We start from the raw sequence: 112,723 nt of genomic DNA, 5'->3' as shown, positions 1-112,723 counted from the left end.
CGGCCGCGCGGTTGGCGTCGTCGTGGCCGGTGGCGAAGAGGTCGGAGGTGAAGACCGCGCGCGGAAGGGCGCGGGAGAGGGCGCGTTCGTGGGCCGCCTTCAGGACCTCCTTCGCGCCCTGGAAGACCAGCACGGGCTGGCGGAACATCGGCAGGTAGGGCACGCCGTCCGCGTCCTCGTACGGCTGCCCGATCAGTTCGGGGAGCTGTGTGCCCAGGCCGCTGACCAGGAACGCGGTGACGTTGAGGCGCTGCCAGGGCTCCAGGTCCTCACGCAGCAGGACGGCGATCTTCGTGTCGAAACGGGTGCTCGTGCTCATGCCGTGAGACTGCCGTCCGGGACCGCCGCCGGTCTTGTACGTTGTTTGCATGCCTGCCCCGGCATCCCCGCCCCCGGAACCGGCGCCCGCGAGCGTCTCCGCCTGGCGGCCCTCCGTCCCCGGTGTCGTCGAGGTGTTCCACGCCCGGTTCACCGAGTACGCCTACCCGATGCACGTCCACGACGCCTGGACGCTGCTGATCGTGGACTCCGGCGCCGTGCGGTACGACCTTGACCGGCACGAGCACGGCACCCCGGACGACACGGTGACCCTGCTGCCGCCGCACGTCCCGCACAACGGCGAGCCGGCCACGGCCGAGGGCTTCCGCAAGCGGGTGCTGTACCTGGACTCCAGCCGGCTCGGCGACGACCTCATCGGGGCCGCCGTGGACCGTCCCGACCTGCGCGATCCGCTGCTGCGCCGCCGCGTCGGGCAGGTGCACTCGGCGCTGGTGCGGCCGGGGGACGAACTGGAGGCGGAGAGCCGGCTGACGCTGATCGGGGAGCGGCTGCGGGAGCATCTGCGGTCGCGGGAGCCGGCCGCGCCCCGGCCCGACCCCGTCCTCGCGCGCCGGCTGCGGGAGTTGCTCGACGCGCGGGTGGCCGACGGGCTCACGCTGGCGGAGGCGGGCGCCGAGCTGTCCGCCCATCCCGCGCACCTGGTAAGGGCGTTCAGCACCGCGTACGGCATCCCGCCGCACCAGTACCTGATGTCACGGCGGGTGGGGCGGGCCCGGCGGCTGCTGCTGGAGGGGTGGTCACCGAGCGCCGTCGCGGCCGCCGCCGGCTTCTACGACCAGGCCCATCTGACCCGGCACTTCCGCCGGCTGGTGGGGGTCACTCCCGGGCGGTACCGGACGACGGGCGCAGCAGGTGCGTGAACGCGTCCAGGTTGCGGGTGGACTCGCCGCGTGAGACGCGCCAGGCGTACTCCTTGCGGATCGCGGAGGCGAAACCCAGCTCCAGCAGGGTGTTGAAGCTGCCGTCGGCGGCCTCCAGGACCTGGCCGAGCAGGCGGTCGAGCTCCTCCGGGGTGATCGCGGGCAGCGGCAGGCGGCCGGTGACGTAGATGTCGCCGAGCGGGTCCACGGCGTAACTCACGCCGAACAGCTTGAGGTTGCGCTCGAGGAGCCAGCGGTGGACGCCGGCCTCGTTCTCGTCGGGGTGGCGGATGACGAAGGCGTTGAGGGACAGGGTGTGCCGGCCGACGATCAGGGAGACCGTCGTGGACAGCTTGCGGGTGCCGGGGAGTTTCACCACGTAGTTCCCGGGGGCCGGGCTCTCCCACTCCAGCTCGGCGTCCTTCAGCACGCCCTCGACGATCTGTGCCGCCCGCTGCTCCGCTTCCGTGTCAGCCATGGTGGGAGCGTACGTGACGGCGGTGGGCGTGGGTCGCGGCCGTGTAGACGTCGGCCGTGGCGGCGGCCGCGGTGTCCCAGCCGAAGGACTGGGCGTGCCGGGCGGCGGCCTCGCCCATGCGGGCGGCGAGCTCCGGCCGGTCGGCGAAGTCGCGCAGGACGCGCGCGTACGCGGCCGGGTCGTGGCCCTGGATCAGGAAGCCGGTCTCGCCGTCGCGCACGGCGACCGGGAGGCCGCCGACCGCCGCGGCGAGCACCGGGGTGCCGGACGCCTGCGCCTCTATGGCGACGAGCCCGAACGACTCGCTGTACGACGGCATGACCAGCACGGACGCGGCGCGGAACCAGTCCGCGAGCTCCTCCTGCCCGACCGGCGGGTGGAAGTGGACGACGTCGGCGATGCCGAGCCGCGCGGCGAGCTTCTGCAGCCCCTCCGGCTTGGCGAGGCCGCTGCCGCTGGGGCCGCCGACGACGGGCACGCAGACGCGGGAGCGCAGCTCGGGCCGGTCGGCGAGCAGCACGGCGACCGCGCGCAGCAGCACGTCGGGGGCCTTGAGGGGCTGGATGCGGCCGGCGAAGAGCGGGATCAGCGCGTCCCTCGGCAGGCCCAGGCGGGCGCGGGCGGCGGCGCGGCCGTCGGCGGGGCGGAAGCGGCCGAGGTTCACGCCGGGGTGGACGACGGCGACCTTGGCGGGGTCGGCGGCGTAGTGGTGGACGAGCTCGCCGGCCTCCTCGGAGGTGTTGGCGATCAGCCGGTCCGCGGCGGCGACGATCTGGGTCTCGCCGATCACGCGCGCGGCGGGCTCGGGCGTGTCGCCGTCGGCGAGGTTGGCGTTCTTGACCTTGGCCATGGTGTGCATGGCGTGCACCAGGGGGACGCCCCAGCGCTGGGCGGCCAGCCAGCCGACGTGGCCGGACAGCCAGTAGTGGGAGTGGACGAGGTCGTAGTGGCCGGGACGGTGTCCGGCCCAGGCCTGCATCACGCCGTGGGTGAAGGCGCACAGCTGGGCGGGCAGGTCCTCCTTGGCCAGTCCCTCGTAGGGGCCCGCGTCGACGTGCCGGACGAGGACGCCGGGCGCGAGCTCGACGGCGGGCGGGAGCGCTGCCGTGGTGGCCCGGGTGAAGATCTCCACCTCGATGTTGATCGCGGCGAGCCGCTGGGCCAGCTCCACGATGTAGACGTTCATGCCGCCCGCGTCGCCGGTGCCGGGCTGGTGCAGCGGTGAGGTGTGCACGGACAGCATCGCCACGCGTCGTGGCCTGCGGTGCAGCCGCAGCCGCGGCGGTACGGCGGGGGAGCGCCGCCCGAGCCTCGCGATGTACTGGCTCACGTGGCGTTCCTCCTCGCTGCGGGCACGGCTGGAAGAGGGCGTACGGCCCTCGCGGACGTCAACAGCGGAACGTTGCGTTCCCATTTCCGCGCGGCGCCGTCGGTGGCGGTCTTTACCGAATCATTGCCTTGGTTAGCTCAACCGTTCGACCGCGCGGTGCGTGCCCGTGGCGGCGCACGCACCGCGATCCGGGGGCGGGTACCCCCGTACCCTCGTCCTCATGACACCGCGTCCCGCCTCCGCCCCCGTGGGCACGGTGACGCGCGGCACCACCAACCCCAACCGGCTGCGCCGCATGGACCGCTGGATCGCGGCCGCGCACGGCGCCGAGCTGCGCCGCGCCGCCGACCCCCTCGCCGTCGACCTCGGCTACGGCGCCGCGCCCTGGACCGCGCTGGAACTGCTGCACCGGCTGCGCACCGCGGCGCCCCGCACCCGGGTGGCGGGCGTGGAGATCGACCCGGCCCGGGTCGCCTCGGCACGGCCGTACGAGCGGGAGGGGCTGGTGTTCCTGCGCGGCGGCTTCGAGATCCCGGTCGCGGGCAGCCCGGTCCTGGTCCGCGCGGCGAACGTGCTGCGCCAGTACGACGAGGAAGAGGTCGCCGGGGTGTGGCGGCGGCTGTGCGCGCGGCTCGCCCCGGCCGACCCGGCAGCCGGCTCGCGCGGCGGACTGCTGGTCGAGGGGACCTGCGACGAGATCGGACGCAGGCACGTGTGGGTCGCGCTCGGCCCCGAAGGGCCGCGCACGGTCACCTTCGCGACCCGGCTCGGCTCCCTGGAACGCCCCTCCGACCTGGCCGAACGGCTCCCCAAGGCGCTCATCCACCGCAACGTCCCCGGTGAGCCGGTGCACGCCTTCCTGCGCGACTTCGACCGCGCCTGGGCCGCCGCAGCGCCCTACGCCTCGTACGGCGCGCGCCAGCGCTGGATCCGGACCGTGCGGGACCTCACGGCCGACTGGCCGGTGACGGACGGCCCGGCGCGGTGGCGGCAGGGGGAAGTCACCGTGCGGTGGGGGGCGTTGGCGCCACGCGGCTGGTGAGACCGGCGGAGGCCCTGCCTCCGTGTGCGGCGGCCGGGAACGATCTCCCCCGGCCGTTCGTCACATCGACCGGGATGACGGCCGTACAGGGACCAGCGGGGCGGAAGGGGTGTTGTCCACACCCCCTGTCGTTTCGCGCGCATTGATGGCAGCATCCCCCCGGAAGCGAAAAGTTACTGACGATTAACCAGGCGGGGGTGCACGCATGGGGGCAGGCAAGCGCGGAGTGCTGACGGCGGCCGTGACCGTGGTCTGCGCGGTCACCGTACTGGCCGTGCCCGGTACGGCGTTCGCGGCGCCCACTCCCCCACCCGGCCCGGGCACGACGGCCAGCGTCACCGTGGTCACCAGCGACGTGGAGCTCGAGGCCGTCCGCAAGAAGCTCGACACGCTCTACCGCGCGGCGGCCAAGGCCACCGACGAGTACAACGCGGCCGAGGAGAAGGCCCGGCAGCAGACCGCGCAGGTCGTGCGGCTGGCGAAGAAGATCGTCGAGGGCCGGGAGAAGCTGGACGATCTCAAGGACCGCGCGGGCGCCGCGGCGGCCGCGCAGTACCGGGGCGGCGGGCTGCCGCCGGAGGCGCGCCTGGTGCTCAGCGACGACCCGCAGGAGTTCCTCGACGGCGCCGGGCGGGTCCGCCAGGAGCAGCACGCGACCAAGGGCCTGCTCGGGGAAATGACCCGCACCCAGCGGGACTTGGAGGAGTACGCCGAGGACGCCCGGGAGCAGATGCGGGAGCTGGAGGCGGGCCGCAAGGTCAAGGCCGCGGCGCAGAAGCGGATCGAGAGACAGATCGAGGCGGCCGAGAAGCTGGAGGCCGAGCTCGAGCAGGAGGAGAAGGAGCGGCTGGCCCGGCTGGAGCGGCAGGCCGCCGCCCGTGCCCAGGCCACCTGGCTGAGCTCCGGCGTGCTCGACGAGCTCACCTCCAAGGCGACCGCACAGGGCCGCGAGGCCGTGGCGTACGCCACGGCGCAGATCGGCAAGCCCTACCAGTGGGGCGCCGAGGGTCCGAACACGTTCGACTGCTCCGGGCTCACCTCACAGGCCTGGCTGGCCGCCGGGAAGACCATCCCGCGCACGTCGCAGATGCAGTGGCAGCACCTGAAGCGCGTCGACGTCAAGGACATGCGGCCCGGCGACCTCATCATCTACTGGGCCGACGCCAGCCACGTCGGGATGTACGTGGGCGACGGCGTCATGGTCCACGCGCCCCGTCCCGGCCGGACGGTGACGCTCGCCGGGGCCGGTTCGATGCCGATCCTGGGCGTCGTACGGCCCGATCCGGCCGCCGGGTGACGCCCTGAGCGACGTCCCGAGGCGGTGCCCCGCGGCCCCAACGGCCCGGTGACACGGGCCACGTGACCCATCGCACGTGGATCTCGTGGCCAACGCGCCGTCGACGTGACGTTCGTCATCCCCACAGCATCTCCGGCCTGTCCAACTGCGGTAGCAAACGCGGCATATGACAGCGGCCGTTGGCCGGGCGGCGTGGCTCACACCATTCCGCTGCGGCGCAGTCACCCGCTATGGTCCCCGTTCGAAGGGGCATCCCCTGCCCGCTCACGTCCGACGCACGCGGGGGGACAGGGCCGAGATCCGTCGCCCCCGCCATGCCCTCGGGGGGAGGGAAGGAACCCGGAACAATGCCCGCACCCGTACCGCGGCAGAGAGCGATCCCGGCCGCGGAAGGTGGTCAGGGAACGGTCGCCGCACCGAACGAGTCCGCACAGGAGCTGCCCGAGAACCGGACGGCGGCCGCCGACGCGGCCACCCCGTCCGGCACCGAACCGGCGAAGACCACGACCACCACCACACCCGCACAGCTCACGCTGCTGCTCATCGAGAACGACCCGGGCGGCACGCCGATCGTGCCCGACCTGCTCGACCAGGCCGGGCGGCCGATTCGCATCCGCACGGCCCGCAACCTCACCGAGGCCGAGCGGCTGCTGACGGACGACGTCCACTGCATCCTGCTGGACCTGGCGCTGCCCGCGCCCGGCCGGGCGGACGACGGCGACGAGCTGGCCGTCCTCCGGCACGTCCTGGAGCTGGCGCCCCGGCACGCCGTCCTCGCCCTCACCGGCGCCGACGACACCGAGCGCGGCGCCGAGGCCGTACGGGTCGGCGCGCAGGACTACCTGGTCCGCGACGAGCTGGACGGACGGCTGCTGAGCCGCGCCATCCGCTACGCGGTGGAGCGCAAGCGGTCCGACTCCGCGGAGCGGCGCCTCGCCGAGGGCCGGCTGCGCGCCCAGGAGAACCGCCGGCTCGAGCGCGGCCTGCTGCCGACGCCGCTGCTGGACGGCTCCCCGCTGCGGTTCGCCGCCCGCTACCGGCCCGGCCGCTCCCGCGCCCTGCTCGGCGGCGACTTCTACGACGTGGTCCGCACGCCCGACGGGACCGTGCACGCCATGATCGGCGACGTCTGCGGGCACGGCCCGGACGAGGCGGCGCTGGGCGTGGAGCTGCGCATCGCCTGGCGGGCGCTGACCCTGGCCGGGCTGTGCGGGGACCAGCTGCTGAGCACACTGCAGCAGGTGCTGGAGCACGAGCGTCCGGACGACGAGATCTTCGCGACGCTGTGCACGGTGGACATCGCACCGGACGGCCGCCGGGCGGGCCTGTGCCTGGCCGGCCACCCGTCGCCGCTGCTGGCCCGCCCCGGCATGCCCGCACGGCTGCTGCCGTACGACAACAACGGTCCCGCCCTCGGGCTGCTGCCGGGCGCCCGCTGGCCGCGGATGCAGGTGGAGCTGGGCGCCGAGTGGAGCCTGATGCTCTACACCGACGGTCTGATCGAGGGCCGGGTCGGCGACACCGGGGAGCGGCTGGGCCAGGACGGCATGGTCGAACTGATCCGCCGCAGGCTCTCCGAGGGGTTGCGCGGGGAGGAGTTGCTGCGGACGGCGGTCAATGAGGTGCGTGACCTCAACGGTGGGGAGCTGACGGACGACGTCGCGGTTCTGTTGCTGGACCGGACGCGCTGATCGGCTGGGGTTCGGGGGCGACTGCGGGCCGTCCGTGGCCGTTCGCGCGGTTCCCCGCGCCCCTGAGGGCGCTGCGGTGACCGCGCATCGAAGAGGCGCGGGGAACTGCGCGAGAAACCACGACGCGCCCGCGGTCACGGCTCAGGGGCGGGATGCCCCGGTCTCCGGGACCCGGCGGGCCGGGTCCCGGTCAGCGGCCGCCGTTGTACGGGCCGTACGGGCCGTCGCTGCTGGAGCCCCTGCGGGCTCGGCCGCCGCCGGGGAGCGACCTCAGGGCCGGACGGACGTCGACCATGTACACGATCGTCGCGATCAGGCCGATGATCGGCAGGAACGACAGGATGTTGAAGATCAGGTTCACCACGAAGGCGAGACCCAGGATGATCAGCCAGAACGGCTTGGTCTTCTTGTCCGCGGCCCGGTAGGCGTCCTCGCGGCGCGTGGCGGCGTCGATCAGCGCGAAGCCGCTGAACACGATCAGAGCCATGCTCAGCAGCCACAAGAAGTCAGTGAAGCCCTGCATCAGCACTACGTCCACCACCCGTAATCGGCTCGTCCACCGCGCCGTCGTCCTTGCCGCGCCGCCGACGGGCGCCACGTCGTCTTCCCGCCGTCACCGTACCCGCATCCGCCGGTCGGCTACCCGGTGAACGGGCCGGGCACCGCGTAAGTGCCCGGCCCGTGCCGTTCCGTCCCGCTTCAGCGGGGTGCGACGCCGCTCACTTCGCGGGCGGCGTCGTCTTCTTCGCCGTGGCCTTGCGGGCCGCCGGCGCCTTCTTCGGGGGGATGGGCTTCTGCGCGGCGGCCTCGGCAGGCTTGGCGTCCGCCGGCTTCACCTGCGCCTGCTTCGCCTCGGCAGGCGTCTCGGCCGTCCTGGCCTCGGCCGGGCCGGCCGACGGCTTCGGCTCGGCCGGCGGCTCGACGGCCACCGCGATGTCCTCGATGCTTTCGGCGGCCTCGCCGCGCCAGGTCTTCACGGCCTGCTCACCGTGCTCGGCGAGCTTCTCGTAGGTCTCGCGGGCCTTGACCGCGTACTCGGCGGCGACGCCCACGCTGCGCAGCGCCAGGTCCTGGGCGGTCTCGCCGAGCTTCTTCAGGTCGGTGTCGATCGTCCCGAACAGCTCGTTGGCCTTGGCCTGCAGGGTCTCCTGCGTCTCCCGGACCCGGACGGTCACCCGCTCCTGGACGGCCTTGGGGTCGGTGTTGCGCACGGCGTCGATGCGGGCCGGGGCCTCGGTGCGCAGCTGCTCCACCAGAGCCGGCACCTTCTTGGCCTGCTGCAGCGCCAGATCGGCGGTGCCGGCGGCGAAGTAGAGCGGCTTGGGGTCGCTGAAGGTCTTGCGCAGGTCGTCGGTGATGGCCATGGTGATGGTCCTCCCGGATGTCGTGTTCGGCTGAGGGTCTGTGTGGTCCGTGGCGGGCGTCCGGAGCCCTGGCCGGCTCAGCCGGCCGTCCGCCGCGGACCGTTGTCGTCGCCGCCGGCCTCGTGGCCGGGGCGCTCGGCGGGTCTGCCGCCCTTGCTGGTGGAGCCCTCCGTACCCGGCCCGGGCCCGACGGGATCCACCTCACCGTCCTCGGTGCCCCCGAATCCGTTCTCCTTGCGGAAGGACTCGTAGATCTGGAGGAGCACCTGCTTCTGGCGCTCGTTCAGCGTGGGGTCGGCGAGGATCACGGCGCGCGTCTCGACCTCGTCCCGGTCGCGCTCGGCGTCGAGGATCCCGGCGCGGACGTACAGCGTCTCGGCGGAGATGCGCAGCGCCTTGGCGACCTGCTGGAGCACCTCCGCGCTGGGCTTGCGCAGCCCGCGCTCGATCTGGCTCAGGTACGGATTGGACACCCCGGCGGCATCGGCGAGCTGCCGCAGCGACAACTGCGCGTTGCGCCGCTGCTCGCGCAGGTACTCACCGAGTCCGCCGACGTTCAGGGATGCCATACCCCCACCATGACGCACCCCGCTAACAATTGCAAGCACCCCGCTTGCAAGAGTGCGCTAGCGTTCGGGGTGCCCTCCGCCGACCAGGCTCGCCCCATGACGCGTCTCGCTGAAGGTGACCCAGTCCCGGTCTGTCTGAACCGTTTGATCGCTTGTCGCTTTCAACCTCGGCCATCTGCTGATCTGTCTCGCTCGTTCTGGCCCACCGCTTCGTCCGGCGCTACCTACGGTCGTCCCACCTGCTCAGCCCTGGTCAGCGCCGGATGGGGGTGCCTGGTGGAGGCGAAGGACTTGTGGCCGGAGTACGTCGCTGCGCGAGGCGAGTCGCTCGGCGGGCCGCTTGAAGTGATGTGGCCTGTCTGCTTCGAGGCGGCCGGACAGGTGCGTGCGTTCCCGTCCTGATGAGGCTTGATGCCGAACCGGATGTGGTGGCGGTGGTATCGCAGCCGTTCCGGCTGTCCTGGCGGTACGGCGGCCAGGGCAGTGACCGGGCAGAACGACTCCGTCGGCTGTCCCCTGTCAACGGACTGGTCCGCCCGATCCCGCTCTACGCTTCCCCGCACTGGCGCAGGCTCCTCTCGCCGACGACAAAGCGATGTTCGAGCAGTTCAAGGCCGAGTTCAACCGCCGACTGCCACAAGAGCGAGCGCTCCGGACCACAGCGCGGGCGTGGTCCTCACGGAACTCAAGTCCGCGACACCGGGGTGGGGACCGCCATGATGAACACGCCCCAGCTCACCCGCGCAACTAGCCGCTGAGCCGACACTCACTGTTGTCGAAGCCGATCACTAGGCTCCTGCCCATGGCCAACGATCTCGGATTCACCTGCTCGTGCTGCGGAGAGCGACATGCAGAACTGCCGATGGGTTACTCGACACCGGCCCCCTACGTCTGGGACCCGAGTTTCGCCGACGCCCCCGACTGCCTGCTGTCGTCGGATCAGTGCGTCATCAAGGCGCAGCACTACTTCGTCAAGGGCCTCGTCGAGATACCAGTCATCGGCACCGACAACGTGTTCTCCTGGGGTGTCTGGGTCTCCCTCAGCCGCGAGAACTTCTCCCGCGCGGCGGACGTCTGGGACACGCCAGGGCGCGAATCCGAGAAACCTTACTTCGGCTGGCTCACCACCGACCTGCCCGTCTACTCGCCCAGCACCATCAACCTGAAGACCAACGTCCACACCCGCCCGGTCGACGAGCGTCCCTTCGTCGAGCTCGAACCCACCGACCACCCCCTCGCTGTCGAACAGCGCGACGGCATCACCATGGATCGCGTCCGCGCGATCGCCGAAGCCCTGCTGCACGCCGCCGACGACGAATCCGAATGACGGCGAAGGCGGCGCTGACCTACCGTCCCGTGCATGGCATCTTCTGACCGCGGCACCGATGACAAGCCCTGGGTGACCATCCGATGCCAGAACAACCCCTCCGTGGGCGTGACGTTCCGCGACCGGTTCAGCTTCGACGCGGACTCCGTGCACTATGCCGTCGAGTTACGGGCCCCAGGCCTGACCGCTCGTGTCAACGAGGTCGTCGCCTGGATCTGGGCCAGCGATCTCACCACGTTCCTGGAATACCTCGCCGCCGACTACCAGGGATGGGACGGCGAACGACGCTGGCAGACCAACGACCAAGACTTGACGGTGTCGGCAGTCTTCCGATCCGGCGGCTACGTCGGGCTGACCTGGGTCTTGCGGCCGTGGCCACAGGCCGCTGGCGGCTGGAGCGCCTCGGCGACCACCTGGCTGGAAGCCGGCGAGCAGATGACTTGCCTGGCGGCCGACGTCCGGAACTTCCTCACCGGGAAGCAGCCGTGACATCCGGCATACGCATCACCTGGACGCTGGCCGGGTGCGGGTGGGCCGACTGCACTCCTGAAGATCACCAGACGAGAGCCGAGCTCACCGCGTCCTACATCAGCGATGCCCCGAGCAATTCCTGACCGCGGTGGCCCGGCTCGTCGCCGGTGAGACAGGGACCCGTGCAGTGTTCGAGGCCGAGCCGAAACCACCCAGGTCAGCGCACCGGGATGGCCCACTTCTACTGAGACGGGTCACCCCATGTCCGAACCGGCCGCCCACAGGGTGTGCGCGAGGCCGGCCCTGTGGTCCCCTCTCCTCACGTCGACGGCGAGCCGGACGGCATCCGCACCGGATGCATCCGGGTGCCGGACCATCCGCTGTTGACCTTCACCCTGGGGCAGCGCCCAGCATCGACGGTGCCGGGCGACGGGCCCGGTACGAGGAGGGACACGCATGGAGCTGCTGACCATCGGCGCGTTCGCGAAGGCGTCACGGCTGTCGCCCAAGGCGCTGCGGCTGTACGACGAGCTCGGTCTGCTGACTCCCGCCCGCGTGGACCCGGACACCGGCTACCGCCGTTACGCACCCGAGCAGCTGGAGCAGGCACGGCTGGTCGCCTGGCTCCGGCGCCTGGGCATGCCGCTCGCCCGCATCCGGCAGGTGTGCGCCATGGACCCGGGCGAGGCGGCCGGCGAGATCCGCGCGTACTGGGCGCGGGTCGAGGCCGACACGGCCGCGCGGCGGGACCTGGCGGCCTTCCTCGTCGACCATCTGACCGGGAAGGACCCCGCAATGTCCCGCACCACCGCTCCTCTCGCGCTCCGCTACGCCGCCCTGTCCGACACCGGCCGGGTCCGCGCGAGCAACCAGGACACCGCCTACGCGGGCTCCCGCCTGCTCGCCGTCGCCGACGGCTACGGCAGCGGGGGCGCCCTCGCCGGCGCGGCCGCCGTCGACGCCCTGCGAAGCCTCGAGTCGGAGACCGTCCCGGCGGGCGACCTGCTGGGCGCCCTGGAGGACGCCCTCGGGCGGGCCGAACAGGCCGTGCACGGCGTCGCCTCACCCGGTGACGACGGCGCCGACGCCGGCACCACGCTCACCGCGATGCTGTGGACGGGCTCACAGCTCGCCCTCGTCCACATCGGGGACTCCCGCGTCCATCTCCTGCGCGACGGCGAGCTGTTCCAGATCACCCACGACCACACGGTGGTGCAGTCGCTGATCGACGAGGGGCGCCTCACCCCCGAGGAGGCCGTCTCGCACCCGCAGCGGTCCCTGCTGATGCGCGCTCTGGGCCGGGGCGCCGACTCCACGCCCGATCTGCGGCTGCACGACGCCCGCGCCGGCGACCGCTACCTCCTCTGCTCGGACGGGCTGTCCACGGTCGTGCCCGCAGGGGACATCCACCGCGTGCTCGCGGACACACCCGAGCCCGGGGCGGCCGTCCGTGAACTCGTGGACCTGGCCAACGCGTCGGGCGGTCCGGACAACGTGAGCTGCGTGGTCGCGGACGTGCTGGCACAGGCGTAGGCGTTCCGGCCACCCGTCGGCGGGATCGGCGCGAACCCCCGCCCGCCCGGTCCCGCGTCCGGCACGATGAGGCATGCTCCCGGACCACTGGCATCTCACCACCGACGTCGAGGACTTCCTCGCCCGGGCCGGCGCCTTCCTGCGCTCATGCCCGGCCCTGCACACCACCCCGCTGACGGACGTCGAGAAGCTGCGCCTCACAGGCGCGGGCGACCGCCTCCTGGGCCGGCTGGAGACGGCGGGGGAGGTCCGCGCGGTCTGCTACCTCACCCCGCGCGGCCGTCTCGGCCTCACCCCGCTGACCGCCGACGACGCAGGCGCCCTCGCCGCCCGCCTGTCCGCCCTCGGCCACACCCCCGCCCAGGTCGTCGCCGACCAGGACACGGCCGAGGTCTTCGCCTCGGCCTGGCAGGGGCACACCGGCGCGACGCCGAAGCTGTTCTGGCACACGCACCTCTACCGCCTCGGCACCCTCACCCCGCCCCGGCCGCACCCGGAGGGCCGCGCCCAGGTCGCGGGGGCGGCGGACCGCGAGCTCGTGGTGCGCTGGTGCCGGGAGTTCTGCGTCGAGGTCGGCGAGCAGCCGTCCATCGACCTGATCGACGCGGGCGCGTGGGACCGGTCCCGTTTCGGCGACCGGCACTTCACCTTCTGGCGGACCCCGGACGGCACCCCCGTCTCCATGACGGCCGTCACCTCGGTGACCGGCGGCATGGTCCGCGTCGACCCCGTCTACACCCCGTCCCGCTTCCGCGGCCACGGCTACGCGGGCGCGGTCACGGCCGCGGTGAGCCGGGCCGCGCGGAAGGCCGGCGCCACGGACGTCGCCCTGTTCGCGGATCCGGCCAACCCGACCAGCAACGCCCTCTACCGGCGCCTCGGTTACGTGCACCTCACCGACTGCGCCGGATACCGCTTCACGTACGGCGGCCCGGCGTGAGGCGGGCGGAAATCCGGTGGCCTCCGTGGCGGCCGCGGACCAGACTTCCCGGGTGACGTCGCTGCACGAGAACGAGATCGCCGTGGACGAGGGCCTCGTACGGTCGCTGCTGCGGGCGCAGTGCCCGCAGTGGGCGGACCTGCCGCTGCGGCCCGCGGGCGCGGGCACGGACAACACCATGTACCGGCTGGGCGACGATCTGCTGGTCCGCCTGCCGCGCAAGCCGGACGGCGGCCCGTCCCTGCGCAAGGAGCAGCAGTGGCTGCCCCGGCTCGCGCCCCTCCTCCCCCGCGAGGTGCCGGAACCCGTGCACGCCGGGACGCCCACCGACGCCTATCCCGTCGTTTGGGCCGTCCACCGCTGGATCGACGGCGAGGACGCCGGCCCGGACACCGTCCGCGACTGGGCCGCCTTCGGCGCCGACCTGGCGGAGTTCGTACGGGAGTTGCACCGCGTCGACCTGATGGGGGCCACGCGGGAGGACGGGCTGTCCTGGTACCGCGGAGGCACCCTGGCGGCGTGCGACGAGTGGGTCGGGCCGGGCTTCGACGCATGCCGGGCCGTCGAAGGGCTGGACCTCGACGTCGACACGCTGGAACGGCTGTGGCGGGAAGCGCTCGCGCTGCCCGGCCCCGAAGGACCGCACGTGTGGCTCCACGGCGACCTCAGACCGGCCAACCTCCTGGCACGCGACGGCAAGCTCCACGCCGTGATCGACTTCGGCGCGCTCTCGATCGGCTTCCCCGACGCCGAACACGCCCCCGTCTGGGACCTCCCGCCGGAGGCCCGCCACGCCTACTGGGAAACCCTGGCCCTCGACACCCCGACGTGGCTGCGCGCCCGTGCCTGGGCCATCGCGGTCGCCGTCGCCGGCATCCCGTACTACTGGGACACGTTCCCGGCGTTCGCGGCGGAGTGCCGCAGCCGCCTGGAGGCGGTCCTCAGCTGAGCGCGGGCACGGACACCCGCGTCCACAGGACGAGGTCGCTGCTGGTGGCGACCGCGAGGGTCCGGCCGGACGGGGAGAATCCGGCGGTCCGGAACTCCGACCAGGACGCGTGGTGGACATGCCACCAGGTGCCGCCCGGCTCGCCGTGGTCTCCTCCCCCGGCCGCGGAGAGGATCACGCGGTGGTCGGGCCAGTCGGGAGCGACGACGTCCAGGGTCCAGCCGTCGGGGGTGGTGCGGTGCAGACCGCCGCCGAAGAGGCCGGCGATGCGCACGGACGCACCCGCGACCGGACCGAGCCCTGGGCATGCGAGGTCGGGGTGCCCGTCCGGCGTGTCGACGACGGGGTCCCGGTCCCGCGCGACGATCTCGCCGGTCGCCGCGTCGAAGAGGCCGTGGCCGGCGGACGACACGGTCATCACCAGGTCCTGACCGGTGTCGGGGTGGACGGCGAAGCCGATGCCGAACAGGCCGCCGACCGGCCGGTCGAGCACCTTCCGCCACGGCGCCGGTGCCGCCATGACGGGGGCGGAGAGGTAACGCTCGCGGATCTTCCGCGTGTGGTCCGTGATCACGCCCCGAGGGTGCCGTACGCGGCGCCCCGTGGCGAACGAATTCGGCGGACGGGGACGCCGCTTGCCGACACACTGGTCCCCATGCCGTACTCCGATCCCGCCAAGGCCGATCTGCACCGCTACCTCCAGGAGGCGCGCGACGCGCTGTTGTGGAAGCTGGAAGGGCTGTCCGAGTACGACGTGCGGCGGCCGCTGACGCCGACCGGGACCAATCTGCTCGGGCTGGTGAAGCACGCCGCCGGGGTCGAACTCGGTTATCTCGGCGACACGTTCGGGCGTCCGTCCGGGGAACCGCTGCCGTGGCTCGCGGAGGGCGCCGAGGTCAACGCGGACATGTGGGCGGCGCCCGGCGAGACGCGTGACGACATCGTGGGGCTGTACCGGCGGGCCTGGGCGCATGCGGACGCGACGGTCGAGGCGCTGCCGCTGGACACGACCGGCACGGTGCCGTGGTGGCCGAAGGACCGCGCCGGGCTGACCCTGCACCACGCCGTCGTCCGGGTCATCGCCGACACCAGCAGGCACGCGGGCCACGCCGACATCCTGCGTGAGCAGCTGGACGGCGCGACGGGCGAGCGGCCCGGTGCCGACAGCCTCCCCTCGGCCGACCCGGCCTGGTGGACGGCCTACCGCGACCGACTGGAGCGGGCGGCCCGGGAAGCCGCCGGACAGCGGACCGCCGACGGCCCCGGCACCCGCGCCACCCCCTGATCAGCCCTTCACCGCCCCCGCCGTCAGCCCCTGCACGATGTGCCGGCTGGCGAAGGCGAACAGCACCATCGTCGGCAGGATCGTCAGCACCGCCGCCGCGGACATCGAACCCCAGTCGATGTTGAAGCTGGAGATGAAGCCGTTGAGGGCGGTCGGCACGGTCCTGTTCTCGTCGCTGTTCATCAGCGTCACCGAAAGGAACAGCTCGTTCCAGCAGTTGACGAAGTTGAAGATGAACGCGGCGACGATCCCCGGCCGCATCACCGGCAGCAGCACCTTGATCAGCGCCCCGAGCCGGGACAGGCCGTCGATCATCGCGGCCTCCTCCAGCGCGTCCGGGACGTTCTCGAAGAAGCCGCGCAGCATCACCGTGCAGAAGGGGATGCACACGGCGATGTAGACGAGCATCAGCCCGAGCCGGTTGTCGACCAGCCGGAGGTCGGTCATCAGCAGGTACAGCGGGCCCAGCGCGATGAACGACGGAATCATCTGCGTGACCAGGAACGCCATCAGCAGCGCGGACTTGCTGCGGAACTCGAACCGGGCGAGGACGTACGCCGAGAGCGTGGAGATGGCGGTGGCCACCGCGCCCGCGACGGTCGACACGACCAGGCTGTTGACCAGGTACGTGCCGAAGTCCGCCTTGCCGAAGAGGCCTCGGTAGTTCTCCAGGGAGAACCGCTCGGGCCAGTAGGAGATCGGGAAGGAGAAGACGTCACCGGGGTCCTTCAGGGAGGTGACGGTGATCCAGTACAGCGGGAAGAGGGAGAAGACGAGCCAGAGCCCCAGGAAGGTGAACTTCGCGGCCCGGCCGGCCGTGGTTTCCTTGCCGATCACGCCCGCACCCCTCGCTTTCCGCCCTTGCGGGCGCCCCGGCCGCCGCCCCGCTCCCGTGTCGCCGTCAGGAAGAACGTCGCGAACACCAGCAGCACCGCCACCACCAGCAGGCCGAGCGCGGAGGCCTTGCCGTAGTCGCCCTGCTGCGTGATCTTGATCATCCAGGTGGTCACGATGTGCGTCTCGTCGTTCGGCCCGCCCCCGGTCATGCCGAAGATCAGGTCGGGGAAGTTGAAGATCCAGATGACCCGCAGCAGCACCGTGAGCACCAGCGTCACGCGGATGTACGGGATGGTGATCCGGAACAGCGTCCGCGCCTTGCCCGCGCCGTCCAGCGCCGCCGCCTCGTACAGCTCGTCCGGGATCGACTGGAGTGCGGCCAGGATCATGATCGCGAAGAAGGTGACCCCGTACCAGACGTTGGCGACCAGCACGGCGATCATCGCGGTGTCGGGGTCGGCCAGCCACGCGACCGGTTCGTCGATCAGGCCGGCCTTCTGCAGCAGGTCGTTGACGACGCCGAACTCGCTGTTGAACATCCAGCGGAAGAGGATGCCGATGAGGAACCCGGAGATCGCCCACGGGAAGAAGATCAGGGCCTGGTAGAGCCCGCGGAGACGGAACCTGCGGCGCAGCCACAGCGCCAGCGCGAACCCGATCACCAGCTGCGGCACGATCGAACCGACCACCCACAGCGCGGTGTTGCCCAGCACCGTGCCCCACGCGGGGTCGGTGAAGACCTCCCGGAAGTTCCTGATCCCCACCCACGAGGTGTCCGTGAGGTCGGTCAGGTTCCAGTTCCGGAACGCCATCTGGCTGCCGGCGATCATCGGGTAGTACGTGAAGAGCGCCACGAAGACCGCCGCCGGCGCCATGAACGCGGCGATCACCAGGCCCCGCCGGGTGGTGAACTCCCGCCGGCGGCCGCCTCCGGCGCGGGGCGGGGCGCCCTCCTTGCGTACGGAGGGCGCCCCGGTCACGCCGGGCGTGGGCGTGGACGTACCGGACATGGTCACTTCTTCCACTTCTCGGTCCAGTAGGCGTCCCAGCCCGCCAGCAGCTCCTTCGGCGTCAGCTTGCCGAGGATCATCTTCTGCACGTCCGTGTCGGCGCGCTGCTGCCACTCCGTCCACCACGCGACCCCGCGCGGCTGGGTGACGACCAAGTACTTGTCCGGGTTCTCCGTCATGGTGACGTAGCTGGCCCACGGGCCGGTGCGGTAGAACTCGTCCTCGGCCGCCGCCTTCAGGATCGGCACCAGGCTGTTCCCCTTGGTGAACCGCGTCGAAGCCTCACCCTCGGAGAGGAACTCCACGAGCTTCACGGCCTCGGCCTTGTGCTTGCTGCCCTCCGCGACACCCCATCCGGCGGTCGCCAGCGGCTGCACGGTCTTCCCGCTCGGCCCGGCCACCAGCGGCGCGGTGCTCCACTGGTTCGCGTCGATCGACTTCGACTCGGAGACGGTGGCGATGACCTCGGGGTCCTGGAGCAGGAACGCGGTCGAGCCGTTGGAGAAGCCCTCCACCATCTCGGGGTAGCCCCAGGCCACGGACGACTTCGGCGACGCCTGCTCGAACAGCTTCAGGTACATCTCCATCGCGTCCAGCGCCTCGGGCGCCGAGAAGATGGTCCTCCCGTCCTTCAGCAGGTAGCCGTTGGCCGGGTCGATCGTGTCGGCGACGTACGCCTCGATGGCGGCCGTGGCGTTGCTGTGGGCGTTGGCGCCGCCGCGGAAGGCGTAGCCGTAGCGGCGCGACGACGGGTCGTGGATCTTCGAGGCCTGCTCCAGCAGCTCCTCCCAGGTGGCCGGGGGCTTGTCGAAGCCGGCCTCCTTGATCAGGTCGGTGCGGTGGAAGAGGCTCAGCCCGTAGAAGCCGTAGGGCACGAAGTAGGTGCGGCCCTTGGCGTCCTGGGAGGCGGCGACAGCGTTGTCGGTGAGCGCGTCCCAGCCCTTCCAGCCGGCCAGGTCCTTCTTCATGTCGTACAGCCAGCCGTTGTTCGACCAGGGGCCGACGGTGATGTCGCGGACCTCCAGGACGTCGACGCCGCTGCCCGACTGGAGCATCTGCTGAAGCTTCTGGTCGGCCTGCTCGGTGGGCGGCGAGACCAGCTTGACCTTGACCTTCGGGTTCTCCTTCTCGAAGTCGGCTATCAGTTCCTCGAGCAGGTCGGTGCGGGCGGGGTTGGTCAGGCTCTCCACCATGTTGAGGGTGACCGTTCCGCTCTCACCGGGGCTCATGGTGGAGCAGCCGGTCAGGACCATCGCGGCGGCGGTGCCGAGCGCGAGGGCTGCCGTCCTTCTTCTCATCGTGCTGACCTCTTCCTTGGGTGAACGGGGAGACGGGCGGGGGGAGGTGCAGAGGACGGGGGGGGGTGCCGAGGACGGGGGGGATCAGGGGCGGGCGGCGCGGGCCCACTCGCCGAGCACGGGCACGCACCGCTCGGCGAAGTACTCGTAGTCCTCGGCGGTGTTGTAGAGGTGCGCGGACAGCCGTACGTAGCCGATGCCGCCGAAGGCGGTGAACGCGGCCTCGACGCCCAGCTCCGCGGCGGCCCGGTCGCGCAGGGCGTCCGCGGCCTCCCGGCGGTCGGCCAGACCGTCCGGCAGCCGCACCAGCCGCATGCCCGGCACCGGCATCCCGACGTCCACACGGGCGTCCTCGCCGGTCAGCGCGGTGACGGCGGCGGCCACGACCCGCTCGCCGTACCCGGCCAGCTCGTCCATGTAGCGGCGGGCCGCGTCCCAGCCCCAGGTGCGGTCGACGAAGTCCAGCGCGCTCTGCGCGGCGAGGTAGTTGGTGGCGTCGAGCGTGCCCTGCTGGTCGAAGCGGTCCGGGTACGGGTCGGGCGCGCCCCAGGAGTCGATCAGGGGGTGGAGGCCGTCGCGGAGCGGTCCGCGGGCGACCAGGGCGGCGGTGCCGCGCGGGGCGCAGGCCCACTTGTGGAGGTTGCCCGCCCAGAAGTCGCAGGTCAGGCCGGAGAGAGGGGCGGGAAGCAGCGCGGGCGCGTGGGCACCGTCGACGAGGAACGGCACACCGCGCCGTGCCGCCTCCGCGCCGATCCGCTCCACCGGGAACCGGCGGGCGGTCGCCGAGGTGATCTGGTCGACGACCAGCAGACCGGTGGCGTCGCCTACCTCCGCCATGACCGCCTCGTACGCCTGCTCCTCGTCCGCGTCCAGCGGCACCCGCGCGGTGCGCACCCGGCCGCCCCAGCGGCGGGCGAGGCGTTCGGCGCCCATGGTGACGGCACCGTAGCCGTGGTCGGTGACGACGATCTCGCCGCCGGCCCTCTTCTCCAGGCCGGCGTGGACGACGCTGACGCCGGCGCTGGCGTTGGGCACCAGGGCCAGGTCGCCCGCGTCCACGCCGAGGAACGCGGCGAGGCCGGTCCGGGCCGCCGCGATCCGTCCCGGCAGCTCGGGGAACCACACGACCGGCGCCCGCTCCATCTCCGCCCGCAGCGCGTTCTGCCGCTCCTGGGCGACCAGCGGGACGGCGCCGAAGGAGCCGTGGTTGAGGTGGCGCAGGGCGGGGTCCAGCGACCACGCGTCCGCCGCGGGCCGCCCGTCGGCCAGCAGCAGGGGGCGGGGCGCGGTGCTGACGTCGGTCTCGCTCACATGACTCCCATCCGCGAGGGACATCGGACCATCGGGAGACCCGAAGGCCGAGACGTATGATGACTCGGGATGTTGGCATGGTGTTTTCGGCCATGACAAGACCTGTGAGCCACTAGAAATCAGATGACTCTGGAATGTGCCGCGAAAGACATCTGATCTCTCGTCCCGCTACAGTTCACTCGGGCGGGGGCGCGGCGGACGCGGACCGTCAGGGGAGGCAACGGATGTCGGCAGTCGACAAGGCGTTCCACGGCCTGCGCCACATGATCGCCACGGGGCGGCTCGGCGCCGGGGAGCGGATTCCGCCGGAGGCGGACCTCTGCGAGGAACTCGGCGTCTCCCGCGGCTCGTTGCGCGAGGCGGTACGGATGCTGGCGGCGCTGGGCGTGATCGAACCGCGCCACGGCTCGGGCACGTACGTCTCGCAGCTCCGCCCCGAGGACCTGATCGGCAGCCTCTCCCTGACCCTGCAACTCCTGCCCCTGCCGGGCCTGCTGGAGGTCTACGAGATCCGCCGCGTCCTGGAGGCGCACGTGGCGGCGCAGGCGGCGGCGCGGGCCACCCCGGAGACGATCGAGACGCTGTTCTCCCTCATCGAGGCGATGGAGGCCACTCAGGACCCGACGGAGGCGTCCGACCTGGACCACCGCTTCCACGCGGAGATCGCCCGCGCGGCCGGCAACCCCACCCTCGCCTCCCTCCTGGCGGTGTTCCGCGCCCGCTCCCGCAAGTACCAGGTCTTCACCCTCCCCGAGGGCCCCGACCTGCGCCGCAAGAGCGACGCCGACCACCGCGTCCTCGCGACGGCCATCGCCGACCGTGATCCGGGTGCGGCGGCGGGCGCGGCGGAGGCGCATGTGGCGCAGACGGAGCGGTGGCTGAGGGCGCTGGAGCCGCCGGTGGAGGACGAGGGGGCGTGAGCGGCGCTCCGGCCGGCGGGCTGGGTCACGCGGCTGCGCGCACTTCGAGACGTGTGGTCCGGTTGATCTGGTCCGCGATGTCGGACAGCGCGCCGACGCGGGCAGGGACCGTCACAGGCTGCTCGAAGTCACGCCTCCGCCGGCCGGCCCGCTCCGGCATCCGGAACCCCCTCCGCACGTGGACTTGCCGGGCTCCCCACCAGGCATGTGCAGACCTTTGACAGGATCCCGCTAGACCAACGTCCGGGCCAGATAGGGATTGGCTGTGGCCCGCACCGGCAGGCCGAGTGCTCCGTTGGCGACGGCCAGGGTCACCGCGTACGAGGCGACCGCGCGGCGGACGTTGGGGGCGTCGAGGCTCGCTCCGGTGACGATGCGGTCGAGGTCGATGTAGGCCGAGCGGACGACCTCCAGGCGCCGGTACACCTGCCAGTCCTTCTGCCAGTCGCGCGTGTACGCGGACGGGAGGTTCCGCTCCCAGCGGCGGAACATGCGGTCCCGGATCTCCGGGCGGGTCGGGGTCAGGTGCATGTGCCGGACCAGGTCGTACAGGGGGTCGCCGATGAGCGCCATCTCCCAGTCGATGATGCTCAGGCCGCCATCTCGTCGCACCAGGTTCCAGGGGTTGAGGTCACCGTGGAGAAGGGAGGGCTCCCGGTGGCTGACTTCCTGCCGGGACAGGATCTGGTCGAGCCGTCCGGCGTCCGGAAGTCCCAGCTGCCGGGCGAGCTGCTGGGTCTTTCTGGGCAGCTCTGCGACGAGGCGCACCAGCTGGGCCGTGAGCCAGCGGTGAAAGCCCCACTCGCCGGCCGTCGGGTCGATCCGCTTGTAGTCCACCCGGGTCAGGGCGCACAACTGGTCCACCAACGCGTCCGCCTCGTGGGGCAGAAGACCGTGCACGGGATGGTTCGGAGGGCGGTCGACGTCCTCCGGGCCCATGTAGGTATGGATCGCGAAGCGGTCGTTCGGGTGCGTCTCGCCCAGTGCCAGGGCCTTGGGCGCGTTCACGGCGACCTGAGCCTCCTCGATGCTGCGCAGCACGGCGTGCTCGCTGAGGAAGTGCGGCTCCCGCCGGGTGACGTCGGGCAGCCTGCGCCGTACGACGACCGGATGGCAGACCCCGGGGACCCGGACCACGGTGTTGAGGTGGGCCGTGCCCTTGAAGACGCGACTGGCCGGAGCCGCGCCCTCCACCGACAGGGCTTCGAGGACCTCCCTGTCACCGAAGTCGTCCGGCGGTGCCAGGCGCCGGTCCGGCGACCACTCGACGACCTGGGCGCCACGCACCCCGCGCGACGCGAGCCAGCGGAACAGGGCGCGCTCGATCTCCTTCGGGCCGGGAACACTCCGCAGGCACAGCGGCCGCGCGGCCGCGCGCAACGCCCGGTCCACCTCCGCCGTCGCCTCGTCCAGGTTCTTCTGCGAGTACGCGTGCTCGAGGGACTGCGCCGCCCGCATCACGTCCGGAAACACGGACTGCGCGCGCTCGAAGTCGAGGTAGTGCTGGAGGTCCTTGGCCAGCCCGTTGACCGCCGCGGGGCGGATTCGGCGCATGGCCTCTTCCCAGGCGCCGATCACCTCCGGCCACTGGTGCTCCGGGTAGCGCATGCGCACCAGGTGGGTGGCCAGGTCGTGGAGCGGGTCGCCGTAGGTCGCCAGCTCCCAGTCGACACAGATCAGAGGAAGCGATTCGCCGTAGGAGACGATCACATTGTCGCGGTGCAGGTCGGCGTGGAGCAGGCTGTACGGCCGCCGCGCCATGACGGGGGTGCGCTCGGCTAGCCGGACCAGGGCGTCCTCAGGGATGCCGAGCGCCGCAAACAGCCCACCGAACGCCGTCCAATTGGGCCGGCGGATCTGCTCGTCCGCGAGGTGGGCGAGGGTACGCAGGAATGCCTGGCTGTCGGTGTCGTTGCTCGGCCAATGAGGCGGCAGGGGCGGCAGAGAGCTGCGTCTCACCCGGGTCATCTGAGCCAGCAGTCCGGTCAGTGCCCGCACGAGCAAGGTGTCCAGGGGCTTGCCGTTGGCGCAGATGCTGGACAGCGGAACGCCTTCCACATAGCTGTGGACGGCGAAGTCCGGTCCCTTGGCGAGGCACTGCGGCACGTGCGGTAGTACGTCCTTGACCGCCCCGAGGATTTCTTCCTCGTTGTCCCAGGTTCTGATCACCACCGGCAGGGCCTCGACCCTGCGGATGCGCACGGTCACCGATGTCCCCGGCTCACGGCCGACCAACCGCGCCTCAGGATCGTTCAGTGCCAGCACGTAGTTCTGGTTGTGATGACCGCTGGCGGCCGTACCGCACAGCGTGGCGCGTTCCACGAGACCCCGGAACCGGTCGTCCTGCGCAGTGGGCACCCCGAGGGCCGGTCGGGGAATGGGTGGTGCGCCCACTGGCCGCTCCGTGACGTACGAGGGAAACACATATGACGGTAGGCATGCGACCTCCGTCTCCGCATGCGGAAGTCAACCGCACGGCGTAGGGCGACGGGCAGCCGGGTGTCACCCAAGTGCCCGAGTCACGGAGGCCCGTCCCAGTCGCTGATGTGCTCTCTGGTACGAACGAGGGAGCAGCTTTTACTCAATCGGTGGCCGGAATCGTACAGCACCGCGGTTACTGGGTGAGGTGATTCCACACGGAGTCGAACCACTGCTGCATGCTGTCCACGAACACGGTCCCGGGGGCGCCGGCATCGGCCGGATTCTTCACATGGTGGGTGAGGGTCGCGCCCAGCCCCAGCACGTCCAGCGCGGTCACCACCTCACCGTCCGTCAGCTCCAGCTGCCGCTCGATGATCTCGTACATGCCATGCAGCGCCTCGACCTCATTGAGCAGGTAGAGCTTGAAAGTCGGCGTCAGGGGGGCGTGCCGGACCTGTACGTCGACGGACGGGACCAGCCTTTCGGTCCGCAGGTCCCGCAACGCACCGACCAGCGAGGCGGTGTGCGTCTCGGTGATGCGCAGCAGTCGCTCCCGCATCCGGGAGTCGTCCACATCCCCTTTCACCCGCGGATACGGCAGCGGAAGTGACGGGTCCGGAAGGAGCATACGGAGCGTGATGCGCTGGGGCGAGATAAAGCCACCGCGGATGCGCTCCGACTGGAGCCGGATGTGGGCGTCGAGGGACTCCGACGTCAGGGTGTAGACGTCGAGCGTGACCTCCGGCCGCTCGAAAGCCTCGCTGATGAAGGGGGCCAGCGTCACCTGGCCGCGCACGCGGGTCGCCTTGGCCGTCGACGACTGTATGCGCTGGACCTTGACCACCCGCGAGCCGCTGCCCCGCCGGGACTCGATCCAGCCCTCGTTGGCCAGCTCACGCAGCGCCCGCTGCAGCGTGTCCCGGGACACGCCCAGCTCCATGGCGAGGGCGCGCTGCGCCGGCAGGAAGGAGCCCAGGGGGTAGACATGCCCGATCCGCGCGCGCAGCTCGTCGGCGACCCGCTGGGCCTCCCGCCCGCCACCGCCGCTTGACTCGCCACCCCTCCCGGCCACGACCGGAACGTACCGCTTTCGGTCCACCGGCAAACCAACCGTCCACCCTTTTCCTCTCCGGGCGGAGGGTCGGTTAAGGGATCAGCCGGTCCGGGCAGACAACTCTCAGGCCAACCAGGCCAATTGGACCGAGATTTGGGGCGCATCCGGACGGTGCCGGAAGTGGAGGGGAGATGGTCGGCTCATGTACCGCCTTCAGTTGATCACAGCGCTCGGCAAGCTGCTGATGAGCCTGCTGACCGAGACGCGGCTGGGTGTGATCGGCCTGCTCCTGCTCCTTCTCGTCGGCGTGGGCATACGCACCCGCCGGGAGGGACTCGCCCTCGGGGCGGCCGTGTTGCTCACCGCGCTGATGATTCAGGCCTGACCGGCCTCCCACACCGCCTTCAGCACCGGCTCCAGCGAGCCGACGATCATCTCCGCGCCCGCCTCCCGCAACAGCTTGTGCTTCCGCTCGTTCCGCGCGTACCCGAGGAACGGCACCCCCGCCGCCCGCGCCGCCTGGAAGTCGGACGGGGTGTCCCCGATCATCAGGGCCGTCGGCGGGGCGGCGCCCATCGCGTTCAGGGCGCGGTTGATGCAGTGCGGATGCGGCTTCAGGTGGCGGAGTTCCTGGGTGCGGCCGTAGATGTGCGGGGCGAAGCACGGCAGCACCTCCCGGGACGTCAGGTACTCCTTCACCACCCGCGGTGAGTTGTTCGTGGTGACGGCCAGGCGGGCGCCCACCGCCGTCCAGGTGCGGACCAGGGGGTCGGCGTACGGCGTCGGCCGGGCGGAGGCCGCGGCCTTCAGTTCCTCCTGCGTGAGACGTTCCTCGAGCTCCGCGACGAGGTCGCTGCCGGGGTGCCGTCGGTCCACCGCGCGCAGGACGACGTGCGGATCGAGGGACTCGCGCGCGGACTCGTCCAGCAGCCCGTGCAGTCCCCGGCCCTCCAGCCACTCCACCAGGTCCCGGGCCACCCGCTCGGCGGAATGGCCCGCGAACAGCCGGCAGACGGGGCCGTCGAAGTCCCACAGCACGACTCGGGCGCCTTCGATCAGGTTCCGCAGGTCGTTCGGTTCCGTCTCGGTCTCGGTTGTCACCGATTCAGTCTGCTGCGTCTCAGAAGTCACTAGGAGAGTGTCAGGTCCGTCGTGATGGTTTCCCAGAGGGCGTCGAACCACTTCTGGGATTCCTCCACGAACGCCTGGTCCCGCCGGCCGGCCCGCTTGGCGAAGGAGAAGAGGAGCGAGGCGGAGCCGAGGGCGTCGTACATCTCCAGGGTCCGGCTCTCCCACTCCTCCTCGCGCCGGGTCAGCATGTAGTAGCCGATCAGCGCCTCCTCGCCGTTGAGCAGGTACAGCTTCACCGGCGGGGTGAAGGGCAGCGCCCGGAAGGACACGCGCACGTCGATGCCGTGCGTCGCGCGCAGGGCCTGGAGGTTGTGCTGGAGCACGCGCGCCTGGGAGTTGCGCTGGGCCAGCCACCGATCGTGCACCGCGTCCTCGTCGCCCGCGTCGCGGCCGTCGACCGGCACGGGGAAGGCGAGGTTGATCCGCCGGGACGGCAGCATGATGCGGACGTCGATCGCCTCGGGGCGGATGCGGCCCTCGTGGATGTGCCGGACCGGCTCGCCGACCGCCAGCATGAAGCTCTCCGCGGTGAGGCACACGGCGTCGATCCGCACGCGGGGCGTGGAGAACGCCTCCGTCAGCCGGGGCGCCAGCCCCACCATCGTCGGCTGGGGCTCCTCACGCGCCGGGGCGGGCGCGGCGATCCGGGGCGGGCTGCCCTTGCTCACGTTGCTGAGGAGCCCGTCGTCCTGAAGGGCGCGCAGGGCCTGGCGGACGGTGCCGCGCTCCACGCCGAACTCCTCGGCCAGCTCGGCCTGCGTGGGCAGCCGGTCGCCCGCCTTCAGTTCACCCCCGCGGATGCGTTCCCGCAGGATGTCGGCGATCTCCTGGGCCGAGAGCCTGCTGCTGCCGTTCACTGACACGTTCTCCTGGGCCACGACCAAACGCTACAACTTTGATCCATCTAAGGGCAGTTGTTTGAAAGTTGTTTATGAGTAGGAGCCAAGTGGGGACAACTCAAATGGAGTTGGTTGCCAACTTGGCGGAGTTGGCGGAAGTTAGCGTTCCGCTCATCAGCCCCCACCGCCTCGGGGCCGCCCGCACCGTCACCCCGTTCCACCGTCTCCGCCCGAAGGGGGTACACCATGCCCGTCATCGCCCTGATCTCCGCCGTCGTCGTCGTCACCGTCGAGCAGCTCGTCCAGTGGAGGTACGGCGCGGCCGGCCTCCTCGGTCTGCTGCTGGTCACCGTGGGCATCCACGCGAAGCGGCCGGGCGTCAGCTCTGCCGGAGCGGTGCTGCTCGCGCTGCTCGTGGCCCGCCCCGCCCTGTGACCGGCCCGCCCGGGCCGCCACGGGACCGTGGCCGGCCCCTGGCCGTTCCCTGTGGGAGACGTCAGTCCGTGAGCTCCAGCTCCGAACTGATCGTCTCCCACAGTGCGTTGAACCACAGGTGGGACTGTTCCACGAAGGCCGTGTCGCGCAGGCCGTCGCCCTGCTCGAAGGCGAACAGCATCGACCGTACGCCCTGGGCGTCGTACGTCGGCAGGCTCTCCTCACCGATCTGCGCCTCGCTGCGGGTCACCGTGTAGTAGGCGAACAGCGCCTCGGTGTTGTTGAGCAGATACAGCTTCACCGGCGGGGTGAAGGGCAGCGCCCGGAAGGACACGCGCACGTCGATCCCGTGCGTCGCGCGCAGGGCGAGCAGGTTGTGGCGGAGCACCTGCCCCTGGGCGTTGCGCTGGGCCAGCCAGCGCTCGTGCACCGGGTCGTCGTCGCCCTGCCGCCCGCCGACCGGCACGGGGAAGGCCAGATCGATGCTCCGGCTGGGCAGCAGCACGCGGACGTCGACCTTGGCCGGTTTCAGCCGCCCCGCGTAGATCTGCCGCAGCGGCTCCCCGATGGCGAGGGTGAGGGAGACGGCGGTGAGGCAGACGGCGTCGATCTCCACGTGCTCCGCCTCGAAGGCGGAGGCTATCCGGGGTGCGAGCGCCACCGTGGTGGGCTGCGGCGGGGCCGCGGGGCCCGCCGGGGCCCGGTCGGCCCGGTCCGCGACCGTCGCGGGCGCCCCTTTGGAGACGTTCGTCAGCAGATGTTCCGACTGCAGGATGCGCAACGCACCCCGCACGGCCTGCCGCTCGACGCCGAACTCGGCGGCCAGCTGCGCCTGGGTGGGCATGCGCTGGCCCGGCCGCAGCACTCCGGACCGGATCCGGGCGCGCAGCTCGTCGGCCACCTCACGATGCGTCCGCTGTGGCCGCTGTGGCTTCTTCCGTCCATTGACGGCGGCATGTTCCGGCTCCACGGCCAAACACTACAACTTCCCGCCATCTTACGGCAGTTCAGCGAAGGGTGGTTATAGGACTCTTCCAAGTGGAGATAACTAAGAACAAGTTGGTCACCAACTCGCCCAACCTGGTAGACCCACACAGGGGTTGGCTCACCAGGAGGGTGGTGGGGAGGCCGCCGGACAAAGGGGGACCGCCATGCCGCTCATCGCCATCGTCGTCGCCGCACTGGCCATCGGGTTCGAGCAGCTCGTCCAGTGGAAGTACGGCCCGATGGGGATCATCGCCTTCGTCGCCCTCACGGTGGGCATCAAGGCGCGCAACACCGTGATCAGCGGCATCGGCGCGGTCATCCTCGTGATGCTGTTCGCCCAGTCCGGCTGACGGCACTCCGCACGGACCGCCGGCCGGGCTCCCTTCCGGAGGGGAGCCGGGAGCCCGCCGACGGGCACCACCACAACCACAACTGAACAGCTCGCTACGGATGCACGAGCACGCCCGCCCGTCACCGGCGGAAGGAGGAGACGGTACCGAAGGGCGCGGAAGCTCCGCGCTCAGAAGATGTCCGGGCACCACGGTCGCCTGGACGTACGCAGCAGGGCGTCGGCCTGACGGGCGGCGCCCGCTCGTTCTTCCCGGACCCGGCCCAGCGCCGCGAGCCGCACCGCGGACTCGTCCCCGAGCCACAGCGTCGCCAGATCCGCGACGTCCAGGGAGAGATCAGGGTTGTCCGTCGTCGGCGCGCAGGTGCCGGCGCCGTCCGCCGACGCCTCCAGCCGGTACCGCCCGCCGGCCAGGCCGCCCGCGTCGGCCACCTCCAGCACCAGCGCACCCGCGGCCTCGTACGTCCGCGCCTCCAGGGCCCGTACGACGTCCAGGATGCGCACCCACAGCCAGTCCGCCTGCGTGGTGACGGCGGCGGCGCGCGGGTCGGGGAGGACGTGCGGAAGCAGGTCGTCGGGGGCCCGGTAGCCGCTCTTGACCCGGACCACCCAGTCGATCGAGCACAGGTAGCGCCACAGCGCGCGCTCGGCGGCCGGGGTCACCCCGATCAGCCACTTCACCTTGGCGGTGTTCAACGGCTGCTTGGCGTCGCCCCAGGTGTCGTCCGTGGTGTACGCGGCCATGCCCTGGACCTCACCGGCGGCCGAACGGTGGACCACGTGGAACGGCTCGTGGAACGTCGCGTGGAAGCGCACGGCGCCGGTGGCGAGCTGCCACCACAGCTCGTCGCGGCTCACCGCGCCCGGCTGGGACCGGCGCAGCCGCTCGTGCAGTTCGGGGCCGAGCTTGCGGACGTCCTCGGCGTCCACCAGGTCGATCCGGCCGCCGTCCTCCGGGCCCGCCCAGCGCGGGTCGAGCCCGGCGCGCGGCACGTCGATGGTCCACTCGGTGGTCCAGGTGGCCGGGCCGAAGCCGTACCGCCCGTAGATCGGGTACTCGGCGGCGATCAGCGTGGCGACGACGTCCCCCCGCTCCTTCGCCGCCGCCAGGTCCTGGGCCATCATCCGCGTCAGCAGGCCGCGCCGGCGGTGGGTCGGGGAGACGGTGACGTTGGTGACCGCGTCGGCCGGGACGGCCGCCCCGCCGGCCACGGTGAGCTCCTGCGCGAAGGAACGGAAGGTGGCGACGCACCGCCCGTCGTCGATGGCGCCCACCGTGCGGCCGGGCACGAACTGGGCCCGGCGCGCCTCGAGCAGTTCCTCGCCGAGGGTCGGCTCGCGCAGGAACCCGATGTTCATGGCCCGGCTCCAGTCGGCGAACTCGGATTCGTCGATGGGGCGTACGTCGATGTCGGCACGGGAGGTCATGGGGCTCACGTTAGGTCGGCCCCCGGGCGGGTGTCGACGTGGTTTCGCTCGCCCTCGCGTCACATCAGCAGGTCGTCGACCTGTGCCTCCCCCTCCCGGTAGCGCCGGGTGATCTCCGCCCCGCACGCGTCGGCGGTGCGCTGCAGCCGCTGCCGCCGGCGCGACACCCGCTGCTCGTGCCCCACCAGCCGGCCCATCGCCGTGTGCAGCTCGCCGTCCGTGCGCGCGCCCAGGTCGGAGAGCTCCACCTCGGCGAGCATCTCGGAGGCCAGCCGGCGGTACTCCTCGCTCCGCGGTGTGCCCAGCGTCAGATGACGCGCGGAGGACCGGTGACGCGCGGGGGTGTCCCGCAGGATCTCCGGCAGCCGCTCCACGACGGAGGCCTCCCCCGGCGCGACGGCCGCCGGCGCCCCTCCCGGCAGGTCACGCCGGGCCAGCTCCGCGCGCAGGATGTCGATCCGCCCCTGCAGCAGCCTCCGTACGTAGCTGAGGTCGGCCTCGTCCCGCTGCGCGTCCCGCCGCATCGTCCGCAGCTCGGCCAGGCTCAGCCCGGTCAGTTCGTCCTCCGCCCCGTCCCCGGGCAGCGCGGGGCTGTCCGTGCGCTGCACGGGCGGCCGGCGGAACTCCCGCTCCCCGGCGCCCCCTTGGGTCAACTCCTGGGCCAACGCGACAGCCGCGGACGACTGTCCGATCCCCGATGTGCTCATGTGCCTCAACCGTCCCCTCGACCGGTATGTGCCAGCATCGTGCCACCCCTGGCGGCCGCAATGTGAGCGAGTGGCCCCGATCCGCCCCAGATGGGCGCTAAGGAGTAAAAATAGCCCGACCGGGGTGGATCGCGGGCCGCCGTCGGGCGTCTGTTCGCGGACCGGCATCATGGGCGTATGCGTGCAGTGGTGCAGAGGGTGGACGGCGCGAGCGTCGTCGTGGACGGCGAGACCGTGGGGGAGATCGAGGGCGAGGGCCTGTGCGTCCTGGTCGGCGTCACCCACGAGGACACCAAGGAGAAGGCGGCGCAGCTCGCCCGCAAGCTGTGGTCGATCCGGATGCTGAAGGACGAGAGATCCTGCAGCGACGTCGGCGCCCCGCTCCTGGTGATCAGCCAGTTCACCCTCTACGGGGACGCCCGCAAGGGCCGCCGCCCCACCTGGAACGCGGCCGCCCCCGGCGACCTCGCCGAGCCGCTGGTCGACGAGGTGGTGGCGCAGCTGCGCGCGCTGGGCGCGACGGTGGCGACGGGCCGGTTCGGCGCGCAGATGCGGGTGTCGCTGACGAACGACGGCCCGTTCACCGTGCTGCTGGAGATGTGAGCCGCACCGGGCGTACGGCTCGGGAACTCAGGGCTCGACGACGGTCTCCTGCGCGGCGGCCGTGTCCCCGGCGAGCAGCCTGGCGTCGACGGGGACGTTCCGCTTCACCAGGGCGAGGGCGACCGGGCCCAGCTCGTGGTGGCGTACGGAGGTCGTGATGAAGCCGATCTTCCGGCCGTCCGGGCCGTCGTCCGCGAGGCGCAGCTCGGTGCCCGGCACGGGCAGATGCACCTCGCTGCCGTCCAGGTGCAGGAAGACCAGCCGGCGCGGCGGCTTGCCCAGGTTCTGGACGCGGGCGACGGTCTCCTGGCCCCGGTAGCAGCCCTTCTGCAGATGCACGGCGGAGCCGATCCAGCCCAGCTCGTGCGGGATGGTGCGGTGGTCGGTCTCGAAGCCGAGCCGGGGACGGTGCTGCTCGACACGCAGCGCCTCGTAGGCGAGAAGACCGGCGGCGGGGCCCGCCTTCCGCGCGAACTCCTCCAGCTCGCCGCGGGGCAGGAAGAGGTCCCTGCCGTACGGCGTCTCGCGCACCGCCACGCCCTCGGGCGCCTCGGCGATGGACCCGGCGGGCAGGTGCAGCACCGCGATGTCCTCGGTGCGGTCGGCGACCTCGACCCGGTAGAAGAACTTCATCGACTCCAGGTACGCGACCAGTGCCTCCTGGGTGCCGGGCTCGACGTGCGCCCAGGTCGTCTCCCCGTCGTCGACCAGGTAGAGCGCGTGCTCGATGTGGCCGTTGGCGGACAGGATCAGCGCCTCGGTGGCCTGGTGCGGGGGCAGCTCCTGGACGTGCTGGGTGAGCAGCAGGTGGAGCCAGCCGAGCCGCTCGGGGCCGGAGACGGTGACGACCCCGCGGTGGGACAGGTCGACGAAGCCGGTGCCGTCGGCGAGGGCGCGCTGCTCACGGAACAGGTCGCCGTAGTGGGCGGCCACGCCTTCGTCCACGCCCTCGGCGGGGACGGCGCCGGGCAGGGTCAGCAGGGGGCTTTTCATACGCCTAGCCTACGACTCGGTAGTTGAAGTCTTCAGGGAACAGTCCTGGCACCGGCCGAAGATCGCGAAGTGCTTCATGTCGGTGTCGAAGCCGAAGGTGTCCCTCAGCTTCTCCGTGAACTCGGCGGCCACCTCCACGTCCGCCTCGATCACCTTGGTGCAGTCGCGGCAGACCAGATGCAGGTGGTGGTGGCGGTCGGCGAGGTGGTAGGTCGGCGCGCCGTGCCCGAGGTGGGCGTGGCTGACCAGGCCCAGCTCCTCGAGGAGCTCCAGCGTGCGGTACACGGTGGAGATGTTGACCCCCGACGCCGTCTTCCTCACTTCCACGAGGATGTCGTCGGGGGTCGCGTGCTCCAGGGTGTCGACGGCTTCGAGCACGAGCTGGCGCTGGGGCGTCAGCCGGTAGCCGCGCTGCCTGAGGTCGCTCTTCCAGTCGGTGCTCACCACACCCACGAGTCTAGGGCCTGGCCCCCGGAGCGCCCCGGGGCCGGAGGGCCTACTTGAAGAACGCGATGCCGTCGTCCGGCATGTCGTCGGGCAGGGCCTTGGCCCAGCGCTCGACCTCCTCCGGCGTGACGACCTTCTTCAGGTGCGCCGACATGTAGGGGCGCAGCTCGACCTCGGGGGTCTGCTTCTCGCCGACCCACATCAGGTCGCTCTTGACGTAGCCGTACAGCCGCTTGCCGCCGGTGTACGGACCCGAGGCGGCGGTGCGCGCGACGGCGTCCGTGACCAGGTCGATCTGCGGCTTCTTCTCGGCCATCTCGCCGTACCAGATCTCGACGACGCCGTCGTCGCGGACCATGGTCACCTCGATCTTGCGGTCGGCGTCGATGCGCCAGTAGCCGTGCTCCGACTCCAGCGGGCGGACCTTGTTGCCGTCACCGTCGAGCACCCACGTGCGCGAGGTGTACTCCAGGAAGTCCCGCCCGTCGTGGGTGAAGGTGACCTCCTGGCCGAAGTTGCACTTCTCGGCACCGGGGAAGTCGTGCACACCCGCACCTGCCCAGTTGCCGAGCAGGAACGCGAGCGGGACGAGGTCCTTGTGCAGGTCGGACGGGATCTCGATCATGAGAGGTACTTCCTGGCGTCGGTGATCAGCGCTGGCCCTGGAACAGCTTCTTCACGGTCAGCCCGGCGAAGGCGAGAACGCCGACGGCGACGAGGACCAGCAGGATTTCGAAGAAGATGATCACGGGGCGCTCCTTGAGCGGGGGTGCGAGGGTGTGCACAGGGCCGGCCCCCAGCTTACGCGGCCGGGCGCGGCGCCCGTCGTGGGAGGTGCCGCACCCCGCGCGTGCTGCACGCCGACGACGGCCGGGGACCGGAGTTGCGGCGATCATGACTACGATTCGGTCATGGCGAAGAAGCTCGTGATCAAGGTGACCGCCGGTGCCGACGCACCCGAGCGCTGTTCCCAGGCGTTCACGGTGGCCGCGGTGGCGGCGGCCAGTGGGGTCGAGGTGTCGCTGTGGCTCACCGGGGAGTCGGCGTGGTTCGCGCTGCCCGGGAGGGCCGCCGAGTTCGAGCTGCCGCACGCCGCTCCGCTGCCGGACCTGCTGGACTCGGTGCTGGCGGCCGGCAAGGTCACGCTGTGCACGCAGTGCGCCGCACGCCGGGACATCACGGAGAAGGACGTGATCGAGGGCGTGCGGATCGCGGGCGCGCAGGTCTTCGTGCAGGAGGCCATGGCGGACGGCGCGCAGGCCCTCGTGTACTGACGGGCCTACCGGGGGCCCTTCCTGCCGTCCAGCTCGTCCCACCACTCGTCGGACTGCGGGTCGCCGGAAGGGTCGTCCCACCAGCGGTCGTCGGGGCCGCGCCGGTTGGCGACGATCGCGGCGACCGGCGGGATCACCATGGCGACCAGGCACATCGCGACGGCGGCGGGCACCGACCAGAGGCGTACGACGCCCCACGCCAGGACGAACAGCCCGATGCAGCCGCCCATCATGGCGAAGTAGACATGACGCCTGCGCGCGTACATGTCTCCAGCGTAGGTCCGGACATGCCGAAGGGCCGCGTCCGGACGGACGCGGCCCCTCGTACGGGCCCTGCTCAGACCGCGATCGCGACCTCGGCCAGGCCGCCCTGCTGGGCGACGACCGTGCGGTCGGCGGTGCCGCCGGGCACCAGGGCGCGGACGGTCCAGGTGCCTTCCGCCGCGTAGAAGCGGAACTGTCCGGTCGCGGAGGTGGGGACCTCCGCGGTGAACTCGCCGGTCGAGTCGAGGAGACGGACGTATCCCGTCACCGGCTCGCCGTCACGGGTCACCTGACCCTGGATGGTGGTCTCACCGGGCTTGATCGTCGAGGCGTCCGGGCCGCCGGCCTTCGCACCGCACATGTCTTACTCCTGAGAGGTCGGTCGGGGAGGGATCACTTGCCGGGGCCGAGCTCGATCGGCACGCCGACGAGAGAGCCGTACTCGGTCCAGGAACCGTCGTAGTTCTTGACGTTCTCCACGCCGAGCAGCTCGTGGAGCACGAACCAGGTCAGCGCGGAGCGCTCACCGATGCGGCAGTAGGCGATGGTGTCCTTGGCGAGGTCGACGTTCTCCTCGGTGTAGAGCTCCTTGAGCTCCTCGTCCGACTTGAAGGTGCCGTCGTCGTTGGCGTTCTTCGACCACGGGATGTTCTTCGCGCTCGGCACGTGGCCGGGGCGCTGCGACTGCTCCTGCGGCAGGTGGGCCGGGGCGAGCAGCTTGCCGGAGAACTCGTCGGGCGACCGCACGTCGACCAGGTTCTGCGCGCCGATGGCCTTCACGACGTCGTCGCGGAAGGCGCGGATGGACGTGTCCTGCGGCTTGGCCTTGTAGTCCGTCTTCGGGCGCTCCGGCACCTCGTCGCCGGGGACCAGCTCGCGGGCGTCGAGCTCCCACTTCTTGCGGCCGCCGTCGAGGAGCTTCACGTTCTCGTGGCCGTAGAGCTTGAAGTACCAGTACGCGTACGAGGCGAACCAGTTGTTGTTGCCGCCGTACAGGACCACCGTGTGGTCGTTGGCGATGCCCTTGTCGGACAGGAGCTTCTCGAAGCCGGCCTGGTCGACGAAGTCACGGCGGACCGGGTCCTGCAGGTCCTGGGTCCAGTCGATCCGGATGGCGTTCTTGATGTGGTTCTTGTCGTAGGCGGACGTGTCCTCGTCCACCTCGACGATCGCGATGGTCGGGTCGTCCAGGTGCTCCTGGAGCCAATCGGCGTCGACCAGGACGTCGCTGCGAGCCATGCTGTTCTCCTCCGGGGCAGTTGCGGGGGCGTGCGGATACGGGGGTGCGCGGCGCCCGGGCCGGGGCGGCGCACGGGTCCCCTGGTCAGGGAACGGGGATGCGGACGGAGGACGCGTCCGCTCAGAAAGTGCGACAGAGCATGGCGGCGACACGGCACAGGTCCACTGCCCGCCGCTTCGTGAGATCCGCCTGTCCCCTCGGACGGAGGACGCTCGTCTGACACTGCATGAGGACGATCGTAGGGACGGACGAGGGGCCCTGTCACCGGCGTGTCGCATACTGAGACGAGATCGTCCAACCACCGATACGGCGACCAGGAAAACCGCTCGCCCGAGCGCTCGCGCCCCCACTCCTGCCGCCGTCCCATCTGTCCAGCGGACGCGACCGTCTCGCCCACCGGACACACACTCGCCTACCCGGCCAGGCGTACGTCCTTCCCCGTCACCGTCACGTCCACACCGTCCGCGGCCGCCCGGACCTTCTCCAGGCTGATCCCGCCGGGCAGTCCGTCGATCTTCTGCTCGAAGTCGGTGATCCGCCGCACCCGCGACTCGGCGATCTCCACCCCGCCCAGCACCGGCAGCGCGTCCGCCCGCACCCGCACGGTGTTCCCGTCGACGACGGTCACCGAGCTGAGCACGGTCACCGGCTCGGGCAGCTTCGTGCCGAGCACGGTGGTCTCCAGCGCGACCTTGATCTTCCCGTTGCCCCCGTCGGACAGCGCCACCACCTCGGCGGTGATGCCGGGCGCCACCTGCGTGGGCTCGGCCTTGGCGTTCCTCAGCAGCTCGTCGTAGGCGACGGTCGCCGTGCCGGTGGCGCTGTCGGCGACGGCGGAGCCGAAGTCGCCGGAGAACTCGACGCCGCGCAGATCCGCCCGGAGGTCGGCGATGCGGATCGTCCTGCCGCCCTCGCCGGCGCCGGCCTCGTAGTCCGAGATGCCGACCCGCACCTCGTCGAACGAGCCGCCGAGCACCTGGGTGAGGAAGGGGAAGCCCCGGATGTCCACGTCGGGGGTGGAGGCCAGCCCCTCGGAGGCGCGGACGCGGTCGGCGGCCTCACCCTCGGCGAAGTGGACGGCGACGCGGTCGACGATCACGAAGATGCCGCCGAGTACCACGGCGACGACGAGCAGTATTCGCAGTGCGCGCATGCGGAGTCCCCCACCTGACGTGTGCCCGTACCCGACGACCGGCGGCCGCCCTCACGCGAGCGTAGTGCGGGGGTGGTGGGGGAGCCGGGGATTGTGGATCACCTGTGACAGGCGCTCGGTGCCGGCCGGCTTCGCTCGAGCGGGAGGTACCCCCCAGCGGCACGACTGCCCGCAGTTGCCGGGGCGTCCCCGCCACCGGTGTCGGCGTAGCCGTGTACGGCGGGGAGGGGACGGGGTGGGGGCGGGCGCCCGCAGCGGCCGGCGCGTCCACGCCCCGCACCTCTCCAGCCGGCACTCTCGCGCCGGACCGAGGACGCCCGCCCCCACCCCGGCCCCGCACCACAACCCCACCGTGGGCGCTACAGCAACCCCCACCGGACGAAACGATGCGCCGCAGGCCTCGGACCTCAGCCGAACATCCGTCCCAGCGTGTACACGACCGGACCCGCCGCCGCCAGCGGCAGAGCGACGCCCGCCGTGAAGTGGACGAAGCGGGACGGGTAGTCGTAGGAGGCCGCCCTGTGGCCGATCAGCGCGCAGACCGCCGCCCCGGCCCCCAGCAACGCCCCGTCCGACGTCATCCCGCCGACGGCGTACCCCGCACCGGCACCCGCCGCCAGCGCGATCACCACCGATGCCGCCGTCGCCACCGGCAGCGCCCGCACGACCGTCGCCGCCGCCACCGCGACCGCCCCGACAACCACGGCGTCCGAGTCCGCCGCGAGGTAGCCGCCCGCCGCGATCGCCAGCGCCGCCGCGACCACCGTCGCCATCAGGCCGTACATCCGCTCGTCGGGATCCGCGTGCGACCGCAGCTGCAGCACCAGCGACAGCAGCACCCACACGCCCAGCGTCCCGAGGATCACCCCGGGCGACCGGTCCGAGAGCAGCATCGCCGCGTCCGCGACCAGCGCCCCCAGGAACCCGAGCGCGATGCCCTGCCGCGCCGGCCACATCCCGTTGAGCCGGAACCACCCCGCCGCGGTCACGCCCTGCAGCACCACCAGCGGCACGAGCAGCGCGTACGTACCCAGCGCGGCGCCGCCCGCCAGCAGCAGGCCCAGCACCGCCGTCAGCACCGCGGGCTGCATCCCGGGCTCGATGACCGGCGACCGCCCCTCGGCCCGGGCGCGCTGCGCGTCGGTGATCCGGGCGTTCCCGGCGAGGGTGGCGGGTCCGTACTCGGGCTCCGGTTCCCCGGCGGCCACGGGAGCCGGCTCGGGAACCCGCACAGGAGCAACAGGAGCCACCCCCTGCGGCGGCAGATACGACGTCTCCTCAGCCGCCGCCACCGGCGGCTGCATCTGCGTCTCCCACGTCTGCCCCTGCCACTGCTGCGTGTGCTGCTGATCCGCGTACGGATCGTCGTACCCCTGCCCCGGCCACGCCTGCGGCTGGGACTGCGGCTGCTGATAAGGCGTACGCGGCGGCTCCTGCGCCCCGTAGCCATAACCCCCGCCGTACGGCTGGTTCGTCATTCTCACCCTCCTGCGAACGGCGGAAGCACCTCGACCGTGCCGCCGTCGGCCAGCCGTACCGTCTCATGCGCGCGCTTGCCCACGGGGTCGCCGTCGACGAGGAACGAGCACCTCAGCAGCACGCGCGCCAGCTCGCCGGGATGCCGTTCGCGCACGGCGGCGAGCGCGTCGGCGAGCGTGCCCGCCTCGTACGGCTCCTCGGCCACCCCCGCGGCGGCCTTGGCGGCGGCCCAGTACCGCACCGTGACCTCTGCCATCTGCTGGTTCCTCGATCGGTTGACGGTGAACACGGTCAGGCTAGCCCGCCCGGGCGGCCGCCCAGTCCCCGATCCTCCTCAACAGCGGTTCGGGCGCCGCGTTCTCGGCGTGCCCCATGCCGTGCTCGACCCACAGCTCCCCGTGCTCCCCGGCGGCGTCCGCCAGCATCCGCGGATGGTCGAGCGGGAAGTAGGCGTCCTGGTCGCCGTGCACGACCAGCAGCGGTGTCGGCGCGATGCGGGGCACGGCCTCGACGGGGGACAGCGGCACGGGGTCCCACTGCCGGTGGTGGATGCGGGTGCGCAGCCCGTACCGCCCGACCAGTCGCCCGGAGGGCCGCGTCACCAGCCAGTGCAGCCGCCGCATGGGCGCGGTCCCCCGGTAGAACCAGCGCGCCGGCGCGCTCACGGAGACGACGGCGTCGACGCCACCGGCGTCGAGCGCCGCGTGCCGCAGCACCACCGAACCGCCCATGGAGAACCCCACGGTGACGACCCGCGTGTGCCCCAGCTCCCGCGCCCACGCGACCGCCGCGGCGAGGTCGAGCACTTCACGGTCGCCCACGGTGGAGCGTCCGCCGGACCGCCCGTGCCCGCGGAAGGAGAAGGTGACGACGGCGCCGTACCGCGCGAACACCTGGGCGACGCGCCGCACGTGGGGGCGGTCGGCGTCCCCGGTGAAACCGTGCGCGATCACGAGAACGAGCCTTCGGGAAACGTCGGGAATCCCCTTCCCGGAACCGTTCGGCGATCCCTCGTCCGCGCGTTCGTATACGGCCTTCCCCGGGTCGTACACAACACATCCCGGCTCGTATACGGAATCGATCGCCACACCGTCCGCCGTGCGCAGGAACGTCCGCATTGCCGCGCCGTCCCGTGTCACATTCAGCGTCTCGGAATATGGACGAACGGTGGATCGCGCCACATGACCTGCCGCATCGGTGCCCATGTCGGCTATTCTGCTGCGAAGAGGACTCGGGCAGCGAAGCCCCCGGGTCCTTTTGTGCTTTCGGAAGCGTTGTATACGAAGGCGGGAAACCGCCCGATGTACGGGCCGTCGAACGCACGCAGCAATGCCGTAAACGTCCTCGCAGGGACCGAGGAGGAACCAGACGTTATGGGCGAGCGAACCGTGCACGAACGCAGGACGGCCCCGTTCCGGGCGGCCACGATCCGAGCAGGTGAGGCGACCCGATGAGTTCCCTGCTGCTCCTGACCAACGCGCTCCAGCCGTCGACGGAGGTGCTCCCCGCCCTCGGTCTGCTCCTGCACAACGTCCGGGTGGCGCCCGCGGAGGGCCCGGCGCTGGTGGACACCCCCGGCGCCGACGTGATCCTCATCGACGGCCGCCGCGATCTGCCGCAGGTCCGCAGCCTGTGCCAGCTGCTGCGCTCCACGGGCCCCGGCTGCCCCCTTGTCCTGGTCGTGACCGAGGGCGGCCTCGCCGCGGTCACCGCGGACTGGGGCATCGACGACGTACTGCTGGACACGGCCGGCCCGGCCGAGGTCGAGGCGCGGCTGCGGCTGGCGATGGGCCGCCAGCAGATCGTCAACGACGACTCCCCGATGGAGATCCGCAACGGCGACCTCTCCGTCGACGAGGCGACGTACTCCGCGAAGCTGAAGGGCCGGGTCCTGGACCTGACCTTCAAGGAGTTCGAGCTGCTCAAGTACCTCGCGCAGCACCCCGGCCGGGTGTTCACCCGCGCGCAGCTGCTGCAGGAGGTCTGGGGTTACGACTACTTCGGCGGCACCCGCACGGTCGACGTGCACGTGCGCCGTCTGCGCGCCAAGCTCGGCCCGGAGCACGAGTCGCTGATCGGCACCGTCCGGAACGTCGGTTATCGATTCGTTACGCCGGAGAAGGTGGAGCGCGCGGCCGAGGAGGCGAAGGCGAAGGGCGCCCGGCAAAAGGCGGCGGAAGCGGACGAGCCGGCCGCGCAGGACACCGACGGTGTGCGGGCGAAGGCCTGAGAGCCGCACGCATGAGCGGCGCGTTCGCGCAGACGAGCCGCTTTTCCCCTGTTCACCACCTCCGGCACGCCCTGCCCGGAGGGGATATATCCGCGTAGACTCCGCGCGTGGCCAAGGTAACCAGGGATGACGTGGCGCGACTGGCGGGGACGTCGACCGCGGTCGTCAGCTATGTCATCAACAACGGACCCCGGCCGGTCGCCCCGGCCACGCGCGAGCGGGTGCTCGCAGCGATCAAGGAGCTGGGGTACCGGCCCGACCGCGTCGCCCAGGCGATGGCGTCCCGGCGCACGGATCTCATAGGCCTGATCGTGCCGGACGCCCGCCAGCCGTTCTTCGGCGAGATGGCGCACGCGGTCGAACAGGCCGCGTCCGAGCGCGGGAAGATGGTGCTGGTCGGGAACTCCGACTACATCGGCGAGCGCGAGGTCCACTATCTGCGCGCCTTCCTCGGCATGCGGGTCTCCGGTCTGATCCTGGTCAGCCATGCGCTGAACGACCTGGCGGCGGCGGAGATCGACGCGTGGGACGCCCGGGTGGTGCTGCTGCACGAGCGGCCGGAGGCGATCGACGACGTCGCCGTCGTCACCGACGACCTCGGCGGCGCGCAGCTGGCCGTGCGCCATCTGCTGGAGCACGGCTACGAGTACGTCGCCTGTGTCGGCGGTACGGCGGAGACCCCCGCCGTCGGCGACCCCGTCTCCGACCACGTCGAGGGCTGGCGGCGCGCGATGGACGAGGCCGGGATACCCACGGAGGGGCGCCTCTTCGAGGCCCCGTACAACCGCTACGACGCCTACCGGGTCGCGCTGGACATCCTGTCGGGGCCGCGGCGGCCGCCCGCGATCTTCTGCTCCACGGACGACCAGGCCATCGGTGTGCTGCGCGCCGCGCGTGAGCTGCGCATCGACGTGCCGGGCGAGCTGGCGGTCGTCGGGTTCGACGACATCAAGGAGGCGGCGCTCGCCGACCCGCCGCTGACCACGGTCGCGTCGGACCGGCCGGCGATGGCCCGCGCGGCGGTCGACCTGGTCCTGGACGACGGCCTCCGCGTCACCGGCTCCCGCCGGGAGCGGCTGAAGGTGTTCCCGTCCCGCCTGGTCCTTCGCCAGTCCTGCGGCTGCGCGTAGCCTGAGGCCTGCCCCTGCCCTCCCGCGCCATGCGGGACGCCGTTGCGCCCACCGGTGCCGCCCCAGCGGCACGACTGCCCGCAACGGCGGCGTCTTTATATCGGGCATACGCACTTCTGCCGGGCTTCTCAGCCATCCCTCAGGAAGCTCTCATCGTCGGGCGGGACGCTCACCTGTATGAGCGAGAACTCCCGCCCGAGTGGCTTCCCCGAGTACGGTCCGCACCAGGTGAACCCCGAGTGGCCGCCCCCGCCGGCCTACGCTCCCCCGGCTTCCGGGCCCGAGCCCGAGCCCGAGCCCACCGGTCCGGCACACAAGCGCAGCCGCGGGCCCGCCAAGCTGCTCGTCGCCGTGGCGATCGTCGCCGCCGCCGTCGGCGGGACCACCGCCTACGGGGTGCAGGAGCTGACCGGCGGATCCTCCACGGGCGTCACCGCGTCCTCCGCCGCCGAGACCGACGTGGTGCCGGCGTCGCTGAAGGGCACGGTCGCCGGGGTCGCCAAGTCGGTCAGCCCGAGCATCGTGGAGATCAAGGCGGCCTCGTCGTCCGGTTCGGCCACCGGGTCCGGGGTGATCGTCACCGAGGACGGCGAGGTCGTCACCAACAACCACGTGGTGGCCGGCGCCTCGCAGATCCAGGTGCGCACGCACGACGGCAAGAGCTACAGCGCCCGCGTCGTCGGCACCGACAGCAGCAAGGACCTGGCGCTGATCAAGCTGGAGGACGCCTCCGGTCTGAAGGCCGCGACCCTCGGCGACTCCGACGGCGTGCAGGTCGGCGACCAGGTCGTCGCGATCGGCTCGCCCGAGGGCCTCACCGGCACGGTGACCAGCGGCATCGTCTCCGCTCTCGACCGGGACGTCACCGTGTCCACGGACGAGGACCAGGGGCAGCAGCAGTGGCAGCGTGGCGGCGGCTGGCCGTTCGAGTTCGGCGGTCAGGAGTTCAACGGCGAAACCGGCGGCTCCACGACCACGTACAAGGCGATCCAGACCGACGCCTCGCTGAACCCGGGCAACTCCGGCGGCGCGCTGATCGACATGAACGGCAACATCATCGGCATCAACTCCGCGATGTACGCGCCGAGCGGCGCGGAGTCGTCCACGGCGGGCAGCGTGGGCCTCGGCTTCGCCATCCCGGTGAACACGGTCAAGGCGGACCTGCCGGATCTGCGGGCCGGTGCGGGCAGCTGACGCGCACCCCGGGAAACGTGCGACGCTGAAGATCCGACAGCCCGTCCCCTCCCCCGCCGCGCCCGCCGCGCGGCGCGCAGACGAAGGACCCGCCACCCGATGAGCCCCGCAGACGGCGACCGTGCCCCGCAGCGCATCCTGATCGTCGACGACGAGCCGGCGGTGCGCGAAGCACTCCGGCGCAGCCTGGCCTTCGAGGGATACGACACCGAGGAGGCCGTCGACGGCGTGGACGCCCTGGAGAAGACGGCGGCCCGCCACCCCGACCTCCTCGTGCTCGACATCCAGATGCCCCGGATGGACGGGCTGACCGCCGCCCGCCGTATCCGCGCCACCGGCGACACCACCCCGATCCTGATGCTGACGGCCCGGGACACCGTGGGCGACCGGGTGACGGGCCTGGACGCGGGGGCGGACGACTACCTGGTGAAGCCGTTCGAGCTGGACGAGCTGTTCGCCCGGATCCGGGCACTGCTGCGGCGCAGCTCGTACGCGGCGGCGGTGGCCGCGTCCGCCGGGACCGACGACGTCCTCACCTTCGCCGACCTGACCATGAACCTGGCCACGCGGGAGGTGACCCGCGCCGGACGCCCGGTGGAGCTGACCCGTACGGAGTTCACGCTGCTGGAGATGTTCATGGCGCACCCGCGCCAGGTGCTCACCCGTGAGCAGATCCTCAAGGCGGTCTGGGGCTTCGACTTCGAACCGTCGTCCAACTCGCTGGACGTGTACGTCATGTACCTGCGCCGCAAGACCGAGGCGGGCGGCGAGCCGCGCCTGGTGCACACGGTGCGGGGGGTGGGGTACGTGCTGCGGCAGGGCGGCGCGGAGTGACCGGACCGGTGCGCCGTTTCCGCGCCCTGCCGATCCGGGCGCGGCTGTCGCTGCTGGTCGCCGCGGCGGTGGCGTTCGCGGTGGCCGCGGTCTCGGTGACCTGCTGGTTCATCGTGCAGGGCAAGCTGTACGAGCAGGTCGACGAGGATCTGAAGAAGGCGACCGTGCTGCAGGGGCCGCAGCGGGTGGACGAGATCCGCAGCGCCCTCACCGACTGCACGCAGACGCCCCGGGACGAGGGCGCGGGCGGTTTCCAGTACACGTACTCGCAGGTGGTCAAGGAGGACGGCACGGTCTGCCTGTTCCCCAGCTCCGTCGGGAGCGTCGAGGTCACCGCGTCGGACCGCACGGTGATCGAGAACGCGGGCACCGGGTCCAGCGGCATCTTCCGCGACGGCACCGACCAGGACGGCGACGACGTCCGGGTGCTGACCCTGCCCCTCGTCATCAACGACCCGTCCACGCTGACCAGCACCCACGCGGCCGTCATCGTGGCGGTCCCGCTGATGGGCACCCGGTCCACGCTGAACGACCTGGCACTCATCCTGCTGCTGGTGTCCGGGATCGGGGTGCTCGGCTCGGCCGCCGCGGGTCTCGCCGTGGCCCGCACCGGACTGCGCCCGGTCGACAAGCTCACCGAGGCCGTGGAGCACGTGGCCCGCACCGAGGACCTGGGCGTCCGCATCCCGGTGGAGGAGGAGTCGGACGACGAGATCGCACGGCTGTCGCGCTCCTTCAACTCCATGACGTCCGCGCTCGCCAGCTCCCGTGACCTCCAGCAGCAGCTCATCGCGGACGCCGGGCACGAACTGCGCACCCCGCTCACCTCGCTGCGCACCAACATCGAGCTGCTGACCCGCAGCGAGGACACCGGACGGCCCCTGCCGCCGGCCGACCGCAAGGCGCTCCTCGACTCGGTGAAGGCGCAGATGACGGAGCTGGCCGCGCTGATCGGCGACCTCCAGGAGCTCTCCCGTCCCGACCCGGGGCATCAGACGGACCGCGTGGAGATCGTCGCCTGGCAGGACGTGGTGGAGGCGGCCCTGCGCCGGGCCCGGCTGCGCGGCCCTGAGCTGACCGTCACCGCCGACCTGCGCCCCTGGTACGTGCGGGCCGAACCGGCGGCGCTGGAGCGGGCGGTGGTCAACGTGCTGGACAACGCGGTGAAGTTCAGCCCGCCGGGCGGCACGGTCGAGGTGCGGCTCGCCGACGGCGTGCTCACCGTCCGGGATCACGGTCCCGGCATCGCGGCCGACGAACTCCCGCACGTCTTCGACCGGTTCTGGCGCTCCCCCGGCGCCCGCGCCCTGCCCGGATCCGGCCTCGGACTGTCCATCGTGGCGCGCACGGTGCAGCAGGCGGGCGGCACGGTCGCCCTCACCCCGGCCGAGGGCGGCGGCACCACCGCCACCATCCGCCTCCCGGGCGCCCCGACCCCTCCGCCGGAGGTCCCCGGCGCCCCGTGACACGCTGGGACGCATGGCGAATCCACCCGACGGACTGCCCGTCTACCGCGTACTGACCGGCCCGGACGACTCCGCCTTCTGCCGGCGGGTCAGCGAGGCGCTGGAACGGGGTTACCGGCTGCACGAGGGACCGGCCGTGACCTTCGACGGCGAGCGCGTGATCGTCGCGCAGGCGGTCGTGTGGGACGTCGGGGGCTGAGACACGGAAGAGGGCCGGTGCACGGCACCGGCCCTCTCTCGTGGTCGTGCGGGTTACTTCACGATCGTGATGCGGTCCGCCGCCGGCGGGGCCAGCGGGGAGCCGGCCGAGGAGTTGGCGGTCAGGTACTGCTCCAGCGCCTTCAGGTCGTCGTCGCCGACCAGGTCGTCGGCGCCCTGGCCCAGCGTGGTGAAGCCGTCGCCGCCGCCCGCGAGGAAGCTGTTCGTCGCGACGCGGTAGCTCGCCGACGGGTCGATCGCCTCACCGTTCAGACGGATGGAGTCCGTGACGACCCGGTCGGCGCCGGACTTCGTCAGGTCCAGCGTGTAGGTCAGTCCTTCGGACACCTGGAGAATCTTCGGGGCCGCCTCGTTGGAGCCGCTGACCTGCTCCTTGAGCGCCTTGATCAGCTGCTCGCCGGTGAAGGTCTGCAGGTTCACCGTGTTGGCGAACGGCTGGACCGTGAACGCCTCCGCGAAGGTCACCACGCCGTCGCCCTCGGCGCCGCTCGCCGCGTAGGTGAGGGAGGCGCGGATGCCGCCCGGGTTCATCAGGGCGAGGTCGGTCTCCGGGTCCAGCGTGCGGGCGTACTCCAGCTGGGCGTCGGCGATCAGGTCGCCCAGCGGGGACTCGGTGCCGTCCTTGACGATGTCGCCGGAGATGTGGCCGATCGGGCGGTTGCCGATCGGGGCGGCGAGGGTGTTCCACTTGTCGATCAGGCGGGTCATGTCGGGCGCCTTGGGGACGTCCCTGGACACCACGTGGTTCGCGGACTTCACGGCCGTACGGGCGATGTCGCCGGTCCTGCGGTCGTAGGTCAGCGTGGTGTCGGTGTAGAGCCGGCCGAAGGACGCGGCGGAGGTGACCGTGCGGGGGTTGCCCGCCGGGTCGGGGACGGTGCAGACGTAGGCGTTGTGGGTGTGGCCGGTGACCAGCGCGTCCACCTCGGGCGAGACGTTCTTGGCGATGTCCGCGATGGGGCCGGAGATGCCGTCGCCGGCGCCCGGGGCGTCGCAGTCGTAGTTGTAGCTCTGCGAGGCCGGGAAGCCACCCTCGTGGATCAGCGCCACGATGGACTTCACGCCCTTGCGGCGCAGCTCCTTGGCGTACCTGTTGATCGTCTCGACCTCGTCCTTGAAGACGAGACCCTTGACGCCTTCGGCGGACACGATGTTCGGGGTGCCCTCGAGGGTCACGCCGATGAAGCCGACCTTGACGTCCTTCTTCTGCCACACCCAGTACGGCTTGAGGAGCGGCTTCCCGGTCTTCTCGTCCAGGACGTTGGCCGCCAGGTACGGGAAGTCGGCGCCCTGGAACGTCTTGTCGGTGTAGCAGCCGTCCGTCGGGTGGCAGCCGCCGTTCTGCAGGCGGGACAGCTCCTTGGCGCCCTCGTCGAACTCGTGGTTGCCGACGGAGGTGACGTCCAGTTCGAGCTTGTTCAGCGCCTCGATGGTGGGCTCGTCGTGGAACAGGCCCGAGATCAGCGGGGAGGCGCCGACCATGTCGCCGCCGGCCGCGGTGATGGAGTACGCGTTGCCCTCGCGGGCCTGGCGCAGATGCGTCGCCAGGTACTCGGCGCCGCCCGCGTCGATGGTCTTCGTCGTGCCGTCCGGCTGGAGTTCGGTGACCCGGCCGGAGGAACCGGTGGGCGGCTCCAGGTTGCCGTGCAGGTCGTTGAAGGACAGCAGCTGCACGTCCTGGTAGCGGCTCGGCCGGTGGTCGTGGCCCTTGCCGTGCTGCTCGCCCGCGCTCGCCGACCCGGGGAGGGCCGCGGCGGCCAGGGCGCCGACGGTGAGGGCGCCGGCGGCGGTCACGAGGAGACGGTTCGTACGGCGTCTGCGGCGCGGGTGCGCCGGGGATGTGGCTGGCATACGCCCCCCTGTCGGTGCGAGTGGGTACCGGCGCAGCCTAGAGTCAACGCGCGTAGCGCGACAGGGGCTTCCGGGTTACAGCCTGGTTTATCTTTTCGCCGCACCGCCGCCGCGCGGCCGCCCCGCCCCCGCCGCGGGCCGTGTCCGCCCCGCCGCCGCCCCCTCACCGCGCCGTCCCTTTACCCTCGTACGCATGACCAGCGACGCGTTCCCCCGGCCCGGCCGCCCCCGTTCGCTCCAGACGTGCACCGCGCTCGACCAGGCGCAGGTCGACGCGGTCCTCACGCTGCTCGACGAGGCGGCGCGCGCCGACGGCCGGCAGGCCGTGTCCGAGCAGGGCCGGCTGCAACTGCGCGGCGGGGAGCGGGAGGGCGTCTCGCACTTGCTGCTGAGCGTGGGTGAGGAACTCGTCGGATACGCCCAGTTGGAGGGCGCCGACCCGGTCGAGCCGCCCGCCGCGGAGCTGGTGGTCCACCCCTCGTACCGGGGGCAGGGGCACGGGCGGGCGCTCGGCACGGCGCTGCTCGCCGCGTCGGGCAAGCGGCTGCGGGTCTGGGCGCACGGCGGGCACTCCACCGCCCGGCACCTGGCGCAGGTGCTCGGACTGACGCTGTTCCGCGAACTGCGGCAGATGCGGCGGCCGCTGGCGAACCTGGACCTGCCGGACCCGGTGCTGCCGGAGGGCGTCACCGTCCGCACCTTCGAGCCCGGCCGGGACGACGCGGCGTGGCTCGCGCTGAACGCCGCCGCGTTCGCCCACCACCCCGAGCAGGGCTCCCTCACCCAGCGGGACCTCGACGACCGTAAGGCCGAGCCGTGGTTCGACCCCGCGGGCTTCTTCCTCGCCGAGCGCGACGGACGGCTGGTCGGCTTCCACTGGACGAAGGTGCACGCCGACGAGGGCCTCGGCGAGGTGTACGTCCTGGGGGTCGCCCCCGGCGCGCAGGGCGGCGGGCTCGGCAAGGCGCTGACCACGATCGGCCTGCGCCACCTGGCGGACCAGGGCCTGCCCACCGCCATGCTGTACGTCGACGCCGACAACAAGGCGGCGGTGTCGGTCTACGAGCGGCTGGGCTTCGTCACCCACGAGACGGACCTGATGTACCGGACGGAGACCTGAGGGGCCGGCCGGGGCCGGCACTTCGTCGATCACTCCGGGCCTGAACGCCGCCGACTTCACGGGCGTGGGGTTTCCGCCCCCGCCGCATCTTCCCGTCCCGTCCCCGGGGCTGCGCCCCAGCCCCCCTTGCCGGCCCTGGCGGGCCTCGTCCTCGAACGCCGGACGGGCTGGAATCGGCGGACCGGTTCCACGCAGGACACCGCGACCGCCAGGAGCGCCCCGCACAGCAGCAGCGTCCAGCGGCCGTGGGCGTCCGCCCAGTGCGGGTCGTCCGGCTCGGTGAACAGCGCCCAGTCGGACGGGCTCAGCAGCGGGGCCAGGACGGCGGCGACCAGCAAGGAGGCGGAGACGGCCTGACCCGGCCGGTCGGCGCCCCGGCGGCGCACCGCGAAGGCCGCGCCGGCCAGGGCGAGCGCGAGGGCCGCCGCCGCCTCCAGGGTGACGTCCCCGGCCGGGGGGCGCGCCTCCTGCGGCACCAGCAGCACGGCCGCCGTCCACCACGCGGCGGCAAGCGGCAGCACGAGCGCGCACCGCAGCGCGTGCCGCAGGGCACGGCGGACGGGCACGGCGGCGGTGGTCTGCCGCGCCGGGTCGTCCAGCAGGAACGCGGCGCCCAGCGCGAAGCACAGGGCTGCGGCCCGCAGGGCGTTCACCCCGGCCCACGGGGTGGCCTCGCCGCCGGACAGCCGGGGCACCGCGGCCGCCAGCAGCCCCAGCCCGCCGCCCGCCGCGACCGCCCACCAGGGAACCGTGCGGGCGACCGGGCGGACCAGCTGGAGCAGGACGCCCCGCCGGGCCTCGCGCACCGGGGTGTCCCCGGCCGGCCGGGTTCCGGTCACAGGCACTCGTTCTCCCCTTCCGGCTTCTCCAGGCCCAGCACCTGCGCCACGCGGTCCGTCGTCACCTTCGGGGCGGTCAGCTCGGCCCAGCCGGCCTTCACCTTCGCGGCGGCCTTGTCGCGGGGCAGTTCCAGCAGTTCGCGCAGCAGCTCCGTCTGGGCGGAGGTCATCTGCAACGGCTCCGTCTGCGAGACGACGATCGACGAGCCGGTGTCGCTGTCGTCGAGCCGCACCCGGCGCAGGTCCGCCACCGGGTCGGGCCGGTCGGCGAGGGCCAGCCACATCACGGTGACCATCCGGCCGTCGCACAGCCCGCCCGCCGCGGCCTCCGAGCCGGCGACCAGCACACCGGCCACCGCGACCGCGAACTCGGGCACCCGGTTGCCGCCCCAGGCCGTCCCGACCGTCACCTCGCCGGGGCGGGTGAGCGGGGTGAGGGTCGCGTCCGCGTCCAGGCCGTAGCGCGCCTCGACCCGCTGCCGTACGACCAGCGGACGGTCCTGCGCGTCGCCGCCGGCCAGGGCGCGGACGTCGCCGACGGCGCGGGCCCAGTCACCGGTGCGCGGCTGCCACTCGGGGAAGGCGCAGTACGTCGTGGCGTCCCGTTCGACGCAGGTGTGGAGCTTCTCCGGGGTGACCGACGCCCGTACCCGCGCCTCGGTGACGGTCTCCGGCACGCCCCGGGACTGGCCCACCGCGCCGATCAGGGTCAGCGTCACCGCACCGGCGACCGCGGCCTGCGCGGTCCTCAGCCGGGCGCCGCCGGACAGCAGCACCGCCGCCGACATGAGGGCCAGCGCGAGTCCGCCCAGGTAGAGGGCGTGCCACGCGGCGGGGCGGCCGATCAGGTCGGAGGGCAGGGTGACGACGCTGTACGTGCCGACGGACGGCATCAGCCACCGTGTCCAGCCACCGGCGGAGAAGCCGAGGAAGGTGGCGAGGAAGAGCAGCAGGACGATCAGCAGCGGCGCCGCGAAGGGTGCGGTGACCAGGCGGGCCAGCAGCACCCCGAACCCGCCGAGGAGCAGCACGGACAGCGGGCCGACGAGGAGTTCGGCCGGCGAGCCGTGTCCGACCGCGCCCGGCTTGAGAGCCTCCCAGGCGAACTGCCCGCCCACGCACACCGCGGTCATGAGGGCCGCCGCCGCGACGGACAGCAGGTGCGCGACCGTGCGCCCCCACCGGGGCAGCACCAGCACGTCGAGGTGCCGTTCGGTGTCGTGGCGACGGGAACGCAGCACGGCGTGGTTGGCGCTCAGCAGCACCGCGAGGCCGACGAGCAGCGGCCCGTCCTGGGTGGCGCGGTCGGCGTCCTGCAGCGCGGGGAAGCCGTCGAAGGAGACGCGGGTGCGCCACACGGTCCAGGCGATGTACACCGCGAGGGCGACGACCACCGGCACGCGGGTGAGGAGCATCCGCGTCTCGAAGCGGGCGAGGGCGGACACGGCCGCCCAGGAGGCGCCGGGCGGCGTCGTCACGGGGGCCGGGGCCGGCGCCGTGGTGGTGGCCGTGGTCATGCGGTCACCTCCGCGGCCGCGCCGTCCAGGGTGAGCAGGTAGCCGTCCTCGAGGGTGGGTTCGAGGAGGTCGGCGCCGGGGGGCGGGTCGCCCACGTTGCGGAAGGTGCCGAGTCCGGTGCGCCAGCCGGCCAGGGCTCCGGGGTCGCGGCCCTCGCTGCTCCACACGCGTCCCGAGGCCCGTGCGGTCAGCTCGGCGGGGGTGCCGTCGAAGCGGACGGCGCCGCCCGCCAGGACGACGACCCGGTGGCAGAGCATCGCCACGTCCTCGGTCTGGTGGGTGGACAGCAGCACGGTCCGCCCCTCGCCCGCGGTGGCGATCAACTCGCGGAACCGCATGCGCTGTTCGGGGTCGAGTCCGACGGTCGGCTCGTCGAGGACGAGGAACGCCGGGTCGCCGACCAGCGCCGCCGCCAGCGCCACCCGCTGCCGCATGCCGCCGGACAGCTTGCGGATCCGCTTGCCGCGCACCTCGCCCAGGCCGACCTCGTCGAGCACCCGCCGCGCCTCGCGGTGGCGGGCGCCGCGGTCGGTCAGCTCCTTGAGGATCGCCACGTAGTCGACGAACTCGAAGGCGGTGAAGTCCGGGTGGAAGCCGGGCGTCTGCGGCAGGTAGCCGAGCCGGCGGCGCACCTCCTGGCGGCCGCGCGCGGTGGAGGGGTCGTGGCCGAGCACGGTGAACGTGCCCCGGTCGGCCGGCACGGCGGTGGCGAGGACCCGCAGCAGCGTGGTCTTGCCCGCGCCGTTCGGGCCGAGCAGCCCGGTGACGCCGGGGGACAGCCGCAGCGACACCTCGTCCAGGGCGCGGGTCGCGCCGTAGTGGAGGCTCAGCCCGGAGGCCGAGACGGTGGGGGACATGGGGAACTCCCGTGGCAGGTGATGGGGGCCGGGGCGGTGGTGCGCCCCGGCGGGTGGGATGCCGGGCGCGGTCAGACCGCGGGGTCCCGGCTCAGGTCGAAGCGGTCCCGGAGCAGGACCAGCAGGCCGGCGGCGAGCACGGCGACGGCCGCCGACACGCCCTGTCCGGCCGCGGTGAACGGGGCGAGCGTCTCCTGTCCGCCGGAGCGGACCGCGTCCGCCGTGACCAGCAGCGCGACCCAGCCGCCGCCGGTCAGCGCGGGCGCCAGGACGGGCCCGAGCCGGGCCGACAGCGCGAGCGCCGTGGCGGTGAGGGCGAGCGCCGGCAGCAGCCAGCTCAGGGCGAGCAGCCCGTACCCGGGCAGGGCGAGCGTGGCCAGGCCGTTCAGGCCGAGCCCGGCGGTCAGCACGGCGACCGTGCGGATCATCAGCAGCCGGAACCCGTGCATCGGCGCGACCACGGCCATCTCGTACGTCGGGTCCATCCGCGGCCCGTACGACAGCGCCACCCCCGCGAGCGGCAGCAGCGGGGCGAGCGCGAGGAAGAAGGTGAGCCGGCCGCCCTCGGTGCGGCCGACGGTGACGGCCACGGTGAGCAGCAGCACGGCGGCCACCGCGCCCAGCCAGGAGCGGCGCAGCGCCGGGGTGGCCGCGAGCAGCCGGGCCGTGTGGTCGCGGACGCCGAGCCGCAGCAGCAGCGACTCCAGCAGTCCGGGCCGGGGCGCGTCGAGCTCGGCGTCCAGCCGCTCCCAGCCGGCGTCCAGGGCGACGGGGTCGTCGAGGCCCGCCAGGACGTCACGGCAGTGGGCGCACGCCGTGAGATGGGTGTCGGCCGACCACAGCGCGGGCGCCTCGAGACCGCCGCGCGCGTAGGCCCGCAGGTCGTCCTCCGGCACGTGCCAGCGCCTGTCCTCGTACGTCATGCCAGCGCCTCCCGAAGTTGCCTGCGGGCGCGCAGGGCCCGCGTCTTGACCGTGCCCGGCGGGATGCCGAGCAGGACCGCGGCCTCACGGGTGGTCAGCCCGTCGACCACGGTCGCCTGGAGCACCGCGCGCAGCTCCGGCGACAGCCGCACCAGGGCGCCGGCGAGGTCCCCGTGCTCGACCCCCGCGAGCACGCGCTCCTCCGCCGACACCTCGTCCCGATGGCGCAGCCGCGCCAGCGCCTGCCGCAGCCGCCCCCGCGCCCCGGCCCCGCGCAGCGCGTCGACCAGCCGGCGTGAGGCGATGCGCCACAGCCAGCCGGCTGCGTCCGCGCCCGCCGCGTCCTCACGCCAGCGTGCGGTGCCGCGCCACACCGCGAGGAAGGTCTCCTGCACGACGTCGTCGACGAGGGCCGCGTCGGCGCACCGGGTGCGCATGCGCGCGGTCAGCCACGGCGCGTACCGCCGGTACAGCTCCTCGAAGGCGCGCCGGTCGCCGTCGGCCGTGACGGCGCGCAGCAGCTCGCCGTCGCTTCTCATCTCGCTCACGTCTCCTCATCGGACGGGCCCCGCGGATCGGTTCACGGATCCGCGGTTGACTTTCGCACCACCCTTGCACCACCCTTTCACTACTCAATTAGTGAAAGGGTGGTTGTCGCGTGGTCGACTACCGCATCGACCGGCGCAGCGGCGTGGCCACCTACGTCCAGATCGTCCAGCAGACCAAGCAGGCGATCCGCCTGGGTCTGCTGGTCCCCGGCGACAGGCTGCCCACGGCCCGCGAGGTCGTGGAGGCCACCGCCGTCAACCCGAACACCGTGCTGAAGGCGTACCGGGAGCTGGAGCGCGAGGGTCTGGTCGAGGCCCGGCGCGGCCTCGGCACCTTCGTGCGCCGCTCCCTCGGCGCGGCCCCCGCCGACTCCCCGCTGCGCGCGGAGCTGGAGGACTGGGCCGCCCGCGCACGGGAGTCCGGCCTGGAGTGGGAGGACGTCGCCGCGCTGTTCACCGCCGTACTCGAGACGCACTACCCGGAGCAGGCCGCGCACGCCGCGCCTGCGCACACCCCCCAGGGAGACCCTTCATGACCGTCCCGGCCCTCGAGGCGGACGCGCTCGGCAAGCGCTTCGGCCGCCGCGCCTGGGCGCTGCGCGACTGTTCCTTCCGGCTGCCCGCCGGACGCGTGTGCGCCGTCGTCGGACCCAACGGCGCCGGCAAGTCCACGCTCCTCGCGCTCGCCGCCGGACTGCTCGCGCCCACCGAGGGCACGGTCCGTGTGCTCGGCGCACGCCCGGCCGCCGCCCGCCCCCGGGTGGGCTACGTCGACCAGGACAAGCCGTTGTACCAGCAGCTCACGGTCGCGGAGACACTGCGCATGGGCGCCGACCTCAACCCCGGCCGCTGGGACGCGGACACCGCGCGCCGGGTCGTGGCCGGCGGCGACCTGGACCCGGACCGGCGGATCCGCGTCCTCTCCGGCGGCCAGCGCACCCGGGTCGCGCTCGCCCTCGCCCTGGGCAAGCGGCCCGAACTGCTGCTCCTGGACGAGCCGATGGCCGACCTCGACCCGCTCGCCCGGCACGAGCTGATGGGCCTCCTGATGGGCGAGGCCGCCGCCCACGGCACCACCGTCGTGATGTCCTCGCACGTCGTCGCCGAGCTGGAGGACTCCTGCGACCACCTGCTGCTGGTCGGCGGCGGCCAGGTCCGGCTCTCCGGCGACATCGACGACCTGCTGGCCGCCCACACCCGGGTGACCGCCCCCGCCACGGCGGACCTCTCCCCGCACCAGGTCGTCGAGTCCCGCACCACCGGCCGCCAGCTCGGCGCGGTGATCCGCCCGTCCGGCCCGCTGCCCGCCGACTGGCGCACCGGCACGCCGACCCTCGAGGACCTGGTCCTGTCCTACCTGCGCAACCCCGCGGCCCCGGCCCTGCCCCCCGCGCCCGAAACCCTGGAGGCCGCCGTATGACCACCGCCCTCGCCACCCCGGCCGCCCCCGCCCGCGCCACCGGCGTCCCCCGCCAGTGGCGCTGGCTGGCCCGGCTGCACCGCCCGGCCTTGATCTGCGGCGGCGCGCTGGCCCTGCTCACCGCGGCGGCGCTGCTGTGGCTCGGCGGGCCGCTGACCGACGCGTCGGCGGCGGCGTGGAAGGCGTACAACGCCTGCGCGTGGGACAAGGTGTGCCGCTACGACCAGGACGCGATCTTCCTCTACAAGGAGGTCTACACCTGGACGACGGCCGCCGTGCTGGCCATGCCGTTCCTGGTCGCCGCCTGGGCCGGCGGCGCGCTGGTCGGCCGCGAGACGGAGTCCGGCACGGCCCGCCTCGCCTGGACCCAGGGCGTCTCCCCGACCCGCTGGCTGGCCTCCCGGCTGACCCTGCCGGCCCTGCTCGCCGTCACCGGGAGCGGACTGCCGGCGGCACTGCACCGCTGGGCGTGGACCGCGGCCGACGGACGCGTCGACACCGCCAAGTCCTGGCACTCCTCCGCCACTTTCCTCGCCGGCGGCACCGTCCCCGTGGGCCTGGCGCTGGCCGGTCTGGCGGCGGGCGCCCTGGCCGGGCTGCTGCTCCGCCGCGCGATGGCCGCGCTGGCCACCGCCGCCGTCGCCGTCGGGGTGCTGTGGGCGGGCGCCCACGCGGCCCTGCCGTACCTGTGGCCCTCCGTGACCCGGGTCTCCGGCCTGCGGGACGGGCCGCTGGGGAGCGGCATGCACGTCGGTGAGGGCGTGCTGACCGCCGGCGGGGGCCGGGCCGCGGCCCCGTGCTTCACCAGCCGTCTCCCCGACTGCCGTGAGGAGCTCGCCGACCTGGGCGCCACCGCCTTCTACCGCGACTTCCACCCCGCCTCCCACTACTGGCCGCTCCAGCTGGTCGCCACGGGCGTCCTGCTCGCCGTGGCCGGCCTGCTGACGTACGCGGCGTTCCAGGTGCTGCGCCGCACGACCGGGACGGCGCGCGGCTGACGCGACCGCGTTTCTCGGGGGGCGTGCCCGCGGAGGGCACGCCCCCTCGCCGTGTGCACCCCCCGTGGGCCACCGCCCGCTGCCCTGGACGTCATGTCGCCGTAACCACGGATTCAGACGGCCTTGCGACGCTCGGTGAATGCATCCCGCCGCGGCAGAGCCCTCACCCAGCCGGGTGAACGGGAGGTACGGGAGCGCCTCAGGGCCACCACCGCTCCCACCCGCGCTTTCCGACGCGCCCGTGACGCCCTTCGCGCGGAAGAATGGAGTCATGAGCCAGCCCAACACCCAGGCACAGGTCCAGCACTCGCAGCCCTCCGTGGGCTCCATCGCCGCGCACCGGCCGCACACCGTGGCCGGAACGGTGTCCGATCTGGAACCCGACATCGACGCCGACCTGGACGGCTACGAGGAGGCGCACATCGAAGGCGCCGCCCCGCTTCCGCAGGGCCGTTTCCTCGACCGCGAGCGCAGTTGGCTGGCGTTCAACGAGCGGGTGCTCGAACTGGCCGAGGATCCCGAGACGCCGCTGCTGGAGCGGGCGAACTTCCTCGCGATCTTCGCCAGCAACCTGGACGAGTTCTTCATGGTCCGGGTCGCGGGACTCAAGCGGCGCATAGCCACCGGCGTGGCCACCCGCTCCGCCTCCGGCCTCCAGCCCCGCGAGGTGCTGGAGATGATCTGGGCCCGCTCCCGGGAGCTGATGGCGCGGCACGCCGCCTGCTACCACGAGGACGTCGCCCCCGCCCTCGCGGAGGAGGGCATCCACCTGGTCCGCTGGAACGAGCTCACGGAGAAGGAGCAGGCCCGCCTCTTCACCCTGTTCCGGCACCAGATCTTCCCGGTGCTGACCCCGCTCGCGGTGGACCCGGCGCACCCCTTCCCGTACATCTCGGGTCTGTCGCTCAACCTGGCCGTGGTGGTGCGCAACCCGGTGACCGGGCACAAGCACTTCGCCCGGGTGAAGGTGCCGCCGCTGCTGTCCCGCTTCCTGGAGTCCTCCCCCGGCCGCTACGTCCCCGTCGAGGACGTCATCGCCGCGCACCTGGAGGAGCTGTTCCCGGGCATGGAGGTGCTGGAGCACCACGCGTTCCGGCTCACCCGCAACGAGGACCTGGAGGTCGAGGAGGACGACGCGGAGAACCTCCTCCAGGCCCTGGAGAAGGAGCTGATGCGGCGCCGCTTCGGGCCGCCGGTGCGGCTCGAGGTGGAGGAGTCCGTCGACCGCGAGGTGCTGGACCTCCTCGTGCGCGAGCTGAAGATCTCCGAGGCCGAGGTGTACCCGCTGCCCGGCCCGCTCGACCTGACCGGCCTGTTCCGCATCCACAGCCTGGACCGGCCCGAGCTGAAGTACCCGAAGTTCGTCGCCGGCACCCACCGCGACCTGGCGGAGGTGGAGTCGGCGTCCGCGCCGGACATCTTCGCCGCGCTGCGCAGCCGGGACGTGCTGCTGCACCACCCGTACGACTCGTTCTCCACCTCCGTGCAGGCGTTCCTGGAGCAGGCGGCCGGCGACCCGGACGTGCTGGCCATCAAGCAGACGCTGTACCGCACCTCCGGCGACTCCCCGATAGTGGACGCCCTCATCGACGCCGCCGAGTCCGGCAAGCAGGTCCTCGTCCTGGTGGAGATCAAGGCCCGCTTCGACGAGCACGCCAACATCAAGTGGGCGCGCAAGCTGGAGGAGGCCGGCTGCCACGTCGTCTACGGCCTGGTCGGCCTGAAGACCCACTGCAAGCTGTCGCTGGTGGTCCGTCAGGAAGGCGAGACGCTACGGCGGTACAGCCACGTCGGCACCGGCAACTACCACCCGAAGACGGCCCGGCTGTACGAGGACCTCGGGCTGCTCACCGCGGACCCGCAGGTCGGCGCGGACCTCTCCGACCTGTTCAACCGTCTTTCCGGCTACTCCCGGCGCGAGACCTACCGGCGGCTGCTGGTCGCCCCCAAGTCCCTGCGCGACGGGCTGATCTCACGGATCGACAAGGAGGCGCAGCACCACCGCGCCGGACGGCCCGCGTACGTGCGCATCAAGGTCAACTCGATGGTCGACGAGGCCGTCATCGACGCCTGCTACCGGGCGTCCCAGGCCGGCGTGCCCGTCGACATCTGGGTGCGCGGCATCTGCGCGGTCCGGCCCGGCGTTCCGGGGCTGTCGGAGAACGTGCGGGTGCGGTCCGTCCTCGGCCGCTTCCTCGAACACTCGCGAGTGTTCGCCTTCGGCAACGGCGGTGAGCCCGAGGTGTGGATCGGCAGCGCCGACATGATGCACCGCAACCTCGACCGGCGGATCGAGGCGCTGGTGCGGGTCACCGACCCGGCGCACCGGGCCGCCCTCAGCCGGCTGCTGGACACGGGGATGTCCGACACCACGGCGTCCTGGCACCTCGGCCCGGACGGCGAGTGGACCCGGCACTCCACGGACGCGGACGGCCAGCCCCTGCGGAACATCCAGGAGATGCTCATTGACGCCCGGAGGCGCCGGCGTGGCACAGCAGCACCCTGATCCCGCGGACGTCCTGGCCCGCCATCTGCGGGCCAGGGCCACCGAGTTCCTCCGTGCGCTGCGCCTCCACCGGGGCGCGGCGACACCGGAGGACTCCGCGGAGGCGGCCCGCGCCCTGAGCCGCGCGGCCCGCCGCATCAGCGCGGGCCTCTACACCTTCCAGCCCGCACTGGACCCGGCCTGGTCCCAGGCCCTGGGCCCGGAACTCGCGTGGGTCTCCGGAACGTTGTCCCAGGAAGACGCCTGCGCCACCCGTCTCACCCGCCTCCTGGAAGCCCTCCACCACCTCTCGGGCCCGGTGCCCTCCTCGGCGCGGCCGCCCGCGCGGCGGACACCCGCCCCCGACGAGGCTCCGGACTTCGCGAGGGCCTCCGCCCCTGACGGGCGCGCGGGCCCGGCCGAGGACGGCCCGCGAAGCGCGCCCCGTGTCCGCGACGGCGGCGGGTCCGCGTCCCCGGCACGCGAACGCGGCCTGACCGCCCACCACGACGCACCACCCGTCACCGACGCCCCGTCCACGGCACCCGCCGAGGGCTTCCCGGACCGCCGGGTCTCCACTCCCTCCCCCGGTGCGCGTGCCACCCGGCCCACGTCCCGCACCCCCGGTGCGCCCACGCCCGCCGACGGCACCCCGCCGGACGTACCCCGTACCGTCGCCCCGGCGTCCGGTGCACAGCCCGCCGCCCGCGCCGTCCGCGCGGCCGGATGCCTCCCCGCCGCGGCCCGCCGCACCCCCGCCGCGACCGTGACCGCCACCGTCCCGGCCCCGGACGGCCGGCGCGCGGGCGGCCGGCGTCCCGAGGGGGAGCCCGGTGCCGTCGGTGCCGGGCGCTCGGGGGACGACGCGCGTGACCCCGACAGCGGCCCGGGCAGCGGGTTCGCGGCGGGCGGTCCGCGCCCCGGGAGCCGCGCCCGTGCCGCCGGCGCCCGGCCCGCCCCCGACCGGAGCCACCTCGCCGTAGGCGCCGCCAAGGCCGCCGCCCTGCTCGAACGGCAGCTCACGCTTGCCCGGACGCGGGCGCACTCCGCCGCCCTGCAGGCGCTCGGGTCCGCGCGGTTCCATGCCGTCGCCGACCAGGTGGCCGTGCTGGCCAGTGAGGTCCCGTTGGCGGGCAGGGCCACGGACATCGATCTGCGTCCGCTCGCCGACGCCGCGCGGGAACGGCTCGTGGCCGCCGTCGCCGCGTTGCCGCTGGTCACCGCGGGGAGTCCGTACAACGCCGAGGCGCTGGTGCACGGCCTGTCGCCCGACCCCGCCCCGCACCCGCAGGACGCCCCCTGGCACCAGGTGCGGCTCCTGCTCCGGCTGCACCGGTACGCCCGGGAGGTGCTGGACCCCGCCGCGGGCGACGACCCCCGGCTGTGTGCGGCGGGCGAGGCGCTGGACCGGCACCGGGACGCCGCCGAGGCCGCTGCCGCCGCCGCTCAGGCGGCCCGCACGCCGAGGATCGCGCCGGCCACGGCGTACGCGCTGGGCGTGCTCCACGCCGGCCAGCGGCATGAGGTGGAGGCCGCGCGGTACGCGTTCCAGCGTGCCTGGCGGCAGCCGCCCTCCGGCACCCCGTAGAACGCCCTGGAACAGGGAGGCCCTCGGTGCGCACCACCCGGCCCGGCAGGCACGGCGCCCTCACCGTCGAGGCGGCCGGCTGCGTCCTGTGGCGCCGCTCGCCCGTCACCGGCGAGCTGGAGCTGTGCCTGGTCCACCGGCCCAAGTACGACGACTGGTCCTGGCCAAAGGGCAAGCTGAAGCGCGGCGAGGACGCGCTCGCGGGCGCCCTGCGCGAGGTCGCCGAGGAGACCGGGCACACCGCGGTGCCGGCCGCGGAGCTGCCCAGCACCCGCTATCTCGCGCACGGCCGTCCCAAGCGGGTCCGCTACTGGGCGGCCGAGGCGGTCTCCGGCACGTTCACCCCGAACGACGAGGTCGACCGCATCCTCTGGCTCCCGCCGGACGCGGCCCGCCGCCACCTCACCTCGCCGATGGACGCCGGCCTGGTGGACGCCCTCCTCGCCGCCCTCCCCCCGGCCCCCTGACACCGCCCGCGCCGTGGCCTCACCGCACCGTCCTCAGGGGTTCACCCCTCGTTCATGTACGCCCATCGGCCGCTTCACCTCTTCTGCCTAATTTCGGCCTTACGCGGTGCGGATCGGCCGTACACGCACCCTTACAGGACGAGGCGTCCCGCCTCACCACACTTCGCACGCCGCCGATTTTCAGGACGGCGGCCACTGGAAGGAACACAAGTGAAGCTTCAGCGCATGAACCGGCGGGCCCTCGCTCTCGGTGCTCTCGCCGTCACCGGCGCCCTGGCCCTCACGGCGTGCGGCTCCGACGACACCGGCACCGGCAACGGCGGCGACGCCTCGGCGACCGCGCAGGCCGGGAACATCGACTGCGGCGACGCCAAGGGCCAGCTCCAGGCGTCCGGCTCCTCCGCCCAGAAGAACGCCATCGACGCCTGGGTGAAGCAGTACACCGCGGCCTGCAAGGACGTGCAGATCAACTACAACCCGACCGGTTCGGGCGCCGGCATCACCGCGTTCACGCAGGGCCAGACCGCGTTCGCCGGCTCGGACTCCGCGCTGAAGCCGGAGGAGGTCGAGGCGTCGAAGAAGGTGTGCACGGACGGCCAGGGCATCGACCTGCCCATGGTCGGCGGCCCGATCGCGGTCGGCTTCAACGTCCCCGGCGTGGACACCCTCGCCCTGGACGCCCCGACCCTCGCGAAGATCTTCGACAACAAGATCACCAACTGGAACGACCCGGCGATCGCCAAGCTCAACTCCGGCGCCGACCTGCCCGACCTGAAGATCCAGGCCTTCCACCGCTCCGACGAGTCCGGCACGACGGACAACTTCACCAAGTACCTGAAGGCCGCCGCGCCCAAGGACTGGAAGTACGAGCCGGGCAAGTCCTGGGAGGCCGAGGGCGGCCAGTCCGCGCAGGGCTCCTCCGGTGTCGCCCAGCAGGTGAAGCAGACCTCCGGCGCCATCTCGTACTTCGAGCTGTCCTACGCCTCGGACGGCATCAAGACCGTCGACATCAAGACCGAGGCCACCCAGCCGGTGAAGGCGACCATCGACAACGCCACCGCCGCCATCGGCGCCGCCAAGGTGGTCGGCACCGGCAAGGACCTCGCGCTGGAGCTGGACTACACCCCGTCCGCCGAGGGCGCGTACCCGATCGTCCTGGTGACGTACGAGATCGTCTGCGACAAGGGCAACAAGGCCGACACCCTGCCCGCCACCAAGTCCTTCCTGAACTACATGGCCTCCGAGGAGGGTCAGGGACAGCTGGCCGAGGCCGGCTACGCCCCGATGCCGCAGGAGATCATCACCAAGGTCCGCGAGACCGTCTCGAGCCTCAGCTGACCCGAGTGTGCGGCCCGCGCCCGGTCCCGGGGCGGGCCGCACCGTCCGGTGCACCGCCAACAGGAGCCCCGATCCCCGCGGCTCCGACCGAGCCGCCCGGCCCGGCGGCTCCGCAGACCGGAGAACCCGATGGACATCACCACGCAGAAACCCGCGGCCCCGCCGGCACCCGGCCCGGCCGCGCCCCCCGACGCCCCCGCCGCGCGCGGCGTCACCCGCCCCGGCGACCGGATCTTCCTCGGGCTGTCCCGGGGGTCCGGCATCTTCGTCCTGGTCCTGATGGCCGCCATCGCGGCGTTCCTCACCTACCGCGCCACGCTGGCCATCTCCAAGGACGAGGCCAACTTCTTCACCAGCTTCGAGTGGAACCCCAGCGGCGTCCCGCCGGAGTTCGGCATCGCGGTCCTGGCCTTCGGCACGGTCGTGTCGTCGATCATCGCCATGGTCATCGCCGTGCCGGTCGCCGTCGCGATCGCCCTGTTCATCACGCACTACGCCCCGCGCCGTCTCGGCGGCCCCATCGGCTACGTGATCGACCTGCTCGCCGCCGTCCCGTCCATCGTCTACGGCCTGTGGGGCGCGCTCGTCCTGGTGCCGCACCTGGACGGCCTGTACGGCTGGCTCGACGACTACCTCGGCTGGACCGGGATCCTGGAGTGGAACGACGGCGCCCCGCGCTCGCTGTTCACCGTCGGCATCCTGCTCGCGGTGATGATCCTGCCGATCATCACCAACGTCAGCCGTGAGGTGTTCCGCCAGGTCCCGCGGATGCACGAGGAGGCCGCCCTGGCCCTCGGCGCCACCCGCTGGGAGGTCATCCGCATGTCGGTGCTGCCGTTCGGCCGCTCCGGCGTGATCTCCGCGTCGATGCTGGGCCTCGGCCGCGCCCTCGGCGAGACGATGGCCGTCGCCATGGTGCTCTCCCCGAGCTTCACGATCAACGCCAGCCTGCTCGACCCGGGCGGCGGCACCTTCGCCCAGAACATCGCCAGCAAGTTCAACGAGGCCACCGAGATGGGCCGGGACGCGCTGATCGCCTCCGGTCTCGTGCTGTTCGTCATCACGCTGCTGGTCAACGGCGCGGCCCGGCTGATCATCGCCCGCCGCAAGGAGTACTCGGGGGCCAACGCATGAGCCACGCAACTCTCCACAGCCGCCCGGCGAGCTCCCTGCGCGGGGCGACCCTGCCGAAGTGGTTCCCCTGGGCCGTCGCCGGCGCCTCCGCCGCGCTCGGGTACGGCATCAGCACCGCGGCCGGGCTGCACAGCGACATCCAGTGGGCGCTGATCGCGGCGCTGCTGTTCGTCGGCGGCTCATTCGCCGTGTCCGCCAAGGTCGAGGGGCGCCGTCAGGCCCGGGACCGCACCGCGACCAGCCTTGTGTGGGTGGCGTTCCTGCTGGCGGTGATCCCGCTCGCGTCGCTGACCTGGGAGACCGTCGAACGGGGCATCAAGGTCCTCGACGGCTACTTCCTCACCCACTCCATGGGCGTGGTCGCCGACACCGAGCCGGGCGGCGGCATCTACCACGCCCTGCTGGGCACGCTGGAGCAGGTCGGCCTCGCCACCTTGATCTCGGTGCCGGTCGGCGTGCTCACCGCGATCTACCTCGTCGAGTACGGCCGTGGCCGGCTCGCGAAGGCCGTGACCTTCTTCGTGGACGTGATGACGGGCATCCCGTCCATCGTCGCGGGCCTGTTCGTCCTCAGCCTGTGGATCCTGATCCTCGGCATGGGCTACTCCGGCTTCGCCGGCTCCATGGCGCTGTCCATCCTGATGATCCCGGTGGTGGTGCGCTCCACGGAGGAGATGCTCAAGCTCGTCCCGAACGAGCTGCGCGAGGCGTCCCTCGCCCTGGGCGTCCCCAAGTGGCGCACCATCCTCAAGGTGGTCCTGCCGACGTCCGTCGGCGGCATCACCACCGGCGTGATGCTCGCGATCGCCCGCATCACCGGTGAGACGGCACCCGTGCTGCTCCTGGTGTGGGGCACGAACTTCATCAACGCCAACCCGTTCCAGGACCCGCAGGCCTCCCTGCCGATGTACATCTACCTGCAGTACACCAACGGCTCCGAGGCGGCGTACGACCGTGCCTGGGCGGCGGCCCTGACGCTCATCGCGTTCATCATGATCCTCAACCTGGTGGCCCGCGGCATAGCCCGCTGGAAGGCCCCGCAGACCGGTCGCTGACCGGCTCCCCCGCACAGTCGCCGGCGACCCGAAAGAAGCAGTGATACCCATGGCCAAGCGCATCGACGTCAGCGGCCTCAACGCCTACTACGGATCCTTCCTGGCCATCGAGGACATCTCGATGACCATCGAGCCCCGCTCCGTGACGGCCTTCATCGGCCCCTCCGGCTGCGGCAAGTCGACCTTCCTGCGCACCCTCAACCGCATGCACGAGGTGACCCCGGGCGGCCGGGTCGACGGCAAGGTCATGCTCGACGACGAGAACCTGTACGGCGCGGGCATCGACCCGGTGGCCGTGCGGCGCGAGGTCGGCATGGTCTTCCAGCGCCCGAACCCGTTCCCCACCATGTCGGTCTACGACAACGTGGCGGCGGGCCTGCGCCTGAACGGCAAGTACAGGAAGTCCCAGCTGGACGACGTCGTCGAGAAGTCCCTGCGGGGCGCCAACCTGTGGAACGAGGTCAAGGACCGGCTGAACAAGCCCGGCTCGGGCCTCTCCGGCGGCCAGCAGCAGCGCCTGTGCATCGCGCGGGCCATCGCCGTCGAGCCGAACGTGCTGCTGATGGACGAGCCCTGCTCCGCCCTCGACCCGATCTCCACCCTCGCCATCGAGGACCTGATCGGCGAGCTGAAGGAACGCTTCACGATCGTCATCGTGACGCACAACATGCAGCAGGCGGCGCGCGTCTCGGACCGCACGGCGTTCTTCAACCTGGCGGCGGTCGGCAAGCCCGGCAAGCTGATCGAGATCGACGACACGGAGCGGATCTTCTCCAACCCGTCGGTCCAGGCCACCGAGGACTACATCTCCGGCCGCTTCGGCTGATCCGGCTCCTCGCGACGCTGCATGGCGGTGCCGCCGCGAGGCACGAAGGGCCCGCCCCCACTCGACGGGGGCGGGCCCTTCCACGTGCCGGCGCCGGATCACCGCGCGGTCAGCGGGTCTACAACGCGATCAGATGCACGAGTCCGAAGCAGGCCGCGGCCACCAGGGCGGCGGCCGGCATGGTGATGAACCAGCCGAGGACGATGTTCTTGGCGACGCCCCAGCGCACGGCGTTGACGCGCTTGGTGGCGCCCACGCCCATGATCGCGGAGGTGATCACATGGGTGGTGGAGATCGGCGCGTGGAAGATGAACGCCGAGCCGAACATGATCGACGCGCCGGTGGTCTCGGCGGCGAAGCCCTGCGGCGGGTCCAGCTCGATGATCTTCCGGCCGAGGGTGCGCATGATGCGCCAGCCGCCCGCGTAGGTGCCGAGGGACAGCATCACGGCACAGGCGATCTTCACCCACACCGGGATCGGGTCGCCGTAGTCCTCGACGTCGGCGATGACCAGGGCCATCACCACGATGCCCATGGTCTTCTGGGCGTCCTGGAGTCCGTGGCCGAGCGCCATGCCGGCCGCGGAGACCGTCTGGGCGATGCGGAAGCCGCGCTTGGCCTTGTGCGGGTTGGCCCGCCGGAACATCCACATGATCGCCGTCATCACCAGGTAACCGGCGATCAGGCCGACGACCGGCGACACGAACATCGGGATGACGATCTTGTCGACGACGCCGTGCCAGTACACCGTCGTCCCGCCGGCCAGCGCGGCGCCGACCATGCCGCCGAACAGGGCATGGGACGACGACGAGGGCAGACCGAAGTACCAGGTGATCAGGTTCCAGACGATGGCGCCGATCAGGGCCGCGAAGAGGATTCCCATCCCCGTCGACCCTTCGGGCGTCTCGATCAGCCCCTCACTGACGGTCTTGGCGACCCCGGATCCCAGGAAGGCGCCGGCCAGGTTCATCACGGCCGCCATGGCGAGCGCCGCGCGGGGCGTCAGCGCACGCGTGGAGACGGACGTGGCGATCGCGTTGGCCGAGTCGTGGAACCCGTTGGTGTAGGTGAAGAAGAGCGCGACCCCGATGGTCAGGATCAGAGCGAAGGTGTCCATGAAAGGCTCAGGACTCCTTGACGGCGATGGTCTCCACCGTGTTCGCCACGTGCTCGAAGGCGTCCGCCGCCTCCTCGAGAACGTCCACGATCTGCTTGAGCTTCAGCACCTCGATCGCGTCGTACTTGCCGTTGAAGAGGTGGGCGAGCAGCTTGCGGTGGATCTGGTCGGCCTGGTTCTCCAGCCGGTTGACCTCGATCCAGTACTCGGTGAGGTTCTCCATGGTGCGCAGGTGCGGCATGGCCTCCGCGGTGAGCTCCGCGGCCCGCGCCAGGACCTCGATCTGCTGCTCGACGCCCTTGGGCAGTTCCTCGACGTTGTAAAGGACGACCAGGTCGACGGCCTCCTCCATGAAGTCCATGATGTCGTCGAGGGACGACGCCAGGGCGTAGATGTCCTCGCGGTCGAACGGCGTGATGAACGAGGAGTTCAGCTGGTGGAAGATCGCGTGCGTGGCGTCGTCACCTGCGTGTTCCGCGGCCCGCATACGCTCTGCGATCTCGGCCCGGGCGGAGGTGTCCGCCCCGAGCAGTTCCATCAGGAGCTTGGAGCCCGTGACGATGTTGTCCGCGGACGCGGCGAACATGTCGTAGAAGCTCGTCTCCCTGGGGGTCAGACGAAAGCGCACGTGGGATCCTCGGTATGCGTCGGTTTCGGTCAGGCTGATGCTAGGCACATCATCCGGCCACCAATAACGGCCGCCCCCCAGTGTCGCCCATCAGGCAGAGTGATGAGTACGGGGGCGGCAGGTGCGGCTCGCGGGATCCGGCGAGCGGCGCGGAACGGCCGTCCGGGGACCGGCCACGTTCGGTACCATATACCCACCAGGGGTATATAGCGCCCATCAGGACACCAGGAGGACGCGATGACCACCACCGGAACCGGCGCGCACGCGCCCTCCTCCCCGGACGCGGACGGCGCCGTGGACACCGCGCCCGCCACGGGCGCCCCGGAGGCGGCGGATGTGACGGACGTAACGGACATCGTGACCGATCACGACCGCGGGATCCACGGCTACCACCACCAGAAGCAGGAGCACCTCAAGCGGCTGCGCCGCATCGAGGGCCAGATCCGCGGACTGCAGCGGATGGTCGACGAGGACGTCTACTGCATCGACATACTCACCCAGGTGTCCGCCTCCACGAAGGCGCTGCAGTCGTTCGCGCTGCAACTGCTGGAGGAGCACCTGCGCCACTGCGTCGCGGACGCGGCCGTCAAGGGCGGCGACGAGATCGACGCGAAGGTCAAGGAGGCCACGCAGGCCATCGCCCGCATGCTGCGGACCTGACCGGCCGGGCCGGGCCGGGGCTCAGGATCCGGCGGTGTCCGTCCGCGCCTCGGCCACCCGCAGCACCTCGTCGATGCTCTCCAGGCTCAGCCGGTCCTCGGCGTTGGACGCGGCGATGATCAGCTCGCCGCACAGTTCGATCTCGGCGAGCGCCACGTGATCCTGGACCGGAACCGTCCCCCTCCCGAGCGGAGCCACGCGCCTCACCTCACTCTGTCGTCACCGACTTCCTAGAGTAGGGAGCGCCCTACGGACCGCGCATGGCACGGAAGGGCTAGTTCGGCCTGGCCACCGCGGGCCCCGCCCCCGGCCCGCCGACGCCGCTCACTCCTGGGCGATCCGCCCGGCGTAGATGTCCTCGTCCGCCGGAAGCCGCACGTCGGCGGGGGCGCCGAAGTCGTACAGCAGGGTGGTGGAGGCGACCGCGACGGGTTCCTGCCGCTCGCCGTTCACGAAGCTGAACCGGTGCCGGATCTTGCGGATCCGCCCCTCGTCGTCGAGGTACACGTCGAACGGCACCCGCGCCGTGGCGAACCCTTTCGCCGCCGCGCCCAGCGGCCCCCGGTTGACCTCCGACGCCGCCTGGGACGCCACCTCCAGGTCGGCGGTGCCCCGGTAGTGCCGCACCCGCGCGCCCGCCACCTCGGTCCGCCCGACGAACGCCGCCGAGCGGGTGCCGCGCAACACCTCGGCGGCGGCGAACGGATCGGTCGCCCCGCCGGTGACCAGATTCCCGTCGGACAGCGTCGCGGTGTCCACCCGCACCCACTTGTCGGGGGGCACACCGGCGCCCCGGTTCTTCATGTACAGCGCGCCGGGGGCGAGCAGTTCGGTGATCGGCCGACGGTCGGCGGCGCCCGCGGGGTCCTGCGGCAGCCGCACCGCGAGCCGCCCGAGCCGCTTGCGATAGTCGTAGACCCCCTCGCCCCGGATGGTGACCCGGGTGCCTCCGGTGGCCATCTCCAGCGAGGTGCGCGTCTGCGAGCTGCCGGCCTCCACCAGCGCGTCGGCGGCCGTGCGCAGCACCTGCACCGGATCCCCGGCGGGCGGACCCTGCGCGACGGCGTCGCTGCGCGCGCACCCGGCGGCGCCGAGCCCGAGACAGCAGACGACCCCGGCCACGGCCGTCACGCCGTGCGTCCGCCTGTGCTGTCGCCCTCGCGCCATCCCTGCCTACCCCCGCTCCGTCCGACACGGGCCGCTGTCAGTGGCGTTAACGACCGGTCAGGGGCCCCGTCACGCGGCCCGGCGGGCGTTACCGTGGGCGTCGTGCCGCAACAGGACGACGCGCCGGAGCCCCGGCCCCACCTCACGACCACCACCGAGCAGGGGCCCTTCTGCACGGCCCACTGCACCTGCGGATGGCGCGGCCCGGCCCGCAGAGCCAGGAGCCTGGCCCGCAGGGACGCCGAAAACCACACGAGGGAGTGACGCGGCCCCCGCGGGGTGCCGAGAATGGCCCGGCACCCGGTCCCCCGGCGGACCGCCCCGCCCCGGGCCCCTGCGGACCTCCGGCCCCGGGCCCTCGACGGACGGCCCCGCCCGGGTGCGCCGTGACAGGCCGTCCCCCCACCCGACGTCCGGAAGGCCGCCCGTGAACCGCCGCACCTTCGTCGCCGGCGCCGCCGCCGCGCTCACCGCCTCCGCGTGCACGTCCTCCGAGCCCCGGCCCGCGCCGCCCACGTCACGCGCCGCGTCTTCCCCCACGCCCTCCCGCACCCCGCGCCCCGCGACGCCCGCCGACTGGACCGCCCTGGCCGGGCACCTCGACGGCCGCCTGGTGCGCCCCGGCGACGCCGACTGGACCACCGCGCACCGCCTCTACAACACGCGCTTCGACACCCTCAGGCCCGCCGCCGTCGCCTACGTCCGGCACGCCGACGACATCCGCACCGCCCTCACCCACGCCCGCGAGCACGCCGTCCCCCTCGCCGTGCGGGGCGGCGGCCACTCGTACGCGGGCTGGTCCTCCGGCGACGGGCGCCTGATCGTCGACGTGTCCGGCATGGCCGGCATACGCGTCGAGGGCGACACGGCCGTCGTCGGCGCCGGCGCCAGGCTGATCGACGTCTACCGCACCCTCGCCGCCCGCGGGCTCACCGTCCCCGGCGGTTCCTGCCCCACCGTCGGCATCTCCGGCCTCACCCTCGGCGGCGGCCACGGCGTCACCTCCCGCGCCTACGGCCTGACCTGCGACCACCTCACCGAGGTCACCCTGGTCACCGCCGACGGCGCACAGCTCACCGCCTCCGGCTCCGAGCACCCCGACCTGTTCTGGGCCCTGCGCGGCGCGGGGAACGCCCAGTTCGGCGTCGTCACCGAGTTCCGCTTCCGGACCCGCCCCGCCCCGCGGAGCGTCACCGGCCACCTCACCTGGCCGTGGGAGCGGGCGGCCGCCGTGGTCGCGGCCTGGCAGGAGTGGGGCCCCGACCAGCCCGACGAGATCTGGTCCGCCCTCCACCTGGAGAACACCGGCGCCGGCCCCTCCGTCTCCGTCACCGCCTTCTCCCTCGGCACCTACGGCGACCTGCAGAACGCCGTCGACCGGCTCGCCGACCGCGTCGGCGCCTCCGCGAGCGGCGTCCTGCTGCGCCGCCGCTCGTACCAGGAGTCGATGGAGCTGTACGCGGGCTGCACCTCGTTCGCCGACGACCGGTGCCGGCTCCCCGGCGCGACGCCCGGCCGCAGCCCCGAGGGCGCCCTGGCCCGCGAGACGTACACGGCCCGCTCCGACTTCTACGACCGCCCGCTCGACGACGCCGGGATCGGCACCCTGCTGGAACGGACACGGGCGGCCCGCGGCGGCTCGGCGAGCATCGCGCTCACCGCCCTCGGCGGCGCCGTCAACCGGGTCGAGCCCACCGCGACGGCGTTCGTGCACCGCCGCTCCCGCGTGCTCGCCCAGTACCTCGCGTCCTGGAACCCCGACAGCTCCGACGGCACGGCGGTCCGGGAATGGCTGACGGCCACTCACCGGGCGCTGCGCCCGCACGCGTCCGGGGCCGCCTACCAGAACTACACGGACCCCGGCCTCACCGACTGGCGCCGCGCCTACTACGGCGACGCCGCCCCGCGCCTGTCCCGCCTGAAGCGCCGCTACGACCCGGACCGCGTCTTCACCACCCCGCAGGCCCTCTGAGCCTCTCACCACGGACGAGGGCCCGTGGCCACCCGCCCCTCAAGGGGACGGAGACCACGGGCCCATCGCCGTGTCGTGTCGCCGTCGTGCGTCGAAGCCCGCTCAGGCCGCCAGGTCCCGCTCCTCGGGTCCGGTGCCCGCGCCCCGGCCCCGGCTGCGCTCGGCCACCTTCCGCCGCTGGCCCTGCGGCCGGGCGGCGACCAGCCAGCCGGCCTTCGGCGACCGCTCCACCGCCCGCATCAGCGGCGTCAGCAGCGCCATCGCGAGCGGCGACAGCAGCAGCGCGACCGCGGTGCCCAGCGCCAGTCCGCCGACCACGTCCGTCGGGTAGTGCACGCCCATGTAGACGCGGATGAAACCGCCGATCAGGCCCAGCACCAGCGCGACCAGCCCGAAGCGCCGGTTGGCCAGGAACAGACCCACCGCCAGCGCCATGCAGAGCGTCGCGTGGTCGCTCACGAAGGAGAAGTCGTCCTTGCCGTCGACGAGCACCTCGAGCCCTTCGTGGTCGTTGAACGGCCGTGGCCGCTCGACGAATCCGCGGATCGGCACGTTCACCAGGACCGCGACGCCCGCCGCGAGCGGCGCCCACACCAGGGCCGCCACCGATGACGCGGCGTCAGGTCCGCCGCGCCTGCGCACGCCCCACCAGCACCACAGCACCATCGCGAGAAGGCCGAAGAGCACCCCGTACTCGCCGACGAACTCCATGACGTGGTCGAACCACGGCGGGGCGGCCTTGGCGAGGCCGTTGATGTCGTAGAGCAGGTCGACGTCGGGGTTCGACCCGGAATCGGCGAGTCCAGCCATGGTGCTGCGGCCCCTTCGTCATGTCGTCCGGCGCGCGGACGCGCGCCCTGTCTGCCACCCCCGTGGTCTGTAGATCCGCTCGTCCGCTCGGCTACGAGAACAGGAACGCACGGCCCCCGCCGATACGTTCCACCCTCCACCGAAAGATCACGCAGACGTTATCGAAGAGAGATGCGTCTTCGCAGCTCAGGGGGGCGTTTGTCGCTCCGCTCACACCGTCGTGGGGAGCGCTTTCGCGCCATCTTCCGTGACCCGGGTGGCACCAAAGTAGTCAGGAGTGTCGATCGGGTCGAATCGGATCACCGCACCGGGACGCGGCGCGTCGATCATGTACCCGCCGCCGACATAAATACCCACATGCCGGATGGCCCGCGAATTGGTCAGGTCGTCCGAGAAGAACACCAGATCACCCGGCAGCAGCTCGTCCCGGGCCGGATGCGGACCCGCGTTGTACTGGTCGTTCGCCACCCGCGGCAGCGTGATCCCCACACTCTCGTACGCGGCCTTCGTCAGGCCCGAGCAGTCGAAGCGTCCGCCCTGGTCAGCGGTGCCGTTGCCGCCCCAGAGATAGGGAGTGCCGAGCTTCTTCTGCGCGAACGCGATCGCCCCGGCGGCCTGCCGCGAGGGATCCACCCGCCCCACGGGCGCCGCGAAGCTCTTCTCCAGCTCGCGGATGCGCTTCACGTAGTTCTGCGTCTCCTCGTACGGCGGCACGCCCCCGTACTTGATGACCGCGTACGCCCCCGCGTTGTACGAGGCGAGCATGTTTTCGGTCAGATCCCCGCCGACGTCCTTCACGTAGGACGCCAGCGTGCAGTCGTAGGTCGCCGCGGACGGGATCGCGTCCGCCGGGTCCCACACGTCACGGTCCCCGTCCCCGTCGCCGTCGATCCCGTGGACGGCCCAGGTGCCGGGGATGAACTGCGCGATGCCCTGCGCGGCGGCGTGGCTCTGCGCCTGCGGGTTGAAGCCGCTCTCCTGGTAGAGCTGCGCGGCGAGCAGCGCCGGGTTGATGGCGGGACAGAGGTTGCCCCAGCGGGAGACGAGCTGCTGATAGGCCGCCGGCACACTGCCCTTGGCCAGGGACTTGGCGGCGCCGCCGCCCACCCCGTTCACCAGGTTCCCGGCGACGACGTACACCCCGACGACGAGCAGCATCACGAAGGCGAGTGCGGAACCGACGGCAAGAGTCGCACCGACCCACACCTTACGCACCGTCAACCACCCCTCACCGTCCGGCAGTCCGCCGCCGCCCGACAGTGTAGAGGCGAGACGGCCGAACGGAAGTGATCAGATACGACGACATGCACGGTCCACGCCAACGGGGACGAGCCGCGCTTCATTGCCCGACGTTACGCAGCGTGATACACAGAGTGACGATACGACTCTTCACCCTTCGGAGCGCGCCCCTCCCGGAGTCCGGCGCGCGCCGGTGGCAAGCTATTCCCACGAAACCCGCCAACAGATGACGTCAAGTCGACATACGACGGCGTCATCGTCGGCGACAATGAGGCCTGACCTCTGCACCCCCGCAGAGGATGCGGAACTACCCATACAGGGGCGGTGACTTACATGCTCTTTGCGGCCGACGAGGGAGACATCAACACCATCATCGGCGGGATCGCTCCGGACTGGGGCCCCTTCGGCAGCCTGGGCAACGAGGCCAAGGTGATGATCGAAGTGGTCATGGCCGTCGCCATCCTCATCTGCCTCGGCATCGCCATCTGGGGGGCGGCCAAACAGCGCATCGGCGCCACCGCGTTGAGGGACACGTTCAGCGCCGAACAGGGCAAGGGCCTCATCATCGCGGGGCTCACGGGCGTCTTCATCATCGGTTCGCTCGGCACCCTGTTCACCATCGTGTACGGCATGGCCGTCTAGCCCCGCACCATCGGTCCCGACCGGGCACGCCCGGCCCCCCTTCATCCCACCCGCCCGTCGTGCCCACCGGCTGAGGTTGCGTTTCCCTGATGTCCAGTCACCACACCACGCCCGAGCGGCGGCCGGTACGGCTACCGTCGTACGTGGAGTACACGGAGTACGAGGTGTTCCCGCACGACGCTGAGGGGGCGGACGCGGCATGAGTCTCGGAGACGACACGGGCCGGACCCGCACCCGCCTGCCCGAGGCGAGCGGCGACCCGTACGGCGGCGCGCGCAGAAACGGCCGGTCGTCGTCGCGCAGCCTGGTCACCGTCGTCGGCGTGGTGGTCCTCCTCATCGCGGCCATCGCCTTCGCGAACCGTGGAGGCGGGGATTCCGACGCGGAGGAGGGCGGCGACTCCCCGAAGGCGGCGGCGACGGCCCCGACGGGCGAGAAACCCGTCTCGGCGGGCGCGTCCGGCATCCCGGCGGGCTTCGCCCACGACAGACAGGGGGCGGAGAGCGCGGCGGCGAACTACTCGGTGGTGCTGGGTTCTGACGGCATGTTCAAGAAGGACAGTCGGCACTCCATCCTCGGGGCCATCTACACCCCCGATGCCACCGAGAAGCTCCGCCCCGCGATGGACCAGGCCTACTCCGCGGACTTCCTGAGCAAGCTGGGTCTCGATGCGAACGGCAACCCTCCGCAGGGCAGCACCTTCGTCTCGCGCACCATCCCGGTCGGCACGAAGGTCGAGCAGTACGACGACAACAGCGCCCGCGTAGCGGTCTGGTACATGGGCCTGATCGGCATGTCCGGAGAGAGGTCGACCGACCCGGTGACCACCACCTGGAAGACCTGGACCTTCGAACTCCAGTGGATCGACGGGGACTGGAAAATCTCCGCCGATACCCAGAAGGACGGCCCGGCTCCGGTCCCCGGAGACGACAGGGCCGCCAGCTCTGAAGAGATCAGCAAGGCTGTCGAGGAGTACGGAGGGTTCACATATGCCCGGTAGCCCGCGTCACGTACTCAAGCTCGCCGCAGTGATCGCCGCTGTACCGGTGGCCGCCATCGGACTGGCCGGGCGCGCCGTCGCGGCGCCCACTCCCACGCCCACGCCGAGTGACGACCCCTGCGACCTCCTCATCGGCCCTGCGAAGCAGTACTGCGAGCGAGACGAGGGCGGCTCCAGCGGAGGCGGAGGCGGCGGGCCGAGCACCCTCAACGACCCCACCTCCGCCCTCGACCCCCTCGCCTCCCTCGCCCGCGGCTGCGCCGACGCCGCGTCCTGGACGGTCAAGCAGCTCAGCGCCGCCGTCGAGGACACCGCGAAGGTGGACTTCACCAACGACACCTTCCTCCAGCAGTACGCCGTCGTCTTCGCCGCGTCGACGATCCTCACCCTGCTCCTCTGGCTGCTGGCGGTCGCCAAGCGGGCCGTCCGCGGCGTGCCGCTCACCACCGCCCTGTCCGAGGCGATCGGCTTCCTCTGGCTCACCGTCCTCGCCTCCGCCTTCACCCCGCTGATCCTCTACACCGTCGTCTCCGCGACCGACGGCGTCACCGACGTGCTGGCGAAGGCGACCGGCGACCAGACGGACACGTTCTTCGGGACGTTCTCCGCCGCGCTGGAGAAGGGCGACGACATCGGCGGCGGCCCGATCATGCTGATCGTCGTCTCCCTGGTGTCGATCCTCGCCGCCGGCGTCCTCTGGCTGGAGCTGGTGATCCGCGCCGCCCTGCTCTACGTCGGCGCCCTCCTCGGCACCGTCGTCTACGCGGGCCTGGTCGACAAGAACCTGTGGGGTCACGTCCGCCGCTGGGCGGGCATCATGATCGCCGTGATCATGGTGAAGCCGGTCATCGTCATCGTGCTCGGCCTGGCCGGCGCGCTCTCCGCCGACGACGGCCCGGACGCCTTCTCCGCCGTCGTCTCCGGCCTCGCGATCATCCTGCTCGCCATCTTCGCCTCGGCGATGATCTACCGCTTCGTGCCCGGCTTCGGCGACGAGATCGCCGGCTCCCGCAACAACCGCCTCATGCAGGGCGCCGAGGGCAAGGCCGCCGCCGTCATCAGCTCGCCGGCCACTCTGGTCGCCCAGGGAATCAAGACCCACAGCACCCGCGCCGACAACAACGGCGGCGGCCAGTCCTCCGGGCCCCGCCCGTCCAACCCCGCGTCCGGGGGAGTCGCCGCGCACAGCTCCCGCCCCTCGGGCGGCGGATCCGTCCCCTCCGCCGCGCCCCCGCCCCGGGCGGGCAGCCCGGTGAACACCCCGCACGCCGGCACCCGCAACAGCAGCAACAACCGCACGGGAGGTGAAGGGCGTTGACGACCGAGTCCCATCTGTCCCCCACGGTCACGCCCCGCCGTACGTATCTGATCGGCCGCGCCCGGCCGAACGCGATCGTCGGCCGCAATCGCGAGACCGGTGAGATCGCGCTCATCGTCATCGGCGCGTTCCTCGGCATGATGTGCGGGCTTCTCGTCCCCGTCCTGTCCGTCCGGATCGTGCTGCTGGCGGGCCTGCCGATGCTCGCCCTGGCCGCCGTGTACGTGCCGTACAAGCACCGCACCTTCTACAAGTGGTTCGAGATCAACCGCAGTTACAAGCGGACCCTGCGCCGCGGCGCCACCTACCGCTCCGGGGTCGTCGAGGCCGGCACGCGGCTCGACGGCCGCGAGGTGGAGGTGGGCCCGCCGCCCGGCATCGGCAGGATCACCTGGCTCTCCGCGCCGTTCGGGCCGGACGAGATCGCCGTGCTGCTGCACGCGGACCGCAAGACCGTCACCGCCGCCATCGAGATCGAGGGACCCGGCGTCGGCCTGCGCGACTCCGAGGACCAGGAAGCCCTCGTCGACCGCTTCGGCACGCTCCTCAAGCACGTGGCCAACGGCGACGGCTTCGTCACCCGCATCCAGATGCTCGCCCGCACCCTGCCCGCCGACCCGGACGCGCACGCCAAGGACGTCGCCGTCCGCGGCGACGACAGGGCGCCCGCCTGGCTCCAGCAGTCCTACGACCAGCTCCAGTCGATGGTGTCCACCAGCAGCGAGCAGCACCGCGCCTATCTGGTCGCCTGCATGCACTACAACCGCGAACTCGCCGCCGAGGCCACCACGATGGCCCGCGCCATGCGCAGCCAGGGCGGCGGCCGCGTCGACCGGGACGCGGGCCTCGCCGTCGTCATGGCCCGTGAGCTGACCGACATCTGCTCCCGGCTCCAGGAGGCCGACATCCGCGTACGCCAGCCGCTCGGCCAGAGCAGGCTGTCCTCGCTGATCCACTCCATGTACGACCCGGACCACCCGATCGACCACATCCAGGCGATGTCCCAGCGCAACGCCTGGCCGGCCGAGCTGGACGCCACCGAGCCCACGTACCTCCAGGCCAAGACCCGCGAGTCCGCCACCCGCGCCCCCTGGTGCCATGCCACGGCCTGGGTGAAGGAGTGGCCGATGACCCCGGTCGGCGTGAACTTCCTCGCGCCGCTGCTCGTCCACACCCCGGACGTGATCCGCACCGTCGCCGTCACGATGGACCTCGAACCCACCGAGGTCGCCATCGAGCGCATGCTGACCGAGAAGACCAACGACGAGGCGGAGGCGTCCCGCGCCGCCAAGATGAACCGCACCGTCGACCCCCGCGACGTCGCCGCGCACAGCCGTCTCGACCAGCGCGGCGAGGACCTCGCCAGCGGCGCCGCCGGCGTCAACCTGGTCGGCTACATCACCGTCTCCTCCCGCACGCCCGAGGCCCTGGCCCGCGACAAGCGGACGATACGGGCCTCGGCCGGAAAGTCGTACCTGAAGCTGGAGTGGTGCGACCGCGAGCACCACCGCGCGTTCGTGAACACTCTCCCGTTCGCCACCGGCATTCGTAGGTAGGGGCTGAGCTGAAGATGCGGGATCCGCTGTCCGTCGTCACCGACGCCTTCACGTCCTTCCTGTTCGGGAAGGTCGAGACGACCCGGCTGCCGGTGCGCACGTCCACGGGCCAGGCGCAGGCGGTGTACCTGCCGACCGCCGCGCCCGGCCTCGGCGACTCCGGCGTCATCATCGGCCGCGAGGTCTACTCCGGGAAGGGCTACATCTACGACCCCTTCCAGCTCTACGGCCAGCAGCTCCCGGCCCCCCACTGGCTGGTCCTCGGCGAGTCCGGCAACGGCAAGTCGGCGCTGGAGAAGACGTACGTCCTGCGCCAGCTCCGTTTCCGTGACCGCCAGGTCGTCGTCCTGGACGCGCAGGGCGAGGACGGCGCCGGCGAGTGGAACCTCATCGCCCAGGAGCTGGGCATAACCCCCATCCGCCTGGACCCGATGGCCGCGCTCGACCAGGGCATCCGCCTCAACCCGCTCGACCCGGCGATCACCACCACGGGCCAGCTCGCGCTGCTGCGCACCATCATCGAGGTCGCCATGGGGCACGGCCTCGACGAGCGCTCCGGCTTCGCCCTGAAGGTCGCGCACGCCTACGTCAACGAGACCATCGTGGAGCGCCAGCCGGTGCTGTCCGACATCGTCGAGCAGCTCCGCCACCCCGAACCGGAGTCGGCGGAGGCCATGAACGTCGCCATAGACGACGTCCGCGCGTGGGGTCTGGACGTCGCGCTGGTCCTCGACCGCCTGGTCGACGGTGACCTGCGCGGCATGTTCGACGGCCCGACGACCGTCGGCATCGACCTGGACGCCCCGCTCATCGTCTTCGACCTGTCCCACATCGACCGCAACTCCATCGCCATGCCGATCCTCATGGCGATCGTCGGCGTATGGCTGGAGCACACCTGGATCCGCCCCGACCGGAAGAAGCGCATCTTCCTGGTCGAGGAGGCCTGGCACATCATCAACAGCCCGTTCGTGGCGCAGCTGTTCCAGCGGCTGCTGAAGTTCGGCCGGCGCCTCGGCCTGTCCTTCGTCGCTGTCGTCCACCACCTGTCCGACGTGGTGGACGGAGCGGCGGCGAAGGAGGCGGCGGCGATCCTGAAGATGGCCTCCACCCGCACCATCTACGCCCAGAAGGCGGACGAGGCGCGTGCCACGGGCCGGGTGCTGGGCCTGCCCAGGTGGGCCGTGGAGATCATCCCGACGCTCACCCCCGGCATCGCGGTCTGGGACGTCAACGGCAACGTGCAGGTGGTCAAACACCTGGTCACCGAGACGGAACGCCCCCTGGTCTTCACCGACCGCGCGATGACCGAGTCGTCCGCCGACCTCGCCGACGACGCCCTGCGCGCCGCCGAACTGGAGGCCGAGGAGCGGGCGGCGGCCTTCGTGGAGCAGCACGTCGGGGACTCCGAGTCGACGGTGGCGTAGGAACGGCAGGAGGGGGACGCGTGAGACCGGACGAGCGGCGCGGGCACGACGGCGGCCGGAGCGACGGCATCCCGGACGGACTGCTGGTCGGGGTGCTCGCGTTCCTCCTCGGCATGACGGCGATGGTCTGGGCGGCCACCGGCCTCGCGGGCCTCTTCGCCCACGGCCACTGGCCGTCCGGCCTCTCCTTCACCCGCACCCCGCTCGCCGTGCGCCACCTCGTCACCGAACCGCACGACCTCCCAGGCGCATGGCCCGGCACCCCGCCCGGCGACCTATCCGGCTACGGCCTCTTCTGGGGCCTGCTCATCGGCCAGCTGATGATCCTGGTGGTCCTCACCGTGTTCGTCCTGGGCACGGTGGCCCGCTGGCGGGCGGTACGGGCGCGGCGGCGCGCGCAGGGAGCGGTGACGCCGGCGCCCGCGGCTCCGCGACCGAAGCCGATGCCGGAACCGGCCCCGGTGAACGAGCCGCAGCCGGAGCCCGCGCCGCTGCACGAGGTCCCCGCCCCGCGGCCCCCCGAGCCGGCGCCCCGGCCCACGGCGGAGGTGACGGCCCCCGGCCTGCACTACGGCCCCCCGGCCACCCGCCACACCACCGCCGCCCAGGCCGTACGCGACGCCGAGGGCCCCGCCCTCGTCCTCACGTCCAACCCGACCCTCTGGTACGACACCAAGGACGCCCGCGCCAAGCTCGGACCCGCCCACCTCTACGACCCGACGCACCTCTGCGACACCCCGGCCCGCCTCCACTGGTCGCCCACCGCCGGCTGCGAGGACAAGGACACGGCGACCGCTCGCGCGGCGGCGCTCCTCGCCCCCGTCCGCCCCACCTCACGGCTCGACCAGCAGCTCGGCGACACCGCGGAACTACTGCTCCGCAGCTACCTGCACGCGGCCGCCGTCGACGGCCGCACCGTCCGACACGTGCACCGCTGGGCGCAGGGCCTCCAGGTCCAGGACGCCGTCCGCGTCCTGCGCACGCATCCCGCAGCGGCGTCCGGTTCGGCGGGCGAGCTCGAGGCGGCGCTCACCGCGCACCCCGAACGCCGGGACATGGCCCAGCAGCTGACGGCGCGTGCGCTGGCGGCCCTCTCCACGGTCAACGTCCGGGAAGCCTGCAATCCGCACCGAAGTGATGCCCTCGCCTTGGATTCCTTCGTCCACGAAGGGGGAACGCTTTACGTCGTGGGCGAATCCATCGAGGATCCGCGCACCGGTCCGGGCGCCATGCCCCTGCTCACGGCGCTCGTCTCGTACGTGGTCGAGCACGGCCGGCGCATGGCCGAACGGTCATCCTCCGGTCGGCTCGACCCACCACTGACCCTTGTTCTGGACGACGTCGCGGCAGTGGCCCCTCTCCCGCAGCTCCCGGAGCTCCTCACCTCCGGGCCCGAGCGCGGCATGCCCACGGTCGCGCTTCTGCGCTCCCGCGAACAGGCCCGCTCCCGCTGGCCGCACGCGGAGCTAGAAGTCTGACTCCGGTCGCTCCACGGCCAGTTCGAGCTCCCGCTCGCCCTTGTCGGGCCCCAGCGTCGTGGTCACCCCGGTCTCGGTGAACCCGGCCTTGCGGTAGGCCCGCAGCGCCCGCTCGTTGTCCTCGTGCACGAGAAGCCGCACCCGCTCAGCGCCCTGCGCCCACGCCCACTCGAGGCCGGCGTCGAACAGCACCTCGGTGAGCCCGATCCCCCGGTGCCCCGGCTGCACGTACACCCCCACCAGATGCCCCTGCAGCCGCTCGACGGGCATCCCGGCCCAGTCGGTGGTCCCGGCCTCCTCCATCAGCACGGTGACGGTCCCCACCCACTCCCCGTCGGGCCCCTCGGCGATGATCTGCTGCGCCCCTGACGCCCCCTCGGCACTGCGCCCGGCGCGCTCCTGCCAGAAGGCGTCGGGCTGGGCGGCGGCGGACCCGTAGGTCTCCATGAACGCGATGGACGCCACGGGATCCCGCAACGCCTCGAGCCGCAAGGCCTTGGCCCGGGGCCACTCGTCCGCTCGCAGAGACCGCACCTGGTAGCTCATGCGGCCACGGTAGTACCGGGGTACCACGGCCTCATCCGAAATAGGGCCGCCGTCCGACGCCCGCCGCTCCCGCGCCGACGAGCATCGACCCATGATGACGGCACAGCACCTCACGAAACGCTACGGCGGCAGGAACGGAAGGACGGCCGTCGACGACCTGTCCTTCACCGTCCGTCCCGGCACCGTGACCGGCTTCCTCGGCCCGAACGGCGCCGGCAAGTCCACGACCATGCGGATGATCCTCGGCCTGGACGCCCCGACGTCGGGCCGGGTCACCGTCGGCGGCCGCGCCTACGCCGCCCACCCCGCGCCCCTCACCGAGGTCGGCGCCCTGCTGGAGGCCCGCTCCGTCCACCCGGGCCGCACCGCCCGCCACCACCTGCGCGGCCTGGCCCTCACCCATGGCCTCCCGAAACGCCGCGTCGATGAGGTCCTGGACCTCACCGGCCTCACCGAGGTCGCGGACCGCAGGGTCAAGGGCTTCTCCCTCGGCATGGGCCAACGCCTCGGCATCGCTGCCGCGTTGCTCGGCGACCCCGCCACCCTCGTCCTCGACGAACCGGTCAACGGCCTCGACCCCGAGGGCGTCCGGTGGATCCGCACCCTCCTCAAGTCCCTCGCCGCCGAGGGCCGCACGGTCCTGGTCTCCTCCCATCTGATGAGCGAGATGGCCCTGACCGCCGACCATCTGATCGTCATCGGCCGCGGCCGCCTCCTCGCGGACACCACGGTCACCGACTTCGTACGGGACTCCGGGGCAGCCACGGTCCGCGTGGTCACCCCCGATCCGGACGCTCTCACCGCCCTGCTCGGGGCCCCTGACGTCGACGTCCGGGACACCGCCGGCGCACTGGAGATCCGCGGCACGACCGCCGAGCACATCGGCCGCACCGCCGCCGCCCACGGCATCCCCCTCTTCGAACTCACCCCGTCAAAGGCCTCTCTGGAGGACGCCTTCATGACCCTGACCCACGACGCCGTCGAGTACGCCGGCCCGGAGGGAGCAGCCGCATGACCTCCGCCCACCCTTACAAGGTCACCCCGGTCCGCGTCCTGCGCTCCGAGTGGCACAAGCTGACGACGCTCCGCTCCACCTGGATCGGCCTCGGCCTCACCGTGGTCCTCACCCTCGGCACCGGCCTGCTCATCGCCGCGAGCTACGAGGGCGGAGGCGGTGACGACGACATCGACACCGTCCTGATGGTCCTGCTCGGCATGCAGTTCACCTACGTCGTGCTGGGCACCCTCGGCGTCCTGACCACGGCCGGCGAGCACTCCACCGGCCAGATCCGGGCCACCATGACCGCCGTACCCGGCAGGCTGCCGGTGCTCTGGTCCAAGGCGGCCGTGCTGGCCGGCGTCGGCTTCCTCACCGTGCTCGCCGCGAACTTCGTCACCTTCCCCCTCGCGCAGACTTTCCTCACGGACACCGCGCACTCCGCCTCCCTCACCGACCCCGGCGTGGCCCGCGCCCTCGTCACCAACGCCGCCGGCCTCGCCCTCCTCGGCGTCCTCGCCCTGGCGCTCGGCTCGATGCTCCGCTCCGTCCCGGCGGGCATCGGCGCGCTGATCGGTCTCACGATGATCCTTCCGGAGCTCCTCCCGCTGATCCCGTACGACGTCGTCGACGACGCCGCTCGCCACTTCCCCAGCAAGGCGGTCGAGGCACTCACCCACGCCGCCCCTCGGCCCGGCATGCCCTCACCCGGCACGGCCCTCCTCTCGATGGCCCTGTGGACGGCGGGAAGCCTCGCCCTGGCGGCCTTTCTGCTCAGGCGACGGGACGTATGACGGTCTTCCGCACGAGCCGCGCGACCAGCACCATGGACCGCGTGCCGGAGGAACAGACAGCGGAGCCGATCACCCAGTACCTCCAGCGGACCGTGCAGCGGGTGCGCGCCGTCGACCGGCGCCGCCCGCTCCTCTGGGACCTGCACCTCACGGCCTTCTGGACGACCGCCGCGCTCATCGACCTCTACGGCGGCGGCTGGACCCGCATCACCCGTAACCCCGACGTCCCCGAGGGCCTGGTCCTCGCCCTCAGCCTCGCGCTGACCGCCCCTCTCCTCCGACGCCGTACCCATCCCCGCACGGTGCTGCTGGTGATGACGCCGGCCCTGCTGGTCAACGCCTGGACGGGCGCCCTGCTCCAGGCGGCCCTGCTCCACCTGCTCGTCGTCTTCCACATCACCGTGCGCCGCCCGCTGCGCTCCCTGTGGTGGGTGGCCGTGGTGTCGACGGCCCCGGTCGTCCTGACGGTCCTGCGCCACCCGAGAGGCACCGCCGACGAAGACCTGGGACCGCACCTGATGTCCCTCCTCGTCGCGGTCGCCATCGGCGTCACGGTCCGCACCCGCCGCGACCACACCGTGGCCCTGGAGGACCGCGCCCGCCGCCTGGAGATCGAGCGCGACCAGCAGGCCCGCCTCGCCGCCGCCGCCGAACGCACCCGTATAGCCCGCGAGATGCACGACATCATCGGCCACAACCTGTCCGTCATCACGGGTCTCGCCGACGGCGGCCGCTACGCCGCCGCCAAGTCCCCCGAGCGTGCCGCCCAGGCCCTGGACGCCATCGCGGGCACCAGCCGCCAGGCCCTCACCGAGCTGCGCCGCCTGCTGGACGTCCTGCGCGACGACGAGCCCGCCCCCGCCGACCTCACCCCTCAGCCCGCGCTCGCCGACCTCGACCGTCTCCTCGACGGCGTCCGCCGGGCCGGACTGCCCGTCCGGGCGACCGTCCACGGTGATCCCGCCATCTCCCCCGGCCGTCAGCTCACCCTCTACCGCGTCATCCAGGAAGCCCTCACCAACACCCTGAAGCACGCTGGCCCGGACGCCACCGCCGGCGTCACGCTCTCGTACGCGACCTCGGGTGCGGTGACCCTCACCGTCACCGACACCGGCCGCGGCGGCGCACCGACGACGAACAGCGGACGGGGACTTACCGGAATGAGGGAACGCACGGCGCTGTACGGCGGCACCCTGGAAGCCGGCCCGCGCCCGCACCCGGAACACGGCTGGCGTGTGCACCTGCGTCTCCCGGAGGAATCCGCACCGTGACCACCGTCCTCATCGCCGACGACCAGCCCCTCCAGCGCTTCGGCTTCCGCATGCTGCTGGAGAGCCAGGACGACATGACGGTCCTGGACGAGGCAGCGAACGGCACGGAAGCGGTCCGCAAGGCCGCGCATCTCAGACCGGACGTCGTTCTGATGGACGTCCGCATGCCAGGCATGGACGGCATCGAGGCGACCCGCCGCATCACCGCCTCCGGGGACCGCACCCGTGTCCTGATCCTCACCACCTTCGACCTGGACGAGTACGCCTACGCGGGCCTCCGCGCCGGTGCCTCCGGTTTTCTCGTCAAGGACGCCCAGCCGGAGGACCTCCTCTCCGGCATACGAGCGGTCGCCTCCGGGGACGCCGTGGTGGCTCCCAGCCTCACCCGCCGGCTCCTGGACGCCTACGTCCACCATCTACCGGCCGGCACCGCGGAGGTCACGGCGCCCGACCCCCGGCTGGCCGCACTGACGGACCGCGAGCTGGAAATCCTGACGGTTCTCGGGAAGGGCTGGACGAACACGGAGATCGCCACGCGTCTCCACCTCGCCGAATCCACGGTGAAGACCCACGTGGGCCGCGTCCTGGCGAAGACGGGCTCTCGGGACCGGGTGCAGGCGGTGATCTGCGCGTATGAAACGGGGCTGGTGCAGCCCTAGAAAAAGGACACCGCAAACGCAGAAAGCCCCCGTGCCGAATGGCACGGGGGCTTTCTCAAGAATTGTTCGGCGGCGTCCTACTCTCCCACAGGGTCCCCCCTGCAGTACCATCGGCGCTGTAAGGCTTAGCTTCCGGGTTCGGAATGTAACCGGGCGTTTCCCCTACGCTATGACCACCGAAACACTATGAAACTGTCAACCGCACCATGTGTGGCACATGGGGTTGTTCGTGGTTTCAGAACCAACACAGTGGACGCGAGCAACTGAGGACAAGCCCTCGGCCTATTAGTACCGGTCAACTCCACACGTTACCGTGCTTCCATATCCGGCCTATCAACCCAGTCGTCTACTGGGAGCCTTACCCTCTCTAGGAGGTGGGAGTCCTCATCTCGAAGCAGGCTTCCCGCTTAGATGCTTTCAGCGGTTATCCCTCCCGAACGTAGCCAACCAGCCATGCCCTTGGCAGAACAACTGGCACACCAGAGGTTCGTCCGTCCCGGTCCTCTCGTACTAGGGACAGCCCTTCTCAAGACTCCTACGCGCACAGCGGATAGGGACCGAACTGTCTCACGACGTTCTAAACCCAGCTCGCGTACCGCTTTAATGGGCGAACAGCCCAACCCTTGGGACCGACTCCAGCCCCAGGATGCGACGAGCCGACATCGAGGTGCCAAACCATCCCGTCGATATGGACTCTTGGGGAAGATCAGCCTGTTATCCCCGGGGTACCTTTTATCCGTTGAGCGACGGCGCTTCCACAAGCCACCGCCGGATCACTAGTCCCGACTTTCGTCCCTGCTCGACCCGTCGGTCTCACAGTCAAGCTCCCTTGTGCACTTACACTCAACACCTGATTGCCAACCAGGCTGAGGGAACCTTTGGGCGCCTCCGTTACCCTTTAGGAGGCAACCGCCCCAGTTAAACTACCCATCAGACACTGTCCCTGATCCGGATCACGGACCCAGGTTAGACATCCAGCACGACCAGACTGGTATTTCAACGACGACTCCACCCGAACTGGCGTCCGAGCTTCACAGTCTCCCAGCTATCCTACACAAGCCGAACCGAACACCAATATCAAACTGTAGTAAAGGTCCCGGGGTCTTTCCGTCCTGCTGCGCGAAACGAGCATCTTTACTCGTAGTGCAATTTCACCGGGCCTATGGTTGAGACAGTCGAGAAGTCGTTACGCCATTCGTGCAGGTCGGAACTTACCCGACAAGGAATTTCGCTACCTTAGGATGGTTATAGTTACCACCGCCGTTTACTGGCGCTTAAGTTCTCAGCTTCGCCCACCCGAAAGTGAGCTAACCGGTCCCCTTAACGTTCCAGCACCGGGCAGGCGTCAGTCCGTATACATCGCCTTACGGCTTCGCACGGACCTGTGTTTTTAGTAAACAGTCGCTTCTCGCTGGTCTCTGCGGCCACCCCCAGCTCTAGCAGCAAGTGCTATCACCAGGTGTGGCCCCCCTTCTCCCGAAGTTACGGGGGCATTTTGCCGAGTTCCTTAACCATAGTTCACCCGAACGCCTCGGTATTCTCTACCTGACCACCTGAGTCGGTTTAGGGTACGGGCCGCCATGAAACTCGCTAGAGGCTTTTCTCGACAGCATAGGATCATCCACTTCACCACAATCGGCTCGGCATCAGGTCTCAGACACATGTCAGGCGGATTTGCCTACCTGACGTCCTACACCCTTACCCCGGGACAACCACCGCCCGGGATGGACTACCTTCCTGCGTCACCCCATCACTCACCTACTACCAGCTCGGGTCACCGGCTCCACCACTCCGACCTCGTCCGAAGACTCAGCCGGCGGCTTCACGGGCTTAGCATCACTGGATTCGATGTTTGACGCTTCACAGCGGGTACCGGAATATCAACCGGTTATCCATCGACTACGCCTGTCGGCCTCGCCTTAGGTCCCGACTTACCCTGGGCAGATCAGCTTGACCCAGGAACCCTTAGTCAATCGGCGCACACGTTTCTCACGTGTGAATCGCTACTCATGCCTGCATTCTCACTCGTCAACCGTCCACAACTCGCTTCCGCGGCTGCTTCACCCGGCAGACGACGCTCCCCTACCCATCACAGCACCCGTTGGGGCTATCTGCTGCAATGACACGACTTCGGCGGTACGCTTGAGCCCCGCTACATTGTCGGCGCGGAATCACTAGACCAGTGAGCTATTACGCACTCTTTCAAGGGTGGCTGCTTCTAAGCCAACCTCCTGGTTGTCTGTGCGACTCCACATCCTTTCCCACTTAGCGTACGCTTAGGGGCCTTAGTCGATGCTCTGGGCTGTTTCCCTCTCGACCATGGAGCTTATCCCCCACAGTCTCACTGCCGCGCTCTCACTTACCGGCATTCGGAGTTTGGCTAAGGTCAGTAACCCGGTAGGGCCCATCGCCTATCCAGTGCTCTACCTCCGGCAAGAAACACACGACGCTGCACCTAAATGCATTTCGGGGAGAACCAGCTATCACGGAGTTTGATTGGCCTTTCACCCCTAACCACAGGTCATCCCCCAGGTTTTCAACCCTGGTGGGTTCGGTCCTCCACGAAGTCTTACCTCCGCTTCAACCTGCCCATGGCTAGATCACTCCGCTTCGGGTCTTGAGCGTGCTACTGAAACGCCCTGTTCGGACTCGCTTTCGCTACGGCTTCCCCACCCGGGTTAACCTCGCAACACACCGCAAACTCGCAGGCTCATTCTTCAAAAGGCACGCAGTCACGAGAACAAGGCAAGCCTTGTTCCGACGCTCCCACGGCTTGTAGGCACACGGTTTCAGGTACTATTTCACTCCGCTCCCGCGGTACTTTTCACCATTCCCTCACGGTACTATCCGCTATCGGTCACCAGGGAATATTTAGGCTTAGCGGGTGGTCCCGCCAGATTCACACGGGATTTCTCGGGCCCCGTGCTACTTGGGTGTCTCTCAAACGAGCCGCTGACGTTTCGACTACGGGGGTCTTACCCTCTACGCCGGACCTTTCGCATGTCCTTCGCCTACATCAACGGTTTCTGACTCGTCTCATGGCCGGCAGACCATGAAAGAGAGATCCCACAACCCCGAATGCGCAACCCCTGCCGGGTCTCACACGCATACGGTTTGGCCTCATCCGGTTTCGCTCGCCACTACTCCCGGAATCACGGTTGTTTTCTCTTCCTGCGGGTACTGAGATGTTTCACTTCCCCGCGTTCCCTCCACTTGCCCTATGTGTTCAGGCAAGGGTGACAGCCCATGACGACTGCCGGGTTTCCCCATTCGGACACCCCCGGATCAAAGCCTGGTTGACGACTCCCCGGGGCCTATCGTGGCCTCCCACGTCCTTCATCGGTTCCTGGTGCCAAGGCATCCACCGTGCGCCCTTAAAAACTTGGCCACAGATGCTCGCGTCCACTGTGCAGTTCTCAAACAACGACCAACCACCCGTCACAACCCACCGAAGCAGATTTTTACCGGGGCCGGCACTGAAGGCGACCATGCGGCCGAACCCTCAGACACCCAACAGCGTGCCCGACACAGTCAGTTGACCAGATCTGCGTTCCACGCCCCGAAGAGCAGTACTAGCGCCTGGTCCATCCTGGACCGTGCCGAGTAGTCAACGTTCCACCCATGAGCAACCAGCATCAGACGTTCGCCGATGTACTGGCCTCTGACCAACCGGAGTTGGTGAGAAGTGCTCCTTAGAAAGGAGGTGATCCAGCCGCACCTTCCGGTACGGCTACCTTGTTACGACTTCGTCCCAATCGCCAGTCCCACCTTCGACAGCTCCCTCCCACAAGGGGTTGGGCCACCGGCTTCGGGTGTTACCGACTTTCGTGACGTGACGGGCGGTGTGTACAAGGCCCGGGAACGTATTCACCGCAGCAATGCTGATCTGCGATTACTAGCGACTCCGACTTCATGGGGTCGAGTTGCAGACCCCAATCCGAACTGAGACCGGCTTTTTGAGATTCGCTCCACCTCGCGGTATCGCAGCTCATTGTACCGGCCATTGTAGCACGTGTGCAGCCCAAGACATAAGGGGCATGATGACTTGACGTCGTCCCCACCTTCCTCCGAGTTGACCCCGGCGGTCTCCCGTGAGTCCCCAGCACCACAAGGGCCTGCTGGCAACACGGGACAAGGGTTGCGCTCGTTGCGGGACTTAACCCAACATCTCACGACACGAGCTGACGACAGCCATGCACCACCTGTACACCGACCACAAGGGGGACCCTGTCTCCAGGGTTTTCCGGTGTATGTCAAGCCTTGGTAAGGTTCTTCGCGTTGCGTCGAATTAAGCCACATGCTCCGCCGCTTGTGCGGGCCCCCGTCAATTCCTTTGAGTTTTAGCCTTGCGGCCGTACTCCCCAGGCGGGGCACTTAATGCGTTAGCTGCGGCACGGACGACGTGGAATGTCGCCCACACCTAGTGCCCACCGTTTACGGCGTGGACTACCAGGGTATCTAATCCTGTTCGCTCCCCACGCTTTCGCTCCTCAGCGTCAGTATCGGCCCAGAGATCCGCCTTCGCCACCGGTGTTCCTCCTGATATCTGCGCATTTCACCGCTACACCAGGAATTCCGATCTCCCCTACCGAACTCTAGCCTGCCCGTATCGACTGCAGACCCGGGGTTAAGCCCCGGGCTTTCACAACCGACGCGACAAGCCGCCTACGAGCTCTTTACGCCCAATAATTCCGGACAACGCTCGCGCCCTACGTATTACCGCGGCTGCTGGCACGTAGTTAGCCGGCGCTTCTTCTGCAGGTACCGTCACTTTCGCTTCTTCCCTGCTGAAAGAGGTTTACAACCCGAAGGCCGTCATCCCTCACGCGGCGTCGCTGCATCAGGCTTTCGCCCATTGTGCAATATTCCCCACTGCTGCCTCCCGTAGGAGTCTGGGCCGTGTCTCAGTCCCAGTGTGGCCGGTCGCCCTCTCAGGCCGGCTACCCGTCGTCGCCTTGGTGAGCCATTACCTCACCAACAAGCTGATAGGCCGCGGGCTCATCCTGCACCGCCGGAGCTTTCGATCACCAAGGATGCCCAAGATGATCAGTATCCGGTATTAGACCCCGTTTCCAGGGCTTGTCCCAGAGTGCAGGGCAGATTGCCCACGTGTTACTCACCCGTTCGCCACTAATCCCCTCCCGAAGGAGGTTCATCGTTCGACTTGCATGTGTTAAGCACGCCGCCAGCGTTCGTCCTGAGCCAGGATCAAACTCTCCGTGAATGTTTACCCGTGATCGGGTGCACACATCACGAGAGCGGAACATCGGGAGGAATAGTCCCGACGTTCACAGCGTCCTCGCTGTGTTTTCTTCAAAGGAACCTCGACCATCCGAACCGGATGGACGGGGTATCAACATATCTGGCGTTGACTTTTGGCACGCTGTTGAGTTCTCAAGGAACGGACGCTTCCTTTGTACTCACCCTCTCGGGCTTTCCTCCGGGCGCTTCCCTTCGGTCTTGCGTTTCCGACTCTATCAGATCTTTTTCTCGACCTGACCCCCGGTCAGCGGGGTTTGTCTTTCCGGCCTTGCGGGCCGTTCCGACGTCTCAAACCTTAGCGGACTCTCTCCGTGTTTCCCAAATCGGGAGTGTGGAATTGAATTCAGGCATGCAGGCATACCGAAGTCGTTCCCACTGGGAGGTCGTACTGAGGTTTGGTTGCCGCTTTCGCGGCGGAAGTGCTGCCGGAGAACCGTTACGGCCCCATGGCAACTCGAAGAACTTTACGGACCGCGCGGGGCCGCGTCAAGTGGCGCAGGCCAAGATCTTTCAGTCCAGGTCGGTGAGGCGTCCGCCGGCGTCCGGCTGGGCGTCCTCCACCCTGCGCAGCAGGCGCGTCAGCACCTCACCGAGGGCGCTCCGCTCCCCCGGGCTGAGGTCCTGCAGGAGGTCCGCCTCGAAGACGGTGGCCATCCGCATGGCCTCCTGCCACTTCGCCCGGCCGGCCGGGGTGAGCTCCACGATGACGCGGACCCGGTTGCTCTCGTCCCGCTCCCTGGTCACCAGACCCTCGGCGACCATCCGGTCGATGCGGTGGGTCATGGCGGCCGGGGTGAGACCCAGCCGCTTGGCGAGGTCGCTGGGGCCCATCCGATAGGGGGCGCCGGAGAGGACGAGCGCCTTGAGGACCTCCCAGTCGGCGTTGGTGATGCCGAGCTCGGCGGTCTGGCGTCCGTAGGCGACGTTCATGCGGCGGTTGAGCCGGGACAGCGCGTTGACGATCTTCTCGACCTGCGGGTCGAGGTCCTGGAACTCGCGCTGGTACGCGGCGATCTGCTCTTCGAGGGTCGGCTCTTCCACGCCGGGGGTGTCGCCCATGCCCGCAGTATGGCACGCCCCTTCTTTGCCTTGAAGTCCTTCTGTGTGTACTCTTTAGCTTCGAACTTTAGCTTCTAAGTCTTCACTCCTAACTAGTGAGAGAGGTGAACGTGACCAGGGCGATGGGCGCAGCGATGCGCCGGATCCACGTGGGCAACGCACTCAGCGCTTTCGGGCTGGGCTTCACCGTCCCGTACCTGTACGTCTATGTGGCGCAGGTGCGCGGGCTGGGGTCTATGACGGCGGGGCTGGTCCTCGCCGTCTTCGCCGTGGCCGCACTGATCGTGCTGCCGCCGGCCGGACGGGCGATCGTCCGGCGCGGCCCGCTTCCGGTGCTGCTCGCCGCCCTGCTCACCGCCGCGATCGGCTCGCTCAGCCTGGGGCTGTCGGCGAGCGCGGTGACCGTGCTGCTGTCCGCGGCGGCGCTCGGCGCGGGACAGGCGGTCATGCAGCCGGCCCTGGCCACGATGATCGTGGACTGCTCCGGCCCGGAGACCCGGTCGCGCGCGTTCGCCACGCAGTTCTTCCTGCAGAACCTCGGGCTCGGCGTCGGCGGCCTCATCGGCGGCCACCTCGTCGACCCGACGAAAGCGGGCTCGTTCACTCTCCTCTTCGCCATCGAAGCGGTGATGTTCCTGCTGCTGGTCGTGGTGATGTCGACGGTGCGGATGCCGCGCTCGCCGCGGATCGACGGCACGCCCGCGCAGTCGGCCAAGGGCAGCTGGAAGGAGCTTCTGGGCAACCGGGCCATGGTGCAGCTGTGCGTGCTGGGCTTCGTGCTGTTCTTCGCCTGCTACGGCCAGTTCGAGTCGGGCCTGAGCGCGTACGGCGTCGAGGCCGCCGGGATCTCCACCTCCACGCTGGGGACGGCGCTGGCGGCGAACACGCTGATGATCGTCGTCGCGCAGTTCGCGGTGCTCCGCTTCGTGGAGCGGCGCAAGCGGTCGCGTGTGATCGCCGCCGTGGGTCTGATCTGGGCCGTGGCATGGGCCGTGGCCGGGTACGCGGGGCTGGGCGGTGCCAGTCAGGAGATGGCGACGGCCGCGTTCGTCTCGACGTACGCGCTGTTCGGGCTCGGGGAGGCGATGCTGTCGCCGACGCTCGCGCCGCTGGTCGCCGACCTGGCGCCGGCCGGGATGGCCGGTCAGTACAACTCGGCGTTCGCCCTGGTGAAGCAGCTCGCGCTGGCCGTGGGTCCGGCGGTGGGCGGCCCGATGGCGGCCTCGCTGCACGCGCCGTACATCGTGGTGTTCCTGCTGTTCTCGCTGGGGATCACCGTGCTGGCCCTGCGGCTCGGGCGCCGGCTCACCGCCGTGCAGGACCAGCCGTCGGCCGCGGGCAGCCGGGTCGTGGCACAGGGCGGCACCGAACAGGCGCCGGCTCCGGCCTGACCGCGCGCGTCAGACGCCGACGCCGGCGGTCTTCGGCAGCAGGAACTCGCACCAGACGGCCTTGCCGCCGCCCGGTGTGCGTCGGCTGCCCCAGGCGGAGGCGATCGTCGCGACGATGGCGATGCCCCGGCCGGACTCGTCGCCGGGCTCCGCGCGGCGGCGTCTGGGCAGATGGTCGTCGCCGTCGGTGACCTCGATGATCAGGCGGCGGTCGGTGCGGCGCAGGCGCAGCCGCATCGGGGGCGTGCCGTGCTGGAGGGAGTTGGCGACCAGTTCGCTGGTCGCCAGCACGCCCAGGTCGTGCAGCTCGGCGGGGAAGCGCCAGCTGGTGAGGACGCCGGACGCGAAGGCACGCGCGCGGGGAGCCGCCTCGACACCGCCGAGCAGTTCCAGCGCGGCGTTGCGGAACAGCTCGCCCTCCGGGCCGGAGCGCGCCGGGTGCTGAAGGACCAGGACGGCGACGTCGTCGTCGTGGTCCGGGGTGACGCCGGCCGAGCGGACCAGGCGGTCGCAGACGACCTGGGGGCTGCCGGTCGCTCCGGCCAGGGCGCGCTCCAGGGAGGCGATGCCCTCGTCCAGGTCCTCGTCGCGGCGCTCGACCAGGCCGTCGGTGTAGAGGACGGCGGTGGATCCCGGACCGAGCGGCACGGAGCCGGAGGCGTGCATCCAGCCGCCGGTGCCGAGCGGGGGGCCGGTCGGTTCGTCGGCGCGCCGGACGGTGCCGTTCTCGTCGCGCACGAGGATGGGGAGATGCCCCGCGGAGGCGTACACCAGACGGCCCTCGTTGGGGTCGTGGATGGCGTAGACGCAGGTGGCGATCTGGTTGGCGTCGATCTCCATGGCGAGGCCGTCGAGCAGCTGGAGCACCTCGTGCGGCGGGAGGTCGAGGCGCGCGTACGCCCGGACGGCCGTGCGGAGCTGGCCCATGACCGCGGCCGCGCGCACGCCTCGTCCCATCACGTCGCCGATGACCAGGGCGGTGCGTCCGCCGCCGAGGGTGATGACGTCGTACCAGTCGCCGCCGACGGCCGCCTCGGTCCCGCCGGGGTGATAGGTGGCGGCGACGCGCAGGTCGTCGGGCTCCTCCAGCTCCTGCGGGAGCAGGGAGCGCTGGAGGGTGACGGCGGTCTCGCGCTGCCGGCGCTCGCTGGCGCGCAGCCGCTCGGCGGCCTCGGCGTGGTCGGTGACGTCGGTGGCGAAGACCAGCACACCTCGGCTGTCGCCCTCCCCGGCGGGGGTGCAGGTGAACGTGTACGAGCGGCCGTCAGGCGCTTTGCGGGACTTGACCGTCCGGGGCTTTCCGCTGCGCAGCACCTGGTCGAGGAGGGGCAGCAGGCCCAGCTCGTCGAGCTCCGGGAGCGCTCCCCTGGCGGGCGCGCCGACGGGGCGGAGGCCGAAGGCGGCCGTGTAGGCGTCGTTGAGGTAGGCGATGCGGTGGTCCGGGCCGTGGACCAGGGCGACCAGGCAAGGGACGCGGTCGAGGACCTCGCGCACCCCCAGCTCGTCGACGGCCGGCAGCGGCCGGTCCCCGTCGGTGAGGCTTTCCGCGCGGGCCGCGGGCACGGAGCCCTCTCCCCGCCGGTCCGGGGGTGCCGTCTGCTCGGTCCGCGCTGCGGCGCGGCGCTGCGTTCCGGGGAGCCGGGCGCTCCAGCGCGTGAAGTTCACGAATCCTTGCCTCGTGTAGTTGTCGGCGGCCATACCGGAACCGGCCGGGGCCCGGAGGCCGCACCGGGGCGGGCCCTCCCGCCCGCGGTGGTGGACCAGTGTGGCAGGGTCCGGCCGGGCCGACATCCGCTAGACGCCGGTCCGGCCCCAGGAGTTCCTGGGTCCGGTCAGGACGACCCCTTCGGGTTGTGCGGTGGGTCGTGGGAAGGCTTTCCACCGGCCGCCAGTTCGAACTCCGCCCGAGGGTGTTCGAGTGATCCGAGCGAGACGATCTCCCGCTTGAAGAGCCCCGCGAGCGTCCACTCCGCGGCCACGCGCGCCTTCCGGTTGAAGGTCGGCACCCGGCTGAGGTGGTACGTCCGGTGCATGAACCAGGCGGGGTAGCCCTTCAGTTTGCGTCCGTAGATCTGTGCGACCCCTTTGTGCAGCCCGAGGGAGGCCACGGAACCGGCGTACTTGTGGGCGTACGTCTCCAGGGGCTCCCCGCGCAGGGCGTGGACGACGTTGTCGCCGAGCACCTTGGCCTGGCGGAGGGCGTGTTGCGCGTTGGGCGCGCACTCCCGCCCTTTCTCCCCCGCGGTGACGTCGGGCACGGCGGCGGCGTCGCCGGCGGCCCAGGCGTGGGCGACGCCCTCGACGGCCAGTTCGGCGGTGCAGCGCAGCCGGCCGCGTTCGTTCAGGGGCAGGTCGGTGGCGGCGAGCACGGGGTGCGGTTTCACTCCGGCGGTCCACACGACGGTCCGCGTCGGGAACCGCGAGCCGTCGCTCAGCACGGCCACCCGGTCGGCGCAGGAATCGAGCCGCGTCTCCAGGCGCACGTCGATGTTGCGCCGTCGCAGCTCGGTGACCGTGTAGCGGCCCATCTCCTCGCCGACCTCGGGCAGGATGCGGTCCGACGCCTCCACCAGGATCCACTTCATGTCCTCGGGGCGGACGTTGTGGTAGTACCGCGTGGCGTAGCGGGCCATGTCCTCCAGCTCGCCGAGCGCCTCCACACCCGCGTAGCCGCCGCCGACGAACACGAAGGTCAGGGCGGCGTCCCGCACGTCCGGATCACGCGTCGACGAGGCGATGTCCATCTGCTCGAGGACGTGGTTCCGCAGCCCGATGGCCTCTTCCACCGTCTTGAACCCGATGGCGTGATCGGCGAGTCCCGGAATGGGCAAGGTACGCGCCACGGACCCCGGAGCGAGCACCAGCTCGTCGTACTCGATCCGCCGGCCGTCGGTCCCCTCCTCCTCGGTGGCCGGGGTCCGGACGGTGGCCGTCCGCGTGGCGTGGTCGACGGCCGTGGCCTCCCCGATGACGACACGGCACCGGTCGAGAACACGACGCAGCGGTACGACGACATGACGAGGGGAAATGGCACCCGCAGCCGCTTCGGGCAGGAACGGCTGGTACGTCATGTACGGGTCCGGCGTGACGACCGTGATCTCGGCCTCGCCCCGTCCGAGCTCGCGTTTCAGTCTCCGCTGCAGGCGCAGGGCCGTGTACATCCCGACGTAGCCGCCGCCGACAACGAGAATGCGCGCACGTTCCTTCACCCTCCCATGACGCACCCGTCGCTTCCGTTTGTCCACAGCCCCGACGAATTGTGTGACCGTAGGACGCCCCTGCCGGTGGTTGGCCGAATTACCGACCCAGGTCCGATCACCGCAGGTCACATCGCATGATCGGCACCCCCCTGACGGAACATTCGGGACGTATACGACTCGTGCTCCGATCGAGGGGCGCTCCGTGCGGAACGTGCCCCTTCTGAATTGACCCCCTCTCAACTATGTTCATGTGTCGACGGGGTGCAGGGGGATGTGCTCATCGGGTCCGCGACGGGCGGGACCGACAGGCCGGTCCCGTTCTCACGCCCCGGACGTCAATGGCGGGGAGAGTCTCCGGGGGGAGACGTCATTACCGGGGGATACACATGCATGTTCAGGACTCTCGATGGTCGTCCGCTGTCGCCTCTGGCGCGACGATGAGCGCCGCCTCCGGCGGGCGCCCGGACGGCACACGCACCACACCGCTGCGCGTCGACGCCCAGCGCAATCTGGAGCACGTGCTGCGTGCGGCGCGTGAGGTCTTCGGCGAGCTGGGGTACGGCGCGCCGATGGAGGACGTGGCGCGCCGGGCACGGGTCGGCGTCGGCACGGTGTACCGGCGGTTCCCGAGCAAGGACGTGCTCGTACGGCGGATCGCCGAGGAGGAGACGTCCCGGCTGACGGAGCAGGCGCGCGCCGCTCTGGGGCAGGAGGACGAGCCGTGGTCGGCGCTGTCGCGCTTCCTGCGCACGTCGGTCGCCTCCGGCGCGGGCCGGCTGCTGCCGCCGCAGGTGCTGCGGGTCGGTGTCGCGGAGGAGGGGGGGCTGCCGGAACACGCGCGGCTGCCCCAGCAGCGGACGCAGCCGACGGGGGAGCTGCGGCTCGTGCCCGAGGAGCGGGCCGCGGACGACGGCGGGGCCGCTGAGTTGCTCGACGTGGTCGGGCAGTTGGTGGAGCGGGCCCGGGCGGCGGGGGAGCTGCGGGCGGACGTGTCCGTGTCCGACGTGCTGCTCGTCATAGCGACGGCCGCGCCCTCTCTCCCCGACGCGGCCCAGCAGGCGGCGGCTTCGGCCCGCCTCCTGGACATCCTCCTGGAGGGTCTCCGCAGCAGGCCTTCCTGACCTGCGGTCCCTTCTCGACGGCCCTGGCCGGCGTCCCTCAGCAGGGGCGCCGGCCCTTCCCGTGGGAGGGCTTGCCGAGAAGCGGGGACTCGCACACCCAGGTGTACTGAGTCGCGCCCCGTGTCGGTGCGGGCCGGGGGTGTCTGCGCAGCTCGGCGCCGGCGAGGTGCCGCCGCGCCCACCCGTGCCGCCCCGGGCGGCACGCATGCCCGCGGGTCGCGAGAGCCGCAGCCGCCCTCAGCGGAAGGGGGCGGAAGGGGGCGGGGCGGGGGCGGTCGCCCGCAGCGGCTGGCGCGTCCACGCCCCTGTGCCTCTTCAGCACGCACCATCGCGCCAGACCGAGAACGTCCGCCCCCAGCGCGACCCCGTGCCACCCACCGGCCGTGGGCGCCACGCCCGCCCCCACCGGACCGCACCCTGCGCCGCAGGCGTCCCCGCCTCAGCGCGACCCCGCAGCCCCCGCAGCCCCCGCCCCCAGCGCCCCTCGCTGCGGTGCGATCCCCGCCGGCACCGCCCTCTGCCTCGCCGGTGTCCCCGTCCAGCACGTCCCCCGCCGCGCCAGCAGCCTCCGCAGCCACACCTCCAGCGCCACCAGGTCCGCCAGCCCGTCCAGCGGCAGCGGCTCCCCCTCGGCCGCCCCCCGCAGGGCCTTCCGCACGACCCGTGCCTCCACCAGCCCCGCCTCCGCCAGCAGCGGCGTGTCGAACAGCGAGATCAGCGACCCCGCCGCCACCCGCAGCCCCGTCCGCGCGGCGACCGCCGTAGTCGGCGCGCCCGGCGCCCCCCACCCCGCCGGCAGATCCCGCACCCCCGCGCCCTCCAGCACGGACCGCAGGATCGCCGCCCGCGCGCCCGGCCGTACCCGCAGCGCCTCCGGCAGGGCCCTGCACGCCCGCACCACCTGGTTGTCGAGGAACGGTGTGTGCAGCCGCTGCGAGCGGATCTCGGCCGCCTGTTCCAGCACCCGCACGTCCGCCGCGTACCGCGCCAGCGCCGCCCGTGCCCGGAAGTCCCCCGGCCGCTGCCCGGGGCCGACCTCCGACCGCCACGTCGACGCCTGGAGACGAACCGATACTTCAGCCAACGCCTCCCCGGTCAGCCACCGCGCCGCGGGCCCCGGCCGGCCCCAGGTCAACGCGGCCAGCGAGGCATCCGCAGCACCCCCAGGCCCCTCGTCGTCCAGCTTCCTGTGCAGCAGCCGCTGCGCGAGGGACTCCAGCCCCGTCCGGTACGGCGTCCGCGCCAGCCTCCGGGCCGCGGCGTACACCCGCGCCGGCACCATCACGGACCCGTCCGCCTTGGCCAGAGCCGCGACCGGCCGCACCAGATGCCGTCGCTTCCGGTCCATCAGCAGATCGGCGAGCCGCGCCGGATGAGCGTCCAGCACCTGCTTGGCGCCGTACCCCGTGAAGTGATCCGCGCTGCCCGCCGCCAGTCGCGCCCGGTGCCGCGCCGCGGCGACCAGTGACGGCCCCGGCTCGTCCGTCAGCGGCACGTCCAGTTCGACATACGGGAGGGTCGACTCCTCCCCGGCGACCACCACATGGTGCAGCCGGGGATTCGCGGCGAGCGCGCCCGCCCGCTCCAGTTCGCCCTCGTCGCGCCCCCCTGCCCCGCCGGCGGCGAGGTCGTTGAAGGTGACGGCCAGCAGCCGCTCCCCCGCGCCGGTCCCGTGCCCCAGCACGGTGCCGGGTCTTCCGGGCAATCCGGCGGCCAGCAACGCCAAAGCCCCCGACGCCGGCCCCCCGGACAGATCGGCCCCGATCCCCGCGACCGGCGTCCCCCGCGCCGCACGCCGTTCGGCGGGCCCCATGCCCGGCACCGGACCGGGGTCCATGTCGGCGCCGGGCACATGACGAGGCGCGGCCAGCCGCGTCCGCACCGCTTCCACCAGCGCGTCCCGCACGGCGTCCACCGCGTGGCCGGGGTCGGCGGGCGGGGCGGCGACGGCCAGGGAGGCGACGGGTTCGTACCCGGTGATCTCCCGGGCCCCGGCGCGCAGGATCAGCGCGTGCCCCGGCGGAACGCGCTTCACGCCCTCGTACGGGGTGGAGTCCTGGAGGGCGGCGGGCACGTCGGGCGCCGCGAGCAGCGCGGCGAGGTGTCCGAAGTCGAGGTTGGCCTCGACGAGGTCGGCGAGCGGCAGGGCGGCGGTGGCGTAGGCGACACCCCGTTCGAAGGGGGTGTAGAAGACGGGCCGGGCGCCGGCGAGGTCGCCGCACACGGTGATGCGGCGTCCGACCTGGACAACGGCGGTGTAGCTGCCCGGCCAGGCGGTGAGGTGCCGCAGCGCCCCGCCCCGCGCGGCGAACAGCGCGACGCGCAGCTGTTCGTCGGAGGCGCCGCAGGTGCCGAGGACGGCGATGCGGGTCTGCCCGTCGGCGGAGACCACCCGCACCTCGTCGGGGCGCCAGTCGCCGACCGCCCACAGCGGGTCGGGATCGCCCCACAGGAGGTGGGAGCCGACGGGCTGCAGGGTCTCACCGTCGAGGCCGGTGGCGCCGGCGGAGCCGACGGGGCCGTATCCCCCGGCCGCCGCGGCGGTGCTGCTCCATCCCACCAACCACCGCATCGCCGCCTCCACAAGCTGTGGACAACCAGTGCACCGTACGAACCGGTTCCCCATGCTGCCATGAAGGAGGCGCTCGGCAACGCTGCCGGAGCGGTGTGTGCTCCGTCGAGTGCGCCCCGGCGGATACACCCACCCTCCGCGGGCCTTGACCCGACGCGCGCCCGAACACCCGCCCGAGACTCGGAGATCGGCTTACGGGAACCCCGCACCCACCAGGCCACATCGACGCGAATGCGCCCCCGCTGCGCGCCCCTAAAACCACCAACGCGCCCTCAACTACCTGGATAGAAGCGGGGATACGCTGAAACGAGTGGCGTTGATTTTCGGCCAAATCGAAGCGGTGAGATCACACTCGAACACGCTCCGTACAGGCTTTGCGCACCACCGCGGGGCGTACGGCCCGGGGGCGGAGCACGCCTCCCGGGCCGTTCCGCCGCCCGCGGGGATGAAGGCGGCGGTGTTCCCCCAGCCCACTGGATCCAGTACAGCGGGCCGACCCACGCACGGACCATGGAACCGCTCCCGGGATGGCCGGAGAAGAGCGCACGGACGGGCGCACGGCCACACACCGGGAGCACGCCGCAACTGCGCGTATCGGACCCGTACTTCAGTACGGACCACAATCCCGCCATCCGGCAGAATGCCCCTTAACGCTTGGGATGCGGCGAACTACGCTGGGTTTACGAATGCCGCGTGGTTATGCCAGAGCGGCAGCCGTCTGTGTCGAGGGGTGGCGCATGTCCAGGGAGCAACGCGGGCCGAACGAAAAGCTCGGCGCCGTTCTCGCCCTCGCGGGAATCAGCAACGCCGGCCTCGCGCGGCGCGTCAACGACCTCGGCGCCCAGCGAGGACTGACGCTTCGCTACGACAAGACGTCGGTGGCGCGCTGGGTGTCGAAGGGCATGGTGCCGCAGGGCGCCGCCCCGCACCTGATCGCCGCCGCCATCGGCCAGAAGCTGGGCCGCCCCGTGCCGCTGCACGAGATCGGCCTGGCGGACGCCGATCCCGCGCCCGAGGTGGGTCTCGCCTTCCCGCGCGACGTCGGCCAGGCGGTGAAGTCCGCGACCGAGCTGTACCGGCTGGACCTCGCCGGCCGTCGGGCCGGCTCCGGAGGCATCTGGCAGTCCCTCGCCGGGTCGTTCGCGGTGAGCGCGTACGCCACTCCCGCCTCACGGTGGCTGATAACCCCGGCCGACAGCTCGGTCGCGCGCGAGGCGAGCCCGTCCGACGGCTCCGGCGCACCGCTCAAAGTCGGCCACAGCGATGTGCGGAAACTGCGCGAGGCCGCGGAGGACGCCCGGCGCTGGGACTCCAAGTACGGCGGCGGCGACTGGCGTTCGTCGATGGTTCCCGAGTGCTTGAGGGTCGAGGCGGCTCCGCTGCTGCTCGGCTCCTACTCCGACGACGTGGGCCGCTCACTCTTCGGCGCGGCGGCCGAACTCACCCGTCTCGCGGGCTGGATGGCGTTCGACACCGGTCAGCAGGAGGCGGCGCAGCGCTACTACATCCAGGCCCTGCGTCTGGCCCGCGCGGCCGCCGACGTGCCCCTCGGCGGGTACGTCCTCGCCTCGATGTCGCTCCAGGCCACGTACCGCGGCTTCGGCGACGAGGGCGTGGACCTCGCCCAGGCGGCGCTGGAGCGCAACCGCGGCCTGGCCACCGCCCGCACCCTGAGCTTCTTCCGCCTGGTCGAGGCACGCGCGCACGCACGCGCCGGGGACGCGCACGCGGCCGGCGCCGCGCTGAAGTCGGCGGAGAGCTGGCTGGAGCGGTCCCGCCCCGGCGACAGCGACCCGACCTGGCTCGGCTTCTACTCCTACGACCGGTTCGCCGCCGACGCCGCCGAGTGCTACCGCGATCTGAAGGCGCCCCGCCAGGTGCGCCGCTTCACCGAGCAGGCGCTGTCGAAGCCCACGGAGGAGTTCGTGCGCTCGCACGGACTGCGCCTGGTGGTCTCCGCCGTCGCCGAACTGGAGTCCGGGAACCTGGACGCGGCCTGCGAGCAGGGCGTACGCGCCGTGGAGGTGGCCGGCCGTATCTCCTCCGCGCGCACCACCGAGTACGTCAGGGACCTGCTGCACCGGCTGGAGCCGTACGGCGACGAGCCGCGCGTGGTCGAGCTGCGCGAGCGCGCCCGCCCGCTGCTGATGACCACGGCCTGACCCGTCCCGCCCCCCACTTGGTTTGAAGCCGTTGTCAGTGGCGCAGTGCACTATCGACGCGGGAGGTGGCACAGGTGGTGGCGGGGCCGTACGACTGTGACGTGGTGGTGATCGGCGGCGGGATCGTCGGCCTGTCGACGGCGTATGCCCTCGGGCGGGCGGCCCCGGGCACGCGGGTGACCGTGCTGGAGAAGGAGCAGGGCACGGCCCGACACCAGACGGGCCGCAACAGCGGAGTGATCCACAGCGGCATCTACTACCGCCCCGGCTCCCTGAAGGCGCGGTACGCGGTGTCGGGCGCGGCCGAGATGGTCAAGTTCTGCGCGGAGTACGACATCCCGCACGCGGTGACGGGCAAGCTGATCGTCGCCACGGAGCGCGAGGAGCTGCCCCGGCTGCACGCCCTGGTGCAGCGCGGCCGGGAGAACGGCCTGTCGGTGCGCGAGCTGTGCGGCGCGCAGATCGCGGAGTACGAGCCGGAGGTCGAGGGCCTGGCCGCCATCCATGTCGGCGCCACCGGCATCTGCGACTACGGCGCGGTGGCCCGCCGGCTCGCGGAGGCGTCCGGGGCCGACGTGCGGCACGGCGCGGAGGTGGTCCGGGTCGACCGCCGCCCCGACCGGGGCGTGGCCGTGCTGACGGCGGCCGGCGACATCGTGCGCGCCCGGGCGCTGGTGAACTGCGCGGGACTGCACTGCGACCGGATCGCGCTGCTCACGGGCGACGATCCGGGCGCCCGCATCGTGCCGTTCCGCGGGGAGTACTACGAGCTGGCCCGCCCCGAGCTGGTGCGGGGCCTGGTCTACCCGGTGCCGGACCCGGCGTTCCCGTTCCTCGGCGTCCACCTCACCCGGGGCACGGACGAAGGCGTGCACGTGGGGCCGAACGCGGTCCCGGCGCTGGCCCGCGAGGGGTACGACTGGCGGACCGTGCGGCCGCGCGAGCTGGGGGCGACCCTGGCCTGGCCCGGCTCCTGGCAGCTGGCCCGCCGCCACTGGCGGTACGGCGCCGGGGAGCTGCACCGTTCGCTGTCCAAGCCCGCCTTCGCGCGGGCCGTGCGCCGGCTGCTGCCCGCCGTGCGGGACGAGGACCTGGTGCCGACGGCGGCCGGGGTGCGGGCGCAGGCGGTGCTGCGCGACGGCACGCTGGTCGACGACTTCCTGATCCGGGAGGCGCCCCGCGCGGTGCACGTGCTGAACGCCCCCTCGCCCGCCGCGACCGCCTCGCTGCCGATCGGCCGGGAGATCGCCCGCCGGGCGCTGGCCGTCCTCGCCGGGAGCGAGCGGTGAGCGCGCGTGGCGGGAGCGGTCGCCGGGCCGGTCCGCGGGGACGGGCGGCCGTGCGCGCCGTCCCCGTAAAATCGAGGGCACTGTGTCTGATTCCGTGATGAGCACCCCCGAAGCACCGCATGCCGAGCGCGCCGCCGGCGAGTCGGCCCCCCGCGCCCGCGCGAAGGGGGAGCCGCGCTTCCCCGACGGCCCGAAGGCGGACCCCGCCGGGTCGCACTTCGAGCGCCGCATCCGCAGCTTCCAGCCCCGCCGCAGCCGCGTCACCGCAGGTCAGGCGGACGCGCTGCAGCGGCTGTGGCCGGTGTGGGGGCTCGACATCGACGGCAGCCGCCGACTGGACCTGGCCGAGCTGTTCGGGAACGGACGGCCGGTCGTCCTGGAGATCGGCTTCGGCATGGGGGAGGCCACCGCGGAGATGGCCGCCGCCGACCCGGACACGAACATCCTCGCCGTGGACGTGCACACCCCCGGCCAGGGGCATCTGCTGCACCTCGCCGAGGAGCGCGGCCTGACCAATGTGCGCGTGGCGAACGGCGACGCGATCATCCTGCTGCGCGAGATGCTCACCCCGGACGCGCTGAGCGGGCTGCGCGTGTTCTTCCCGGACCCCTGGCCGAAGAAGCGGCACCACAAGCGGCGGCTGATCCAGCCGGAGTTCCTGACCCTGGCCGCGTCCCGCCTCGCGCCGGGCGCGCTCGTGCACTGCGCCACGGACTGGGAGCCGTACGCGGAGCAGATGCTCGAGGTGCTGACCGCGCACCCCGGCTTCGAGAACACCCGGGAGGACGGCGGTTTCGCGCCGCGTCCCGAGTTCCGGCCGCTCACCCGTTTCGAGCGGCAGGGCCTGGACAAGGGTCATGTGGTGAACGACCTGCTCTTCCGCCGCGTACCGCACGACGACCGCGCCGGGCACCGGGACGGAGGCCCTGCCTGACCTCCCCGGCCCTCCTCCTGAGCCCGCACGCAGCCCTGCCCCTTTCTCGTTAGGGTCGAATCCGTGGCCAGCAGCCCTCCGCACCCGCCGTACCCCGGCGCAGTTCCCGGCAGCACGCTGCGGCACCCGCACTGGTGGCAGCGCCCGGCGGTCCGCTACGGAGCGGTGGTCACGCTGCTGGCCCTGTCCGGTCTGGTGATCCTCGCGCTGGTGCGGGAGCAGACGGGCACGCAGGGCTTCCTGGTGGGTCTGGGACTGGCCGTGCTGCCGGTGCCCCTGCTGCTCGCGGCGTTCCGCTGGCTGGGGCGGGTGGAGCCGGTCCCCTGGCGGAACCTGCTGTTCGCCTTCGCCTGGGGGGCGTGCGCGGCGGCGCTGATCGCGATCGTGGCGAACAGCTTCGCCACCCGGTGGATAGCGACGACCACCGCCGACCCGGCCGGCGCCGACACCCTGGGCGCGACGGTCATAGCGCCGGTCGTGGAGGAGACGGCGAAGGCTGCGGCGGTGCTGCTGCTCTTCCTGTTCCGCAGACGCGACTTCCACGGGATCCTCGACGGCGTGGTGGCGGCCGGGTTCACCGCGACCGGTTTCGCGTTCACCGAGAACGTCCTTTACCTGGGCAACGCCTTCGGCACCGACCAGCTCACCGGCGGCAGCGGCATCGCCTCGGTCACCGCGGCGACCTTCTTCGTCCGCGTCGTCATGTCGCCCTTCGCGCACCCCCTGTTCACCGTGCTCACCGGACTCGGCTTCGGCGCGGCCGCCCTGACCGCCGACCGCCGGCGGGTGCGGCGCGTCCTCCTCCCCCTCGCCGGGCTGCTCCTCGCGATGGGCATGCACGCTCTGTGGAACGGCTCCACCACGCTCGGCCGGTTCGGCTTCATCGCGGTGTACGGGGCGTTCATGGTGCCGACGTTCGGGCTGCTGACCTGGCTGGTGGTGTGGACGCGGCAGCGGGAGCTGCGGACCGTGCGCACGGAGCTGCCCGCGTACGTGGTGGCGGGCTGGCTGCGTCCGGCGGAGCCGTTCGCGCTGGGCTCGATGCGGGCGCGGCGCCTCGCCCGGAAGGCGGCCCGTGAGCACGGGGGCAGGCCGGCCGCGCGGGCGGTCGCCCAGTACGAGGCGTACGCGACCCAGCTGGCGTTCCTGCGGCACCGGGGCCGCGCGGGGAAGGCCGGGGCGGACTTCGCGACGCGGGAGCGGGAGCTGCTGCTGGAGCTGTGGCACCGGCGCGCCGCGGCCCGGCCGGCGCTGGAGCACGCGGCCCGGCTCACGGCGCCCCCGGTGCCGTACGGCGCGGGGTGGGCGTACGGGCCCGTCCCGGCGGCGTGGCCCGCGCAGGGCCGGCCGCCGTATCCGGCGTACGGAGAGAACCCCTACCGCCGCTGAGAAGGTCCCGGACATGCGGAACCGGCAGCCCTGACGTCGGGGGGTCGTCGTCGGGGCTGCCGGCGTTCACGGCGTCGGCGGCCGGGAGACGGCCGCCGGGGTGGTTCAGACGGAGAGGCCCTTGCCGGCCAGCCAGGCGGCCGGGTCGACGCCGCCGGAGGTGCCGGCGGGGTGGACCTCGAGGTGGAGATGGGCGCCGGTCACGTTGCCGGTCGCGCCGACACGGCCGATCACGTCGCCGGTGTTGACCTTCTGGCCGACGCTGACGTTGATCGACGACTGGTGGGCGTACCAGACCTCGGTGCCGTCGTCGAGGGTGAGCACGGTCTTGTAGCCGTACGAGCCGTCCCAGCCCGCGGAGGTGATCGTGCCGGTGTGGACCGCCTTGATCAGGGTGCCGGTGGGCGCGGCGAAGTCGAGGCCGGTGTGGTAGCCGGAGGACCAGTAGGCGCCGGCCTGACCGAAGGTCGAGGTGATGGTGTACGAGGAGGTCGGCAGCGCGTACTGCTTGGCCAGCTCGGCGAGACGCTCGGCCTCGGCCTTCTTCGCGGCCTCCTCCTCCGCCTTCTTCTTGGCGGCCTCGGCCTTCTCCTTGGCCTCCTTCTCCGCCTTGGCGGCGGCCTCGGCGGCCTCCTTCTCGGCGGCGGCGAGGGCGGCGGCCTGCGCCTTGCTCTGCGCCTGGCCCTGCTGCTGCTCGACCTGGGCCATGATGCGGGCGCGCAGCGCCTCGCCGGCTCCGGCGCCCTCCTCCGTGCCGGTGTCGGCGGCGGCCATCCGGCCGATGTCGCTGAGGGGGGTGCTGGAGCCCTTCGGGGTTTCCTCGTCGGAGATGAGGGAACCCACGTTGGGAAGGTCGGGCATGGAGATGGAGACAGGCGGCTTGCCGGTCTGGGCGCTGGCCATGCCGCCGGCGCCGACGGCGGCTATGACGCCGACACCGAGGACGGTGGAGCTGCGGGCGAGTCCGCCTCCGCGCTGCTTGGCGACGCGGTGCCGGCCGCGCACGGGGCGCACGGACTCCGCGGTGGGGTTCCACTCCTCGAAGGGGCCCTCGTCGGCGCCGGGGGCGCCGTAGGCGAAGGTGTCGCTCGGCTTGAACGGGGCCTCGGGGGCAGGCGGGTTGGACGCCACGTGGGCGCGCTCCTTTCCTTCCTTCTCGCCTACCGGGTTAGCTGACGGGTTCGGAGCAGGAAGGTCTCCTACGCGCGTATACGAACCGTGCTTCCACGGCGGTATCCGCCCGATTCACCCCATGGTGGTGGTTCCCCGGTTCCCTTGCGGGATTCGGCGCGTGCGCACGGAGCCGCCTTCTGTGACGGCTGGGACGACCGCGCTGCGTTATCGAACGTTAATAGACGCGGGGTCCGGATTCCAAGCCGTTCCTCTTGATCGTTAACGATTTCCGCGCGGACTTAAGTGCCATGAGGGGGCGAAAACGGGCGAGTTGACTGCACCGTTGACGACCCGTCGAACCTGACGGTGCGTCAGTTGTTATGCGCTGCGGCGCCGTTCCCTCACTGTGCGTGAGAAGCGGGGTGCAGGCGGGGAACGGGCGTCGTCGTGGAGAAACACCGAGGGCCGGAACCCTTTCGGATTCCGGCCCTCGGCCTTCAGTAGCGGGGACAGGATTTGAACCTGCGACCTCTGGGTTATGAGCCCAGCGAGCTACCGAGCTGCTCCACCCCGCGTCGGTAAACACCAGTGTACGGCATCCACGGGGCCCGATGCACACCACTTCCCCCGCGGGCGCGATCAGCCGCCCAGCAGGTGCGCGTTCGGCGCCTTCGCGCGCTGCTCGAAGTCCGGCAGCACCAGCACCGTGGCGCCCCCGTCCGTCAGTACGGCGCTGCCGTCGGCGTCCGTCACGAAGGTGTCCGGCTCCCGCCAGGCCGTGACCACCCTGCGCACCCCCGCGTCCAGGATCAGCCGTGCGCAGGGCGCCGGCCGGGACGCGCGGCGGGCGCACGGTTCCAGGCTGGAGTAGACGGTGGCGCCGGCCAGCCGCGGGTCGGTGGGGTCGGCCTTGGCGAGCGCGGCCTCCTCCGCGTGCACCACCGGGTCGTCGCCCTCCCGGGAATGGCCCCGCGCCAGCTCGGTGCCGTCGGCGGCGACCACGACCGCGCCGACGCTGAACGCGGTCCCGGAGGGCGGGCACTGCGCGGCCAGGTCGCAGGCGAGGGCGAGCCAGTGGCGGTCGGCGGCGGACGGCAGCGCTCCGGTGCCGGGCGCGGTGGGCTCGTAGCGCATCAGGACGACGTCGCCGAGGGGCCGGGTCTCGACCAGGCGCAGCCGCCCGCCCTGGTAGGAGCCGGGGCCGAACAGGCGTGGGGCGTCCGGGTCGCCGACGAACAGCGGGGCGAGGACGAGCTGGAGCTCGTCGGCGAGGCCCTGGGTCGTCAGCTGGGTGTGGATCCGCCCGCCGCCCTCCACCATCAGCCGCCGTACCCCGCGCACGTCGTGCAGGTGCTCCAGCAGCCGCCGCCAGTCCAGGGCGTCGCCGAGCGGCACGACGTCCGCGGCGATGCCCAGGGCGCGGGCCCGTTCGGCGCCCTTGCCGGTGGTGTACAGGACCTTCTCGCCGCCGGTGTGCCAGAAGCGGGCCGCCGGGTCCAGGTCGCCGGAGCCGCTCACCGTGACCTTCAGCGGGTACTCCGGCAGGCCGTCGGCGACCCGGCCGGCGCGGCGCTCGGGCGAGTTGACCAGCAGCCGGGGGTTGTCGGCGCGGATCGTGCCGGCGCCGACCAGGATGGCGTCCACGGACGCCCGTACCTCGTCGACCCGGTCGAAGTCGGCCGGGCTCGACAGCAGCAGCCGCTCCGGGCCGGTGTCGTCCAGGTAGCCGTCGAGGGAGACGGCGGCGGACAGCAGGACGTACGGGTACGGCATCGGCGGGCTCTCCCGGGTTGCGGGCGGCGGCGGGACCGCTGCGCGGTCCGGCTCCAGTCTGGCAACCCGTGCGGCCGGGGGCGGAGGTCAGGGCTCGATCAGACCGACCCGGATGGCGTACCGGGTGAGCTCCAGGCGGTCCTTCAGGCCCAGCTTGGCGAGCAGATTGGCACGGTGCCGCTCCACCGTCTTGGGGCTGATCACCAGCATGTCCGCGATCTGCTGCGAGGTGTGGCCCTCGGCGACGAGCTTGAGGATCTGCTCCTCGCGGTCGGTGATGGCCTTCGCCGGCAGGGTCCGCCCCTCGCGCGCGAGGTCGAGGTAGTTGTGGATGAGGGCGTTGACCGCCCCCGGGTAGAGGAAGGGCTCGCCCCGCATGGTGGCGTGGCAGGCCTGCACGAGGTCCTGGTCGGCGACCGACTTGAGGACGTAGCCGGAGGCCCCGGCGGCCAGCGCCTCGAAGAAGAACTGCTCGTTGTCGTACATGGTCAGCACCAGGATCCGGGTCTCCGGCAGCGTGCGGGAGAGCTCACGGGCCGCCTGCAGACCGGTCAGGCGCGGCATGGCGATGTCGAGGATGGCCAGGTCGGGGCGGTGCTCCCGGGCCAGTTCGAGGGCTTCCGCGCCGTCGGCGGCCTCCGCGACCACGGTCAGGTCCGGTTCGCCGTCCAGGATGAGACGGACCCCCCGGCGGACCAGCGCGTGGTCGTCGGCGAGGAGGATGCGGGTGCGGGAGGCGTCTGTCATGGTTCAGCGTTTCCGGTCGGGGGACGTCGGTCACGGGGGCGGCGCGTGCGCCGGCGCGGAGCGGCGCACGACGGCCGGGGTGGTCGAGGGGACGGACTTCCGTACGGGCCGCACGGGGACGAGGACGTGCGCGGGGAAACGCGCGGGGACGGGCACGGCGAGCCGCAGCTCGGTGCCGCCGCCCGCGCGGGGCTCCACGGTCAGCTCGGCCCCCACCAGCAGCGCCCGCTCCCGCATGCCGCGGATGCCGGCGCCCTCGTCGGCGCCGCCGATGCCGCGGCCGTCGTCGCGGACCCGCAGCTCGACCCCGCCGGGCGTGCGGCGCAGGGCCAGCTCGGCGCGGCGCGCCCCCGCGTGCCGCGCGATGTTGGTGAGGCCCTCCTGGGCGACCCGGTAGAGCACCAGCTCCGACTCGCGGTCCAGCTCGGGCAGGTCGGGGCCGAGGCAGTGCTGGACGGTCAGCCCGGGACCGCCGAACTCGGTGGCGAGCGCCTTGAGAGCACTGGTCAGGCCCAGCTCGTCCAGCACACCGGGACGCAGCCGGCGGGCGATCCGCCGGATCTCCTCCAGCGAGGCGCGGGTGGTCTCCTGCACCTGGCGCAGCTCGTCGCCGAGCTCCGCCGGTGCGTGGTCGGCGGCCCGCTTGAGCTGCAGCAGCACGGCGGTCAGCGACTGGCCCACCTCGTCGTGCAGCTCGCGGGCGATACGGCGGCGCTCCGCCTCCTGCGCGGACAGGGCCCGCGCACTGCTGGTGGCCCGCTCGTCCTCCAGCCGGTCCAGCATCGTGTTGTACGTGGTGATCAGCTCGGCGATCTCGCCGCGCCCGCCGACCACGGTCCGGTGTCCCGGGCGGAGCAGGTCGGTGGTGTTCATGGCGCGGGTGAGGCGCTGCAGCGGGGCGAGTCCGACGCGCAGCAGCAGGGCGTTGGCGACGAGCATGGCGGCCAGTCCCACGGTGAGCACGGCGGCCTCGGTGAGCAGCACCGGCGTGGACACGGTGACGGGTCCGAGGAGCAGGGCGGTGGCGACGATCAGCACGACGGCGTTCAGCAGGAAGATGCGCCAGAACAGAGGCACCCGGTGCCGCCTCCTCGCCGTCGGTCCGCTCATGGTCCCGACGGCCCGCGGCCGGGGGCGCGGCGCGGGCCGTCACCGTCCAGCCTCCGCCCCTGACCGGGGCCGCGCCATCGGTGACAGTCCCCATTTTCCCGGCGTGGGCGGACCCCGGCCCACGGTCCCGTGCGTACCGCTCCCCCAGCGAGCTGGGGGGCGCGACGGATGGCCCCGGCCGTGCGCCCCGGGCGAGGCTGGAGGCACCGTACCGGGCGGGTGACGACCTCGGCACACGGGCAAACTCCTGGGTGTCCGGCCCTGGTTGGCGGCACGCCGGCGGTTCGCGCACGTCCCGGTGCCCGGAGCGACGGCCGTCGACGGTGTGACCGGGCGGCCACCCCCTGGGAAGGAGGAGCCGTGCCCCAGTCCGACGACGACCGCCTGGTCGATCTCGCGGCCCGACTCGAGCACGAGGACCCCCGTTTCGTCCGCTCCCTCGCCACCGGCCGCCCGACCCGGCCGCGCGAGTACCGGCGGACCGGTGCCTGGTGGGTGCTGATCGTGGGGCTGGGGATGCTGGTCGCGGGCATCGTCGTCCCCGACGGGCTGCTGATCGCGGCCGGCCTGGTGGCCAGCGGCATCGGCGTGCAGCTCCTCGACCCCTATCGGCGTCCGGACGAGGACGACGCCCGGCGCCCGTCACCCCGCTGACCCGCCCCTTCCGGAGAACGCGAACGGCGCTCGCGCCGGCCTGACCGGTGCGAGCGCCGCTGCGCGCGTCGGGGGTGGCTCCCCCTCCCGCGGGAGGTAGGCCCTGTGGGACTCGAACCCACAACCAATGGATTAAAAGTCCACTGCTCTGCCAATTGAGCTAAGGGCCCCTGGCGATGTTGCCTCCCCGAGCATAGCCGGACGTGGCCGGGGAGCCGATCGGGTATCGGGCAGGCGCGTGGCGGCCGGAGGGGGCACACATGCGCGAGGGCCCGCGCGACGCGTGTCGCGCGGGCCCTCGGCGGTCACTTCGGTGAGGCGGTGTCAGCCGTTGCGCTTCCAGCGCGGCTTGTCCTCGCGGCGCTGGAACGAGCCGCCGCCGCGGTGGTCGTCACGACGGCCGTACGGGCGGTCGTGGCCGCCGGAGCGGAAGCCCGGGCGGTCGCCCTGACGGTCGCGGTTGAACGGGCGGTCGCTGCCCCGGTGGCCGGGACGGTCGTCACGGCGGAAGCCGCCGCGGTCGCCGCCGTCACGGCGCTCGAAGGACCGACCACCGCGGTCGCCACGGTCGTCACGGCGCTCGAAGGAACGCCCGCCACGGTCACCGCGGTCGTCACGGCGGAACCCACCGCGGTCACCGCGGTCGTCACGGCGGTCGTCACGGCGGAAGCCTCCACGGTCACCGCGGTCGTCACGGCGGAAGCCGCCACGGTCACCGCGGTCGTCACGGCGGAAGCCGCCACGGTCACCGCGGTCGTCACGACGCTCGAAGGACCGACCACCGCGGTCACCGCGGTCGTCACGGCGGTCGTCGCGACGGAAGCCGCCACGGTCGCCACGGTCGTCACGGCGGAAGCCGCCCCGGTCGTCACGGCGCTCGAAGGAACGCCCGCCTCGGTCACCACGGTCGTCACGGCGGAAGCCTCCACGGTCACCACGGTCGCCGGCCCGGTCGTCACGGCGGAAGCCGCCGCGGTCGTCCCGGTCGTCCCGCCGCTCACGCCGCTCGTACGGCGCCGAGGCCGCCGGGCGCTCGACGCGCTCGGTCCGCTCGACGTCCTGCGCGGTCGGCTGCTCCGGCAGCGTCACCTCGGCCTCGGCCACCACGGCGGCCGCCTCGGCGATCACGGCCTGCGGGTCCTCGCCCCGCTCACGCGCGGCACGGGCCAGCAGCCGGTCGGCCTCCTCGCGCAGCTCGGTGGCGCGGCGCTGGGCGCGCTCCAGCTCCTTGGTGAGCTGGGCGACCTCGCGCTCGGCCTGCTGCGCGGCGTTGCCGGCGGACTCGGCCTGCACCTCGGTCATCGAGCGGGCGCCGGTGATCTCGGCGACCTCCGGGTCGAAGGCCGCGCCGCCCTGGATGATGTGGCGCGTGGCGTCGACGCCCGCGTCCTCCATCAGACGGAAGATCTGGCGCCGCTGGTGCGGCAGCGACAGGGAGACGACCGTGCCGGTGCGGCCGGCACGCGCGGTGCGGCCGGCGCGGTGCAGGTAGTCCTTGTGGTCGCCGGCCGGGTCGACGTTCAGCACCAGGTCGATGCCGTCGACGTGGATGCCGCGGGCGGCGACGTCGGTGGCGACCAGGACGTTGACGTAGCCGTCCTTGAAGTCGGCGAGGGTGCGGGTACGGGCGCCCTGGGTCATGCCGCCGTGCAGCGCCTCGGCCTTCACACCGGAGTCGCGCAGCTGCTCGGCGACGCGGTCGGCGCCGAGCTGGGTGCGGACGAAGATGATGGTGCGGCCCTTGCGGGAGGCGATGGCCGCGGTGACCGGCGCCTTGTCCTTGGGCTTCACGACGAGGATGTGGTGCGACATGGTCGTCACCGCGCCCTGCGCCGCGTCCACCTCGTGCGACACCGGGGAGTCGAGGTAGCGGTCGACGAGGGTTTTGATCTCGTTCTCCATGGTGGCGGAGAAGAGCATGCGCTGACCGCCCGCGGGGACCTGGTCGAGCAGCTCCGTGACCTCGGGCATGAAGCCGAGGTCGGACATCTGGTCGGCCTCGTCGAGGACCGCGATCTCCACGTTCTCCAGCGAGCAGGCGCCGCGGTTGATGATGTCGCGCAGCCGGCCCGGGGTGGCGACGAGGACGTCGACGCCGCGCTCGAGGGCGTAGATCTGGTTGCCCATGGAGGTGCCGCCGCAGACGACCTTCATCTTGAGGCCGAGAACGTCGCCGTAGGGCTGGAGGGCGTCGGCCACCTGCATGGCCAGCTCGCGGGTCGGCGTCAGGATGACGGCGCGCGGCTTGTGCTTCTCGGTGCGGCCGCCGGCGAGCTGCGCCAGGGTCGGCAGGCCGAAGGAGAGGGTCTTGCCGGAGCCGGTGCGGCCGCGGCCGAGGATGTCCTTGCCGGCCAGGGCGTCCGGGATGGTCGCGGCCTGGATCGGGAAGGGGGTGGTCACGCCGTTCTGCGCGAGCTTGCGCACGACGCCCTCGGGCAGGCCGAGGGAGGCGAAGGTGATCTCGGGGGTCGCCGCCTCGGTGGCGGCAGTGGTGTCGGTGTCCTCGGTGTTCTCGGGCACGACGACGTGATCAGTACTGGCGATGGGCATACGAATGCGAAACCTTCCGGAGTCTCTTCGGCACGCGCCCGTCAACTCCGTGATTCGCAGTTCGCAATCACGACCGCCTCAATGCGGTCCACCACGGCAAGGGAGAGAGTACGCGCCACACGGCGCGCTCTGTTGTGGCGCCGGGCAAATAGGATCAAACGATCTGCCACCATACGCACCCCGGCCCCTCGGATGCAAATCAGCAGGTGAGAAGCGTACGACGGGACCGTGGTGACCGTCAGGCCGGCGCCCCCGCCCGCGGCGCGGGCTCCCGCTGCGCGAGCTGGGTGTCGGGCGGCTGGTGGGCGGACGAGGACGGCTCGGCCTGGGTCGGCTCGGACGTCGGCCCCGGGTCCTGCGGCGGGTCCGAGGGCTGCGGGTCCGGGGTCCGGCTGGGCTCGGGCGGGCCGGGGCGGTCGTCGGGGGTCGGACGCGCGGGCTCGTCCGGGCCGCCGCCGTCGGACGCGGGGCGGCTCTCCTCGGCGGACGGCCGGTCGCCGGACGGAGAAGGGCGCTCGCCCTTCCGCTTCTTCTTCCCGCCCTTCCCGTCCTTGCCCTTGCCGCCCTCCTCGTCGCGCCCGCCGTCGGCCCCGGCCGCTCCGTGGCCGGCCTTGCCGCCCACCCGGTCGGTGCCGCCGTCCGGGGCCTCGCCGCCGGAGCGGCCCGCGGAGTGGGACGGCGCGGCCTTCCCTCCGCCGTCGTCACCCACGCTCACACATCCGGCGGCGGCGGCGACGGCCACGACCGTGGCGGCCAGGCGGACGGGTACGTACAAGCGGCGCACGGGGCCACCTCCGGTCGGAGTACAGGGTCGACAACCCCAACTCCCCTCACCCGCAGGAGGACACGCGAACGGCCTATCCGTAGCCGAGCGCGTGCAGCCGGGCGTCGTCGATCCCGAAGTGGTGCGCGATCTCGTGCACCACCGTGATCTCGGTCTCCGTGACCACGTCCTCCCGGGACTCGCACATCCGCAGGGTCGGCCCCCGGTAGACGGTGATCCGGTCGGGCAGCACCCCGGCGTACCACTCCCCCCGCTCGGTCAGCGGCGTCCCCTCGTAGAGCCCGAGCAGCTCCGGGTCGTCCGCCGGCGGCTCGTCCTCCACGAACACCGCGACGTTGTCCATGAGCCGCGTCAGCTCCGGAGGGATCCGGTCGAGCGCCTCGGCGACCAGCTCCTCGAACTCCTCGCGCGTCATCTCCAGCACGAAGCCATTGTCGGGGACGATCCGTCCGTACGAGAGACGGGCGGCGCCCGCATATCCGGCCGCCCCCACGGGCATAGGGGATCAATGGCCCGCGTCCCGACTGCCGTCATGAACCTGATCCACCGCTTCCCACGGCTCCCGCAGGCCCTGACCCGCCGCCATCGCTCCGGCACCCGGCCCCCGGCCGCGCCGGCCCTCGCGCTCACTCCCGGCGCAC

Annotated in this window: 106 protein-coding genes, 2 tRNA genes, 3 rRNA genes, 1 pseudogene and 1 riboswitch (2 of these 113 only partly in view); of the genes and pseudogenes, 54 read left to right on the top strand and 58 right to left on the bottom strand. The window is 71.8% G+C overall.

The features are described from left to right. Window positions 1–319, bottom strand: partial view of a DUF2000 family protein gene (locus ELQ39_RS17500; RefSeq protein ID WP_242592650.1) — the 5' portion only. It extends 104 nt beyond the left edge of the window; only the first 319 of its 423 coding nucleotides appear in the window; it begins with the start codon at window positions 317–319; its stop codon lies off the left edge, out of view. A gap of 49 nt (window positions 320–368) precedes the next feature. On the opposite strand from ELQ39_RS17500, the gene ELQ39_RS17495 reads away from it, so the two are divergent. Next, the gene (locus ELQ39_RS17495; protein WP_190003023.1) at window positions 369–1,199 is read left to right on the top strand and encodes an AraC family ligand binding domain-containing protein; all 831 of its coding nucleotides are present in this window, start codon (window positions 369–371) and stop codon (window positions 1,197–1,199) included. Here ELQ39_RS17495 and ELQ39_RS17490 read toward each other — a convergent pair. After that, entirely contained in the window at window positions 1,156–1,677 is a 522-nt protein-coding gene (locus ELQ39_RS17490; RefSeq protein WP_242592649.1) for a YbjN domain-containing protein, read from the bottom strand. The two genes, ELQ39_RS17495 and ELQ39_RS17490, sit on opposite strands and share 44 nt — an antisense overlap. Then, the gene (mshA, locus tag ELQ39_RS17485; RefSeq protein WP_190003025.1) at window positions 1,670–3,007 is read right to left on the bottom strand and encodes a D-inositol-3-phosphate glycosyltransferase; all 1,338 of its coding nucleotides are present in this window, start codon (window positions 3,005–3,007) and stop codon (window positions 1,670–1,672) included. Before mshA ends, ELQ39_RS17490 begins: the two co-directional genes overlap by 8 nt. Window positions 3,008–3,227: 220 nt before the next feature. On the opposite strand from mshA, the gene ELQ39_RS17480 reads away from it, so the two are divergent. The 3 genes from ELQ39_RS17480 (at window position 3,228) to ELQ39_RS17470 (ending at window position 7,037) form a co-directional block, all read left to right on the top strand. After that, window positions 3,228–4,049, top strand: a complete 822-nt coding sequence (locus ELQ39_RS17480; protein WP_225642895.1) for a class I SAM-dependent methyltransferase — start codon at window positions 3,228–3,230, stop codon at window positions 4,047–4,049. Window positions 4,050–4,254: 205 nt separating this feature from the next. Next, window positions 4,255–5,346 (top strand): C40 family peptidase, encoded by a 1,092-nt coding sequence (locus ELQ39_RS17475; RefSeq protein WP_242592648.1) that lies wholly within the window; start codon window positions 4,255–4,257, stop codon window positions 5,344–5,346. A gap of 347 nt (window positions 5,347–5,693) precedes the next feature. Beyond that, window positions 5,694–7,037 carry a PP2C family protein-serine/threonine phosphatase gene (locus ELQ39_RS17470; RefSeq protein ID WP_190003027.1) on the top strand — a complete coding sequence of 448 codons (1,344 nt, stop codon included), beginning with the start codon at window positions 5,694–5,696 and terminating at the stop codon, window positions 7,035–7,037. Between the two features lie 190 nt (window positions 7,038–7,227). Here the strand turns inward: ELQ39_RS17470 and ELQ39_RS17465 are convergent, their stop codons facing one another. From ELQ39_RS17465 to ELQ39_RS17455, 3 genes are all read right to left on the bottom strand, one after another. Continuing rightward, window positions 7,228–7,560 carry a DUF2516 family protein gene (locus ELQ39_RS17465; protein WP_242592647.1) on the bottom strand — a complete coding sequence of 111 codons (333 nt, stop codon included), beginning with the start codon at window positions 7,558–7,560 and terminating at the stop codon, window positions 7,228–7,230. 196 nt (window positions 7,561–7,756) lie between these two features. Next, window positions 7,757–8,401: a hypothetical protein gene (locus ELQ39_RS17460; protein WP_242592646.1), complete on the bottom strand. Its 645-nt coding sequence runs from the start codon at window positions 8,399–8,401 to the stop codon at window positions 7,757–7,759. Between the two features lie 77 nt (window positions 8,402–8,478). After that, window positions 8,479–8,970, bottom strand: coding sequence for a helix-turn-helix domain-containing protein (locus tag ELQ39_RS17455; RefSeq protein WP_225642901.1), 492 nt, complete (start codon window positions 8,968–8,970; stop codon window positions 8,479–8,481). Between the two features lie 862 nt (window positions 8,971–9,832). Between ELQ39_RS17455 and ELQ39_RS17450 the strand changes: the two genes are divergently transcribed. From ELQ39_RS17450 to ELQ39_RS17430, 5 genes are all read left to right on the top strand, one after another. After that, complete coding sequence (locus tag ELQ39_RS17450) at window positions 9,833–10,297, top strand: DUF2199 domain-containing protein (protein WP_242595623.1); 465 nt, start codon at window positions 9,833–9,835, stop codon at window positions 10,295–10,297. 33 nt (window positions 10,298–10,330) lie between these two features. Further along, window positions 10,331–10,786 carry a DUF6228 family protein gene (locus tag ELQ39_RS17445; protein ID WP_242592645.1) on the top strand — a complete coding sequence of 152 codons (456 nt, stop codon included), beginning with the start codon at window positions 10,331–10,333 and terminating at the stop codon, window positions 10,784–10,786. 438 nt (window positions 10,787–11,224) lie between these two features. After that, a complete protein-coding gene (locus ELQ39_RS17440) occupies window positions 11,225–12,301 on the top strand; it encodes a MerR family transcriptional regulator (protein ID WP_242592644.1) in 1,077 nt (358 codons plus the stop codon). A 73-nt stretch (window positions 12,302–12,374) separates the two neighbouring features. Then, complete coding sequence (locus ELQ39_RS17435; protein ID WP_242592643.1) at window positions 12,375–13,241, top strand: GNAT family N-acetyltransferase; 867 nt, start codon at window positions 12,375–12,377, stop codon at window positions 13,239–13,241. A gap of 52 nt (window positions 13,242–13,293) precedes the next feature. After that, window positions 13,294–14,190: an aminoglycoside phosphotransferase family protein gene (locus tag ELQ39_RS17430; protein WP_242592641.1), complete on the top strand. Its 897-nt coding sequence runs from the start codon at window positions 13,294–13,296 to the stop codon at window positions 14,188–14,190. Here the strand turns inward: ELQ39_RS17430 and ELQ39_RS17425 are convergent. Beyond that, complete coding sequence (locus ELQ39_RS17425; protein ID WP_277995142.1) at window positions 14,183–14,710, bottom strand: hypothetical protein; 528 nt, start codon at window positions 14,708–14,710, stop codon at window positions 14,183–14,185. The genes ELQ39_RS17430 and ELQ39_RS17425 overlap by 8 nt on opposite strands. 135 nt (window positions 14,711–14,845) lie before the next feature. Here ELQ39_RS17425 and ELQ39_RS17420 point away from each other — a divergent pair, with 135 nt between their 5' ends. Further along, window positions 14,846–15,475: a DinB family protein gene (locus ELQ39_RS17420; RefSeq protein WP_242592636.1), complete on the top strand. Its 630-nt coding sequence runs from the start codon at window positions 14,846–14,848 to the stop codon at window positions 15,473–15,475. Here the strand turns inward: ELQ39_RS17420 and ELQ39_RS17415 are convergent, their stop codons facing one another. The 4 genes from ELQ39_RS17415 to ELQ39_RS17400 all read right to left on the bottom strand — a co-directional run bounded on the left by ELQ39_RS17415 (window position 15,476) and on the right by ELQ39_RS17400 (window position 19,931). Beyond that, complete coding sequence (locus ELQ39_RS17415; RefSeq protein WP_242592635.1) at window positions 15,476–16,312, bottom strand: carbohydrate ABC transporter permease; 837 nt, start codon at window positions 16,310–16,312, stop codon at window positions 15,476–15,478. Beyond that, window positions 16,309–17,322 (bottom strand): carbohydrate ABC transporter permease, encoded by a 1,014-nt coding sequence (locus ELQ39_RS17410; RefSeq protein ID WP_242592633.1) that lies wholly within the window; start codon window positions 17,320–17,322, stop codon window positions 16,309–16,311. Before ELQ39_RS17410 ends, ELQ39_RS17415 begins: the two co-directional genes overlap by 4 nt. A gap of 2 nt (window positions 17,323–17,324) precedes the next feature. Next, window positions 17,325–18,620 carry an ABC transporter substrate-binding protein gene (locus ELQ39_RS17405; protein ID WP_242592630.1) on the bottom strand — a complete coding sequence of 432 codons (1,296 nt, stop codon included), beginning with the start codon at window positions 18,618–18,620 and terminating at the stop codon, window positions 17,325–17,327. Window positions 18,621–18,704: 84 nt separating this feature from the next. Then, entirely contained in the window at window positions 18,705–19,931 is a 1,227-nt protein-coding gene (locus ELQ39_RS17400) for an aminotransferase class V-fold PLP-dependent enzyme (protein WP_190003039.1), read from the bottom strand. A 224-nt stretch (window positions 19,932–20,155) separates the two neighbouring features. Between ELQ39_RS17400 and ELQ39_RS17395 the strand changes: the two genes are divergently transcribed. After that, the gene (locus ELQ39_RS17395) at window positions 20,156–20,851 is read left to right on the top strand and encodes a FadR/GntR family transcriptional regulator (RefSeq protein WP_225642917.1); all 696 of its coding nucleotides are present in this window, start codon (window positions 20,156–20,158) and stop codon (window positions 20,849–20,851) included. 231 nt (window positions 20,852–21,082) lie between these two features. Here ELQ39_RS17395 and ELQ39_RS17390 read toward each other — a convergent pair whose 3' ends face one another. Both ELQ39_RS17390 and ELQ39_RS17385 read right to left on the bottom strand, forming a co-directional pair. Next, window positions 21,083–23,209, bottom strand: a complete 2,127-nt coding sequence (locus ELQ39_RS17390) for an aminoglycoside phosphotransferase family protein (RefSeq protein ID WP_242592627.1) — start codon at window positions 23,207–23,209, stop codon at window positions 21,083–21,085. Between the two features lie 256 nt (window positions 23,210–23,465). Further along, the gene (locus ELQ39_RS17385) at window positions 23,466–24,344 is read right to left on the bottom strand and encodes a winged helix-turn-helix domain-containing protein (protein WP_242592625.1); all 879 of its coding nucleotides are present in this window, start codon (window positions 24,342–24,344) and stop codon (window positions 23,466–23,468) included. Between the two features lie 184 nt (window positions 24,345–24,528). Between ELQ39_RS17385 and ELQ39_RS17380 the strand changes: the two genes are divergently transcribed. Further along, window positions 24,529–24,711, top strand: coding sequence for a hypothetical protein (locus tag ELQ39_RS17380; protein WP_242592623.1), 183 nt, complete (start codon window positions 24,529–24,531; stop codon window positions 24,709–24,711). On the opposite strand, the gene ELQ39_RS17375 is transcribed toward ELQ39_RS17380, so the two are convergent. Together ELQ39_RS17375 and ELQ39_RS17370 are read right to left on the bottom strand one after the other, a co-directional pair. Next, window positions 24,702–25,427, bottom strand: a complete 726-nt coding sequence (locus ELQ39_RS17375; protein WP_242592621.1) for an HAD family hydrolase — start codon at window positions 25,425–25,427, stop codon at window positions 24,702–24,704. The genes ELQ39_RS17380 and ELQ39_RS17375 overlap by 10 nt on opposite strands. A 29-nt stretch (window positions 25,428–25,456) precedes the next feature. Next, the gene (locus tag ELQ39_RS17370; protein WP_242592619.1) at window positions 25,457–26,341 is read right to left on the bottom strand and encodes a GntR family transcriptional regulator; all 885 of its coding nucleotides are present in this window, start codon (window positions 26,339–26,341) and stop codon (window positions 25,457–25,459) included. 201 nt (window positions 26,342–26,542) lie between these two features. On the opposite strand from ELQ39_RS17370, the gene ELQ39_RS17365 reads away from it, so the two are divergent. Further along, a complete protein-coding gene (locus tag ELQ39_RS17365; protein WP_190003044.1) occupies window positions 26,543–26,731 on the top strand; it encodes a hypothetical protein in 189 nt (62 codons plus the stop codon). A 61-nt stretch (window positions 26,732–26,792) separates the two neighbouring features. On the opposite strand, the gene ELQ39_RS17360 is transcribed toward ELQ39_RS17365, so the two are convergent. Then, the gene (locus tag ELQ39_RS17360) at window positions 26,793–27,707 is read right to left on the bottom strand and encodes a GntR family transcriptional regulator (RefSeq protein WP_190003045.1); all 915 of its coding nucleotides are present in this window, start codon (window positions 27,705–27,707) and stop codon (window positions 26,793–26,795) included. A gap of 175 nt (window positions 27,708–27,882) precedes the next feature. On the opposite strand from ELQ39_RS17360, the gene ELQ39_RS17355 reads away from it, so the two are divergent. Continuing rightward, the gene (locus ELQ39_RS17355; protein ID WP_190003046.1) at window positions 27,883–28,068 is read left to right on the top strand and encodes a hypothetical protein; all 186 of its coding nucleotides are present in this window, start codon (window positions 27,883–27,885) and stop codon (window positions 28,066–28,068) included. A 170-nt stretch (window positions 28,069–28,238) separates the two neighbouring features. Here ELQ39_RS17355 and ELQ39_RS17350 read toward each other — a convergent pair whose 3' ends face one another. Continuing rightward, window positions 28,239–29,495, bottom strand: coding sequence for a GNAT family N-acetyltransferase (locus ELQ39_RS17350; protein ID WP_242592617.1), 1,257 nt, complete (start codon window positions 29,493–29,495; stop codon window positions 28,239–28,241). A 59-nt stretch (window positions 29,496–29,554) separates the two neighbouring features. After that, entirely contained in the window at window positions 29,555–30,202 is a 648-nt protein-coding gene (locus ELQ39_RS17345) for an RsiG family protein (protein ID WP_242592615.1), read from the bottom strand. A 177-nt stretch (window positions 30,203–30,379) separates the two neighbouring features. Here ELQ39_RS17345 and dtd point away from each other — a divergent pair, with 177 nt between their 5' ends. Continuing rightward, window positions 30,380–30,805, top strand: coding sequence for a D-aminoacyl-tRNA deacylase (gene dtd, locus ELQ39_RS17340; RefSeq protein ID WP_093547299.1), 426 nt, complete (start codon window positions 30,380–30,382; stop codon window positions 30,803–30,805). Between the two features lie 27 nt (window positions 30,806–30,832). Here the strand turns inward: dtd and ygfZ are convergent, their stop codons facing one another. Genes ygfZ through ELQ39_RS17325 form a run of 3 tightly spaced genes read right to left on the bottom strand, consistent with a single transcriptional unit; the run spans window position 30,833 to window position 32,870 of the window. Continuing rightward, the gene (ygfZ, locus tag ELQ39_RS17335; RefSeq protein WP_242592613.1) at window positions 30,833–31,798 is read right to left on the bottom strand and encodes a CAF17-like 4Fe-4S cluster assembly/insertion protein YgfZ; all 966 of its coding nucleotides are present in this window, start codon (window positions 31,796–31,798) and stop codon (window positions 30,833–30,835) included. A gap of 9 nt (window positions 31,799–31,807) precedes the next feature. Further along, entirely contained in the window at window positions 31,808–32,245 is a 438-nt protein-coding gene (locus tag ELQ39_RS17330) for a Fur family transcriptional regulator (RefSeq protein ID WP_019524010.1), read from the bottom strand. A gap of 49 nt (window positions 32,246–32,294) precedes the next feature. Further along, window positions 32,295–32,870 (bottom strand): FABP family protein, encoded by a 576-nt coding sequence (locus ELQ39_RS17325; protein WP_190003050.1) that lies wholly within the window; start codon window positions 32,868–32,870, stop codon window positions 32,295–32,297. Between the two features lie 286 nt (window positions 32,871–33,156). Here ELQ39_RS17325 and ELQ39_RS17320 point away from each other — a divergent pair, with 286 nt between their 5' ends. Continuing rightward, window positions 33,157–33,519 carry a DsrE family protein gene (locus tag ELQ39_RS17320; RefSeq protein WP_190003051.1) on the top strand — a complete coding sequence of 121 codons (363 nt, stop codon included), beginning with the start codon at window positions 33,157–33,159 and terminating at the stop codon, window positions 33,517–33,519. A 5-nt stretch (window positions 33,520–33,524) separates the two neighbouring features. On the opposite strand, the gene ELQ39_RS17315 is transcribed toward ELQ39_RS17320, so the two are convergent. The 8 genes from ELQ39_RS17315 to ELQ39_RS17285 form a co-directional block, all read right to left on the bottom strand. Next, window positions 33,525–33,785, bottom strand: a complete 261-nt coding sequence (locus ELQ39_RS17315; RefSeq protein WP_033277836.1) for a DUF3099 domain-containing protein — start codon at window positions 33,783–33,785, stop codon at window positions 33,525–33,527. 71 nt (window positions 33,786–33,856) lie between these two features. Next, window positions 33,857–34,144, bottom strand: a complete 288-nt coding sequence (locus ELQ39_RS17310; protein WP_004986406.1) for a DUF1416 domain-containing protein — start codon at window positions 34,142–34,144, stop codon at window positions 33,857–33,859. 32 nt (window positions 34,145–34,176) lie between these two features. After that, window positions 34,177–35,022 (bottom strand): sulfurtransferase, encoded by an 846-nt coding sequence (locus ELQ39_RS17305; protein ID WP_190003052.1) that lies wholly within the window; start codon window positions 35,020–35,022, stop codon window positions 34,177–34,179. Between the two features lie 121 nt (window positions 35,023–35,143). Further along, window positions 35,144–35,251 carry a putative leader peptide gene (locus ELQ39_RS32710; protein ID WP_350328463.1) on the bottom strand — a complete coding sequence of 36 codons (108 nt, stop codon included), beginning with the start codon at window positions 35,249–35,251 and terminating at the stop codon, window positions 35,144–35,146. A gap of 184 nt (window positions 35,252–35,435) precedes the next feature. After that, complete coding sequence (locus ELQ39_RS17300) at window positions 35,436–36,176, bottom strand: LmeA family phospholipid-binding protein (RefSeq protein WP_225627122.1); 741 nt, start codon at window positions 36,174–36,176, stop codon at window positions 35,436–35,438. A 407-nt stretch (window positions 36,177–36,583) separates the two neighbouring features. Beyond that, window positions 36,584–37,654 carry a hypothetical protein gene (locus ELQ39_RS17295; RefSeq protein ID WP_242592610.1) on the bottom strand — a complete coding sequence of 357 codons (1,071 nt, stop codon included), beginning with the start codon at window positions 37,652–37,654 and terminating at the stop codon, window positions 36,584–36,586. Between the two features lie 2 nt (window positions 37,655–37,656). Further along, complete coding sequence (locus ELQ39_RS17290) at window positions 37,657–37,911, bottom strand: MoaD/ThiS family protein (protein ID WP_242592608.1); 255 nt, start codon at window positions 37,909–37,911, stop codon at window positions 37,657–37,659. Between the two features lie 40 nt (window positions 37,912–37,951). Further along, window positions 37,952–38,860 carry an alpha/beta hydrolase gene (locus ELQ39_RS17285; RefSeq protein WP_242592606.1) on the bottom strand — a complete coding sequence of 303 codons (909 nt, stop codon included), beginning with the start codon at window positions 38,858–38,860 and terminating at the stop codon, window positions 37,952–37,954. Between the two features lie 245 nt (window positions 38,861–39,105). Here ELQ39_RS17285 and ELQ39_RS17280 point away from each other — a divergent pair, with 245 nt between their 5' ends. The 6 genes from ELQ39_RS17280 (at window position 39,106) to ELQ39_RS17255 (ending at window position 44,708) form a co-directional block, all read left to right on the top strand. Next, window positions 39,106–39,885 (top strand): winged helix-turn-helix transcriptional regulator, encoded by a 780-nt coding sequence (locus ELQ39_RS17280; protein ID WP_190003056.1) that lies wholly within the window; start codon window positions 39,106–39,108, stop codon window positions 39,883–39,885. A gap of 107 nt (window positions 39,886–39,992) precedes the next feature. After that, a complete protein-coding gene (locus tag ELQ39_RS17275; protein WP_190003057.1) occupies window positions 39,993–41,015 on the top strand; it encodes a substrate-binding domain-containing protein in 1,023 nt (340 codons plus the stop codon). Between the two features lie 177 nt (window positions 41,016–41,192). Further along, window positions 41,193–42,209, top strand: a complete 1,017-nt coding sequence (locus ELQ39_RS17270) for a S1C family serine protease (RefSeq protein ID WP_242592604.1) — start codon at window positions 41,193–41,195, stop codon at window positions 42,207–42,209. A 99-nt stretch (window positions 42,210–42,308) separates the two neighbouring features. Further along, window positions 42,309–43,043: a response regulator transcription factor gene (locus ELQ39_RS17265; RefSeq protein WP_190003059.1), complete on the top strand. Its 735-nt coding sequence runs from the start codon at window positions 42,309–42,311 to the stop codon at window positions 43,041–43,043. Further along, window positions 43,040–44,509 carry a HAMP domain-containing sensor histidine kinase gene (locus ELQ39_RS17260; protein WP_242592602.1) on the top strand — a complete coding sequence of 490 codons (1,470 nt, stop codon included), beginning with the start codon at window positions 43,040–43,042 and terminating at the stop codon, window positions 44,507–44,509. The genes ELQ39_RS17265 and ELQ39_RS17260 overlap by 4 nt, the downstream gene beginning before the upstream one ends. A gap of 13 nt (window positions 44,510–44,522) precedes the next feature. After that, window positions 44,523–44,708, top strand: a complete 186-nt coding sequence (locus ELQ39_RS17255) for a DUF1737 domain-containing protein (protein WP_242592601.1) — start codon at window positions 44,523–44,525, stop codon at window positions 44,706–44,708. 53 nt (window positions 44,709–44,761) lie between these two features. On the opposite strand, the gene ELQ39_RS17250 is transcribed toward ELQ39_RS17255, so the two are convergent. Next, window positions 44,762–46,579: a bifunctional metallophosphatase/5'-nucleotidase gene (locus tag ELQ39_RS17250; RefSeq protein WP_242592599.1), complete on the bottom strand. Its 1,818-nt coding sequence runs from the start codon at window positions 46,577–46,579 to the stop codon at window positions 44,762–44,764. A gap of 193 nt (window positions 46,580–46,772) precedes the next feature. Here ELQ39_RS17250 and mshD point away from each other — a divergent pair, with 193 nt between their 5' ends. Continuing rightward, the gene (gene mshD, locus ELQ39_RS17245; protein WP_242592596.1) at window positions 46,773–47,699 is read left to right on the top strand and encodes a mycothiol synthase; all 927 of its coding nucleotides are present in this window, start codon (window positions 46,773–46,775) and stop codon (window positions 47,697–47,699) included. A gap of 56 nt (window positions 47,700–47,755) precedes the next feature. Here the strand turns inward: mshD and ELQ39_RS17240 are convergent, their stop codons facing one another. The 5 genes from ELQ39_RS17240 to ELQ39_RS17220 all read right to left on the bottom strand — a co-directional run bounded on the left by ELQ39_RS17240 (window position 47,756) and on the right by ELQ39_RS17220 (window position 52,383). Beyond that, window positions 47,756–48,538 (bottom strand): ABC transporter, encoded by a 783-nt coding sequence (locus ELQ39_RS17240; RefSeq protein WP_242592594.1) that lies wholly within the window; start codon window positions 48,536–48,538, stop codon window positions 47,756–47,758. Beyond that, on the bottom strand, window positions 48,535–50,055 hold the full coding sequence (locus ELQ39_RS17235) for an ABC transporter permease (protein WP_242592592.1): 1,521 nt from the start codon (window positions 50,053–50,055) through the stop codon (window positions 48,535–48,537). The genes ELQ39_RS17240 and ELQ39_RS17235 overlap by 4 nt, the downstream gene beginning before the upstream one ends. Then, entirely contained in the window at window positions 50,052–50,912 is an 861-nt protein-coding gene (locus tag ELQ39_RS17230) for an ABC transporter ATP-binding protein (RefSeq protein ID WP_190003065.1), read from the bottom strand. The genes ELQ39_RS17235 and ELQ39_RS17230 overlap by 4 nt, the downstream gene beginning before the upstream one ends. Before the next feature lie 71 nt (window positions 50,913–50,983). Continuing rightward, the gene (locus ELQ39_RS17225) at window positions 50,984–51,835 is read right to left on the bottom strand and encodes a zf-HC2 domain-containing protein (protein ID WP_242592590.1); all 852 of its coding nucleotides are present in this window, start codon (window positions 51,833–51,835) and stop codon (window positions 50,984–50,986) included. Continuing rightward, window positions 51,832–52,383, bottom strand: coding sequence for an RNA polymerase sigma factor (locus ELQ39_RS17220; RefSeq protein WP_121718686.1), 552 nt, complete (start codon window positions 52,381–52,383; stop codon window positions 51,832–51,834). Before ELQ39_RS17220 ends, ELQ39_RS17225 begins: the two co-directional genes overlap by 4 nt. Window positions 52,384–52,493: 110 nt before the next feature. Here ELQ39_RS17220 and ELQ39_RS17215 point away from each other — a divergent pair, with 110 nt between their 5' ends. From ELQ39_RS17215 to pstB, 11 genes and pseudogenes are all read left to right on the top strand, one after another. Further along, on the top strand, window positions 52,494–52,919 hold the full coding sequence (locus ELQ39_RS17215; RefSeq protein ID WP_242592587.1) for a GntR family transcriptional regulator: 426 nt from the start codon (window positions 52,494–52,496) through the stop codon (window positions 52,917–52,919). Then, window positions 52,916–53,803, top strand: coding sequence for an ABC transporter ATP-binding protein (locus ELQ39_RS17210; protein WP_242592585.1), 888 nt, complete (start codon window positions 52,916–52,918; stop codon window positions 53,801–53,803). The genes ELQ39_RS17215 and ELQ39_RS17210 overlap by 4 nt, the downstream gene beginning before the upstream one ends. Continuing rightward, window positions 53,800–54,801, top strand: a complete 1,002-nt coding sequence (locus ELQ39_RS17205) for an ABC transporter permease (RefSeq protein WP_242592584.1) — start codon at window positions 53,800–53,802, stop codon at window positions 54,799–54,801. Before ELQ39_RS17210 ends, ELQ39_RS17205 begins: the two co-directional genes overlap by 4 nt. Window positions 54,802–55,072: 271 nt before the next feature. Further along, complete coding sequence (locus tag ELQ39_RS17200; protein WP_190003070.1) at window positions 55,073–57,307, top strand: RNA degradosome polyphosphate kinase; 2,235 nt, start codon at window positions 55,073–55,075, stop codon at window positions 57,305–57,307. Continuing rightward, a pseudogene (locus ELQ39_RS32705) lies at window positions 57,288–57,545 on the top strand (CHAD domain-containing protein); the annotation flags it as partial. The gene ELQ39_RS17200 and the pseudogene ELQ39_RS32705, both read left to right, overlap by 20 nt. Window positions 57,546–57,779: 234 nt before the next feature. Next, a complete protein-coding gene (locus ELQ39_RS17195; RefSeq protein ID WP_443334360.1) occupies window positions 57,780–58,874 on the top strand; it encodes a CHAD domain-containing protein in 1,095 nt (364 codons plus the stop codon). 26 nt (window positions 58,875–58,900) lie between these two features. After that, a complete protein-coding gene (locus ELQ39_RS17190; protein WP_190003071.1) occupies window positions 58,901–59,341 on the top strand; it encodes an NUDIX hydrolase in 441 nt (146 codons plus the stop codon). Between the two features lie 210 nt (window positions 59,342–59,551). Further along, a complete protein-coding gene (gene pstS, locus ELQ39_RS17185) occupies window positions 59,552–60,679 on the top strand; it encodes a phosphate ABC transporter substrate-binding protein PstS (protein ID WP_190003072.1) in 1,128 nt (375 codons plus the stop codon). A gap of 129 nt (window positions 60,680–60,808) precedes the next feature. After that, complete coding sequence (gene pstC / locus ELQ39_RS17180) at window positions 60,809–61,813, top strand: phosphate ABC transporter permease subunit PstC (RefSeq protein ID WP_190003073.1); 1,005 nt, start codon at window positions 60,809–60,811, stop codon at window positions 61,811–61,813. Next, complete coding sequence (pstA, locus tag ELQ39_RS17175) at window positions 61,810–62,868, top strand: phosphate ABC transporter permease PstA (protein WP_242592580.1); 1,059 nt, start codon at window positions 61,810–61,812, stop codon at window positions 62,866–62,868. Before pstC ends, pstA begins: the two co-directional genes overlap by 4 nt. A gap of 49 nt (window positions 62,869–62,917) precedes the next feature. Next, entirely contained in the window at window positions 62,918–63,694 is a 777-nt protein-coding gene (gene pstB / locus ELQ39_RS17170) for a phosphate ABC transporter ATP-binding protein PstB (protein WP_006136313.1), read from the top strand. 118 nt (window positions 63,695–63,812) lie between these two features. Here the strand turns inward: pstB and ELQ39_RS17165 are convergent, their stop codons facing one another. Further along, window positions 63,813–64,811: an inorganic phosphate transporter gene (locus ELQ39_RS17165; RefSeq protein WP_086704819.1), complete on the bottom strand. Its 999-nt coding sequence runs from the start codon at window positions 64,809–64,811 to the stop codon at window positions 63,813–63,815. A gap of 7 nt (window positions 64,812–64,818) precedes the next feature. Beyond that, a complete protein-coding gene (locus ELQ39_RS17160; RefSeq protein WP_037930976.1) occupies window positions 64,819–65,439 on the bottom strand; it encodes a DUF47 domain-containing protein in 621 nt (206 codons plus the stop codon). Window positions 65,440–65,676: 237 nt separating this feature from the next. Here ELQ39_RS17160 and ELQ39_RS17155 point away from each other — a divergent pair, with 237 nt between their 5' ends. Further along, entirely contained in the window at window positions 65,677–66,099 is a 423-nt protein-coding gene (locus tag ELQ39_RS17155) for a metal-sensitive transcriptional regulator (RefSeq protein WP_277994694.1), read from the top strand. Between the two features lie 21 nt (window positions 66,100–66,120). On the opposite strand, the gene ELQ39_RS17150 is transcribed toward ELQ39_RS17155, so the two are convergent. Both ELQ39_RS17150 and ELQ39_RS17145 read right to left on the bottom strand, forming a co-directional pair. Continuing rightward, entirely contained in the window at window positions 66,121–66,306 is a 186-nt protein-coding gene (locus ELQ39_RS17150; RefSeq protein ID WP_190003076.1) for a hypothetical protein, read from the bottom strand. A gap of 117 nt (window positions 66,307–66,423) precedes the next feature. Beyond that, the gene (locus ELQ39_RS17145; protein WP_242592578.1) at window positions 66,424–67,266 is read right to left on the bottom strand and encodes a hypothetical protein; all 843 of its coding nucleotides are present in this window, start codon (window positions 67,264–67,266) and stop codon (window positions 66,424–66,426) included. 427 nt (window positions 67,267–67,693) lie between these two features. Here ELQ39_RS17145 and ELQ39_RS17140 point away from each other — a divergent pair, with 427 nt between their 5' ends. Then, the gene (locus ELQ39_RS17140; protein ID WP_242592576.1) at window positions 67,694–69,238 is read left to right on the top strand and encodes an FAD-binding oxidoreductase; all 1,545 of its coding nucleotides are present in this window, start codon (window positions 67,694–67,696) and stop codon (window positions 69,236–69,238) included. Between the two features lie 102 nt (window positions 69,239–69,340). Here ELQ39_RS17140 and ELQ39_RS17135 read toward each other — a convergent pair whose 3' ends face one another. After that, complete coding sequence (locus ELQ39_RS17135; RefSeq protein WP_190003079.1) at window positions 69,341–70,048, bottom strand: phosphatase PAP2 family protein; 708 nt, start codon at window positions 70,046–70,048, stop codon at window positions 69,341–69,343. A gap of 210 nt (window positions 70,049–70,258) precedes the next feature. Further along, window positions 70,259–71,269 carry a bifunctional lytic transglycosylase/C40 family peptidase gene (locus tag ELQ39_RS17130; RefSeq protein ID WP_225629276.1) on the bottom strand — a complete coding sequence of 337 codons (1,011 nt, stop codon included), beginning with the start codon at window positions 71,267–71,269 and terminating at the stop codon, window positions 70,259–70,261. Between the two features lie 351 nt (window positions 71,270–71,620). Between ELQ39_RS17130 and ELQ39_RS17125 the strand changes: the two genes are divergently transcribed. The 6 genes from ELQ39_RS17125 (at window position 71,621) to ELQ39_RS17100 (ending at window position 78,705) form a co-directional block, all read left to right on the top strand. Further along, on the top strand, window positions 71,621–71,929 hold the full coding sequence (locus ELQ39_RS17125; protein ID WP_006136301.1) for a hypothetical protein: 309 nt from the start codon (window positions 71,621–71,623) through the stop codon (window positions 71,927–71,929). 199 nt (window positions 71,930–72,128) lie between these two features. Beyond that, a complete protein-coding gene (locus tag ELQ39_RS17120) occupies window positions 72,129–72,929 on the top strand; it encodes a hypothetical protein (RefSeq protein WP_242592574.1) in 801 nt (266 codons plus the stop codon). Then, entirely contained in the window at window positions 72,919–74,247 is a 1,329-nt protein-coding gene (locus ELQ39_RS17115; RefSeq protein ID WP_242592572.1) for a hypothetical protein, read from the top strand. The genes ELQ39_RS17120 and ELQ39_RS17115 overlap by 11 nt, the downstream gene beginning before the upstream one ends. Continuing rightward, window positions 74,244–75,803 (top strand): SCO6880 family protein, encoded by a 1,560-nt coding sequence (locus ELQ39_RS17110; protein ID WP_190003082.1) that lies wholly within the window; start codon window positions 74,244–74,246, stop codon window positions 75,801–75,803. Before ELQ39_RS17115 ends, ELQ39_RS17110 begins: the two co-directional genes overlap by 4 nt. Window positions 75,804–75,817: 14 nt before the next feature. Then, window positions 75,818–77,227, top strand: a complete 1,410-nt coding sequence (locus ELQ39_RS17105; RefSeq protein ID WP_093769279.1) for an ATP-binding protein — start codon at window positions 75,818–75,820, stop codon at window positions 77,225–77,227. 20 nt (window positions 77,228–77,247) lie between these two features. Then, window positions 77,248–78,705, top strand: coding sequence for a type IV secretory system conjugative DNA transfer family protein (locus tag ELQ39_RS17100; RefSeq protein WP_242592570.1), 1,458 nt, complete (start codon window positions 77,248–77,250; stop codon window positions 78,703–78,705). Here the strand turns inward: ELQ39_RS17100 and ELQ39_RS17095 are convergent. Beyond that, complete coding sequence (locus tag ELQ39_RS17095) at window positions 78,694–79,251, bottom strand: GNAT family N-acetyltransferase (RefSeq protein ID WP_242592568.1); 558 nt, start codon at window positions 79,249–79,251, stop codon at window positions 78,694–78,696. The genes ELQ39_RS17100 and ELQ39_RS17095 overlap by 12 nt on opposite strands. Window positions 79,252–79,342: 91 nt before the next feature. Between ELQ39_RS17095 and ELQ39_RS17090 the strand changes: the two genes are divergently transcribed. Genes ELQ39_RS17090 through ELQ39_RS17075 form a run of 4 tightly spaced genes read left to right on the top strand, consistent with a single transcriptional unit; the run spans window position 79,343 to window position 82,972 of the window. After that, window positions 79,343–80,266, top strand: coding sequence for an ABC transporter ATP-binding protein (locus tag ELQ39_RS17090; RefSeq protein ID WP_242592567.1), 924 nt, complete (start codon window positions 79,343–79,345; stop codon window positions 80,264–80,266). Next, window positions 80,263–81,042, top strand: a complete 780-nt coding sequence (locus ELQ39_RS17085) for an ABC transporter permease (RefSeq protein WP_242592566.1) — start codon at window positions 80,263–80,265, stop codon at window positions 81,040–81,042. The genes ELQ39_RS17090 and ELQ39_RS17085 overlap by 4 nt, the downstream gene beginning before the upstream one ends. Further along, window positions 81,039–82,313: a sensor histidine kinase gene (locus ELQ39_RS17080; protein WP_242592565.1), complete on the top strand. Its 1,275-nt coding sequence runs from the start codon at window positions 81,039–81,041 to the stop codon at window positions 82,311–82,313. Before ELQ39_RS17085 ends, ELQ39_RS17080 begins: the two co-directional genes overlap by 4 nt. After that, window positions 82,310–82,972 carry a response regulator gene (locus ELQ39_RS17075; protein WP_242592564.1) on the top strand — a complete coding sequence of 221 codons (663 nt, stop codon included), beginning with the start codon at window positions 82,310–82,312 and terminating at the stop codon, window positions 82,970–82,972. The genes ELQ39_RS17080 and ELQ39_RS17075 overlap by 4 nt, the downstream gene beginning before the upstream one ends. A 64-nt stretch (window positions 82,973–83,036) precedes the next feature. On the opposite strand, the gene rrf is transcribed toward ELQ39_RS17075, so the two are convergent. From rrf to ELQ39_RS17055, 4 genes are all read right to left on the bottom strand, one after another. After that, a 5S ribosomal RNA gene (gene rrf, locus ELQ39_RS17070) occupies window positions 83,037–83,153 on the bottom strand. A gap of 84 nt (window positions 83,154–83,237) precedes the next feature. Continuing rightward, window positions 83,238–86,360: ribosomal RNA gene (locus ELQ39_RS17065) — 23S ribosomal RNA — on the bottom strand. A 308-nt stretch (window positions 86,361–86,668) separates the two neighbouring features. Continuing rightward, window positions 86,669–88,196, bottom strand: a 16S ribosomal RNA gene (locus ELQ39_RS17060). Together the 16S, 23S and 5S rRNA genes form the textbook arrangement of a ribosomal RNA operon. Window positions 88,197–88,744: 548 nt before the next feature. Then, window positions 88,745–89,293, bottom strand: coding sequence for a MarR family winged helix-turn-helix transcriptional regulator (locus ELQ39_RS17055; RefSeq protein WP_242592563.1), 549 nt, complete (start codon window positions 89,291–89,293; stop codon window positions 88,745–88,747). A gap of 122 nt (window positions 89,294–89,415) precedes the next feature. Between ELQ39_RS17055 and ELQ39_RS17050 the strand changes: the two genes are divergently transcribed. Beyond that, window positions 89,416–90,684, top strand: a complete 1,269-nt coding sequence (locus ELQ39_RS17050; RefSeq protein WP_190004566.1) for an MFS transporter — start codon at window positions 89,416–89,418, stop codon at window positions 90,682–90,684. Between the two features lie 9 nt (window positions 90,685–90,693). Here ELQ39_RS17050 and ELQ39_RS17045 read toward each other — a convergent pair whose 3' ends face one another. Both ELQ39_RS17045 and ELQ39_RS17040 read right to left on the bottom strand, forming a co-directional pair. Next, a complete protein-coding gene (locus ELQ39_RS17045; protein ID WP_190004545.1) occupies window positions 90,694–92,349 on the bottom strand; it encodes a SpoIIE family protein phosphatase in 1,656 nt (551 codons plus the stop codon). Between the two features lie 167 nt (window positions 92,350–92,516). Further along, window positions 92,517–93,893, bottom strand: a complete 1,377-nt coding sequence (locus ELQ39_RS17040) for an NAD(P)/FAD-dependent oxidoreductase (protein WP_337663013.1) — start codon at window positions 93,891–93,893, stop codon at window positions 92,517–92,519. A gap of 377 nt (window positions 93,894–94,270) precedes the next feature. Here ELQ39_RS17040 and ELQ39_RS17035 point away from each other — a divergent pair, with 377 nt between their 5' ends. Further along, complete coding sequence (locus ELQ39_RS17035) at window positions 94,271–95,005, top strand: TetR/AcrR family transcriptional regulator (protein ID WP_242592562.1); 735 nt, start codon at window positions 94,271–94,273, stop codon at window positions 95,003–95,005. Between the two features lie 439 nt (window positions 95,006–95,444). Here the strand turns inward: ELQ39_RS17035 and ELQ39_RS17030 are convergent, their stop codons facing one another. Continuing rightward, window positions 95,445–97,577, bottom strand: a complete 2,133-nt coding sequence (locus ELQ39_RS17030; RefSeq protein ID WP_242592561.1) for an asparagine synthase-related protein — start codon at window positions 97,575–97,577, stop codon at window positions 95,445–95,447. 737 nt (window positions 97,578–98,314) lie between these two features. On the opposite strand from ELQ39_RS17030, the gene ELQ39_RS17025 reads away from it, so the two are divergent. From ELQ39_RS17025 to ELQ39_RS17010, 4 genes are all read left to right on the top strand, one after another. Next, window positions 98,315–99,739: an MFS transporter gene (locus ELQ39_RS17025; protein WP_242592559.1), complete on the top strand. Its 1,425-nt coding sequence runs from the start codon at window positions 98,315–98,317 to the stop codon at window positions 99,737–99,739. Between the two features lie 65 nt (window positions 99,740–99,804). Beyond that, the gene (lhgO, locus tag ELQ39_RS17020; protein ID WP_190004540.1) at window positions 99,805–101,028 is read left to right on the top strand and encodes an L-2-hydroxyglutarate oxidase; all 1,224 of its coding nucleotides are present in this window, start codon (window positions 99,805–99,807) and stop codon (window positions 101,026–101,028) included. A 97-nt stretch (window positions 101,029–101,125) separates the two neighbouring features. Beyond that, the gene (trmB, locus tag ELQ39_RS17015) at window positions 101,126–101,962 is read left to right on the top strand and encodes a tRNA (guanosine(46)-N7)-methyltransferase TrmB (RefSeq protein ID WP_242592558.1); all 837 of its coding nucleotides are present in this window, start codon (window positions 101,126–101,128) and stop codon (window positions 101,960–101,962) included. 63 nt (window positions 101,963–102,025) lie between these two features. Further along, entirely contained in the window at window positions 102,026–103,351 is a 1,326-nt protein-coding gene (locus ELQ39_RS17010) for a PrsW family intramembrane metalloprotease (protein WP_242592556.1), read from the top strand. Window positions 103,352–103,456: 105 nt separating this feature from the next. Here the strand turns inward: ELQ39_RS17010 and ELQ39_RS17005 are convergent, their stop codons facing one another. The 5 genes from ELQ39_RS17005 to ELQ39_RS16985 form a co-directional block, all read right to left on the bottom strand. Next, window positions 103,457–104,482 (bottom strand): M23 family metallopeptidase, encoded by a 1,026-nt coding sequence (locus ELQ39_RS17005; RefSeq protein WP_190004537.1) that lies wholly within the window; start codon window positions 104,480–104,482, stop codon window positions 103,457–103,459. Window positions 104,483–104,493: 11 nt separating this feature from the next. Further along, a riboswitch (cyclic di-AMP (ydaO/yuaA leader) is annotated at window positions 104,494–104,651 on the bottom strand. A gap of 314 nt (window positions 104,652–104,965) precedes the next feature. Next, window positions 104,966–105,039 (bottom strand) — tRNA-Met (locus ELQ39_RS17000). 64 nt (window positions 105,040–105,103) lie between these two features. Then, a complete protein-coding gene (locus ELQ39_RS16995; protein WP_225644406.1) occupies window positions 105,104–106,237 on the bottom strand; it encodes a dihydrofolate reductase family protein in 1,134 nt (377 codons plus the stop codon). An 87-nt stretch (window positions 106,238–106,324) separates the two neighbouring features. Then, window positions 106,325–106,984 carry a response regulator gene (locus ELQ39_RS16990; protein WP_190004535.1) on the bottom strand — a complete coding sequence of 220 codons (660 nt, stop codon included), beginning with the start codon at window positions 106,982–106,984 and terminating at the stop codon, window positions 106,325–106,327. A 30-nt stretch (window positions 106,985–107,014) separates the two neighbouring features. After that, window positions 107,015–108,061 carry a HAMP domain-containing sensor histidine kinase gene (locus tag ELQ39_RS16985; RefSeq protein WP_242592553.1) on the bottom strand — a complete coding sequence of 349 codons (1,047 nt, stop codon included), beginning with the start codon at window positions 108,059–108,061 and terminating at the stop codon, window positions 107,015–107,017. A gap of 393 nt (window positions 108,062–108,454) precedes the next feature. Between ELQ39_RS16985 and ELQ39_RS16980 the strand changes: the two genes are divergently transcribed. Beyond that, complete coding sequence (locus ELQ39_RS16980) at window positions 108,455–108,748, top strand: DUF3040 domain-containing protein (protein ID WP_242592552.1); 294 nt, start codon at window positions 108,455–108,457, stop codon at window positions 108,746–108,748. 97 nt (window positions 108,749–108,845) lie between these two features. Here ELQ39_RS16980 and ELQ39_RS16975 read toward each other — a convergent pair. The 4 genes from ELQ39_RS16975 to ELQ39_RS16960 form a co-directional block, all read right to left on the bottom strand. Beyond that, window positions 108,846–108,918 (bottom strand) — tRNA-Lys (locus ELQ39_RS16975). 154 nt (window positions 108,919–109,072) lie between these two features. Then, on the bottom strand, window positions 109,073–111,298 hold the full coding sequence (locus tag ELQ39_RS16970; RefSeq protein ID WP_242592550.1) for a DEAD/DEAH box helicase: 2,226 nt from the start codon (window positions 111,296–111,298) through the stop codon (window positions 109,073–109,075). A gap of 238 nt (window positions 111,299–111,536) precedes the next feature. Continuing rightward, window positions 111,537–112,082, bottom strand: coding sequence for a hypothetical protein (locus tag ELQ39_RS16965; RefSeq protein WP_242592549.1), 546 nt, complete (start codon window positions 112,080–112,082; stop codon window positions 111,537–111,539). Between the two features lie 73 nt (window positions 112,083–112,155). Beyond that, window positions 112,156–112,506, bottom strand: a complete 351-nt coding sequence (locus ELQ39_RS16960; RefSeq protein WP_026244081.1) for a metallopeptidase family protein — start codon at window positions 112,504–112,506, stop codon at window positions 112,156–112,158. Between the two features lie 84 nt (window positions 112,507–112,590). On the opposite strand from ELQ39_RS16960, the gene ELQ39_RS16955 reads away from it, so the two are divergent. Continuing rightward, window positions 112,591–112,723: the 5' end (the start) of a metallophosphoesterase family protein gene (locus tag ELQ39_RS16955; RefSeq protein WP_242592548.1), read on the top strand. The gene runs 1,490 nt beyond the window's last position; only the first 133 of its 1,623 coding nucleotides appear in the window; the start codon lies at window positions 112,591–112,593; its stop codon lies beyond the right edge, outside the window.

This window comes from Streptomyces sp. GB4-14, from assembly GCF_022696125.1.
GTDB classification, from domain to species: Bacteria; Actinomycetota; Actinomycetes; order Streptomycetales; family Streptomycetaceae; genus Streptomyces; species Streptomyces werraensis.
This window is presented reverse-complemented; position numbering and strand designations above follow the sequence as displayed.

Bases quoted from the DNA above. Each gene is read 5' to 3' on its own strand.
- ELQ39_RS17495 (WP_190003023.1), top strand. From the start codon at position 369: ATGCCTGCCCCGGCATCCCCGCCCCCGGAACCGGCGCCCGCGAGCGTC.
- ELQ39_RS17490 (WP_242592649.1), bottom strand. From the start codon at position 1,677: ATGGCTGACACGGAAGCGGAGCAGCGGGCGGCACAGATCGTCGAGGGC.
- ELQ39_RS17480 (WP_225642895.1), top strand. From the start codon at position 3,228: ATGACACCGCGTCCCGCCTCCGCCCCCGTGGGCACGGTGACGCGCGGC.
- ELQ39_RS17475 (WP_242592648.1), top strand. From the start codon at position 4,255: ATGGGGGCAGGCAAGCGCGGAGTGCTGACGGCGGCCGTGACCGTGGTC.
- ELQ39_RS17470 (WP_190003027.1), top strand. From the start codon at position 5,694: ATGCCCGCACCCGTACCGCGGCAGAGAGCGATCCCGGCCGCGGAAGGT.
- ELQ39_RS17465 (WP_242592647.1), bottom strand. From the start codon at position 7,560: ATGCAGGGCTTCACTGACTTCTTGTGGCTGCTGAGCATGGCTCTGATC.
- ELQ39_RS17460 (WP_242592646.1), bottom strand. From the start codon at position 8,401: ATGGCCATCACCGACGACCTGCGCAAGACCTTCAGCGACCCCAAGCCG.
- ELQ39_RS17455 (WP_225642901.1), bottom strand. From the start codon at position 8,970: ATGGCATCCCTGAACGTCGGCGGACTCGGTGAGTACCTGCGCGAGCAG.
- ELQ39_RS17450 (WP_242595623.1), top strand. From the start codon at position 9,833: ATGGGTTACTCGACACCGGCCCCCTACGTCTGGGACCCGAGTTTCGCC.
- ELQ39_RS17445 (WP_242592645.1), top strand. From the start codon at position 10,331: ATGGCATCTTCTGACCGCGGCACCGATGACAAGCCCTGGGTGACCATC.
- ELQ39_RS17440 (WP_242592644.1), top strand. From the start codon at position 11,225: ATGGAGCTGCTGACCATCGGCGCGTTCGCGAAGGCGTCACGGCTGTCG.
- ELQ39_RS17435 (WP_242592643.1), top strand. From the start codon at position 12,375: ATGCTCCCGGACCACTGGCATCTCACCACCGACGTCGAGGACTTCCTC.
- ELQ39_RS17425 (WP_277995142.1), bottom strand. From the start codon at position 14,710: ATGGCGGCACCGGCGCCGTGGCGGAAGGTGCTCGACCGGCCGGTCGGC.
- ELQ39_RS17420 (WP_242592636.1), top strand. From the start codon at position 14,846: ATGCCGTACTCCGATCCCGCCAAGGCCGATCTGCACCGCTACCTCCAG.
- ELQ39_RS17410 (WP_242592633.1), bottom strand. From the start codon at position 17,322: ATGTCCGGTACGTCCACGCCCACGCCCGGCGTGACCGGGGCGCCCTCC.
- ELQ39_RS17405 (WP_242592630.1), bottom strand. From the start codon at position 18,620: ATGAGAAGAAGGACGGCAGCCCTCGCGCTCGGCACCGCCGCCGCGATG.
- ELQ39_RS17395 (WP_225642917.1), top strand. From the start codon at position 20,156: ATGTCGGCAGTCGACAAGGCGTTCCACGGCCTGCGCCACATGATCGCC.
- ELQ39_RS17380 (WP_242592623.1), top strand. From the start codon at position 24,529: ATGTACCGCCTTCAGTTGATCACAGCGCTCGGCAAGCTGCTGATGAGC.
- ELQ39_RS17365 (WP_190003044.1), top strand. From the start codon at position 26,543: ATGCCCGTCATCGCCCTGATCTCCGCCGTCGTCGTCGTCACCGTCGAG.
- ELQ39_RS17355 (WP_190003046.1), top strand. From the start codon at position 27,883: ATGCCGCTCATCGCCATCGTCGTCGCCGCACTGGCCATCGGGTTCGAG.
- ELQ39_RS17350 (WP_242592617.1), bottom strand. From the start codon at position 29,495: ATGACCTCCCGTGCCGACATCGACGTACGCCCCATCGACGAATCCGAG.
- ELQ39_RS17345 (WP_242592615.1), bottom strand. From the start codon at position 30,202: ATGAGCACATCGGGGATCGGACAGTCGTCCGCGGCTGTCGCGTTGGCC.
- dtd (WP_093547299.1), top strand. From the start codon at position 30,380: ATGCGTGCAGTGGTGCAGAGGGTGGACGGCGCGAGCGTCGTCGTGGAC.
- ygfZ (WP_242592613.1), bottom strand. From the start codon at position 31,798: ATGAAAAGCCCCCTGCTGACCCTGCCCGGCGCCGTCCCCGCCGAGGGC.
- ELQ39_RS17325 (WP_190003050.1), bottom strand. From the start codon at position 32,870: ATGATCGAGATCCCGTCCGACCTGCACAAGGACCTCGTCCCGCTCGCG.
- ELQ39_RS17320 (WP_190003051.1), top strand. From the start codon at position 33,157: ATGGCGAAGAAGCTCGTGATCAAGGTGACCGCCGGTGCCGACGCACCC.
- ELQ39_RS17315 (WP_033277836.1), bottom strand. From the start codon at position 33,785: ATGTACGCGCGCAGGCGTCATGTCTACTTCGCCATGATGGGCGGCTGC.
- ELQ39_RS17310 (WP_004986406.1), bottom strand. From the start codon at position 34,144: ATGTGCGGTGCGAAGGCCGGCGGCCCGGACGCCTCGACGATCAAGCCC.
- ELQ39_RS17305 (WP_190003052.1), bottom strand. From the start codon at position 35,022: ATGGCTCGCAGCGACGTCCTGGTCGACGCCGATTGGCTCCAGGAGCAC.
- ELQ39_RS32710 (WP_350328463.1), bottom strand. From the start codon at position 35,251: ATGCAGTGTCAGACGAGCGTCCTCCGTCCGAGGGGACAGGCGGATCTC.
- ELQ39_RS17300 (WP_225627122.1), bottom strand. From the start codon at position 36,176: ATGCGCGCACTGCGAATACTGCTCGTCGTCGCCGTGGTACTCGGCGGC.
- ELQ39_RS17295 (WP_242592610.1), bottom strand. From the start codon at position 37,654: ATGACGAACCAGCCGTACGGCGGGGGTTATGGCTACGGGGCGCAGGAG.
- ELQ39_RS17290 (WP_242592608.1), bottom strand. From the start codon at position 37,911: ATGGCAGAGGTCACGGTGCGGTACTGGGCCGCCGCCAAGGCCGCCGCG.
- ELQ39_RS17285 (WP_242592606.1), bottom strand. From the start codon at position 38,860: ATGGGCACCGATGCGGCAGGTCATGTGGCGCGATCCACCGTTCGTCCA.
- ELQ39_RS17280 (WP_190003056.1), top strand. From the start codon at position 39,106: ATGAGTTCCCTGCTGCTCCTGACCAACGCGCTCCAGCCGTCGACGGAG.
- ELQ39_RS17270 (WP_242592604.1), top strand. From the start codon at position 41,193: ATGAGCGAGAACTCCCGCCCGAGTGGCTTCCCCGAGTACGGTCCGCAC.
- ELQ39_RS17265 (WP_190003059.1), top strand. From the start codon at position 42,309: ATGAGCCCCGCAGACGGCGACCGTGCCCCGCAGCGCATCCTGATCGTC.
- ELQ39_RS17255 (WP_242592601.1), top strand. From the start codon at position 44,523: ATGGCGAATCCACCCGACGGACTGCCCGTCTACCGCGTACTGACCGGC.
- ELQ39_RS17250 (WP_242592599.1), bottom strand. From the start codon at position 46,579: ATGCCAGCCACATCCCCGGCGCACCCGCGCCGCAGACGCCGTACGAAC.
- mshD (WP_242592596.1), top strand. From the start codon at position 46,773: ATGACCAGCGACGCGTTCCCCCGGCCCGGCCGCCCCCGTTCGCTCCAG.
- ELQ39_RS17235 (WP_242592592.1), bottom strand. From the start codon at position 50,055: ATGACCACGGCCACCACCACGGCGCCGGCCCCGGCCCCCGTGACGACG.
- ELQ39_RS17230 (WP_190003065.1), bottom strand. From the start codon at position 50,912: ATGTCCCCCACCGTCTCGGCCTCCGGGCTGAGCCTCCACTACGGCGCG.
- ELQ39_RS17225 (WP_242592590.1), bottom strand. From the start codon at position 51,835: ATGACGTACGAGGACAGGCGCTGGCACGTGCCGGAGGACGACCTGCGG.
- ELQ39_RS17210 (WP_242592585.1), top strand. From the start codon at position 52,916: ATGACCGTCCCGGCCCTCGAGGCGGACGCGCTCGGCAAGCGCTTCGGC.
- ELQ39_RS17205 (WP_242592584.1), top strand. From the start codon at position 53,800: ATGACCACCGCCCTCGCCACCCCGGCCGCCCCCGCCCGCGCCACCGGC.
- ELQ39_RS17200 (WP_190003070.1), top strand. From the start codon at position 55,073: ATGAGCCAGCCCAACACCCAGGCACAGGTCCAGCACTCGCAGCCCTCC.
- pstC (WP_190003073.1), top strand. From the start codon at position 60,809: ATGGACATCACCACGCAGAAACCCGCGGCCCCGCCGGCACCCGGCCCG.
- pstA (WP_242592580.1), top strand. From the start codon at position 61,810: ATGAGCCACGCAACTCTCCACAGCCGCCCGGCGAGCTCCCTGCGCGGG.
- pstB (WP_006136313.1), top strand. From the start codon at position 62,918: ATGGCCAAGCGCATCGACGTCAGCGGCCTCAACGCCTACTACGGATCC.
- ELQ39_RS17165 (WP_086704819.1), bottom strand. From the start codon at position 64,811: ATGGACACCTTCGCTCTGATCCTGACCATCGGGGTCGCGCTCTTCTTC.
- ELQ39_RS17155 (WP_277994694.1), top strand. From the start codon at position 65,677: ATGACCACCACCGGAACCGGCGCGCACGCGCCCTCCTCCCCGGACGCG.
- ELQ39_RS17145 (WP_242592578.1), bottom strand. From the start codon at position 67,266: ATGGCGCGAGGGCGACAGCACAGGCGGACGCACGGCGTGACGGCCGTG.
- ELQ39_RS17135 (WP_190003079.1), bottom strand. From the start codon at position 70,048: ATGGCTGGACTCGCCGATTCCGGGTCGAACCCCGACGTCGACCTGCTC.
- ELQ39_RS17125 (WP_006136301.1), top strand. From the start codon at position 71,621: ATGCTCTTTGCGGCCGACGAGGGAGACATCAACACCATCATCGGCGGG.
- ELQ39_RS17120 (WP_242592574.1), top strand. From the start codon at position 72,129: ATGAGTCTCGGAGACGACACGGGCCGGACCCGCACCCGCCTGCCCGAG.
- ELQ39_RS17115 (WP_242592572.1), top strand. From the start codon at position 72,919: ATGCCCGGTAGCCCGCGTCACGTACTCAAGCTCGCCGCAGTGATCGCC.
- ELQ39_RS17105 (WP_093769279.1), top strand. From the start codon at position 75,818: ATGCGGGATCCGCTGTCCGTCGTCACCGACGCCTTCACGTCCTTCCTG.
- ELQ39_RS17095 (WP_242592568.1), bottom strand. From the start codon at position 79,251: ATGAGCTACCAGGTGCGGTCTCTGCGAGCGGACGAGTGGCCCCGGGCC.
- ELQ39_RS17090 (WP_242592567.1), top strand. From the start codon at position 79,343: ATGATGACGGCACAGCACCTCACGAAACGCTACGGCGGCAGGAACGGA.
- ELQ39_RS17085 (WP_242592566.1), top strand. From the start codon at position 80,263: ATGACCTCCGCCCACCCTTACAAGGTCACCCCGGTCCGCGTCCTGCGC.
- ELQ39_RS17080 (WP_242592565.1), top strand. From the start codon at position 81,039: ATGACGGTCTTCCGCACGAGCCGCGCGACCAGCACCATGGACCGCGTG.
- ELQ39_RS17055 (WP_242592563.1), bottom strand. From the start codon at position 89,293: ATGGGCGACACCCCCGGCGTGGAAGAGCCGACCCTCGAAGAGCAGATC.
- ELQ39_RS17050 (WP_190004566.1), top strand. From the start codon at position 89,416: ATGGGCGCAGCGATGCGCCGGATCCACGTGGGCAACGCACTCAGCGCT.
- ELQ39_RS17035 (WP_242592562.1), top strand. From the start codon at position 94,271: ATGCATGTTCAGGACTCTCGATGGTCGTCCGCTGTCGCCTCTGGCGCG.
- ELQ39_RS17030 (WP_242592561.1), bottom strand. From the start codon at position 97,577: ATGCGGTGGTTGGTGGGATGGAGCAGCACCGCCGCGGCGGCCGGGGGA.
- ELQ39_RS17025 (WP_242592559.1), top strand. From the start codon at position 98,315: ATGTCCAGGGAGCAACGCGGGCCGAACGAAAAGCTCGGCGCCGTTCTC.
- trmB (WP_242592558.1), top strand. From the start codon at position 101,126: ATGAGCACCCCCGAAGCACCGCATGCCGAGCGCGCCGCCGGCGAGTCG.
- ELQ39_RS16995 (WP_225644406.1), bottom strand. From the start codon at position 106,237: ATGCCGTACCCGTACGTCCTGCTGTCCGCCGCCGTCTCCCTCGACGGC.
- ELQ39_RS16990 (WP_190004535.1), bottom strand. From the start codon at position 106,984: ATGACAGACGCCTCCCGCACCCGCATCCTCCTCGCCGACGACCACGCG.
- ELQ39_RS16970 (WP_242592550.1), bottom strand. From the start codon at position 111,298: ATGCCCATCGCCAGTACTGATCACGTCGTCGTGCCCGAGAACACCGAG.